This is a genomic window from Janthinobacterium darwini, from assembly GCF_051380905.1.
GTDB lineage: Bacteria > Pseudomonadota > Gammaproteobacteria > Burkholderiales > Burkholderiaceae_D > Janthinobacterium.
The window spans coordinates 57,672-173,014 of record NZ_JBNYXX010000003.1 but is presented as its reverse complement, the minus strand read 5'-3'; the positions used below and the strand labels follow the sequence as shown (position 1 = coordinate 173,014).

The 115,343-nt window shown below is 61.1% G+C and carries 88 protein-coding genes, 1 tRNA gene and 1 pseudogene (2 of these 90 cut by a window edge); 26 read left to right on the top strand and 64 right to left on the bottom strand.

Going from position 1 to position 115,343, the window contains the following annotated elements; genetic code table 11:
• The 9 genes from rimP to ACQ4WZ_RS19095 form a co-directional block, all read right to left on the bottom strand.
• Nucleotides 1-288, bottom strand: the 5' portion of a protein-coding gene (rimP, locus tag ACQ4WZ_RS19135) for a ribosome maturation factor RimP (protein WP_071325130.1). 201 nt of this gene lie to the left of the window's left edge; only the first 288 of its 489 coding nucleotides appear in the window; its start codon is at nt 286-288; its stop codon lies beyond the left edge, outside the window.
• A 345-nt stretch (nt 289-633) separates the two neighbouring features.
• Nucleotides 634-2,718: a 23S rRNA pseudouridine(2605) synthase RluB gene (rluB, locus tag ACQ4WZ_RS19130; protein ID WP_436574239.1), complete on the bottom strand. Its 2,085-nt coding sequence runs from the start codon at nt 2,716-2,718 to the stop codon at nt 634-636.
• Complete coding sequence (scpB, locus tag ACQ4WZ_RS19125) at nt 2,711-3,505, bottom strand: SMC-Scp complex subunit ScpB (protein WP_034782524.1); 795 nt, start codon at nt 3,503-3,505, stop codon at nt 2,711-2,713. The genes rluB and scpB overlap by 8 nt, the downstream gene beginning before the upstream one ends.
• Nucleotides 3,506-3,902: 397 nt before the next feature.
• Nucleotides 3,903-4,922, bottom strand: a complete 1,020-nt coding sequence (locus ACQ4WZ_RS19120) for a glucokinase (protein ID WP_133994014.1) — start codon at nt 4,920-4,922, stop codon at nt 3,903-3,905.
• Between the two features lie 390 nt (nt 4,923-5,312).
• Complete coding sequence (locus ACQ4WZ_RS19115; protein ID WP_436574238.1) at nt 5,313-6,275, bottom strand: VTT domain-containing protein; 963 nt, start codon at nt 6,273-6,275, stop codon at nt 5,313-5,315.
• Nucleotides 6,276-6,302: 27 nt separating this feature from the next.
• Nucleotides 6,303-7,994 carry an ABC transporter ATP-binding protein gene (locus ACQ4WZ_RS19110; RefSeq protein ID WP_133994018.1) on the bottom strand — a complete coding sequence of 564 codons (1,692 nt, stop codon included), beginning with the start codon at nt 7,992-7,994 and terminating at the stop codon, nt 6,303-6,305.
• A 9-nt stretch (nt 7,995-8,003) separates the two neighbouring features.
• The gene (locus ACQ4WZ_RS19105; protein ID WP_436574237.1) at nt 8,004-9,119 is read right to left on the bottom strand and encodes an ABC transporter permease; all 1,116 of its coding nucleotides are present in this window, start codon (nt 9,117-9,119) and stop codon (nt 8,004-8,006) included.
• Between the two features lie 9 nt (nt 9,120-9,128).
• Entirely contained in the window at nt 9,129-10,067 is a 939-nt protein-coding gene (locus ACQ4WZ_RS19100) for an ABC transporter permease (protein WP_034782513.1), read from the bottom strand.
• A gap of 40 nt (nt 10,068-10,107) precedes the next feature.
• Nucleotides 10,108-11,949, bottom strand: a complete 1,842-nt coding sequence (locus ACQ4WZ_RS19095; protein WP_166674922.1) for an ABC transporter substrate-binding protein — start codon at nt 11,947-11,949, stop codon at nt 10,108-10,110.
• Nucleotides 11,950-12,571: 622 nt separating this feature from the next.
• Between ACQ4WZ_RS19095 and ACQ4WZ_RS19090 the strand changes: the two genes are divergently transcribed.
• From ACQ4WZ_RS19090 to ACQ4WZ_RS19080, 3 genes are all read left to right on the top strand, one after another.
• Nucleotides 12,572-15,352, top strand: a complete 2,781-nt coding sequence (locus ACQ4WZ_RS19090) for a TonB-dependent receptor (RefSeq protein ID WP_101484072.1) — start codon at nt 12,572-12,574, stop codon at nt 15,350-15,352.
• Between the two features lie 369 nt (nt 15,353-15,721).
• Nucleotides 15,722-18,391 (top strand): TonB-dependent receptor, encoded by a 2,670-nt coding sequence (locus ACQ4WZ_RS19085; RefSeq protein WP_436574236.1) that lies wholly within the window; start codon nt 15,722-15,724, stop codon nt 18,389-18,391.
• 357 nt (nt 18,392-18,748) lie between these two features.
• Nucleotides 18,749-21,400 carry a TonB-dependent receptor gene (locus tag ACQ4WZ_RS19080; RefSeq protein ID WP_436574235.1) on the top strand — a complete coding sequence of 884 codons (2,652 nt, stop codon included), beginning with the start codon at nt 18,749-18,751 and terminating at the stop codon, nt 21,398-21,400.
• 191 nt (nt 21,401-21,591) lie between these two features.
• Here ACQ4WZ_RS19080 and aroG read toward each other — a convergent pair whose 3' ends face one another.
• The 4 genes from aroG to ACQ4WZ_RS19060 form a co-directional block, all read right to left on the bottom strand.
• Entirely contained in the window at nt 21,592-22,656 is a 1,065-nt protein-coding gene (aroG, locus tag ACQ4WZ_RS19075) for a 3-deoxy-7-phosphoheptulonate synthase AroG (protein WP_086146852.1), read from the bottom strand.
• A gap of 571 nt (nt 22,657-23,227) precedes the next feature.
• Nucleotides 23,228-24,688 carry a metalloprotease TldD gene (gene tldD, locus ACQ4WZ_RS19070; RefSeq protein WP_101484070.1) on the bottom strand — a complete coding sequence of 487 codons (1,461 nt, stop codon included), beginning with the start codon at nt 24,686-24,688 and terminating at the stop codon, nt 23,228-23,230.
• Between the two features lie 19 nt (nt 24,689-24,707).
• Nucleotides 24,708-25,508, bottom strand: a complete 801-nt coding sequence (locus tag ACQ4WZ_RS19065) for a carbon-nitrogen hydrolase family protein (RefSeq protein WP_133994026.1) — start codon at nt 25,506-25,508, stop codon at nt 24,708-24,710.
• Nucleotides 25,509-25,538: 30 nt separating this feature from the next.
• Entirely contained in the window at nt 25,539-29,702 is a 4,164-nt protein-coding gene (locus ACQ4WZ_RS19060; RefSeq protein WP_436574234.1) for a YhdP family protein, read from the bottom strand.
• Nucleotides 29,703-29,963: 261 nt separating this feature from the next.
• Here ACQ4WZ_RS19060 and glnE point away from each other — a divergent pair, with 261 nt between their 5' ends.
• From glnE to ACQ4WZ_RS19040, 4 genes are all read left to right on the top strand, one after another.
• Complete coding sequence (gene glnE / locus ACQ4WZ_RS19055) at nt 29,964-32,720, top strand: bifunctional [glutamate--ammonia ligase]-adenylyl-L-tyrosine phosphorylase/[glutamate--ammonia-ligase] adenylyltransferase (RefSeq protein WP_436574233.1); 2,757 nt, start codon at nt 29,964-29,966, stop codon at nt 32,718-32,720.
• Nucleotides 32,721-32,817: 97 nt separating this feature from the next.
• Entirely contained in the window at nt 32,818-33,294 is a 477-nt protein-coding gene (locus ACQ4WZ_RS19050; RefSeq protein ID WP_101484067.1) for a cache domain-containing protein, read from the top strand.
• Between the two features lie 27 nt (nt 33,295-33,321).
• The gene (locus ACQ4WZ_RS19045) at nt 33,322-34,098 is read left to right on the top strand and encodes a YoaK family protein (protein WP_436574232.1); all 777 of its coding nucleotides are present in this window, start codon (nt 33,322-33,324) and stop codon (nt 34,096-34,098) included.
• A 138-nt stretch (nt 34,099-34,236) separates the two neighbouring features.
• Nucleotides 34,237-34,425 (top strand): hypothetical protein, encoded by a 189-nt coding sequence (locus ACQ4WZ_RS19040; protein ID WP_133994032.1) that lies wholly within the window; start codon nt 34,237-34,239, stop codon nt 34,423-34,425.
• A gap of 60 nt (nt 34,426-34,485) precedes the next feature.
• On the opposite strand, the gene gap is transcribed toward ACQ4WZ_RS19040, so the two are convergent.
• Both gap and tkt read right to left on the bottom strand, forming a co-directional pair.
• A complete protein-coding gene (gap, locus tag ACQ4WZ_RS19035; protein WP_436574231.1) occupies nt 34,486-35,496 on the bottom strand; it encodes a type I glyceraldehyde-3-phosphate dehydrogenase in 1,011 nt (336 codons plus the stop codon).
• 76 nt (nt 35,497-35,572) lie between these two features.
• Nucleotides 35,573-37,570: a transketolase gene (gene tkt, locus ACQ4WZ_RS19030; protein ID WP_436574230.1), complete on the bottom strand. Its 1,998-nt coding sequence runs from the start codon at nt 37,568-37,570 to the stop codon at nt 35,573-35,575.
• Between the two features lie 187 nt (nt 37,571-37,757).
• On the opposite strand from tkt, the gene ACQ4WZ_RS19025 reads away from it, so the two are divergent.
• On the top strand, nt 37,758-38,495 hold the full coding sequence (locus ACQ4WZ_RS19025; RefSeq protein ID WP_436574229.1) for a 16S rRNA (uracil(1498)-N(3))-methyltransferase: 738 nt from the start codon (nt 37,758-37,760) through the stop codon (nt 38,493-38,495).
• A 119-nt stretch (nt 38,496-38,614) separates the two neighbouring features.
• Here ACQ4WZ_RS19025 and ACQ4WZ_RS19020 read toward each other — a convergent pair whose 3' ends face one another.
• Nucleotides 38,615-41,281, bottom strand: coding sequence for a TonB-dependent receptor domain-containing protein (locus tag ACQ4WZ_RS19020; RefSeq protein WP_180338579.1), 2,667 nt, complete (start codon nt 41,279-41,281; stop codon nt 38,615-38,617).
• Nucleotides 41,282-42,203: 922 nt separating this feature from the next.
• On the opposite strand from ACQ4WZ_RS19020, the pseudogene ACQ4WZ_RS19015 reads away from it, so the two are divergent.
• Nucleotides 42,204-42,455, top strand: a pseudogene (locus ACQ4WZ_RS19015) (RsmE family RNA methyltransferase); the annotation flags it as partial.
• Between the two features lie 86 nt (nt 42,456-42,541).
• Here ACQ4WZ_RS19015 and ACQ4WZ_RS19010 read toward each other — a convergent pair.
• On the bottom strand, nt 42,542-45,367 hold the full coding sequence (locus ACQ4WZ_RS19010) for a TonB-dependent receptor domain-containing protein (protein WP_243858435.1): 2,826 nt from the start codon (nt 45,365-45,367) through the stop codon (nt 42,542-42,544).
• Nucleotides 45,368-46,567: 1,200 nt separating this feature from the next.
• Between ACQ4WZ_RS19010 and ACQ4WZ_RS19005 the strand changes: the two genes are divergently transcribed.
• Complete coding sequence (locus tag ACQ4WZ_RS19005; protein WP_436574228.1) at nt 46,568-48,199, top strand: NAD(P)/FAD-dependent oxidoreductase; 1,632 nt, start codon at nt 46,568-46,570, stop codon at nt 48,197-48,199.
• 117 nt (nt 48,200-48,316) lie between these two features.
• On the opposite strand, the gene ACQ4WZ_RS19000 is transcribed toward ACQ4WZ_RS19005, so the two are convergent.
• From ACQ4WZ_RS19000 to glnA, 7 genes are all read right to left on the bottom strand, one after another.
• On the bottom strand, nt 48,317-51,244 hold the full coding sequence (locus ACQ4WZ_RS19000; protein WP_436574227.1) for a TonB-dependent receptor: 2,928 nt from the start codon (nt 51,242-51,244) through the stop codon (nt 48,317-48,319).
• Between the two features lie 306 nt (nt 51,245-51,550).
• Nucleotides 51,551-52,924, bottom strand: coding sequence for a GAF domain-containing sensor histidine kinase (locus ACQ4WZ_RS18995; RefSeq protein WP_133994044.1), 1,374 nt, complete (start codon nt 52,922-52,924; stop codon nt 51,551-51,553).
• Between the two features lie 134 nt (nt 52,925-53,058).
• A complete protein-coding gene (gene corA / locus ACQ4WZ_RS18990; RefSeq protein ID WP_101484056.1) occupies nt 53,059-54,024 on the bottom strand; it encodes a magnesium/cobalt transporter CorA in 966 nt (321 codons plus the stop codon).
• 145 nt (nt 54,025-54,169) lie between these two features.
• The gene (gene ntrC, locus ACQ4WZ_RS18985) at nt 54,170-55,660 is read right to left on the bottom strand and encodes a nitrogen regulation protein NR(I) (RefSeq protein ID WP_436574226.1); all 1,491 of its coding nucleotides are present in this window, start codon (nt 55,658-55,660) and stop codon (nt 54,170-54,172) included.
• 48 nt (nt 55,661-55,708) lie between these two features.
• Nucleotides 55,709-56,797, bottom strand: coding sequence for a nitrogen regulation protein NR(II) (gene glnL / locus ACQ4WZ_RS18980; protein ID WP_101484054.1), 1,089 nt, complete (start codon nt 56,795-56,797; stop codon nt 55,709-55,711).
• Between the two features lie 7 nt (nt 56,798-56,804).
• On the bottom strand, nt 56,805-57,314 hold the full coding sequence (locus ACQ4WZ_RS18975; RefSeq protein ID WP_306821375.1) for a DUF4124 domain-containing protein: 510 nt from the start codon (nt 57,312-57,314) through the stop codon (nt 56,805-56,807).
• A gap of 157 nt (nt 57,315-57,471) precedes the next feature.
• Nucleotides 57,472-58,887, bottom strand: coding sequence for a type I glutamate--ammonia ligase (glnA, locus tag ACQ4WZ_RS18970; RefSeq protein ID WP_070219258.1), 1,416 nt, complete (start codon nt 58,885-58,887; stop codon nt 57,472-57,474).
• 384 nt (nt 58,888-59,271) lie between these two features.
• Here glnA and ACQ4WZ_RS18965 point away from each other — a divergent pair, with 384 nt between their 5' ends.
• Nucleotides 59,272-59,733, top strand: coding sequence for a rhodanese-like domain-containing protein (locus tag ACQ4WZ_RS18965; RefSeq protein ID WP_436574225.1), 462 nt, complete (start codon nt 59,272-59,274; stop codon nt 59,731-59,733).
• 75 nt (nt 59,734-59,808) lie between these two features.
• On the opposite strand, the gene ACQ4WZ_RS18960 is transcribed toward ACQ4WZ_RS18965, so the two are convergent.
• Entirely contained in the window at nt 59,809-61,161 is a 1,353-nt protein-coding gene (locus ACQ4WZ_RS18960; protein ID WP_436574224.1) for a TAXI family TRAP transporter solute-binding subunit, read from the bottom strand.
• 129 nt (nt 61,162-61,290) lie between these two features.
• On the opposite strand from ACQ4WZ_RS18960, the gene ACQ4WZ_RS18955 reads away from it, so the two are divergent.
• Nucleotides 61,291-61,896, top strand: coding sequence for a glutathione S-transferase family protein (locus tag ACQ4WZ_RS18955; protein ID WP_101484052.1), 606 nt, complete (start codon nt 61,291-61,293; stop codon nt 61,894-61,896).
• On the opposite strand, the gene ACQ4WZ_RS18950 is transcribed toward ACQ4WZ_RS18955, so the two are convergent.
• From ACQ4WZ_RS18950 to ACQ4WZ_RS18920, 7 genes are all read right to left on the bottom strand, one after another.
• A complete protein-coding gene (locus ACQ4WZ_RS18950; protein WP_101484051.1) occupies nt 61,893-62,273 on the bottom strand; it encodes a hypothetical protein in 381 nt (126 codons plus the stop codon). The genes ACQ4WZ_RS18955 and ACQ4WZ_RS18950 overlap by 4 nt on opposite strands.
• 64 nt (nt 62,274-62,337) lie before the next feature.
• Nucleotides 62,338-65,454, bottom strand: a complete 3,117-nt coding sequence (locus ACQ4WZ_RS18945) for a transglycosylase domain-containing protein (RefSeq protein WP_436574223.1) — start codon at nt 65,452-65,454, stop codon at nt 62,338-62,340.
• 363 nt (nt 65,455-65,817) lie between these two features.
• Nucleotides 65,818-66,603 carry a competence/damage-inducible protein A gene (locus tag ACQ4WZ_RS18940; protein WP_101484049.1) on the bottom strand — a complete coding sequence of 262 codons (786 nt, stop codon included), beginning with the start codon at nt 66,601-66,603 and terminating at the stop codon, nt 65,818-65,820.
• A 45-nt stretch (nt 66,604-66,648) separates the two neighbouring features.
• Complete coding sequence (locus tag ACQ4WZ_RS18935) at nt 66,649-67,476, bottom strand: EI24 domain-containing protein (protein ID WP_133994052.1); 828 nt, start codon at nt 67,474-67,476, stop codon at nt 66,649-66,651.
• Nucleotides 67,476-68,516, bottom strand: a complete 1,041-nt coding sequence (locus tag ACQ4WZ_RS18930) for a sterol desaturase family protein (RefSeq protein WP_436574222.1) — start codon at nt 68,514-68,516, stop codon at nt 67,476-67,478. Before ACQ4WZ_RS18930 ends, ACQ4WZ_RS18935 begins: the two co-directional genes overlap by 1 nt.
• On the bottom strand, nt 68,513-69,337 hold the full coding sequence (locus tag ACQ4WZ_RS18925) for a polysaccharide deacetylase family protein (protein WP_436574461.1): 825 nt from the start codon (nt 69,335-69,337) through the stop codon (nt 68,513-68,515). Before ACQ4WZ_RS18925 ends, ACQ4WZ_RS18930 begins: the two co-directional genes overlap by 4 nt.
• A gap of 2 nt (nt 69,338-69,339) precedes the next feature.
• Nucleotides 69,340-70,311, bottom strand: a complete 972-nt coding sequence (locus tag ACQ4WZ_RS18920; RefSeq protein WP_133994054.1) for a YVTN family beta-propeller repeat protein — start codon at nt 70,309-70,311, stop codon at nt 69,340-69,342.
• 198 nt (nt 70,312-70,509) lie between these two features.
• On the opposite strand from ACQ4WZ_RS18920, the gene ACQ4WZ_RS18915 reads away from it, so the two are divergent.
• From ACQ4WZ_RS18915 to ACQ4WZ_RS18905, 3 genes are all read left to right on the top strand, one after another.
• Nucleotides 70,510-70,866 (top strand): FKBP-type peptidyl-prolyl cis-trans isomerase, encoded by a 357-nt coding sequence (locus tag ACQ4WZ_RS18915; RefSeq protein ID WP_101484045.1) that lies wholly within the window; start codon nt 70,510-70,512, stop codon nt 70,864-70,866.
• A gap of 210 nt (nt 70,867-71,076) precedes the next feature.
• Nucleotides 71,077-71,331 carry an acyl-CoA-binding protein gene (locus ACQ4WZ_RS18910; RefSeq protein WP_034782468.1) on the top strand — a complete coding sequence of 85 codons (255 nt, stop codon included), beginning with the start codon at nt 71,077-71,079 and terminating at the stop codon, nt 71,329-71,331.
• A gap of 47 nt (nt 71,332-71,378) precedes the next feature.
• The gene (locus ACQ4WZ_RS18905) at nt 71,379-71,849 is read left to right on the top strand and encodes a GNAT family N-acetyltransferase (protein WP_436574220.1); all 471 of its coding nucleotides are present in this window, start codon (nt 71,379-71,381) and stop codon (nt 71,847-71,849) included.
• Nucleotides 71,850-71,940: 91 nt separating this feature from the next.
• Here ACQ4WZ_RS18905 and proX read toward each other — a convergent pair whose 3' ends face one another.
• The 4 genes from proX to ACQ4WZ_RS18885 all read right to left on the bottom strand — a co-directional run bounded on the left by proX (nt 71,941) and on the right by ACQ4WZ_RS18885 (nt 76,226).
• A complete protein-coding gene (proX, locus tag ACQ4WZ_RS18900; RefSeq protein ID WP_133994058.1) occupies nt 71,941-72,999 on the bottom strand; it encodes a glycine betaine/L-proline ABC transporter substrate-binding protein ProX in 1,059 nt (352 codons plus the stop codon).
• An 18-nt stretch (nt 73,000-73,017) separates the two neighbouring features.
• On the bottom strand, nt 73,018-74,127 hold the full coding sequence (gene proW, locus ACQ4WZ_RS18895; RefSeq protein WP_436574219.1) for a glycine betaine/L-proline ABC transporter permease ProW: 1,110 nt from the start codon (nt 74,125-74,127) through the stop codon (nt 73,018-73,020).
• Nucleotides 74,124-75,359 (bottom strand): glycine betaine/L-proline ABC transporter ATP-binding protein ProV, encoded by a 1,236-nt coding sequence (gene proV / locus ACQ4WZ_RS18890; RefSeq protein ID WP_101484880.1) that lies wholly within the window; start codon nt 75,357-75,359, stop codon nt 74,124-74,126. Before proV ends, proW begins: the two co-directional genes overlap by 4 nt.
• A 582-nt stretch (nt 75,360-75,941) precedes the next feature.
• On the bottom strand, nt 75,942-76,226 hold the full coding sequence (locus ACQ4WZ_RS18885; protein WP_101484041.1) for a polyhydroxyalkanoic acid system family protein: 285 nt from the start codon (nt 76,224-76,226) through the stop codon (nt 75,942-75,944).
• Between the two features lie 198 nt (nt 76,227-76,424).
• Here ACQ4WZ_RS18885 and ACQ4WZ_RS18880 point away from each other — a divergent pair, with 198 nt between their 5' ends.
• The 4 genes from ACQ4WZ_RS18880 (at nt 76,425) to ACQ4WZ_RS18865 (ending at nt 80,356) form a co-directional block, all read left to right on the top strand.
• Nucleotides 76,425-77,822: a gluzincin family metallopeptidase gene (locus ACQ4WZ_RS18880; RefSeq protein WP_133994060.1), complete on the top strand. Its 1,398-nt coding sequence runs from the start codon at nt 76,425-76,427 to the stop codon at nt 77,820-77,822.
• A 94-nt stretch (nt 77,823-77,916) separates the two neighbouring features.
• Nucleotides 77,917-78,204: a protealysin inhibitor emfourin gene (locus ACQ4WZ_RS18875; RefSeq protein ID WP_133994062.1), complete on the top strand. Its 288-nt coding sequence runs from the start codon at nt 77,917-77,919 to the stop codon at nt 78,202-78,204.
• A 332-nt stretch (nt 78,205-78,536) separates the two neighbouring features.
• On the top strand, nt 78,537-78,860 hold the full coding sequence (gene fdxA / locus ACQ4WZ_RS18870) for a ferredoxin FdxA (protein WP_010395176.1): 324 nt from the start codon (nt 78,537-78,539) through the stop codon (nt 78,858-78,860).
• A 275-nt stretch (nt 78,861-79,135) separates the two neighbouring features.
• Nucleotides 79,136-80,356 carry a polyhydroxyalkanoate depolymerase gene (locus ACQ4WZ_RS18865; protein WP_436574218.1) on the top strand — a complete coding sequence of 407 codons (1,221 nt, stop codon included), beginning with the start codon at nt 79,136-79,138 and terminating at the stop codon, nt 80,354-80,356.
• A gap of 67 nt (nt 80,357-80,423) precedes the next feature.
• Here ACQ4WZ_RS18865 and ACQ4WZ_RS18860 read toward each other — a convergent pair whose 3' ends face one another.
• The 3 genes from ACQ4WZ_RS18860 to ACQ4WZ_RS18850 all read right to left on the bottom strand — a co-directional run bounded on the left by ACQ4WZ_RS18860 (nt 80,424) and on the right by ACQ4WZ_RS18850 (nt 84,589).
• Entirely contained in the window at nt 80,424-81,113 is a 690-nt protein-coding gene (locus ACQ4WZ_RS18860) for a DOPA 4,5-dioxygenase family protein (protein WP_436574217.1), read from the bottom strand.
• A gap of 44 nt (nt 81,114-81,157) precedes the next feature.
• Nucleotides 81,158-83,722, bottom strand: coding sequence for a TonB-dependent receptor plug domain-containing protein (locus ACQ4WZ_RS18855; protein ID WP_436574216.1), 2,565 nt, complete (start codon nt 83,720-83,722; stop codon nt 81,158-81,160).
• Nucleotides 83,723-83,848: 126 nt separating this feature from the next.
• Nucleotides 83,849-84,589 (bottom strand): substrate-binding periplasmic protein, encoded by a 741-nt coding sequence (locus ACQ4WZ_RS18850; protein ID WP_101484035.1) that lies wholly within the window; start codon nt 84,587-84,589, stop codon nt 83,849-83,851.
• 363 nt (nt 84,590-84,952) lie between these two features.
• Here ACQ4WZ_RS18850 and rsxB point away from each other — a divergent pair, with 363 nt between their 5' ends.
• Both rsxB and nth read left to right on the top strand, forming a co-directional pair.
• Complete coding sequence (gene rsxB, locus ACQ4WZ_RS18845) at nt 84,953-85,687, top strand: electron transport complex subunit RsxB (RefSeq protein ID WP_436574215.1); 735 nt, start codon at nt 84,953-84,955, stop codon at nt 85,685-85,687.
• Entirely contained in the window at nt 85,684-86,331 is a 648-nt protein-coding gene (gene nth / locus ACQ4WZ_RS18840) for an endonuclease III (protein WP_101484033.1), read from the top strand. The genes rsxB and nth overlap by 4 nt, the downstream gene beginning before the upstream one ends.
• 130 nt (nt 86,332-86,461) lie before the next feature.
• On the opposite strand, the gene proB is transcribed toward nth, so the two are convergent.
• From proB to rplU, 5 genes are all read right to left on the bottom strand, one after another.
• On the bottom strand, nt 86,462-87,580 hold the full coding sequence (proB, locus tag ACQ4WZ_RS18835) for a glutamate 5-kinase (RefSeq protein WP_436574214.1): 1,119 nt from the start codon (nt 87,578-87,580) through the stop codon (nt 86,462-86,464).
• A 27-nt stretch (nt 87,581-87,607) separates the two neighbouring features.
• Entirely contained in the window at nt 87,608-88,018 is a 411-nt protein-coding gene (locus tag ACQ4WZ_RS18830) for a hypothetical protein (protein ID WP_133994072.1), read from the bottom strand.
• A gap of 12 nt (nt 88,019-88,030) precedes the next feature.
• Nucleotides 88,031-89,140 (bottom strand): GTPase ObgE, encoded by a 1,110-nt coding sequence (obgE, locus tag ACQ4WZ_RS18825; protein ID WP_101484030.1) that lies wholly within the window; start codon nt 89,138-89,140, stop codon nt 88,031-88,033.
• Nucleotides 89,141-89,253: 113 nt separating this feature from the next.
• Nucleotides 89,254-89,526, bottom strand: a complete 273-nt coding sequence (gene rpmA, locus ACQ4WZ_RS18820) for a 50S ribosomal protein L27 (protein ID WP_010395157.1) — start codon at nt 89,524-89,526, stop codon at nt 89,254-89,256.
• Nucleotides 89,527-89,566: 40 nt separating this feature from the next.
• On the bottom strand, nt 89,567-89,878 hold the full coding sequence (gene rplU, locus ACQ4WZ_RS18815; protein WP_038500602.1) for a 50S ribosomal protein L21: 312 nt from the start codon (nt 89,876-89,878) through the stop codon (nt 89,567-89,569).
• Between the two features lie 304 nt (nt 89,879-90,182).
• Here rplU and ispB point away from each other — a divergent pair, with 304 nt between their 5' ends.
• Nucleotides 90,183-91,172: an octaprenyl diphosphate synthase gene (ispB, locus tag ACQ4WZ_RS18810; protein ID WP_101484029.1), complete on the top strand. Its 990-nt coding sequence runs from the start codon at nt 90,183-90,185 to the stop codon at nt 91,170-91,172.
• A gap of 60 nt (nt 91,173-91,232) precedes the next feature.
• Here the strand turns inward: ispB and arsH are convergent, their stop codons facing one another.
• Genes arsH through ACQ4WZ_RS18795 form a run of 3 tightly spaced genes read right to left on the bottom strand, consistent with a single transcriptional unit; the run spans nt 91,233 to nt 92,777 of the window.
• Nucleotides 91,233-91,961 carry an arsenical resistance protein ArsH gene (gene arsH / locus ACQ4WZ_RS18805; RefSeq protein WP_133994197.1) on the bottom strand — a complete coding sequence of 243 codons (729 nt, stop codon included), beginning with the start codon at nt 91,959-91,961 and terminating at the stop codon, nt 91,233-91,235.
• 22 nt (nt 91,962-91,983) lie between these two features.
• Nucleotides 91,984-92,406 (bottom strand): arsenate reductase (glutaredoxin), encoded by a 423-nt coding sequence (arsC, locus tag ACQ4WZ_RS18800; protein ID WP_436574213.1) that lies wholly within the window; start codon nt 92,404-92,406, stop codon nt 91,984-91,986.
• Nucleotides 92,403-92,777 carry an ArsR/SmtB family transcription factor gene (locus tag ACQ4WZ_RS18795; protein WP_243858437.1) on the bottom strand — a complete coding sequence of 125 codons (375 nt, stop codon included), beginning with the start codon at nt 92,775-92,777 and terminating at the stop codon, nt 92,403-92,405. The genes arsC and ACQ4WZ_RS18795 overlap by 4 nt, the downstream gene beginning before the upstream one ends.
• A 133-nt stretch (nt 92,778-92,910) precedes the next feature.
• On the opposite strand from ACQ4WZ_RS18795, the gene ACQ4WZ_RS18790 reads away from it, so the two are divergent.
• The 3 genes from ACQ4WZ_RS18790 (at nt 92,911) to ACQ4WZ_RS18780 (ending at nt 96,675) form a co-directional block, all read left to right on the top strand.
• Nucleotides 92,911-95,004 (top strand): AsmA family protein, encoded by a 2,094-nt coding sequence (locus ACQ4WZ_RS18790; RefSeq protein ID WP_436574212.1) that lies wholly within the window; start codon nt 92,911-92,913, stop codon nt 95,002-95,004.
• A 54-nt stretch (nt 95,005-95,058) separates the two neighbouring features.
• A tRNA-Pro gene (locus ACQ4WZ_RS18785) sits at nt 95,059-95,132 on the top strand.
• A 148-nt stretch (nt 95,133-95,280) separates the two neighbouring features.
• A complete protein-coding gene (locus ACQ4WZ_RS18780; RefSeq protein ID WP_436574211.1) occupies nt 95,281-96,675 on the top strand; it encodes a GntP family permease in 1,395 nt (464 codons plus the stop codon).
• 12 nt (nt 96,676-96,687) lie between these two features.
• On the opposite strand, the gene ACQ4WZ_RS18775 is transcribed toward ACQ4WZ_RS18780, so the two are convergent.
• From ACQ4WZ_RS18775 to ACQ4WZ_RS18755, 5 genes are all read right to left on the bottom strand, one after another.
• A complete protein-coding gene (locus ACQ4WZ_RS18775) occupies nt 96,688-98,091 on the bottom strand; it encodes a sodium:solute symporter family protein (RefSeq protein WP_436574210.1) in 1,404 nt (467 codons plus the stop codon).
• Nucleotides 98,092-98,202: 111 nt separating this feature from the next.
• Nucleotides 98,203-98,982, bottom strand: coding sequence for a 3-oxoadipate enol-lactonase (gene pcaD / locus ACQ4WZ_RS18770; RefSeq protein WP_436574209.1), 780 nt, complete (start codon nt 98,980-98,982; stop codon nt 98,203-98,205).
• 10 nt (nt 98,983-98,992) lie between these two features.
• Nucleotides 98,993-99,913, bottom strand: a complete 921-nt coding sequence (gene catA, locus ACQ4WZ_RS18765) for a catechol 1,2-dioxygenase (protein ID WP_101484023.1) — start codon at nt 99,911-99,913, stop codon at nt 98,993-98,995.
• 34 nt (nt 99,914-99,947) lie between these two features.
• On the bottom strand, nt 99,948-100,238 hold the full coding sequence (gene catC / locus ACQ4WZ_RS18760) for a muconolactone Delta-isomerase (protein WP_101484022.1): 291 nt from the start codon (nt 100,236-100,238) through the stop codon (nt 99,948-99,950).
• Nucleotides 100,239-100,248: 10 nt separating this feature from the next.
• On the bottom strand, nt 100,249-101,358 hold the full coding sequence (locus ACQ4WZ_RS18755; RefSeq protein WP_133994084.1) for a muconate/chloromuconate family cycloisomerase: 1,110 nt from the start codon (nt 101,356-101,358) through the stop codon (nt 100,249-100,251).
• A 102-nt stretch (nt 101,359-101,460) separates the two neighbouring features.
• On the opposite strand from ACQ4WZ_RS18755, the gene ACQ4WZ_RS18750 reads away from it, so the two are divergent.
• Entirely contained in the window at nt 101,461-102,375 is a 915-nt protein-coding gene (locus ACQ4WZ_RS18750) for a LysR family transcriptional regulator (protein WP_101484877.1), read from the top strand.
• Nucleotides 102,376-102,385: 10 nt separating this feature from the next.
• Here ACQ4WZ_RS18750 and ACQ4WZ_RS18745 read toward each other — a convergent pair whose 3' ends face one another.
• The 12 genes from ACQ4WZ_RS18745 to ACQ4WZ_RS18690 all read right to left on the bottom strand — a co-directional run.
• Nucleotides 102,386-102,772 carry a hypothetical protein gene (locus ACQ4WZ_RS18745; protein ID WP_101484020.1) on the bottom strand — a complete coding sequence of 129 codons (387 nt, stop codon included), beginning with the start codon at nt 102,770-102,772 and terminating at the stop codon, nt 102,386-102,388.
• A 57-nt stretch (nt 102,773-102,829) separates the two neighbouring features.
• Nucleotides 102,830-104,176 (bottom strand): PepSY-associated TM helix domain-containing protein, encoded by a 1,347-nt coding sequence (locus ACQ4WZ_RS18740; RefSeq protein WP_436574208.1) that lies wholly within the window; start codon nt 104,174-104,176, stop codon nt 102,830-102,832.
• A gap of 8 nt (nt 104,177-104,184) precedes the next feature.
• Nucleotides 104,185-106,296 (bottom strand): TonB-dependent receptor family protein, encoded by a 2,112-nt coding sequence (locus tag ACQ4WZ_RS18735; protein WP_436574207.1) that lies wholly within the window; start codon nt 106,294-106,296, stop codon nt 104,185-104,187.
• A gap of 77 nt (nt 106,297-106,373) precedes the next feature.
• Complete coding sequence (locus tag ACQ4WZ_RS18730; protein ID WP_436574206.1) at nt 106,374-106,772, bottom strand: DUF2946 domain-containing protein; 399 nt, start codon at nt 106,770-106,772, stop codon at nt 106,374-106,376.
• 47 nt (nt 106,773-106,819) lie between these two features.
• Complete coding sequence (locus ACQ4WZ_RS18725) at nt 106,820-107,425, bottom strand: PqiC family protein (RefSeq protein WP_243858444.1); 606 nt, start codon at nt 107,423-107,425, stop codon at nt 106,820-106,822.
• Nucleotides 107,422-109,050 (bottom strand): PqiB family protein, encoded by a 1,629-nt coding sequence (locus ACQ4WZ_RS18720; RefSeq protein ID WP_436574205.1) that lies wholly within the window; start codon nt 109,048-109,050, stop codon nt 107,422-107,424. Before ACQ4WZ_RS18720 ends, ACQ4WZ_RS18725 begins: the two co-directional genes overlap by 4 nt.
• Nucleotides 109,043-110,335 carry a paraquat-inducible protein A gene (locus ACQ4WZ_RS18715; RefSeq protein WP_436574204.1) on the bottom strand — a complete coding sequence of 431 codons (1,293 nt, stop codon included), beginning with the start codon at nt 110,333-110,335 and terminating at the stop codon, nt 109,043-109,045. The genes ACQ4WZ_RS18720 and ACQ4WZ_RS18715 overlap by 8 nt, the downstream gene beginning before the upstream one ends.
• Nucleotides 110,336-110,462: 127 nt before the next feature.
• Nucleotides 110,463-111,821: an amidase gene (locus ACQ4WZ_RS18710; protein WP_133994090.1), complete on the bottom strand. Its 1,359-nt coding sequence runs from the start codon at nt 111,819-111,821 to the stop codon at nt 110,463-110,465.
• Between the two features lie 4 nt (nt 111,822-111,825).
• Nucleotides 111,826-112,503, bottom strand: a complete 678-nt coding sequence (locus ACQ4WZ_RS18705; RefSeq protein ID WP_436574203.1) for a DUF2848 domain-containing protein — start codon at nt 112,501-112,503, stop codon at nt 111,826-111,828.
• Between the two features lie 4 nt (nt 112,504-112,507).
• Nucleotides 112,508-113,836: an MFS transporter gene (locus tag ACQ4WZ_RS18700; RefSeq protein ID WP_436574202.1), complete on the bottom strand. Its 1,329-nt coding sequence runs from the start codon at nt 113,834-113,836 to the stop codon at nt 112,508-112,510.
• A gap of 108 nt (nt 113,837-113,944) precedes the next feature.
• Nucleotides 113,945-114,619: a hypothetical protein gene (locus ACQ4WZ_RS18695; protein ID WP_436574201.1), complete on the bottom strand. Its 675-nt coding sequence runs from the start codon at nt 114,617-114,619 to the stop codon at nt 113,945-113,947.
• Nucleotides 114,620-114,753: 134 nt separating this feature from the next.
• On the bottom strand, nt 114,754-115,343 hold the 3' portion of the coding sequence (locus ACQ4WZ_RS18690) for a LysR family transcriptional regulator (RefSeq protein WP_133994096.1). Its footprint extends 337 nt past the window's final position; 590 of the gene's 927 nt are visible here — the last part of the coding sequence; its start codon lies beyond the right edge, outside the window — the gene reads right to left on this strand; the stop codon is at nt 114,754-114,756.

Below are 115,343 nucleotides of genomic sequence, written 5' to 3'. Positions count from 1 at the left end.
TTCCTGACCTGCGAAACGGACAAAGTCTTCCAGCTTGCGCACCGGACGATCCAGACCCGGGGAAGAAATCTCGAGACGCTCGTAAGGAACGTTCTCTACCGTCAACACATGCGATAACTGGTGACTCACCGTGGCACAGTCTTCGACCGTGATCGGACCTTTTTCAGCGGCATCGGCGGCGCTGAAATCAATAAAGACGCGCAGCAGTCCGCGCTCGGCACGTTCGACATCAACGAGCTCATAGCCCAGACCTGTAACTGTCTTTTCAATTAATCCCAACTGCTGCAAGAAATTCTCCAGAAATAAGGCCCGTTTTCGGCATGACAGCGCAGCATTGAGCGCCGACAACATGCAAAAACACGCATTCAAGTCATATATGGCCCCTTGCGGAGCCATTACAAACGGTTCAACAAAAAAAAAATGGGCATCTGCCCATCTTCTTGTATTTCCCCAACCAGATGAAAGCATCTCCCCACCAAACAACCCTGCGGAGAACTTTTATTAGGCTGCAGATTATAACCTCTTATTAACTTCGCCGCAATGCCGCACACAAGGAGCGGCCCGGCTTACAACAGTTACAAGAGCGTGCGCCCGCAGCAGATCAGCGGGCGCGCGAGAAGAAAGTCTCCCGGATTAACCTTTGCTGCGGCGGCGCGGCATGCCATCCATGCCGCCACGATCCATGCCGCCACGCGGCTGGCCACCGGAACGCGCCTGACCGCCGGCACCACCGCCGGCATTGCGGCGCGGACCCGTGTTGGCGAAGCCAAAGGTCGTTTGCAGCGGATCGGGCTGGCGCGGACCACGCTGCGGCGCGCGGCCTTCACCGCCGGCAGGACGCCCCTGACCCTGGCCTGCCGCACGCGGCGGACGCCCCTGGCCTTGCGGCGCACCTTCGAACGATGCCGACGAGCGCGGCTGGCCGCCCTGGAACGGACCTTGCGGCTGGCCACGGCCAGGACCACGCGCTTCGCCAGGACGGCCGGTGCCGCCTGGGCGAGCCTGGCCTTGCGGGCGGGCAAACTGGCCTTGTGGCTGGCCACGGCGCGGCGCGACCGGGAAAGGATCGGCGTTGCGGTTGCTCACATCGATGCGGTTGCCATTCGGCTCGTCATCGCGGCTGGCCTTGCGTGCCTCGCGGCCCTTGGCGGCGCCAACGGCACGGGGGTCGCCCGATGCCGGCATTTTCTTTTCGATGCCGTAGGCGGTCAGCAGATCGCGCACGGTGTTCTCATCCATTTCTTCCCAACGGCCGCGCTTCAGGCCGCTCGGCAGGGTCATGGCGCCGTAACGGGTCCGGATCAGGCGCGAGACGGTCAGGCCGATGGCTTCGAACATGCGGCGCACTTCGCGGTTACGGCCTTCGCCGATCACCACGCGGTACCACTTGTTGATGCCTTCGCCGCCGCCATCGGCGATCTTCGAGAACTGCGCCAGGCCGTCTTCCAGCTCGACGCCGGCCAGCAGCTTCTGGCGCATGCCCTCTTCCAGCTCGCCCAGGGTACGCACGGCGTACTCGCGGTCGATGCCGTAGCGCGGATGCATCAGGCGGTTGGCCAGGTCACCGGAAGTGGTGAACAGCAGCAAGCCTTCGGTGTTGAAGTCCAGGCGGCCAACGGCCAGCCACTTGCCGGCTTTCATGGTCGGCAGGCGGTCAAACACGGATGGACGGCCGTCCGGGTCATTATGGCTGACGATTTCGCCGGCCGGCTTGTGGTACACCAGCACGCGTGGCGGCTTCTTGCTGACGCGGCGCTGGATCAACTTGCCATTGATGCGCACGTGGTCGCTCGGCAGGATGCGCTGGCCAATGTGGGCTGGCTCGCCATTCACGGACACGCGGCCCGAAATGATCAGGTCTTCCATGTCGCGGCGCGAACCGAGACCGGCTTCGGCCAGCACCTTGTGCAGCTTCGGCGCATCGTCGTCGGACGTCAGGTCGCGGCGCACGGCCACTTTCTGCACGCGGCCCGTTCCGCCTTCTTCGCTGTCGAACGCGTCGGAGGTGACAAACGAGAACACGGCGTCAGCGTCGCTGAGCTTGCCGGGCGCAGCCTGGCGTCCCTTGCCCTTTTTGCGGCTCTTGCCGGCATTCTTGCCAGCACCCGGAACGTCGTTGCGCGGACCGCGCGGCAGGCGCGGGCCGGAAACGAGGTTGCCTTCGGCATCGAACACATCGGCGACAGGCGCAGCTGCTTGCTCTGCGGCAGGCGCTGCAGCAACTGCTTCGGCTGCCTGCGGCGCTTCGGCGCGCGGCGGCTGGCGCAGTGCGCGTTCCGCTTGCACGCCACGCATCTGGCGCGGACCACGGGTAGGGCGTGCTTCGGCCGGCTTGTCAGCCACGGCTTCCGGCGCCGTTTCAGCGACGGCGGCAGCGGCCTTGGCGGCAGCGCGGGCGCGCGGCGGACGCGGCGCCGGCGCGGCAACCGCCTCGGCAGCGGCTTCCGCGGCGTCGGCCACGGCCTTCAGGGCTGGCTTGGCGCGGGTTTTCTTGACGGCAGGTGCAGCCTCTACGGCGGCGTCAGCGACAGGCGCGTCGGCGGCCACGTCGGCTTTCGTACGGCGCTTCGGCTTGGCAGCGACGCTGTCGCCGGCTGCAGCAGTTGCAACGGCGGCAGCCGCATCAGCTTCGATCTGGGCCTTGGTGCGGCGCTTGGGCTTGACAACGATGGCTTCGTCGCTGGCGGTTACTGTCTCGGGTGTGTTCGGATTATTCATTCTTCGTTTCTTGGCTGTGCTGACCTGGCGCAGCGTCAACCGTTAGTTCTGGCGCAGGGTCGTGAGTGTAGGCTTCGTCCGTGGGCGAAGCATCGGGGCCGGCATCAAGGCTTGCTGTCACATCTACATCTGTCACAGCCGTATTGCTACCTGCACCAAGCTGGGGGACAAGCTCATTGCTTGCCTTGTCAAAATTTTCTTGCAGGGCCGCTTCCAGGGCTTCGAGCCCATTGCCCTGCATTTCACTGATTTGCTGCAAAGGCGGCAGCTGGGACAGCGAATGCAAACCCAGGTCATCCAAAAACTGCTTGGTGGTGGCCAGCAAGGCCGGCCGGCCCACCACGTCGCGGTAACCGATGGCATCGACCCAGCCACGGTCTTCCAGCATCTTGATCGTCTGCGAATTGACGGCAACACCGCGGATTTCCTCGATATCGCCGCGCGTCACCGGCTGGCGGTAGGCAATGATGGCCAGGGTTTCCAGGGTCGCCCGCGAATACTTAGGCGGCCGCTCGGGCGTCATGCGATCGAGATACATCTTCATTTCCGGGCGGCTTTGAAAGCGCCAGCCAGAAGCCAGACTGACGATCTCGATGCCGCGCCCTTCCCACTCCTGCCGCAACTCTTCCAGCAATTGCTTGATCGTGTCGGCACCAACGCCGACACCACGCACGCGACCATTCTCGTCCGCATCGACGAACAGCTTTTTCAGGCTGTGGATCGTCAGCGACTCACGAGCGCACAGCAACGCGGTTTCGAGGACTTTTTTAGCCTCAATTGTATTCATAGCAATTCTGTGCGGATGTGTGTTGCAATTCGTATGCAGAGAAAGAAATCAAAAACGTTCATTTCAACGTAACAGAGGGCAGACATCGATGATGACGCCGTGCTGGGTTACTAGTTGAGGCTGTTTTTCCGACGCCTTGGCCGATGCGCGCAAAGCGGGACTAAAGCGGATGCAGTGAAAGTCCTGCCATCCATGGTGCTGGCCTTAAATAACCAGCAATGAAACGAACTCCGGAGCAGCTGCTTTTCCGTGGCGAAGATTCAGCCATACAGGAGAGCGACAGTCGTCGTTTCATCCAACGATGCCAATTGTACCTGATAAAAAGCGGAAAAGCGCAAAACCGGGCAAAACACGCGTTTTACCCGGTCATGGCGCGACACATCGCCCGCTGCCCGCATCACAAGGAGGCGAGTTTCTCCGAGAGAATGGCCGATGCACCCAGGAAAGCTGGATACTGCGCGGTGATGACAAAGGTCGGCACTTGCGACACATAATTGGCGAAGCGGCCCTTGCGCTCGAAGCGGGCGCGGAAACCGGAGCGGTCGAAGCGCGGCCCCAGGCGTGGCACGATGCCGCCGCCGATATAAATACCGCCCAGCGCGCCCAGTGTGACGGCGACGTTGCCCGCCACCGTGCCAAGCATGCAGCAGAACGCTTCGATGACGTCGTCGCACAGCTGGGATTCACCGGCCAGCGCGCGGCGCGTGATTTCCGCCGCAGGCAAGTCTTCCGCCGGCACGCCTGCGCGGTCGGCCAGGGCGCGGTAGATCAGTTCCAGGCCATCACCTGAAATCAGACGTTCGGCCGAGACGTGCTCATATTCGCGCCAGGCAAATTGCAGAATGCTCACTTCCGTTTCATTCGACGGCGCAAAGCTGACGTGGCCGCCTTCGCTTTGCAGGGCGATCCAGCCGCCGTGCGACGGAATCAGGCCCGACACGCCCAGGCCCGTGCCGGCGCCGATCAGGCCGATGGCCGTGTTTGGACGGGCCGTGCCGGCGCCAATCTGATGCTTCTGTTCGCTGGACAGCTGCGGCAAGGCGCGCGCCAGGGCCGTGAAATCGTTGACCACGTCCAGGGTCGTGAAACCGCACTCCTCGCGCATGGCGCGGATCGAGAACGACCAGTGGTGGTTCGTCATGCTGAGGAAATCGCCGTCGACCGGGTTGGCGATGGCGATCATGGCATGGCGCACGGCTTGCCCGCCGGCAGCAGCGATGTGCGGCAGGGCCAGGTAGGCTTGCAGGGCGGCAGACAGACTCGGGTAATCGGCACAGGGCAGCACTTCCACCAGGGTGATGTGGCCTGCGGCCACTTCCAGGGCGAAACGGGCATTGGTGCCGCCCACGTCGGCCAGCAGGCGCGGTCCATCGGCAAAGGCGGAAGTCGGCAATACGGGTGAAGACGAAGCGCTCATGATTTTAAATGATGAAGTGGGACGCATGGGACGCCAAGCTTAAAGGATGAATGCGCCCGGAGGCAAGCAAAGTTTGTAGTTTAAGTACATCAAATTCAGCCTTTATTGGTAGTTCCACTCCAAATGCAACAGGCAGGGGAAAAATTACTCAAAAACAATGATTTATAGTAAGTACTTGCACTCGACAGGAATGCGAAAAGCATGCTGCACAGCAGCAGGAAACCCCTTGGAAGCAGAGTATGCCGGAGTTTGCGCAAAGCCACTTTGTACGGGGCGGCGCAGGTGTGGCGCTGCCATCCCGTCGGCACGGCGATGGTGTTTTCGTATTATTACTACCGGTTTTTTTCTGCCTATGTTTGCTGCCAAGCTGGCTTGCCAGGGGCAGCGGGATCAGGAAGGCAAGCCTTCGCCCAGCAGGCTGGCGGGCGCCGGCTGGTCCGAGCGGTAGGCGGCATTCCACGCATCGAGGCCGCCATGCAGGGGCTTGGCCCGGTGAAAGCCGTGCTGGTGCAACAGCTTGGCCACTTGCGCGGCCGTCACGTCGTTGGGACAGCTGCAATACACGATGATGTGGCGGTCCTTGTCCATGGCGATCATGGCGGGCACGGGTTCCTTGCCATTGAAGAACAAGGCGCCCGGCACGGCCGGCTCCAGAGCCTGCGCCGTGGCGCTGCGCGCGTCGACCATCAGCGGCTCCTCGCCCTGCTCTATGAGTTCGAGTAATTCATCGATGCCGATACGTTCGATCTGCAAGGCCTGGCGGAAACGCCGGCGCTCGAGGAATTTATACAGCAGGAACAAGCCCAGCAAGGTGGCCAGCATCAGCAAGGCCGTGCTGCCCATGGTGCTGAGCAAGTCGAGCACCTGCTGCACGCTGGAATGGAAAATCACGCCGACGACGATGCCCGTGCCGCTCCACAGCAAGGCGCCCAGGCCCGCGTACAGGAAGAACTGGCCCGGCGGCGTGCCCAGCGCGCCCGACATCGGTGCGGCCACAGTATTGAATCCCGGCACGAACTTGGAGACGATCAGGGCTTTCGGCCCCCAGCGCTTGAATTTGTCTTCCGTCTGGCTGACGCAGTAATCGGGCGACAGCGAGATGCGGCACAGCAGCCGCAGGATACGCTTGCCGAAATGGCGGCCCGCGCGGAACCACGTGAAGTCGCTGATCAGGCAAGCGCCCAGCGCGGCGGCCAGCACCAGTCCCCCATTCATGTCGCCATCGACGGCCAGCGCTCCCGCCACCACCAGGATGGGAAAGGCGGGAATCGGCAGACCGAGCTGCTCCACCAGCACGATGCCAAAGACAATCAGGACACCGTAATGTTCGAGCAGGTAAATGAGGTTGGGCATGGCAGCTATCTTACCGTAAAAAGCCCCTTACAACTGCACGCCCTTGGGTATGGCGCTGAGCAGGGTGCGCGTGTACGGATGCACGGGATTGCGGTACAGCTCATCCGAATCGGCCAGTTCCACCACTTGCCCCTTGTGCATCACCATCACCTGGTCGGCGATGTATTTGACCACAGACAAATCGTGCGAAATGAAGATGTACGACAAGCCAAATTCATCCTGCAAATCCTGCAACAGGTTGAGTACTTGCGCCTGCACCGACACGTCCAGCGCCGACACGGATTCGTCGCACACCAGAATTTCCGGCTGCATGGTGAGGCAGCGGGCAATGGCGATGCGCTGGCGTTGGCCGCCGGAAAACTCGTGCGGATAGCGGTGGAAAGCCTGTTCCGGTAATCCCACCTTCTCCAACAGCCAGTAAGCCTTGGCGATGCGTTCCTGGTCATTCGCGCCAATCTTGTGGATGCGCATCGGTTCGAGCAGGATCTGTCCCACCGTAAAACGGGGATTGAGCGAGGCATACGGATTCTGGAAGATGATCTGGATGCGGCGTTTATACGGTAAATATTCCTTGTTCGGCATGGCAATGAGATCCTTGCCATGGAACATGGCCGTGCCGCCCGTGGCCTGATGCAGGCGCAGCAGGGTCAGACCCACCGTCGTCTTGCCGGAACCGGATTCGCCCACCACGCCCAAGGTCTTCCCGCGTGGCAAGGTAAATGACACGTCCTTGACTGCCTGGAATTCGCGCTTGCCGAACAGGCCTGCACGCGTATAAAAACTCTTGCTCAGATTATTCACCACCAGCACGGGCTCGTCGCCCGGCGTATAGCCGCGCGTGCGCTGTTTCACTTCCACGCCGGGGCCCGCCTTGCCTTCCATGTAGTCGGCAATCACGGGCAAGCGCCACGGGCGCTCATCAAGCGAGGGGCGGCAATGCAGCAACGCTTTGGTGTAGCTGTCCTGCGGCGCCTCGAACACCTGGCGCACCTCGCCCGTCTCGCGCACTTCGCCGTGGCGCATGACGATGACCTGGTCGGCAATTTCTCCCACCAGGCCCAGATCGTGGGTAATGAAAAGCACGGACATTTGATGTTTCTTTTGCAGCGCCGCGATCAAGTCCATGATCTGCTTCTGGATCGTCACGTCCAGCGCCGTCGTCGGTTCGTCCGCGATCAGGAGTTTCGGTTCGCAGGCAATCGCCATGGCGATCATCACGCGCTGCTGCTGGCCGCCCGACATCTGGCTCGGGTAGGCGTCGATCTTGGTGGCGGGATCGGGTATGCCCACTTCGTCGAGCAACTCCAGAGTGCGCGCGCGCGCCTGCTTGCGGTTCATGCCCATGTGCTGGCGCAACACTTCAGCGATCTGGAACCCGACGGTAAACACGGGGTTCAGCGACGACATCGGCTCCTGGAAGATCATCGAAATATCCTTGCCGCACATGGTGCGGCGCTCGGCGATCGACAATTTGAGCAGGTCGCGTCCGCCGAAATGGATGCTGGACGCGGGATCGATGATGGTGTTATCTGGCGGCAACAAGCCCATCACGGCCAGCGAGCTGACGGACTTGCCGCTGCCCGATTCGCCCACCAGCGCGACGGTACTGTTGCGCGGCACGTTGAACGAGATGCCCTTGACGGCTTCAAACGTGGTTTTCTTGTCCAGGCGGAAGGTGACGCGCAGGTCGCGCACTTCCAACAGGTTATTCTGGTCCATGAGCAACTCCTATTTCACTTTGGGGTCGAGCGCATCGCGCAAGGCATCGGTAAACAGCGAGAACGCCGTCACCAGCACGGCCATCGCCGTGGCGGCGGCGGTCAGCTGCCACCATTTGCCCAGGATCAGTTCATTTTGTGCCTCGTTGAGCATGCTGCCCCACGACACGGTGCCCACCGGCACGCCAAAGCCGAGGAAGCTCAAAATCACTTCGGCCTTGATGAAGCCCACCACCAGAATTGACATTTGCACCAGCGCCACGTGGCTCACGTTGGGGAAGATGTGGGAAAACATCTTGCGCCAGTGCGAGGCGCCGATGGCGTCGGCCGCCATCACGTATTCGCGTGCCTTGTGCTTGATGTATTCGGCGCGGATCAAACGGTACGGCCCCGTCCAGCCCGTCAAGCCCAGGATCAGCACGATGGTCAGCACGCCCTTTTGCTGCAGCACGGCCGCCACGGTGAGTATCATCAGAATGGACGGAATCGACGTGAAAATACTGTAGAACCAGTTGAAGAAATCATCGACGATGCCGCCAAAGTAACCGGACACGGCGCCAAACAAGGTGCCCAGCACGACGGCCAGCAAGGCTGCCACCAGGCCCACCACGATCGACGTTTCGCCGCCCTTGATGGTTTTCTGGAGAATGTCGTGGCCCCACTTGTCGGCACCGAACGGCAAGGTTGCCGCCTTGTGCGCGATCAACTTCTTCGTCTTGCCCATGCCGGCGCGCAAGGCCGTCAAGTCGTCAGCCAACGGGTCGGTGACGCCGTACATTTCCACGCCAGCCGATGGATTGCTGCCCATCTGGGCGCGCAGTTCGGCGATATCGTCGGCCAGCGGGTCGAGCACATTGACTTGTGTCGGTGCGCTGCGCTCGTCCGACAGGGGAATGGCGCCATCACCGGACGCGGACGCGTCCTTGTCGGCACCGATGAAGGTGGGCGGCGCATAGCTGACGGCCACTTCATCTTCCCAGTTCGAGGCTACCAGGCCACTGGCGGACGCCAGCACCAGCAGGAAAAACGCGCCGACCACGGCCAGCGATACCATTGCAATCTTGTCGCCGCGCAAACGGCGCCACGCCAGGGCCCACAGGCCGGGCGATGTATGAGGTTTCGACATCGTCTCTTTCTACTTCAGTTGTACGCGAGGATCGACCGCCTGGTACAGCAGGTCGGTGAGCAGGTTGAAGAGCATGGTGGCGGCGGCAACATACACGGTGATCGCCTTGATCACCGGAAAGTCGCTGCGCTCGACCGCCAGAATCACTTCACGCCCGATGCCGGGAATGCCGAAGAAGCGTTCCAGCAGGAAAGCACCGATCAGCAGGGCCGGCAAGTTCGACATCACATAGGTAATGATGGGAATGCCGGCGTTGCGCAGCACGTGCACCCACATGATGCGGCCTTCCTTCAAGCCCTTGGCGCGCGCCGTGCGCACGTAATCCTGGTTGGCCTCGTCCAGCACGAAAGTGCGGAACAGGCGCAGGGTGGGCGCAATGGAGACGGCCAGGCCGATCAAAATGGGCAAGGTCGAATAGCGCAGCAGGTTTTCCCAGAAGCTGTCACCCCAGCCCTGCACGGGGAACAGGCCCAGCTTGTAGGCAAAGCCATACTGGAAGACGATGATGTAGACGAGGATGGAAATCGACATGCCCACCGTGCAGGCGATCATGACGGCGCGGTCCGTCAGCGAACCGCGCACGAAAGCGATGGCCAGCGCCAGCGCCACGCCAAAAAACGTTTCCAGCACGGTCAGCGGGATCAGCACCATCATCGACGGGCCCAGGCGCGAAGTGATGATATGCGATACGGATTCTCCCGTGGCCCAGCTCTGGCCGAAGTCAAACGTGACGATCTGCTTGATGAAGATCCACAGCTGCACGTAGTACGGCTGGTCGACACCGAGCTGGCGGCGGATGTTGGCAATGCTTTCCGCACTCGACATCTTGCCGGCCAAAATGTAGGCGGGGTCGCCGCCCACCCAGTTAAACAGGATGAAGACCAGCAGGACGACGCCCAGCATGGTGGGCAGCATCTGCCACAAGCGGCGCAGGATATAAGCAAACATAATGATTCCTTGTCGTATATGGTGTTATAAGCGGCCGCGCTTATTTTTTAGCCGAATCAGCAGCAGGCGCCACTGGCGCACTGCTGCTGTCGATATCCATGTACGCCCATTCCTGGAACAGGATCGGGTGCTTCTTGTAGCCGAGTACCGACTTTTGCGCCAGCATGTTGCGGTAACGCGCATAGCCGATCAGGGCGCCCGCGTTCACTTCCAGGCGGCGCGCCATCTTGTGGAACAGTTCATCGCGCTCGGGGCTGGCCGGCATGGCCTGGCTGGCTGCATACCATTTATCGTATTCCGGGTCCTGGTAGCAGCCGTTGTTGTTCTGGTGCGTATTCGGGCCATAGAACAGCTGCATGAAGTTGTCGCCGTCCGGATAATCGGCCAGCCACGGCGCCGTGCGCGTCTGCATCTTGCACTGCTTTTCCGTCTTTAGAATGTCGGAAAAGATCATGCGGTCGTTTTCCATGCGGATGCCCAGCGAGTTATACGTCTTGCGCCACATTTCCGCCTGCAGCACGCCATTGGCTTCGTTGCGCGAAGCGTAGCGGATCAGCAGCGGCTTGCCGTCCGGCAAGGTTCGCCAGCCATCTGCGCCCTTCTTGTAACCGAATTTGTCGAGCAATTTGTTCGCCAGCACGGGATCGTATTGCAGCAGGCTTTTGTAGTGGGGATCGTAGCCGACGACGCCGGGCGGTATCGGATAGTCGAGACGCTTGGCCTGGCCATTCCAGATGATGCGGATTTCTTCATCGATATTGTGCGCCATGGCAATCGCACGGCGCAGGGCGATCTTTTCCTTGCTGAAGCCGCCGAGGGTGGGGTCTTCCATGTTCCAGTAGTAATAACTGATTTCCGGGTCCAGCAGGCGCGACAGTTGTACGCCCTTCTCCGCCAGCTCTGGACGCAGCTTGCCGTTCAGCAGCGCTTTCGGCGCCAGCGGGCCATCGAGCCAGAACACGTCCGTGCCGCCGCTCTGGAAGGACAGCCAGCGCGACTGGTCTTCGATCATCACGGAAATTTCGATGCGGTCGATGGCGGGAATGCGCTTGCCCTGCATCTGGCGCACGATGCGCTGGTCGTCCGGGTCGTCGCCGGCCATGAAATTCCAGGTTTCCGGCAAATGCTGGGGGTTGCGATTGAGAACGATGCGGTTGCCGCGCGTCCATTCACCGAGCGTGTAATAGCCGGTGCCGACGGGATTCGATCCCACTTCGCCCTTCACGTCGCCGTACTTCTCCACCACTTCACGCGCCACGGCAGCCGTCGGCACGTAGGCAAGGATCATGGGGAAATTGAAATCGGTCTTGGCCAGCGTGATGCGCAAGGTATACGGGTCGAGGATTTCCAGGCCGGCTACCTTCTTGTTGAAGTCGAGCTTGTTCGACTTGGCCGCGTCCTTCGCCAAGTCATCGAGGCCGACCACCTTGCCTTCGAACAGCCAGGTGTGGGGCGAGGCCAGGCGCGGGTCGAACAGTCGCTTCCACGAATACACATAGTCGGCCATGGTCAGTTCGCGGCGCTTGCCGCCAAACGCGGCGTCGGGCGTAAACAGGATGCCTTTTTTCAGGCGGATGGTGTAGGTCTTGCCGTCGGCTGATACTTCCGGCATCGCAGCCGCCGCGCCGGGCACCACCTTCACGGGGCGCGCCAGGTAATCATAGGTGTACAGGGTGTCGAAGACAGCCTGCGTGATGTGGTTCGAATACAGGTCGCGCGCGGTAGCCGGATCAAAGCCCGTCTCGGCGGCCGGCAAGATATAGCGCAAGGTTTTGACCGGCGCGGCCGCAGGGGCGGCATCCGCAGCAACGGCAGTGGCCGCCAGCGGCAGGGTGGCCAGGCAGGCGAGCAGCGCCATGCGCCGCATCCATGGTGACTTCATGTAATACCCTTCATCTCGATTATCTGTCGCACCGTATTGGTGCGCTTGTACTGGCTTCCCCCTGGGATACAGGATTCCACCGCCAAAACCAGTCCATCTTTGCAAGATCTATGCCTTGTTAGCAGCCAGCAGCGCCGATGGTTTGACGCGCTGGAAAACGCGTAACGATAACGCATATTTTGCATGCCGGGCGAAAAGCCGCGGCACTTCTGGCGTACGCAGCAACAAGCACCCGCGCCAACGGGGAAATTTTCCGCAACGCAACATCACCTGAGCAATGCCGCACAAATGCCCATTGGTAGAAACCCTTACGTCCGTGAATGGGCGCACTTTTTATCGAGGGACGGAAAACGCATGGCGCGGCGCAACATAAAAATAATTATCAATAATGAAATACCTCAACATTATAAAAAACACTGTTGTTTCCATCCCGAAATGTCACATTTACACGTTGACAAGGTTTCTCGGCAAGTGGTCTTATCAATCACGGCAACGCACAGTATGCCGTTCGTCCCACAGCGATTGCCAACGCAGCAATCTTTTTTATCCTAGCGAGGTTGTGTCGCAAAACGGCCAGCCGAACTTACTTTCGGAGTTTTTGAGAATGATGATGGAAACAGTTATGTCCCGCTCCGTACGCCTGATTTTTTCGGGTAGCGTAGCAGCGGTTAGCCTAGGCATGATGGCTGCGCCGGCAATGGCGCAAGACGCCAATGTCCAACGTGTGGAAATTACAGGATCGAGCATCAAACGGGCGACGGCAGAGACCGCGTCACCGGTACAGGTCATTACCCGCGATGACTTGATGAAGTCGGGCAAGGCCACCGTGGCCGAATACCTGCAAACCCTGACCGCCGATGGCGCAGGCTCCCTGCCAACGGGATTCGGCAACGGTTTTGCCGCCGGTTCCACGGCCATCTCGCTGCGCGGCCTGGGCGCCACCTCGACCCTGGTGCTGCTCAATGGCCGCCGCATGGCCCCGTTTGCGCGTGCCGATGACGGCCAGAAGAGCTTCACCGACCTCTCCACCGTGCCGATGCAGATCGTCGAACGCATCGAAATCCTCAAGGACGGTGCTTCCTCCACCTACGGCGCGGACGCCATCGCCGGCGTGGTCAACATCATCCTGCGCAAAGACTTCGAAGGCCTGACCCTGAAAGGCGATACGGGCATCTCCGGCGACAGCGATGCCAAGCAACACCGCGCCTCGCTGACCTTCGGCAAGGGCAATCTGGACACGGATAAATTCAACGTCGTCGTCAATGCCGAATACACCAAATCGGACATGCTGATGAACAATGAGCGTGCCGGCCGCAAATGGATCGGCAAGGCCGACCTGCGTCCGTACGGCTATGCGATCAACACCCAGTTCGCCGGCGGCTACATCAACGGCAACAACGATGCGAATGCCTCGCCGACAGGCCTGATCCGCGATCCCGTCACCAACAACTATGTCTCCCTGCCCGGCTGCTCCACCTTGTCCGTATCTTCGCCGCAAGATCCGAAGGGCGGCTGCCTGTGGCATCACGACCAGTTCCGCTCCATGCAGCCGAAGATCGAATCGATCAACCTGTACACACGCGGTACCTGGCAAGTCAATGCCGATACCCAGGTGTACGCGGAAGCGGGCTACTCGAAGCGCGATACGGCATTTACCCTGATACCGCCATCGATCACGCCGACCATCGCCTTCCCGCCGAACGCCGGCAGCCCGACTGGCGTCATCAACTACGGTTCCGGCGCCGGCACCACCATTGTGCTGGCCGCTGGCCACCCGCAAAATCCGTATGGCGTGCCGGTGCGCGTGCGCTACCAGGCCTTCGACGTGGGCGCCAGCACACGCCAGGCCAACAATGAATTCAACCGCATCGTGCTCGGCGTCAAAGGCAACGCCATGGGCTGGGACTACGACGCCGGCTATACGCATTCGGAATCGAAGCTGCACCTCGACTACAGCAACATGCTCAACATGGCCGTCGTCAAGGATGCCCTGGGCAATCCGAACAGCAAGTATTTCCCATACTATATCGGCGCACAGGCAGGCAAGAATCCGGCCTCGCTGTACGCGGCCATGGTGACGAACGCCACCTCCGATTCGACCACCAAGCTCGACATCATCGACTTCAAGGCCTCGCGCGAGCTGATGCAGTTGCCGGGCGGTGCCCTGGGCCTGGCCGTGGGAGCGGAACACCGCCGCGACAAGCTCGACAATCCATCGCTGTCGGGCACGGAAAACGGTTCCATTAACTCCAGCTATGTGGCAGCCAAGGGCGACAGCAAAGTCTCGGCCGTCTTCCTCGAGGTGCTGGCGCCCGTCATCAAGACGGTGGAACTGTCGGGCGCCTTGCGTTACGACAAATACGACCGTTTCTCGTCGACCACGCCGAAACTGGGCGCCAAGTGGACGCCGCTGAAAACCTTTGCCGTACGCGGTACGTATTCGGAAGGCTTCCGCGCACCGGGACCTGCGGAAAGCAATGCCAATTCGCAATCAACGGGCACCTCGACGGTCAGCGATCCCGTGCGCTGCCCGGGCGGCACGCGTTTGCCGGGCGCCAATGCGAGCGACTGCGAACTGCAAGTGGCTGCCGTCAAGATTGGCGACCCTAACCTCAAGCCGGAAAAGTCCAAGGGCTACACCCTGGGCCTGGTGTGGGATCCGTTCAACGATACCAGCCTGTCGCTGGACGGCTGGAAGATCAAGCGTGAAAACGAGATCAACCCGCTGCCGTACAACGAAGCTGCCGCCCTGCCGACCGCGATCCGCGCCGACAACAACCTGACCATCAATGGCGTCGTCACGCCGAACACGGGCACTTTGCTGATCACCAAGGCACCGTACCGCAACTCCAGCTTTACGGAGATCAAGGGTATCGACCTGGACATCAAGCAGCGGGTGCGCCTGGGCGACTACGGCCGCGCCACGTTTGGCCTGACCTGGACCCACATCGCCTCGTGGGTGCGGGCCGAATCGTCCACCGTGAGCTACCAGTTCGCTGGCACGCATGGCAACTGCGATACCTCCAACTGCGCCGGCACGCCGAAGGACAAGATCAATCTCACCGGCTCGTGGGATCTGGGCAACTGGAATGTCAGCGGCGTGCTGAACTATCGTTCGGACATGAAGAATATCCTGTTTGAAGGCAAGCCTTGCGCCTCCAAGCTGGCCGATGGCACGTCCGCGCCGAACGGTTGCAAGATCGCCTCGTTCACCACGCTCGACCTGTCGAGCCGTTGGAACGTCAACAAACAGTTGCAATTGTTTGCCTCGATCAACAACGTGACCGACAAGATCGCGCCGCTCGACCCCCTGACCTACGGCGGCATGAGCTACAACCCGATGGATGCCAGCGGCGCCATCGGCCGCTACTTCAAACTGGGCGCCAGCTACAAGTTCTTCTAAGCCCCAGCACAGGCTGCCAAGTGCAGCCTGTGCATCCGGCAGGCGCCAGTCACTATCGCCATGCCAGCCACACCAACGCCCGTTGCTCCGCAGCGGGCGTTTTATTTTGCGCGCCCGACGCCAGCACTGGGCACGGCCGCTATCTTCATTAATGCCGCACAAAATGCGCCTACTTTGTTTTAAATCACTCCCGATGACGTACTGCGTTGTTTAAGCACACAAAGCTATTTGCCATGTTGACAAGGACTTTTGTGGATCATTACAGTTGGTCAGTTGAAAAGATATACATACTTTTCAATGTTCTCGGTGCGCCAACCGGCGCGGCCGTTCTTGCCCTTTTAGCCAACCGCTTTTTCAGGAGTCTTGAACATGATCAGAGAAACACGCTTGTCCCATTCCATCCGTTTGATCTGCGCCAGCGGCCTTGCCGCTGGCCTGCTCAGCCAGCAGGCGCTGGCGCAAGAAGTCAGCGATACGAGCACCATGCAGCGCGTTGAAGTCACCGGCTCTTCCATCAAGCGGCTGGTCTCGGAAACAGCCACCCCCCTCTCCATCTTCAAGGCCGAAGATTTTGCCAAGCAGGGCTTGACCACGGCACAGGAAGTGCTCAGCAAGATACCCTCGAATTCCTCCAGCATGGGCAGCGGCAACGCCGTCGGCGGCAACACCAGCGGCTTGCCCACGGGCGGCCAGGCCAGCGCCGACTTGCGCGGCCTGGGCGGCGACAAGACCCTGGTGCTGCTCAATGGCCGGCGCATCGCCAACCATCCGTATGACGGCGCCAGCGTCGACCTGAACATCATTCCCATCGCTGCCCTGGAGCGCGTCGAAGTGCTGCGCGACGGCGCCTCGGCCATCTACGGCACGGACGCCATCGGCGGCGTCATCAACTTCATCACCAAGCGCTCGATCAATGTCACCAACATTACCGCCGAGGCGGTCGCGCCCGAACACAAGGGCGGCGGCGAGCACCGCATCAATCTGTCGACGGGCTTCGGCAAGCTCGACACGGACGGCTACAATATTTTCGGCGTGGTCGATTACCACAAGCAAAATGTACTCACGTCGCAGGACCGCGATTTTTCCAAGACCGGCATCATTCCCGAGCGGGGCCTGTCCCTCACCAGCGGCACCACCTTCCCCGGCAACTACTTCGATGCCGCGGCCAACGGCGGCAAGGGTCTGGCCGGCAATCCGTACGCGGCCACGGGCTGCAACCAGCCCCTGTCGGTAGCGGCGGCCAACGGCACCTGCCGCCAGGACTACACGCGACAGATCGACGACCTGCCGGCGCAGGAACAGGTGGCTGTCTTCGGCAAGGGCGCCTTCAAGCTGGGCGGCGGCCACCTGGCCACCGTGGAATATCTGCACTCGGAAAACAAGGTAAAAGCACGCACGGCGCCGCCGCCGCAAACGGGCTTGATCTTGCCCAATACCAGCAAATACTATCCGGGCAATACGGGCGGCGTGCCGGCCCAGCCGGGCTTGTCGGGACAGCCCCTGAGCGTCAACTGGCGGCCCGTGGAAGCGGGCCAGCGGCAGATCGATTCGGACGGCAAGGCGGACCGCCTGGTGCTGGCCCTCGAAGGCGAGCTGGCCGGATGGGACTACAAGACAGGCCTGAGCCACGCCATCAGCAAGTCGTCCGAGAAATTTACGGGCGGCTATGTGCAGGATGCCTCGTTTGCGGCCGGTGTGCTCAATGGCATCCTGAATCCCTTCGGCATGCAGGACACGGCCGGCAAGGCTTACCTGGACAGCACCGCCCTGCGCGGCGAGGTACAGAATGCCAAGGTCACCACCACGGGCTTCGACATCAAGGGCAGCCGCGAACTGATGCAGCTGGCCGGCGGCCCGCTGGCGATCGCACTGGGCGGTGAACTGCGGCGTGAAAAAGCCGACTTCAATGTCAACCGCGATATCGCCAGCCAGGCCACCAGTTCCGGCCTGTCCGGTTCTCTGTCGAAGAGCGGTTCGCGCACGATCCAGGCCGTTTTCGGCGAAGTCAACTTGCCGCTGATCAAGGATCTGGAAGTACAGCTGGCGGCACGCTTCGACCATTACAGCGACGTGGGCAGCACCACCAACCCCAAGCTGGCCCTGCGCTACCAGGCCAGCAACGCGCTGGTGCTGCGCGGCTCGGCCAGCACGGGTTTCCGCGCTCCCACCCTGTTTGAAAAGAATGCGCCGCCGTCGAAGAACGATACCAACGATTCCTACGACGATCCCATCCTCTGCCCGGGCGGCGTGCCACAGCCGGGCGCCAATCCCCTGCGCGATTGCGACTTGCAGCAATTCAAGCTGCAAGGCGGGAATGAAAAGTTGAAACCGGAAAAATCCACCACCTTCGCCTTCGGCCTGGTGCTCGAACCGGTCAAGGAAGTCACCGTCGCCATCGATTACTGGAACATCCATCTGAAGGACAAGATTTCGTCCCTGCCTGAACAATCCATCTACGGTAACTACGAAAAATACAAGGCCTTGTTCCTGCGCAATCCCGACGGTTCGCCTTTCGCCATCCTGGACTTGAACGACAACCTCGGCGAAGTGAAAACCGACGGTATCGACGTCAGCCTGAATGCACGCCTGGGGCGCGGCACCTACGGCGATTTCAGCGTGTCGGTCGATGGCACCTGGACCCACAAGTATGACTACCAGAATGAGCGCGGTGGCGAATTCATTGCCAACGTGGGCCGCTATGCGGATAACAATCCTGTGTTCCGCTGGAAACACACGGCGGCCCTCAACTGGCGCTTGGGCAACTGGGGCGCCACCGTGTCGCAATCGTTCAAGTCCGGCTACACGGACCAGAACCAGGTCGATCCGCAGTACCGGCACGATGTGCCCTCCTACAGCCTGCTGAACGTGTCGGGGAGCTACGTATGGAAAGGCTTGCTGCTGACGGCCGGCGTGAAGAACCTGTTCGACAAGGAACCACCGTTCTCGAACCAGGGCACCCTGTTCCAGAAAGGCTATGACCCACGCTACACGGACCCGATCGGGCGCGCCTACTACCTGCGCGGCAGCTATACGTTCTAAGGGAGATGGGCTGAAACAGCGATAAACGGGGCAGCGCTGGCAAGCGTTTGCCTGCAGCACGAAGGACGGCGCCAGCAGGTATGCTGAGCGCCGTTTTATTTTACGCGCCTGACCGCGCCTGGCAAGGGTTGGCGATACTTTATTCCTGAAGTAATGCAAAAAAAATAGCAATATGTTGCATTTCGTCCAAAAAGTCTGCACGAAATTGACAATCTGAATGGTGAATGTTTTGATGAGGGCCCAGAAAATTTACAGAATTTTCATTGGTGGATTTTCAAAAAGGCAAATAAATTGTTGGCAAGCAACAAGTTATTTCAAAATAATTGCCGCCTTTATCACAATAACAAGGAATTTCAGATGATGATAGAAAATGTAATATCGCGGTCGCTGCGCCTGATGTTTGCAGGCGGCATGGCCCTGAGCATGCACGCCGCGTATGCGCAAGAAACAACGGATGGCGCCATGCAACGCGTGGAAGTCACAGGTTCGAGCATCAAGCGTCTGGCATCGGAGACAGCGCTGCCGATCACCTCGATCAAGGCCGATGATTTCGCCAAGCAAGGCTTGACGACGGCACAGGAAGTCCTGTCCACCATTTCCATGAATCAGAGTTCGCAAAGCAGCTCGCAATCCGTCGGTTCCGGTACGGGCGGCCAGTCCGTCGCCGACCTGCGCGGCATCGGCGGCGACAAGACCCTGGTCCTGCTGAACGGCCGCCGTATTGCCAGCCACCCATTCAACGGTTCGTCCGTCGACCTGAACATCATTCCGATCTCGGCCCTCGAACGCGTTGAAGTGCTGCGCGACGGCGCTTCCGCCATCTACGGTACCGACGCCATCGGCGGCGTGATCAACTTCATCACCAAGCGTTCCGTCAAGGGCGGCTCCGTCACTGTCGAGCATTACGAGCCACAAAAAGCGGGTGGCGGCGACGAGTCGCGCCTGAACTTGTCCGGCGGCTACGGCGATCTGAACAAAGATGGCTTCAACGTCTTCGGCGTGGTCGATGTACATCGCCAGGCGGCGCTGAGCACGGCCGACCGTTCCTTCTCGAAGAGCGGCTACATCCCGAGCAAGGGCGTGGATAACCTGAGCGGCACCACCTTCCCTGCCAACTTCTACGACACCGGCAATGGCCTGATTGGCAACCCGGCCTTCGCCGGCGGTTGCGTGGGCGAGAACCTGTACAAGAATACTTCGGGCAAGAGCACCTGCGCCATGGATGTCACACCATTCATCCAGGCCATCCCGAAAACCCAGCAGGAATCCTTCCTGGGCAAGGCCAGCTTCAAGCTGAACCAGGATCACCTGGCCACCATCGAATACCTGCACTCGCGCAGCACCAACGAGGCGCGCATTTCGCCGCCGCCGATGTCGAACATCGGCATCCTCATGTCGTCGAGCTCCCCTTACTATCCAGGCGGCAGCGGCGGTGTACCAGCCGTGGCGGGCCTGTCGGGCGAGCCGCTGGACATCAGCTGGCGTCCGGTGGCGTCAGGCCAGCGCAGCGGCTTCGACACCAGCACCTCGGACCGCCTGGTACTGGCTTCCGAAGGCGTCCTGGGTGCGTGGGACTACAACGTCGGCCTCAGCCACTCCGTCAGCAAGGCCACCAGCGCCTTCACGGGCGGCTACCTGAATGACCAGCGCATCATCGACGGCATCGGCAATGGCATCCTGAACCCGTTCGGCGAGCAGAGCGCCGCCGGCGCGGCATACCTGAAGGATTCCGTCCTGAAAGGCGAATACCTGAGCGCGAAGATGACCAGCACCGCGGTCGACGCCAAGGTCAGCCGCGAGCTGTTCGACCTGCCGGCTGGCGCCGTCGGCTTCGCCGTCGGTACGGAATTCCGCAACGACAAGGCCGAATACAACGTGAACCGGGATCTGGCCGGCCAGGCATCGAGCTCCGGCTACGCCGAAGCGCAGAACCAGTCGGGCAGCCGCAATATCAGCGCCATCTTCTCGGAACTGAGCATTCCTGTCGTGAAAGACCTGGAACTGTCGCTGGCAGCCCGCTATGACCACTATAACGACGTCGGCGGCAGCTTCAATCCGAAAGTCGGCGTGCGCTGGCAGCCAACGAGCCAGGTGCTGCTGCGCAGCTCCTACAACACTGGCTTCCGCGCGCCAACACTGTATGACCTGCATGGTCCGCAAACCAAGACCTTCACGGCCAACAAGTACGACGATCCACGCCTGTGCCCAGGCGGCGTACCGATTCCTGGCGCCAACAGCAATGTCGCCTGCGGCGCGCAGCAGTACATCCGCTCGGGTGGCAATCCGGACGTCGGCCCGGAAAAATCGAAAACCTTCAGCGCCGGTATCGTCATCGAGCCTACCAAGTCGCTGACCGTCTCGCTCGATTACTTCCAGATCAAGCTGCGCGACAAGATCGGCACCGTGGCCGAACAGACCCTGTTCGACAACTACGCCAAGTATCAGAGCAACTTCATCTATACCGCTGATGGCAAGCTCGATTATGTGCTGGCCACCCTGGGCAACCTGGGCGAAATGCACACCTCGGGCATCGACCTGGGCCTGAACTGGAAATTGCCACGTAGCCAGTATGGCAACTTCACGTTCGCCTTTGACGGCACCTGGGTACAGAAGTATGAGTACCAGAACGAACGCGGCGGCGAATTCGTGCAAAACGTGGGCGTGTATGGCGACAATGCACCGGTATTCCGCTGGAGACACAATGCCTCCCTGCAATGGAATATGGACAAGTGGAATGCCACGCTGTCCAACAAGTACATGAGCGGCTACCGCGACCAGAACTATGTCGATCCGCAATTCGAGCAAAGCGTCAAGGCTTACTCGGTATGGTCGCTGTCGGGCGCGTACTCCGGCTTCAAGAATACCGAAGTCACCGTGGGCGTAAAAAATCTGCTGAACGAAGATCCACCGTTCAGTAACCAGATCGGCACCTTCCAGTCCGGCTACGATCCGCGTTACACTGATCCGCTGGGCCGTACTTTCTACGTGCGCGCTACCTACAAGTTCTAAGTACACCTGACACAAGCTACTGCGCGTCGCGATTTGCAGCCTGCGATGCTCACTGTGCTCAAGCACAGTTCCGCGTCTCGGCCGCAACTCGTTGCCGCTCGCCACGCTTCTGTCAGGCGTCTTGAATGAAGTAAAAAAGCCCGGAAAGCTTAGCTTTCCGGGCTTTTTTTCATGCTGCGCGCCACGTCATTTCATTCCGCGTCGCCCTGCAGGCGGCGTTGCTTGACGGCCGCCGCCAGGTTTTCCAGCACGGCCACACTGGCGCTCCAGTCGATGCAGCCATCCGTGACGGACTGGCCATAGATCAATTCCTTGCCCGGGATCAAATCCTGGCGCCCCGCCACCAGGTGCGATTCCACCATGACGCCGACGATGCGGCCATCGCCACCTGCCACCTGGCTGGCGATGTCGGCACACACGGGGATCTGGTTTTCCGGTTTTTTCGAGCTGTTCGCATGCGAGGCGTCGATCATCAGACGCGCCGCCAGGCCCTGCGCGGCGATGGCCTTGCAGGCCTCGTCCACGCTGGCAGCATCATAGTTGGGCGTCTTGCCACCGCGCAAAATGATATGGCAATCCTCGTTGCCGTTGGTCGAGACGATGGCCGAGTGGCCGCCCTTCGTGACGGAAAGAAAATGGTGCGGCTGCGAGGCGGCCTTGATGGCTTCCACGGCGATTTTCACATTGCCGTCCGTGCCATTCTTGAAGCCGACGGGACACGACAGTCCCGAGGCCAGCTCGCGGTGCACCTGCGACTCCGTGGTGCGCGCGCCGATAGCGCCCCAGCTGATCAGGTCGGCAATGTATTGCGGGCTGATCACGTCGAGGAACTCGGTGCCGGCCGGCAAGCCCAGCTCATTGATATCGCGCAACAGTTCGCGCGCCATGCGCAAGCCATCGTTGATGCGGAAGCTGTTGTCCATGTACGGGTCGTTGATCAGGCCCTTCCAGCCCACCGTGGTGCGCGGTTTTTCGAAGTAGACGCGCATGACGATTTCCAGTTCGCCCGCGAAACGCGCGCGCTCCTTGACCAGCAGGCGCGCATATTCCATCGCCGCCTTGGTATCGTGGATGGAGCAAGGCCCGATCACCACCATCAGACGGTCATCCTGGCCATGCAAGATACGGTGCAGGGCGATACGGGCGCTGGCAGCAGTCTGTTCGGCTTGCTCCGAGCAGGCGAATTCGCGGATCAGGTGGGACGGCGGGGTCAATTCCTTCATTTCGCGAATTCGCAAATCATCGGTGCGGGGCATCATTTTCTCCAAAATTTAAGGAAGGGTAAAACATCTGGGTAAAAAAAAACCGCCATCAGTGGCGGTTTTTTAGAATTTGCTGGGATCTCGTTTTTTGCTGCTACGTGAACCGACCGCTACTCCACCGCCTTTGGGTTGGAATTGCTAAAGTAAAAATAAGCGGTAAAAAAGTGGCGAGCGAACATGCGAGTCATCCATAAGTGATGAACGACTATAAACCTAAATTGCAAGGGTTGGCAAGCATATTTGTCGGCAAAGCCGCATGCCGCCGCCGTTTTACACTGCAAAGTGCGTAAAAAAGTATAAAAAGTTGCGCGCTGTCGATACGCCTCGGCTGGCTGGCAACGCTGTGGCCGCCGTGGCGCACTCTCCACGCCAGCCCTTTTTTGACAGTGGCAAGCGACGCACTACTGATGCAGATCGAATGCCGCCCAGGCCACACGGCCAGGACTTCAGGGCGGCCCGCCCTTTCCGGCCTGACCTCCAGGAGCATCGCATGATTTACGCTACAACTGCCGCTCCATTTTCACCACCACTTTTAAGGCGCAGGTGTTTGGGGTTGGCCCCTGATTCAAGCCGTGCCGCCAACCGTGATGCCATCCAGGCGCAAGGTCGGCTGCCCTACGCCCACGGGCACGCTCTGCCCCTCCTTGCCGCACACGCCCACACCCGAGTCCAGGCGCATGTCGTTGCCGATCATAGAGACGCGGCTGAGTACGTCCGGACCATTGCCGATCAGGGTCGCCCCCTTGACCGGGTAGCTGAGCTTGCCGTTTTCGATCATGTACGCTTCGCTGGCCGAGAAGACGAACTTGCCGTTTGTAATATCGACCTGACCGCCGCCAAAGTTGACTGCATACAAGCCGTTCTTCACGGAAGCGAGGATTTCACCCGGGTCCCGGTCGCCGCCCAGCATATAAGTGTTCGTCATGCGCGGCATGGGCAGGTGGGCGAACGATTCGCGGCGCGCATTGCCCGTCACGGGCATCTTCATCAGGCGCGCATTCATGGTGTCCTGAATGTAGCCCTTCAGGATGCCATCCTCGATCAGGGTCGTGCACTGCGTCGGATTGCCCTCGTCGTCGATGTTCAGGGAGCCACGCCGGCCAGCCAGGGTGCCGTCATCGACCACGGTGACGCCCTTGGCGGCCACGCGTTCGCCGATGCGTCCGGAAAATGCGGACGAACCCTTGCGGTTAAAATCGCCTTCCAGGCCATGGCCGATGGCTTCATGCAACAGGATGCCGGGCCAGCCCGGTCCCAGCACGATGGTCATGGGACCGGCTGGCGCGGGGCGCGCTTCCAGGTTCACCAGTGCCGAATTGACAGCCTCGGCCGCGTATTGTTCCAACACGGCATCGCTGAAATAGTCATAGCTGAAACGCCCGCCGCCACCGGCCGAACCCGTTTCGCGGCGACCATTTTGTTCCGCGATGACGGTGAGCGAGACGCGCACCAGCGGGCGGATATCGGCCGCCAGCACGCCGTCGCTGCGCAGCACCAGCACCACGTCGTATTCGCCCGCCAGGCCCGCCATCACCTGCACCACGCGAGGATCTTTCGCCCGCGCCATCTTTTCCACGCGCTCGAGCAATTGCACCTTGGCCGTGGCGTCCAGCGAGGCGAGCGGATCGTTGGGCAGGTACAAGGAACGTCCGCCCTGCGCCAGCATCTGGCCCGCGATCTTGACTCTGCCGGCACCCGCGCGTGCGATGGTGCGCGTGGCCGCCGCCGCTTCCAGCAAGGCCCGCTCGGAAATGTCGTCGGAATACGCAAAGGCCGTCTTGTCGCCGGACACGGCGCGCACGCCCACGCCCTGGTCGATGGAAAAACTGCCCGTCTTGACGATGCCCTCTTCCAGACTCCAGCCTTCGCTCTTGGTCGACTGGAAATACAGGTCGGCATAGTCGACCTTGTGTGTAAACATCGTGCCCAGAGCCTTGAGCAGCTTGTCTTCGTCCAGGCCAAACGGCGTAAGCAGGAGTTCGCGCGCCACGGCCAGGCTGGACAGATTGGGTTCAAATGGGATCATGGCTATCTATTCTTTACATTTACATGGTGCGGTGGGCTAAAGCGGGCAAGGATTCGCGCACGCCGGCCAAAAACAGCAGGTCGATTTCACCGCTCACCACGCCCTCGCCTTCGGGCAACACGGCTTTCACTTCTCCCCACGGGTCGATCAGCATGCTGTGGCCCCAGGTACGCCGGCCGTTCGGGTGCAGGCCACCCTGCGCCGAAGCCAGCACATAGCACTGGTTTTCGATGGCGCGCGCACGCAGCAGCACTTCCCAATGGGCGCTGCCCGTCGTATGGGTAAACGCGGCCGGCACGACAATCAGCGCGCAATCGCCCATGGCGCGGTACAGCTCGGGAAAGCGCAGGTCATAGCAGATGGACAGGCCGACGCGGCCGAACGGCGTCTCGATAGCGCGCACTTGCGCCCCGGGCACGATGGTGCGCGATTCGTTGTAGGACTCGGTGCCGCGCGTAAAACCGAACAGGTGGATCTTGTCGTAGCGGCCGGCCGGCGCGCCTTGCGGGTCGTACACCAGCGTGGTATTCAAGACCTTGCCCTCCTCGCCGGAGATCAGTGGCAAGGTGCCGCCGATCAGCCAGATGCCATGCTGGCGCGCCATCTGCGCCATGCCATCCTGGATAGGGCCGCTGCCGGGCTGTTCCGCATGGGCCAGCTTGTCCGTTTCCTGCCTGCCCATGATGGCCCAGTATTCGGGCAGCACCACCAGCTGCGCGCCACCGGCGGCGGCCTGCGCCACCAGGCGCCGCGCCGTGGCCAGGTTGTCTTCCACGGACGGCGAGGAAATCATTTGTATTGCTGCGACTGTATGCATCATTGCCACCTCTTATCCATTCGAACGCCTCGCTTATTTCGCCACAGCCTCCGCCGCTGCAGCGGCAGGAACAGCGACAGGCTCCAATTTACCACCGTCGAGCTTGGTCACGACGGGCGACTTCCACGGGCCGGCGATCTGCATATGGTAAGTGAGCGCCTTCATCACGGGCGCGCGCAGGAACAATTGCGCCAGGAAGCTGCCCAGGCCGATGACGGGATTGACAGCCAGCGCATACACGAGCGGCCCCGTGCCCAGGTTAAATTCCGGGATCACCACCACGTGCAAATTCGTCGTTTCATTGGCGATGTCGGCCGTGCCATCCATCAGTACGGTGGCCGCCACGCCGTGCATCTTGAGGTTGTCGGTGGTCACCACGCCCCGTTTGATGCTGGCGTTGGCCGTGATGCCGTCGAAGGCCAGGCCTTCGGAAAACACGTCGTGAAAATCGAGTTTCAGCAAACGGGGCAAGGCTTGCAGGCTGAGCACGCCCAACAGCTTGGCCGCGCCCGGATCCTGCTTGAGGAACTGGCCCGACTCCACATTCATCTCGATCTGCCCCGACAGGGTAGGAATGTCCAGCGAATACGGCAAGCCGTTCCAGGCGATGTCGCCGCTCAGGCGCCCCTTGCCGCGACGCACCGTGTCGGCAAAGCCGAAGCGGTCGAGCAACTTGCCCGCATCGACGATATCGAGGCCAAAACGCAGGCTGGTCGTGCTTTGCCCATCCTTGATGACCCATTTGCCATTGCCGCTCAGCGCGCCATCGGGATTCGACAATTGCAGTTTGCCCACGCGCCACTCGCGCCCGCCCGCCGCCATGGTGTTATAGGCCTGCAACTCCAGCCGGCCGATCTTCTTGTTGAACAGTTCAAATTGCTCGGCGATGATATCGAGCGAAGGGATCGACTGGGCGCCGCTCTTGCCTTCCAGCAAATTTTTCACATCGTTGGCGGCCGATTCCGGAATAATCAGCGAGGACAGGCGCGCCGTCATCTTGCCCAGGCCGGACGGTGTTTCCAGCCACGTCACATAGCCCGACACTTGTTTCGCGTCAATATTGGCTTGCCACACATCCTTTTGATGCGTGGCGCCGACCACCACGTTTTCCAGCTTGCGCTCGCCCAGCATCAGTTCGCTGGCGCGCGCCGCCATCATGTCCGGCACCACGTATTGCGCGATATCGGGCGCGTCGTCGGCGCTACCGCCCGCCTCGGCTGGCGTCGTGGCGCTGCCGGCGATTTCGCTGCCGACGGCGATCCAGCTATCCACATCCAGCGTTTTCATATTCACGTTGAGCATCATGCCGCTGTCCGGTTCCGGCGCCGGTACGTTCACGCCGATGCCGCCGCGCATCAGGCGCCAGGCATCCTTGCCCTGCTTCTGGCGCTGGTAGCGGGCAGCGATGCCAGACCCCAGCGCGATGCGGATATCGTCCGTGCGCAGGCCGGCGCCGTTCGCCGCGTTGCCCGTCAGGGTAAATTTCACGGGCAGGCTATCGCCGGCGGGCTTTTTCAGGGGGGCGGGGAAATCCAGGCCCAGGCCCGTCAGCGGCGACTCGACATTGACCACCACCTGATGGTCGCGCGCCGTGATCAGGCCGCTGTAGCGCGCGCCGCCGTTCAAATGTTTCGCCAGGCGCTGCAGCACCGGTGCCGGATACGTCTTGCGCAAGCCATCGATGGTCATGTTGCCCGCGATTTTCACCTGGATGGAATTGTCCGCCTGCGTGCCACCCGAGATGGCCAGCGGCCCGCCCAGCAGGCTGCCATTCAAGCCATTCAGGTTGACGCCCTTTTCGTTGAACTCGATCTTGCCCTGCGTGCCCAGCACGGGCGGCATGTCATGGAACAGCACCACGTCATTGCCCGCCAGTTGCAAGCTGCCCTGCACGGTCGACTCCAGCATGCGCTCGATCGGCAAGTGCAATTTGAGGGCCAGCCTGGCGTTACCCGTCGCCGTCGTTTCATCCGTGAAATGTTCGATCCAGCCCAGCACGGGGCTGGCCGTCACATACTTGAGGAATTCCTGCATGGGACCGGCCGCGTTGCCGTCGATGTCGAGCAAGGTGTCGAATACGGTCAGGTCGGGAATCACGGCTTTGACATTCGTCAAGGCCACGCCGCCCGTCATGGCCGTATCGCCGCGAATTTCCATGCGCGCCCGCTCAAAAATAAAGCTGCCCTTGATTTTTTCCGCCTGCGGCCACAGGGGCGCCTTGCCCGCCAGCGGTCCGTTTTCCGCAAATTCCCCAGGCGCATAATTCAGGATGCCATTCTCGATCTTGCCGGCAACACGGAAGTCGCCACGGCTGCGCTGGGCAGGCGTATCAGCCTTGAAGGGGAAGTGCTCAAGTTCGCCACGCAGGCGCAGGCTGACATCGCGCGCCACGCCGCCTTCCAGCGCACCCGTCAGCCAGTGGCGCAGGTGCTCGGGCGTTTGCAGCGGCAGATAACGGCCAATGGTGTTGATCTGGAAATTGTCGATCGTCCCCGTCAAATCGACCTGGCCCAGGTTCTTGCCGTCGAGCGGCATGCGGTGCGTGCCTTGCAGGGCGACGCGCAAGCCTTGCTGATTGAAGTCGAGCTTGTCCAGCCCGACTTGCAGCATATTCTCCGCTTCAAAGGTCCAGCGCGCCTGCATGGCGAATTGTTCGAACGGCAAGGCCGGCTCGCTCAGGTAGGTGGGAAATTGCAGCACCAGGTCTTGCGCGTCGATGCTGATGCTGCCGCCCTTGTCATTGGCGTCAATGCTGCCGCTCAGGTGGTCGAAGCCTGGAATGGCTGGCGCGGCCGCCTGTGCAGGGCTGCTCGCCGTCTTCGCCACGGCCAAGCGCGCCGGCTGCGCATTCAAGCCCAGGTCGATGAGTTTGCCGCGCAGGCGGTAGCTGGCGGGCGTGGCCATGTCGCCTTCCCATTGCGCTGAAAAATCCTGCAAACGTCCGCGCGGCGCCAGAGCGTCGAGGCGCTGGCGCTGCTGCTCGCCCAGCGGCAGCTTGTCGGCCAGCGCGGCCAGGGTTTGCAAATCGAGGGACTTGGCCGTGATTTCCGTGCGCGCCGGCTTGCGTTTGGTGGCGGCAACAAAGCGTTCGGACAAGGTCGTGGGCGGCAAGCTGAGGCCATCGCGCGTTTCCACTGCGAAATTCGTCAACTCCACCTGGTGTCCATTCGCGCCAAAGGTTGGCTTGCCGTCCGGCACTTGCGCCGACAGCTCTTCCTTTGCCGAAATGCGCCCGCTGACGGACAGCAAATCGAGCGGGGCGATATGCTCGCCCAACTGCGCCTGCACATCCGTCAAGCCCACATCGGCCGTGAAGCCGGCCAGGCGCGCGTGATCCAGGCTCAGCCAGGCGCGCAGGGCGCCCTTGCCCTGGCTCAATTCAAACGGATAGTCGAGATAGCTGCGCCAGGCGGCCAAATCGGCGTTTTTCAGGTCGGCGTACAACTCGCCCTTCCACATCGACACATCCGAGATGCGCGTGCTGAAAGGGGGATGCGTGAAGTGAGCGCGCACATCGATAGGCGCGGCCAGGCTGGCAGGCGGCGTGGCCTGCAAGCCCAGCCGGTGGCTGCGCCAGCGGTTGCGCAGCAACAAGTTGACCTGGCTTAAAGCCAGCTCCGGCGTGCCGCGCGCTTCATCCGTCCAGCGCACCTTGCCGTCGTGAATGATGATCTCATGCTGGGACAGCAGCCAGTCGGCGCCCTTGCCATCGCTGCCCTGGGTGCTGTCGAGCAGCACGCCGGCCACATACAGTTTGCCATCCGTGCTGCGCCGCACATCGAGGTCGGGCCGCGTGATTTCCAGGGTCTCGAAACGCACGGAGCCGAGCACGCTCCACCACGACACGGTGGCCGAGACACTTGGCAGGCTCAGCGCCTGACGGCCTGCCTGGTCGCGCAAGCTCACGTCGCCCAGGAAAAGATTCGGCCGCACGCCATGCCACGAGGCATAAATACGCGCGATGCTGACAGGGTTGCCCAGCGCGCGGCTGGCCGCCCGCTCGATATCACCCTTGTAGTAATCGATATTCGGCAGGATGGCGTAGCGCAGGAATAAAAACAGCACGGCGAAGGCGAAATACGCGAGCAGCACCAGTTTGATGGTAAAACCCAACACATGGTGGGTGGCCAGGTTGGCCATGCGATAGGCGGCACGCAGCCGCTGCCAGCGCAGGGCCAATGGCACATGTTCTGTCACGCTTGCTTCTGGCGGTTTTTGCATCAATAAGCTAATAAACTGGCCCGGCGTCAAATAATGGCAAAAATCGTCTGCATTCGTGGTGCGCGCCTGCATCCTTGCGCTTGCTTCTGAGCAAAGCCTCCCTTACCATCGTCCGGAAGAGCACGCCCTGCCGGCGGCATTCGCGCCAGCGGCACAATTTTACCGCATCCCCCGCCGTTCGCAGCCAAGTTAAACAAGAACCATGCACGCAGCATTCACGAGACCCTTACCAACACCATGAGCACACAGCCTTTGATCTCCGCCTCCCGTTTCTACCAGCGCTGGCTGGGCGCCGCCCCCGAGCGCGCCGCGCAAGTAGCGCAACTGGTGCGCGCGCCGCTCGACGGGCTCGATTTTTCCGCCGCGCTGCTTGAGCAGGCGAACGCCGCCACGCCCCCGCTGCCGGCCGAGCGCGCCATGCGCCGCCTGCGCAACCTGCTCGTCTGCGGCCTGATCGAGCGCGATCTGGGCGGCCAGGCGGACTTGAACGAGGTCGTCACGGCCATGACGGGCTTTGCCGATTTCGCCATCCGCACGCATGTGGACGCCATCATGGCCGAGATGGTGGCCCTGCACGGCATGCCCGTCGGCGAGGAATCGGGCGAGGAACAGGCCTTGATGGTGCTGGCGATGGGCAAGCAGGGAGGCGGCGAGCTGAACGTCTCGTCGGACATCGACCTGATCTTTGTCTATCCGGAAGATGGCGATACGGTCGCCACTCAGCCGGGCCAGCGCAGCCTGTCCAATCATGAGTTTTTCATTCGCATGGGCAAGAAACTGATCGCCGCCCTGGCCGAGATCACGCAAGACGGCTTTACTTTCCGCGTGGACATGGCCTTGCGCCCGAACGGCAACTCGGGCCCGCTGGCCGCCAGCCTGGGCATGGTGGAGCAATACCTGATCGTGCAGGGCCGCGAATGGGAGCGCTATGCCTGGGTCAAGGCACGCGCCGTGACGGGCAAGCCGGAAGACATTGCCTCGCTCGACGCCATCGTGCGGCCCTTCGTCTTCCGCCGCTACCTCGATTTTGGCGTCATCGATGCCATCCGCACCATGCACGGCCAGATCCGCGCCGAGGTCAACCGCCAGGAGCGGCTGCACCCGGACCGCAGCAACAACGTCAAGCTGGGCCGCGGCGGCATCCGCGAAATCGAATTCCTCGCGCAAGTGTTTCAATTGATACGTGGCGGGCGCGATGCGGAGCTGCGCGAACGTTCCACGCGCGCTACCCTGCGCACGGTGGCGGACAAGGGCTTGCTGGAACCGGCCATCGTGGAACAGTTGCTGGGTTCCTACACTTTCCTGCGCAACCTCGAACACCGCTTGCAATACCTGGACGATGCGCAAACCCACACCCTGCCCGCCAACGAGGCCGACCGCCTCACCGTGGCGCAGATGATGGGCTTGCCCGATACGCCCACCCTACTGGCCCAGCTGGAAGCGCACCGCGTGTTTGTCGCAGGACAATTCGACGAGATGTTCAGCGACAAGAGCAGCGGCACGCCGCCGGCCGACACGGGCATCGACCCGCAAACGTCGAACGACTGCGCCGCCTCGGACCAGCAGGAAGCCATCGAGGCGCGCTTTGCCGCACTGGGCTTCCATGAGCCCGCCGCCTGCGCACGGCGTTTGCTGGCCACGTGGCAGGCGCCGCGTTTGCAATCGTTGCCCGAGGCGAGCCGCACGCGCCTCGTCGCCCTCGTCAATTCCGCCCTGCCCCTGATCACCGATTGCTCTGTTTCCAATGGTAACGCCAGCCAGCTGGCCACCCTGGGCCGGCTGCTCGACTTTTTGGAAGCCATCGCGCGCCGCTCTGCCTACCTGTCATTGTTAACCGAGTATCCACACACACTGGAACGCGTGGTGCGCATGGTGTGCGCCAGCGGCTGGGCCGCCACCTTCCTCACGCAGCACCCCATTCTGCTCGACGAATTATTGGATGAACGCATCCGCAACACGGTGCCCGACCCGGCCGCGCTGGCGCTGGACCTGCAGCGCCAGCTCGACGACGCGCCAGGCGACACGGAGCGGCAGATGGATATCCTGCGCGAAACCCACCACGCGCAGCTGTTCCAGTGCCTGGCGCAAGACCTGGCGGGCGACCTGAGCGTGGAAAAGCTGGCCGACTACCTGTCGCAGCTGGCCGACATCATCGTCGCCGCCACCGTGCAAGCCGTCTGGCAGACCTTGCCCACACGCCACCGCGAAGTGCCGAAGTTCGCCGTCATCGCATATGGCAAACTGGGCGGCAAGGAACTCGGTTATGTCTCCGACCTGGACGTCATCTTCCTGTTCGACGACGACGACCAGGAAGCGCCCGGCCTGTACGCCAAGCTGGCGCAGCGTTTCATTACCTGGATGACCTCGCACACCTCGGCCGGCATCCTGTTCGATATCGACATCGCCCTGCGCCCCGATGGCGCCTCGGGCATGCTCGTTTCCAGCGTGCAGGCGTTCGAGCGCTACCAGGGCAGCGCGGCCTGGGTGTGGGAACACCAGGCGCTCACGCGCGCGCGCTTTTGCGCTGGCGATGTCGCCATCGGCAAGCACTTCGAACGCATCCGCGACACGATCTTGCGCAAGGAACGCCCGGAAAATGGCCCGCTCAAGGCCGAAGTGGTGGCCATGCGCAAGAAAATGCTGGATGCCCACCCGTCCCGCCCCGGCAGCTTTGATCTGAAACAAGATTCGGGCGGCATGATCGACATCGAGTTCATGGTGCAATACCTGGTGCTGCAGCATGCGGCGCAGTATCCGCAGCTGACGGCCAACTCGGGCAATATCGCCCTGCTGCGCCTGTGCGGCGAACTGGGGTTGATCGACGCGCAGCTGGCCGCCCTGGTCGCCGACGCCTACCGCGCGCTGCGCAAGCTGCAGCACCAGTTGCGCCTGCAGGGACAAGACCTGGCCCGGGTGGAACCGGAAAGAGTCCGCGTGCATGCGGATAACGTGATGCGCCTGTGGCACACGATCTTTCCCGCAACGATTGCATAAGCCCGGCGGCGGCGTATGATACGTACAGGCAATTCCACTTCCGAGTAGTGCCGTACAACAGGCCACGCCGGGGTTGCTATCATCCAGGAGACAGCGTATGAAGACTAGTGTAAAAACGGGCATCCACGCCCTCGTTGCCAGTTTCATCATCTGCGCCATGCCGGCAGCGGCATGGGCTGCCCCCAAGGGCAGCGCGGACGAAGCCATCGCCATGACCAAGCGCGCCGTGGCCATGATCAAGGCCGATGGCAAGGAAAAGGCCTTTGCTGCCATTGCCGATCCCGCCAACACCAGCTTCCATGACCGCGACCTGTATATTTATGTGTACGACATGAATGGCGTCACCCTGGCGCACGGCAACAATCCCAAGATGGTCGGCAAAAACCTGATCGACCTGAAGGACAATGAAGGCAAGACCGTCATCAAGTCGCTGATCGCCACGGCCAGCACGCCGGCAGGACGCGGCTGGGTAGACTTCAAGTGGCCCAATCCGCTGACCAAGGTGGTCGAGCAGAAATCCGGCTACATCGAACGGGTCGACAATATGATCGTCGGTTCCGGCATCTATAAATAAGCCACGGCAAGAGGAAACCGCATCCGCATGCCGCTCCATTACCTGTCCCGCCTGAGCGGATCGGCGCGCGATACGCAAGCCAATCTGCAACTGGGCTGCGTGCTGGCGCTGGTGGCAGGCGCCGTGAATGCGGGCGGCTTTCTCGCCATCGGCGGCTACACCTCGCACATGACGGGCATCGTCTCGGGCATGGCCGATGACCTGGCCCTGGGCAATATCACGCTGGCCCTGGCCGCGCTGGGCGCGTGGCTGGCCTTTGTCAGCGGCGCGGCCGTGACGGCCATCATGGTGAACTGGGGCAAGCGGCGCCGGCTGCACAGCCAGTTTGCCGCCAGTCTGCTGCTGGAAGCGGCGTTATTACTGCTGTTCGGCCTGGCGGGTAACTACCTGGCGGCCATGCCCGACATACTGGGCCCCGTCACCATCTTGCTGCTGTGCTTTGTCATGGGTTTGCAGAACGCCATCATCACGAAGATTTCGGGCGCCGTCATCCGCACCACCCACGTGACGGGCCTGTCCACCGACATCGGCATCGAACTGGGCAAGATGGCGTATTACAACCGGCGCCACCTGCCGGACCGGATGGTCAAGGTCAACCGCGGCAAGCTGAGAACGCACAGCCTGCTGATCGCCTGCTTCTTCATCGGCGGCGTCAGCGGAGCCTTGGCCTTCAAGCACATCGGCTTTCCGGCCGCCACCATCCTGCTCGCCGGCGTACTGACCCTGCTGTCCGGCGTGCCCGTGCTGCGCGACTTGCGCCTGCTGTGGCGCTTCTACCGGCGCCGCCTGCATGCGCAACGTTGATAAAAATATTTTTCTTTAAGGCAATATCAATCTGACTTTAATGCTAATATTTTTCTGCGCCTGGCCGGTTCACCATGCCTGCCGTGGCGGCCTTTTGATTCGACACCCTACCGTTGTCCAATTGTGAAAGCGAGAAAAATGATTTCCATTAAAAAAGCCCTGTTTGTCTTTGCCATCGCCGTCGGCGCCGCAGCTTCGTTCTCCAGCACGGCCGCCGTGCGCGCGTGGATTCCGTCGGAAAACTGCGACTACATCCTCAACATGTGCTACCAGGGTGTCGAGGCGTCGTGCGAGCAGTGGCGCAACCAGTGCGAACCCAAGGAATAGGCTGGCAACAGACGAAAAAAAAACGCCCCGGAGGGCGTTTTTTCTTATGCTGTCAAAAAATTACTTGGCAGCCATCAGTGCAACGGTGGTGTCGAGCATGCGGTTCGAGAAACCCCACTCGTTGTCGTACCACGACGAGACTTTCACCAAACGGCCCGACACCTTGGTCAGGGTCGAATCGAAGTTCGACGAAGCCGGATTGTGGTTGAAGTCGATCGACACCAGCGGTTCGGTCTGGTACGTCAGGATGCCTTCCAGGGCGCCTTCCGACGCGGCTTTCATCAGCGCGTTGACTTCTTCCACGGTGGTGTCGCGCTTGGCGATGAAGGTCAGATCGACCAGCGACACGTTGATGGTCGGCACGCGGATGGCAAAGCCGTCCAGCTTGCCATTCAGCTCAGGCAGCACCAGGCCAACAGCGGCGGCAGCGCCCGTCTTGGTCGGGATCATGCTCATGGTGGCCGAACGGGCGCGACGCAGGTCTTCATGCATCACGTCGGACAGCACCTGGTCGTTGGTGTAGGCGTGCACGGTGGTCATCAGGCCCGTTTCGATGCCGATGGCGTCGTTGAGTGGCTTGACCAGCGGTGCCAGGCAGTTGGTGGTGCACGAAGCGTTCGAGATGACGGTGTCGGTCGATTTCAGCACTTGGTGGTTGACGCCGAAAACAACGGTAGCGTCCACGTCCTTGCCGCCTGGTGCGGAGATGATGACCTTTTTCGCGCCACCCTTCAGGTGAGCCGATGCTTTTTCTTTGGTGGTGAAGAAGCCCGTGCATTCCAGCACGACGTCCACACCCAGCTCGCCCCATGGGATTTCAGCCGGGTTGCGCTGTGCGAATACGCGGATCGGATCGCCATTGACGATCATGTTGTCGCCCTCGACGGTGACCGTGCCCGGGAACTTGCCGTGCGCGGTGTCGTAGCGGGTCAGGTGGGCGTTCGATTTGGCATCGCCCAGGTCGTTGATGGCAACGATCTGGATATCCTGTTTCTTGCCGCCTTCGTAGAAAGCGCGCAACACATTACGGCCGATGCGGCCGTAGCCATTGATTGCAACTTTGATCGTCATACTCTGCTCCTGATTAAAAAAGAAGGTACATGCACGGCCCCGGCGAGAACATCGCCAGGACCGTTAAAAATCAATATCAGCCAGCGATAATGGCTTTCACCTTGGCAACGACGTTCTCGACCGTGAAGCCGAAATGCTTGAACAGCACGCCGGCAGGCGCCGATTCGCCGAACGTGTCGATACCCACCACGGCGCCTTCCAGGCCCACGTATTTGTACCAGAAGCTGGTCACGCCAGCCTCGATGGCCACGCGCGGCACGCCCTTGGTCAGCACGCTGGCCTTGTAGGCGGCGTCCTGGCGGTCATACACGTCGGTCGACGGCATCGACACCACGCGCACATTGATGCCTTCCGAGGCCAGCGCGCTGGCGGCGGCCACAGCCAGTTCCACTTCGGAACCGGTGGCGATCAGGATCGCCTTGGCGTCCGCCACGTCGTTCAGCACATAGCCGCCGCGGTAGATGTTGTCGATCTGTTCGGCGCTACGCTCCTGGTATGGCAAGTTCTGGCGCGAGAAGATCAGGGTCGACGGGCCATCCTTGCGGCGCACGGCGGCGCCCCAGGCAGCAGCCGATTCGACGGTGTCGCATGGACGCCAGTTGTCCAGGTTCGGGATCAGACGCATCGACGAGACGTGCTCGACCGATTGGTGCGTCGGGCCGTCTTCGCCCAGGCCGATCGAATCGTGGGTGAACACGAAGATCGAACGCAGCTTCATCAGGGCAGCCATGCGCAGGGCATTGCGGCTGTAGTCGGAGAACGTCAGGAAGGTGGCGCCGAACGGGATGTAGCCGCCGTGCAGGGTGATACCGTTCATGATGGCGCTCATGCCGAATTCGCGCACGCCGTAGTTGATATGGTTGCCAGGCTGGCCCGAACGCACGGCCACGCATTCTTTCCAGTTGGTCAGGTTCGAACCGGTCAGGTCGGCGGAGCCGCCCAAAAATTCCGGCAAGGACGAGGCCAGTGCCTGGATGGCGTTCTGGCTGGCCTTGCGGGTGGCGATGTTTTCTTTCTTCTCGACGCAGGAAGCGATGGCGGCGCTCAGGGCCGCTTCGAATGCCTGCGGCAACTCGCCCTGCATGCGGCGGGTCAGTTCAGCGGCTTGCTGCGGGAATTCGCGGCTGTAGGCGCCAAAGCGCTCGTTCCAGTCCGCTTCCAGCAGGGCGCCTTGTTTCTTCGCATCCCAGGCGGCGTACACGTCGGCCGGCATCTCGAACGGTGCGGCATCCCAGCCGATGTATTCGCGCACGGCAGCAATTTCCTTGTCGCCCAGCGCGGCGCCGTGGACCTTGTCGCCACCTTGCAGGTTCGGCGAACCCTTGCCGATGATGGTCTTGCAGCAGATCAAGGTTGGCTTCGATGCGGTCTTGGCGGCGGCGATGGCGGCAGCCACGGCGGCAACGTCATGACCGTCGACAGCGCGGATGACGTTCCAGCCGTACGCTTCGAAGCGGGCCGGGGTGTCGTCCGTAAACCAGCCTTCGACTTTGCCGTCGATGGAAATGCCGTTGTCGTCGTACAGGGCGATCAGCTTGTTCAAGCCCAGGGTGCCGGCCAGCGCGCACACTTCGTGCGAAATACCTTCCATCAGGCAACCGTCGCCGACGAAGGCGTAGGTGTAGTGATTGACGATGTCGTGGCCAGGCTTGTTGAATTCAGCGGCCAGCAATTGTTCCGACAAGGCCATGCCGACGGCGTTGGCGATGCCCTGGCCCAGCGGGCCGGTGGTCGTTTCCACGCCGGGCGTGACATCGACTTCCGGATGGCCCGGGGTTTTCGAATGCATCTGGCGGAAGGCCTTGATGTCATCCATCGACAGCTCGTAGCCCGTCAGGTGCAGCAGCGCGTAGTGCAGCATCGAGCCGTGGCCATTCGACAGGAGGAAACGGTCGCGGTTCTGCCATTTTGGATTCGCTGGATTGTGGCGATAGTGACCACTCCACAGAGCAACTGCGATCTCGGCCATGCCCATTGGCATGCCTGGATGGCCGGAGTTGGCCTTTTGTACAGCGTCCATTGCCAGTGCGCGGATCGCATTGGCCATTTTGGTAGTCGGGAGCGTAGTTGTCATGATGGTGTGGGTCAGTCGCGAGTTTGGGATTCGTTTGCAACAGCGCGGGCAGGGAAGCCGGCTGCTTTCTGTAGTCAACTATTTTACCAGACTGGGGGGCTGCAAATTAGAATTGCGGCGTACTGGCCCGCCAAATGGCTATACTTTGACGTCTTTCCACCCCACTTACCCCCCGTTGAGGATTTGCATGCCGCGTTTTTTCTGCCCCCAGCCACTCGTCGCTGGCGCCACCGTTTCCCTGCCGGAGGCTGTCGCCCACCATATCCAGGTCGTGCGCCTGGTGCCGGGCGACCTCATCACCCTGTTCAATGGCGAAGGCGGCGAAGTGCAAGCCAGCCTGGTGGCGGTCGCCAAGCGCAGCGTGACGGCTGAAATACAGACGCATGTGGCGCGCGAAGCGGAGCTGCCGTATGCCGTGACCCTGGCGCAAGCGCTGCCGGAAGCATCCAAAATGGACTGGATCATCGAAAAAGCCATTGAACTGGGCGCAGCCGGCATCGTGCCGCTGTCGGCGCAGCGGTGCGTCGTGCGCCTGTCCGCCGAACGGGCCGAGAAAAAACTCGCGCATTGGCAAGGCATCATCGTCTCCGCCTCGGAACAATGCGGGCGCAACCGCCTGGCCCAGCTGGCGCCGCTGCAAGACTTCAACAGCTGGATTCGCCAGCAAGATTTACCGAATCATAACAATACGCGCATCATCTTGACGCCGCGCGCGGAGCAGTCGCTGGCCGACTGGGCCCGTCACCAGCCGCCGCAAGCGATCACGGTGATGGTGGGGCCGGAAGGCGGCTTTACCGAGGCGGAAGAAAAAGCCGCCATCGCGGCTGGCGCCATCGGCCTGGCTATGGGGCCGCGCATCCTGCGCACGGAAACGGCGGGATTGACGGCGCTGGCGACGCTGAGTGCACTGTGGGGCGGGATGTAAATGGCATAAGCGAAAAAAAGCGCAGCGCGGTTTCCCGCACTGCGCCAGAAGTGCCGCATACCATGTAAGCGGCACCAGGTCATCAGGCAGCCCGTTCTGGCGCTGCCCTTCTTTTCCTATTAGAACGTGTATTCGGCACCCAGTTTCAGGGTACGTGGACGCAGCGTGTAGCCGTCACGCACATTGATTGGACGCTGTTCATCGAAGACGTTGTTGATATTCGCCAGCAAACGCAGGTTTTTGAAGCCCGTGTATGCAAAGTTCAGATCGGTGCGCACATCACTACCCACGCGGCATGGCAAGTTATCGCCTTTCAATGCAGCGCGGCAACCGGCTTCATTCCAGGTATCCTGATCCGTCTCGTCGTTGTTCAATGCCGTTCCCGACGTGTAGTTGACGCGCACGCCAGCCGTGACCGGACCTTTGCGCCATGCCGTGCTGAATACCGACACGACACGCGGGGTGCCACGCAAGCCGACGGTGTTTGGACGGTATTGGTTGGCGTCGATGTCCCAGTAACGCAGCTTCAGGTTGACCGTGGTCGCCAGACCCATCGTAACGGTACCATACTCGCCAGCCGAAAAGCGGCCGTTCACATCGATGTCCACGCCCTGCGTCTCGGTCTTGCCGAAGTTTTCATAGCCCAGGAACAGCGATTGAATGGTACCAGTACCCCAGGCGAGGTTCGCGCCTGGCGACAGTTCGTTGGCACGTGCTGCCAGACGGCGATCGGTGTCGCTGATCGGATTGCGCGCCAGTTTTTCAGCATAGCCAGGCACATCTTCACGGGCCAGCACGTACGCTACGTCGCGCGTGGCGATCTCGTCCCGGCGTTCGATCTTGAAGTAATCGACAGCGACGCTGACGTTCTTGATCGGTTCTGCCACAAAGCCCAAGGTCAGACTGCGCGAGGTTTCCGGTTTCAAGGTCGAGCTCGACGAAATCATGACCGGAACCGAAGTCAGGCAACCCGAGTTATAGGCCGTAGACGAATCGGAAACGTCGCTGGCAGTGCCCTTTTTCAGGATATCGCGGATTGCGGTTGCGGTTGCGCAACGTTTTGGATCAAGCTGGCTGTTGTAGAAACCGGTCACGCCCACTTTACCCAGCGATTCCGGGATATTCGGAGCGCGGAATCCACCGGCTAACGTACCGCGCAACATCAGCTTCGGCGTTACCGTCCAGCGCGCAGCAAATTTAGGCGACACGTGGGCCGAAAAGCCTGGCGCCTTGTCCAGACGCAGCGCGCCGTTCAACTCCAGGCCTTTCAATACGGGCGCGTTCAGCTCCAGAAATGCGGCGCTCAGATTGCGCTGGCCATCGATCCACAGGGAACCTGTATTGATGATCTCGGCATTCATCACGGCATCGACCGACTTGATGTACATCTTTTCTTGACGCAACTCGGCGCCAAAAGCAAATGCCAATTGACCGCCAGGCAGGGGCATCAGGTCGCCAGACAGCTTGGCATCGATGAAGTTGGTCGACAGGTGGGAATCGGTACCTGCGACTGGGAACATGCGGTTCAACAACTCATCACTGTTGCCACCACCTAACTTGTACTCGCCGCTGACAATCGCGGCAGGCAGGCGGTCACGGTGGGCGCCACGGCTGCGCAGGGTACCCTCGCCGCCGGTACGCCCGATGGTGGCTTCCCAGTCATAGGCGCCGATCGTGCCTTCCAGGCCGGCCATGACACGGTACTGCGTCGCTTTTGCCGGCGAAGTCCAATCCATGTTGGAATCCATGAAGCGATAATCGAGGCCAACCGGGAAGTTATACGGATTGTAGGCGGAATTGGCCGGCAATTTAGGTTTCTGCACGGTTTGCGATTTCTTCACATTACCGTCGAACCAGGTCCATGGCGAACCGGCAGCCATGCCGAATGGCAGCGGCGAGTAATTGGTGCGGGTTTCCGAATACGACACTTCCGCGAAACCGCGCGTGGTGTCGCTGAGCTTGAAGTGCAAGGCGCTGTACAGATTGACGCGTTCGGCGCCATCCGACGACGGGTTAATGCCGTTCAAGTCGCTCACACACAGGCCGGCAGCATTGAAAGTGCTACAGCCTTTGACTGCTTGACGCACCTTGCGGCCGCTTTCGTTCAAGTTGCCCGGGAACGAAGTCAGGCTAGGATCGCCGAAGGCGGTGGAAACATATTTTTTGTGCCACTCAGGATACTCGCGCAGCACCTTGCTGAGCTTGTAGCCTTCACGCTTGTAACCTTCGACGTTGAAGAACACGTTGTAGCGGTCTTTTTCCAGATCGCCGTAACCAGCCAACAGGCCAACCGTCGTTTGCTTGCCGATGTTAGGGTCGATGCCCTGCTGATAGTTGGCGCTGGTGCTGACGCCCTGGAAGCTCTTGCGGGTGATGATGTTGATCACGCCAGCCAGGGCATCGGAACCGTAGATCGCGGAAGCGCCGTCCTTGAGCACCTCGACGCGGTCGATCACGTCGGCCGGAATGGAATCGAGGTTGACGAAGGTATCTTTGGCGCCATTGGCGAACGGATAATTGGAAACGCGGCGGCCATTGACCAGCACCAGGGTGGCGCCTGTGCCCAGGCCACGCATCGATGCGCCGGACGCACCGCGTGCAAAGCTGGTGGAGTTGCCGTCATCCTTGATCGCGCCCGTGTCGAACGAGGTCAGCGTATCGAGAATCTGGCGCACGGTATTGGCGCCAGTCGCCTTGATTTCATCACGGCGCATTACGGTCACCGGCGAGGCGGTTTCGCTATCCATGCGCTTGATGTTCGAACCAGTCACTTCAACACGTTGCATGACCGGCTCTGCGGTACCTGCTGTATTTTGTGCGTGGGCGGAGGCAGCAATGGCGCTCAAAGCAAAAAACACCGCCTTACTGATAGGGCTTAATTTTGGTTTACTCAGCATCATGTATTAGCAATCTCAACTTGTAATTTTTAATGAACACCAGGCAACTGGATCACAGTGGCTCATGTGGCACTTTTTATGTATCAAAATTTTTGACACAAGTAAGTATCTGTAACAGAAAAAATATTGTCAATTAACATTGTCGAATCCTAAAGGGATTGCAGAAAAAACTGTCAAATACTCTTTTTCTGTTGTTTTTTTACATTTAAATTGAGCAATGTTTTCATTTTACTCAACTATTTATCTTGCTCCGGGCGGCAAAACTGGCCTGCCGCGGCACCGCCATGCCGACCGTCTTCCAGCATGGCGGCCACGGCTATCTCTCGAATGAAAACGTCATGAAAACCGCTTGTCCTGGGTAGCGCCTTACACATCAAAATTTCCCAACCAAGCCTAACAAAATACAAATAAATTGATAAAGTCAATATTTTTGTTGGATAACACGGTAACTATCGAAATGGAATACTGTAGTCACCCGTTTCGCCGTCAAATATCAAGACGTCCAGAATGAATTGTTAAATCGGCTGCTGCTCAAACGCGGGCGACGCCAGATACAGGAGGCACGGCGCGGCCGCTTTGCGGCAATCCTGCCGAACTGAGGGCGGGAGACTACCCTGCATGCTGGTGAGATCGCCGATGGAGAAAAATTTGGGTAAAAAAGCGGCCTGACTTCTCAGTCATCCCGCCCTTTCGGCGAACGGAGCGGTATTGCCGCCGCCTGTTCGGCTCACCATATAGAGACCGTGCATGCCAGTGTCTGCTGAAGTAGCGGCCATCAGCGCCTGCGTCATACCGAGATGCCTTGTACGACTGGACGCGCCTGCATGATCTACACAGGCACGCCATCCTGACGCCGCGGGAGGAACAGTCGCTGGCCAACTGGGCCCGTTACCAGCCGCCGCAAGCGATCACGGTGATGGTGGGGCCGGAAGGCGGCTTTACCGAGACGGAAGAAAAAGCCGCCATCGCGGCTGGCGCCATCGGCCTGGCTATGGGGCCGCGCATCCTGCGCACGGAAACGGCGGGATTGACGGCCCTGGCGACGCTGAGCGCCTTGCGGGGTGGCGTGTCGAGACAAAAAAAACCCGCCAGGCGAACCTGGCGGGTTGTATTTAGACTATCAGCCAACGCGCCTTGCGGCGCGCCCGATTAGAAAGCCTGGTTGTAACGCACGTAGACGAAACGATCGATAGGCGCATTAGGATCAACCGAGCTGCCCGACGAATTGCCGCTGTAGGTGATGCGTGGAGCCTTGTCGAAAACATTGTTGGCGCCGACCAGGATCTGGCCTTTCCATGGCGTTTTGTAACCAACGCTCAAGTCGGTGTACGTAACCGAACCCATTTTGTTGTAACGGCCAAAGCTTGCATCGCCATCTGGATTGCTGCACTCTTCCGTAGGCGAGTAGCACTTGCCCTTCACACCGCTCGCATAACGCGAGGTAACCGCGGCGCTCCAGTTGCCCATGCTCCAGTCAACCGTCAAATTCGTCTTGAAGCGATTGTAGTTGTACTCACCGTTGTATTCTTGCCATTCAGATTCATCCGAGCTCTTGCTCTTGAACGACTTGACCCAGGTCGAGTCCGAACGAATGTTGAATTGGCCGTACGCGGTGCGTGGCAGACGGTAGCCGAGACCGATGTCGACGCCTTCAGTCGACAATTCGCCCAGGTTGGCATTTCCGCGAGCCAAGCTGATCACGTTACCAGCGAGATCGCGCTTGATGACCGCGCAATACGACGACACATTTTTCAGGTAGCACTGTTCCAGCACGAAATCGGCGTCAACTGCCGTGATACGGTTCTTGACGCTGACTTTGAACCAGTCCAGCGAAGCGTTCAGGCCAGGAATGAACGATGGGTTGTAGACGAAGCCCAAGGTCTTAGTCTTGGCGATTTCCGGTTTCAGCGCGGCGTTACCAGCACCTGCCTGGAATGCCACGTTCGACTGATTGCCACCTGCATCGACTGGGTTGCCCGACTGATCAACTTGACGGTAACCGGCTGGCGCACCACCTGCAAGGCAGTTCGCTGCCACGGTTGGATTGTTACGCTGGCCATTGACGCTGTCGCAGATGTCCATGTATTCATCGAACGACTGCGTGCCGCCACCAAACGTGTCGCCCAGCGATGGAGCGCGGAAGCCCTCGGCCCAGGTACCACGTGCCAGGAAGTCGTCCACCGGTTTCCACATGAAACTGACTTTGCTATTGGTGGTGCTGCCAAAGTTGCTGTAGTCGGAGTAGCGCGATGCCACGTTCAAGGACAGCAATTTTGCAAACGGCTTGTCTTTCAATACTGGAATGTTTGCTTCCAGATACGCTTCCTTGACCGAGTAGTTACCATAGGTAGCATTACCGGCCAGGTCGGACGAGTAACCCGATTGCTCAAACTGGCCAGGCTGGTCAAAGCCACGCACGGAACGGTGCTCCAGGCCACCTGCGATGCCGACTGCGCCAGCTGGCAGGGAGAACAATTCACCGGCCATGTCAGCGGTCGCGCTGTTGATCGTGCTGCCATAGGTCGATTGACCGGTGGCCATCACGTAGTCCAGCGCCTGCTTGTTCGAAGCGGACGGGCCGCCCAGGACATTGAACGGCACGCAGGCACCCAAGGCAATCGGGTTCTCTGCCGTACCGCACTGCACGACGCCGCTGGCATTCTTGAACGATGGGCCGAGGGCCTTTTTCAGGTTCAGCAAGTTGAGGTTGCCCGTGCCCTTGATGTTGCCCGCAACGGAGTTGTGGTTGTAACCTGCGCTCCAGTTCCACGGCAAACCGCGCAATGTGAAGTCGCCTTCCAGCACTGCATCAATATGCAGGGTCTGGCTACGGTTTTCTGTTATGCGTGGACGCTCTACAGTACGGCGGTTGAAGTACAGATCCTGGCCATTGCCCGCGCCAGCGACGGAACTGCCGTACGGGTTGAAATAGCTGTCTTTGTCGATGTACACAGGGAACGCTTCTTGCGTAGCCGACTGCAGCGGGTAGCCGCCATTTTGCGTGCTCGAAGTACGCTCGGAATACATTGCCGTCGTCTTCAGGCGCAGGTCCTTCGGCAAGGCGATTTCACCTTTGGTGATGATGGTCGTCAGGGCCGTCGGCGCCTGGAACATCATGTCATTGGTGGTGCTGTATTTGTCGTCGTTGATGCTGGCGCTGGCAGGGTGGTAGTTGGCCGGATTACGCGAATCGGCACCCACGCCGTCACCATACTTGCCGCCAGTGTGATTGAGGACCATTTGATCGCCCCAGTCGCCATCTGCATTCTTCAAACGGATCGCGCCCCACGGGCCGCCACCCAAACCGGCATCTGGATGGCCAGGACCACGGCTGTATTTGGTGATTTCACGATCACGGGCCCAGACGGCACGCTGTTCGCTGTGGCTGATGCCGAAAATCATGGATGCTTTTTCATCGCCAGCGCCGTACGTCAGCGAGTAGTCCTCGGATTTGCCGTCGCCGCCTTCGTTGATACCCTTGTAGAGGCTGACAGCGCCACCGGTCATGCGGGTTTTCAGGATGATGTTGATCACGCCTGCGATAGCATCTGAGCCGTAGATCGCCGACGCGCCATCTTTCAGAATTTCGATGCGCTCGATCATCGCCGTAGGCACGGTCGACAGATCGGTATAACCATTGACGGACTGCGTCCAACGCTTGCCGTCGACCAGGACCAGCAGGCGCTCAGGGCCGAGGTTGCGCAAGTCGATGTATTGACCGCCCATTTCCAGGTTCGACGTCAGGGTCGAGCCCTTGCTGAAACCGGTAGGAGGAGCCGACGACGTCATTTGATTCAAGACGTCGCCAACCGTGACCAGGCCAGTAGCCTGAATCTGCTGTGCGGAAATCTTCGAGACCGGTTGTGCCGTTTCCAGGTCGACCTGGCGAATACGTGAGCCGGTAATTTCGACGCGCTGAGGAGCTTCGGCTTCAGCTTGCGCTTGGGCAAATGCGGTAAGTGCGTTCAATGCCATCGCTACTGCTACTGCAATCTTGGTGCGTTGATGCATAAGTTCTCCGATTTTAATAATACCTACTGATCTAGTCAGGCTCTGGTAAACATAAAATTATGTTTAATGTCTTTCCTCCGTGCCGTCGGCAGTGTCTCCAACCGTTTATCGCTTTATGAGCGAACCAGCAACGTTACTATGACAGTCCGCCATGAAAACACTTCAATAGCTGCACTGTCAATAATAGCAAAAAATACATTCAACAAAGAAACAACACTTTTTTTTGCGCTTCTGCCTGAATTCCCAGCCAAAACAATCGCAGCAATACCGATTAAAAATCGCAATTGCACCAATACAGTGCAGTAGCTACACAACCGTGTTCGATGCGCCACTTTTTGGTGCATCCAGACCAAAAAATAAAATGGACGGGATTGCCTGGCGCCGTAAGAAACAACAGCCAACGCAGGCAAAAATCCTCGCTTTCCCTATCACAGGGCCCTGCATGATGCACCAATGTGTTACAGCATGCAGAGGCAGTCCCGCAGCCATCCTGCCTGGCATGCGGCTGCCAAAAACCCGGTCTGTTGGCGCCAGGAAAAAAACGGTACGTTGGAAAAATACAACAAAATAAACTAAAGCTATCAAAACTCCATTTTTTGTACTACATTACTAATCGGTTTGAAACAAAATAACGTGTATCCAGCATAGGAACGTTAATATATCGACTGCGTTTATTTCATGCATATTGAATTAATTATTCAATACAATAGTTTGCGTCTTTTATTATGCGCAAATATATATTGGCTCACCGAAACAAATTAAATCGCATTCGATTCAATATCCCCCCGCCGCCCCCCTCATTTCTGGCTTGCTTCCAATATTCAGCAGGCGCATTTCAGCAGGCGCATTTCCATTCCAATTAGCGCGGCTAGCAATAATATTCTCCTGCCTTGATTGTTATTCGCCTCGATAAATTGTTTCCTGTTGCGCCACATTTAGCGTCGTGTCACAAAGCGCTGGAACGGGTATCCTATTTTTCGAGCAGCGCCAGCGATACGGGATCATTCGCAACGGTCCGCGCCTTGCCATCGCAGCACAGGACGGCCGGCCCCGCCGCATCAACGGTTGCGCAGCAGGTAAAATAGCGTCCTGATGGCAACGCACGCGCCGTCTCACAGACTCTCCGCTAGATACGGAGCCCAGCAATTTTTAAGACTACACATCATGTTGCGACTCAACGAAGTAAAACTCCCCCTCGAACACGACGAAGCAGCCCTGCCTGCCGCCATCCTGGCGCGTCTGGGCATCGCCGCCGCCGATTTGCTCGGCTTTACCGTCTTCAAGCGCAGCTACGACGCGCGCAAGCGCAGCGCCGTGGTGTTGATTTACTCGCTGCATGTTGACGTCAAGAATGAAGCGGCCGTGCTGGCGCGCCTTCAGCACGATGTGCACCTGATGCCAGCACCCGACACCGACTACAAATTCGTCGCCGGCGGCGAACAGCTGGCCGGCCACACCAATGAACCGCGTCCCATCGTCATCGGCACGGGCCCTTGCGGCCTGTTCGTGGCGCTGATCCTGGCACAGATGGGTTTGCGCCCCCTCATCCTGGAACGGGGCAAGCAAGTGCGCGAACGCACGGTCGACACCTTCGGCTTCTGGCGCAAGCGCGAACTGAACCCGGAATCGAATGTGCAGTTCGGCGAAGGCGGCGCCGGCACCTTTTCGGACGGCAAGCTGTACAGCCAGATCAAGGACCCCAAGCACTACGGCCGCAAGGTATTGACGGAATTCGTCAAGGCCGGTGCGCCCGAGGAAATCATGTACGTGAGCAAGCCGCACATCGGCACTTTCCGCCTGGTCAAGATGGTGGAAGAAATGCGCGCCAATATCGAGCAGCTGGGAGGCGAATACCGTTTCAGCAGCAAAGTGGTCGATCTCGACATCGTGCCAGGTGCCGACGGCGGCCAGGTGCGCGGCGTGGTGCTGGACAATGGCGAGACCATCGCCAGCAACCACGTCGTGCTGGCCATCGGCCACAGCGCGCGCGACACTTTCGAAATGCTGCACCGCCGCGGCGTGTACATCGAAGCGAAACCGTTTTCGATCGGTTTCCGCGTGGAACACCCGCAATCATTGATCGACAACTGCCGCTTCGGCCCCAGCGCCGGCCACCCTATCCTGGGTGCGGCTGACTACAAGCTGGTGCACCACGCCAGCAATGGCCGCTCCGTCTACAGCTTCTGCATGTGCCCGGGCGGCACGGTGGTGGCCGCCGCCTCCGAACCGGGCCGCCTGGTGACGAACGGCATGAGCCAGTACTCGCGCAACGAGCGCAACGCCAACAGCGCCATCGTCGTCGGCATCACGCCAGCTGACTATCCGGGCGACCCGCTGGCCGGCATCGCCCTGCAGCGCGACCTGGAAGAGCGCGCGTTTGCCCTGGGCGGCAGCAACTACGATGCCCCTGGCCAGCTGGTGGGCGACTTCGTGGCCGGTCGCGCCTCGACGGAATTTGGCAGTGTGGTGCCCTCGTACAAGCCGGCCGTGCACCTGACGGACCTGGCGCCGTCGCTGCCCGAATACGCCATCACGGCCCTGCGTGAAGCGTTTCCTGCATTCAACAAGCAGATCAAGGGCTATTACAAGGCCGACGCCGTGCTGACGGGCGTGGAAACGCGCACCTCTTCACCGATCCGCATCAAGCGCCGCGACGACAACCTGCAAAGCCTGAACACACGGGGCCTGTTCCCCGCCGGCGAAGGCGCCGGCTATGCGGGCGGCATCCTGTCGGCGGCCGTTGACGGCATCAAGGTGGCCGAAGCGGTGGCGCTGTCGATGGCAGCGCGCGACTAGACAGGCGCGTACTCGCCGCCCACGTGGCGGCCAGCCATAAAAAAAGCCGGGCCCCGTGACGGGCCCGGCCGGTTATCCAGCGTAGTCGATGGCGCCCCAAGGGGCGCCATCATGCGCTTAGAAGGTGTACTTCAAGCCTCCCGAGAAGTAGCGGCCTACGGCGCCAGCAAAATCCAGCGGATTGTAGGAAACCGCACCATAGGTCAGCGGATCGAGCGGAGCACGTTTGTCGAACAAGTTCTGCACCGTACCGAACAACTCCATCTTCTCGTTGATCTTGTAGCGGGCATTCAGGTCAATGCTGGTGAACGAAGCGAGCTCGCAACCTGCCGGCGCATCGTCGCCGTTGGCGTAGTGGAAGGCGCAACCATCCGGATCGTTCTTGAAGTTGGTGTTTTTCAAAGCACCGCGGTAGTTGGCCGCAGCCGAGACACGCAACTTGTTGAGCTCCCAGGTCAGACCCAGGTTGACACGGTTATCCGGCGTTCCCATGCAGTTACTCACGTCGCAATTGCCGTGTGTACCAGCAAAGTCACGCGAGGAGCCGTCCTTTTCCGTGCGGGTGAACGTGAAGAGGTGCGTCCACTTCGCATCGAAAGTCAGCTTGCCATAACCTGCACCCAGGTCGAAGCCTTGACGGAAGTCCAGGTCGACGCCGCGTACCTTGGTCTGGGCCGAGTTCACATAGTTCGCCAGCACTGCCGTGATGGCACCCGGGTCGCCAGCAATACCGGCCTGCGCGGTCGAAGGATCGCGCGCCACATGGCCGGCGGCAATCGCCGCGTCCGTCTGCTCCTGGTTGATCTCGTTGGTACGCTTGATCTGCCAGAAGTCCACCGTCAGATTTGTCTTAGGCAATGGATCCCACACGAAACCGATATTCGAGCTCTTCGATTTTTCCGGCGACAAAGCAGGGTTCGGCGAGGTAATGATGGCAATAGAAGCGGCCGAGCAGGCGCTGGTCACACCCAAGGCGCAGCGCAGCGGATCGCTGGCCGACGAGAAGGCAGCCAGGCCACCCTTGCCGTTTTCCGCCGCGCTAGGTGCACGGAAGCCCTTGGCGAACGAACCGCGTACGGCAAATTCCTTGACCGGATTCCATTTCAAGCCGACCTTCGGCGTGTAAGCATTGCCGACATCGGAAAAATGGTCGGCGCGGATGGCGCCCGACAGCTCGACGCCTTTCCATACCGGCGCCACCAGCTCCGTATAAGCGGCCGTAACACTGCGGCTGCCTTCGTATGCCGAATACCCCAGGCCGACAATATTGCCCTTGTCCGTGCCCGCCGTTGGCGCCAGTTCGGTCGATTCGTGACGATATTCCGCACCGACGGCGATACCGAGAGCGCCGCCTGGCAAGGCCATCAGCTCGCGCGACGCCTTGAAGTCGATCTGCGCCATTTTGGTCGTCGCATCGTTGGAGATCTTCGGTGCCAGCGCAGCGTACAAGGCAGCCGAATTCAAGCCTGCATTTTCGCCGATGCGCCAGTAGCTGCCTGCTGGCAATGCTGCATATGCCGGATTGCTCCTCGCGGCGGCCACATTCGCCGCTGTCGGGTTAAGCAGTGCAAACATCACGTCGCGCTGCAGATAGCCGGAGCGGTCGTTGGACACCTTGTTCTGCGAATACAGCAAGGCCGTATCGAAATCCCATCCTGCGGCGCTGCCTTTCAGGCCAGTGACGAAGCGGGTGAACGTCGAATCGATATTGCTGACGCGAGGACCGAGATCGGCCGCCAGGTAGCGGAAGCGCGCGGCTGTCCCAAAATACGGATTGTCAGGATGATTGGCGCCCAAGGCCACGGCCGCATTGCTGACCGGACCGCCCGGGTAGCCAACGCTGCCGCTGATACCGGTCGGCGTCGTTGACGAAGAGGATTGACTGGTGAAATAGTTCGCTTCGGCATAAGCCTGGACGTCCTGACTGAGCTGGAAAGTGCCGCGCAGGAAGACATTGCCCGTTTCCTGGCTAGGCTGCATCTGGCTGTACAGTTGCGGAGCGTCAATCAGGCAACCACCGCCTGGGTCGCCTTGCGGATGGTTGGTGAAGTTGGAGCAGGCCGCGCCTGGAAAGGTCCGCGTGAAACCGACGCCGTTCGGGTTGCCGCGGTTGTAGTAATCAAGCGTCGTCGGATTACGCACGTTGCCGTTGATCGCACTGCCTGCAGCGTTGTTGCCCGTAATGGCACCCGTACCGCCGAGCGCCTGTTGTGCATCAAAACCGTAATTGCGTAAGTCCGAAGCGCCAATATAGCCACGGTCGGAGCGGTCACGGTTCCAGACGGCATTTTTCTTGCCATATTCGGCACTCATGACCACGTTGTATTTGTCAGCGACGATATCGCCAAAGCCATGCGTCACGGCGAGGCGCACATCGCCGCCATCGCTGTAACCCGTCTGTCCATAGCTGACCTTCAGGGTGGTTCCCTGAAAATCACTGCGCAGAATGATATTCACCACGCCAGCGATGGCGTCGGAACCGTAAATTGCCGAAGCCCCATCCTTCAGAATCTCGACGCGCTCTACCGCATCGGCGGGAATGATATTCAGGTCAGAAAAAACCTTTTGGCCGTCGTCCGCCAGGCCGTAAGGCGCGATGCGGCGGCCATTGAGCAGAACCAGCGTGGAAGCGGTGCCCAGGCCGCGCAGGGAAATACCCGATGCGCCGGCGGCAAAGCCATTGCCGAAGCTGGTAGGAACCGACCCTTGGTTGTCGACCGCCAGCGTCTGAAGCAATTCCGCCACCGTCGATTTACCCGATTTTTCGATATCTGCCCGGCTCAGGGTTTGAACTGGAGAAACACCTTCAGCTTGCGCGCGACGAATATTCGAACCGGTGATCTCCACCCGTTGTACAGTAGGAGAGGCAGGTGCGGTCTCTTGTGCGAGTACTGGCTGAGCCAGCACGCCAATGGCAATCCCTGAAAACATCAGGCGCACAGAGCGAGATAATACGGTTTCTTTAAGCATTGTTATATCCTTGAATAAGGCAAATTTTAGAAAACCGTCATCGTGTAGATGAGGGTTAATACATTGCGAATCCAACTATCAGTCTTCGTGTAGCTCAGCCTTCAAAACCACACCCCCACCGAGATGCGCCGAACCAGCTGGGGAGTGTCTTGCGGCACCTTGCCAACTCTGCTACAAATCTACTAATACTTTGTTACAGGCTGATACATTTCATCAAAACATGACGTAAATTCAGTGTCAATAATTGAATTCCCAGTTCATGCATAGAAACAACACTCGCGCCCGTTTTCACAAATATGCCTGCGCATATTTGACGAACAATGCAATTTTGATAAATAGTTTAAGAGGGAAACAATTGTGGCCTGACGAAGCACGCCTGGGTCAGCTGGCCAGCGGTAGCCTGATCTGTATGTGGCAGCCGGGCGTGCGATCGACGGCGCTGACCTGGCCGCCCAGTTGCTGTACGATGGTGTAGACGATGTGCATGCCCAGGCCGGAGCCGCCCTGGCCCCGCTTGGTGGTGAAAAACGGTTCAAACATATGTTCGCGCACGGCGGGCGCCAGGCCCACGCCATCGTCGGAAAACTCCAGCAGCAGCCATCGCGCGGCCGCGTCATCCGCGTCCGCCTCGATGCGCGCGCGTATCGTGATGCGTCCTGGCCCGCCCTGCGGATAGCCGTGACGGGCGCTGTTCATCAGCAGGTTAGAGAGGATTTGCGACAGTTTTCCAGCCGCCAGGCGCACCTGGCAATCGGGCGCGATATCGAGTTCCACGCCCAGCGCCGCCTTGCGCAGTTCCGGGCTGTGCGCCGACACCAGGCCATGCACATAGTCGTGCAGCGCCAGGTCGGCCACGTACTCACTGACCTGGTCCACGGCCAGCTGCTTGAAATTGCCGATCAGGTCGGCGGCGCGCGCCAGGTTGCGCTCGATCAAGGCGGCTGCGCCTTTCAAGGCTTCGGCAATGTCGATCAATTCGGCCCGGCTGACCTTGGCACCGCCCAGCAGCTGCACCAGCTGGTCGGCATAACTGCCCATGCTCGACGCCGCCGTCAGCGCCACGCCGATGGGCGTGTTGACTTCATGCGACACGCCGGCCACCAGCGAGCCGAGGGCCGCCATCTGTTCTTGCTCGATCAGGTTGGCCTGCGCCGCCAGCAACGATTCGGTGCGCACGCGCACGATTTCTTCCAGCTGCTGGGTGCGCTCCTGGTGCTGCAGCTCGGCCGCGCTGCGGGCCGAGAAGATCGACAGCAGCAGCAAGGCCAGCAAGCGCTTGTTTTCATCGATGGGACGCGTGTCGATGGCCGACAGGATGCCCAGGGTCTTGCCTTCGGTATCGATCAGCGGCATGCCGACATAGCTTTCCGCATGCATGTCGACCAGGAGACTATCGTATGGAAAGCGACGCTGGATATCGCTGCCATGAAAACACATGCTCTGACAAGTCACGTCCTGGCAAGGCGTGTGCTGCAGGCTGTATTCGATGTTCGGCTGGTAGCCGTCGCCGCCCCACAGGGCCAGGGTGCGGATGCCTTCGCTGCCATCGTCCATGCGCACCAGACGCCCGGCGACCACATAGTGCACGTCGAGCGCTTCGGCCAGGTCCTTGACGAGGATGCGCAGGAAGTCGTCGCCACGGGCGTGCGCCGTCGATGCTGTGATCGAGCGCAGGGCCGCTTCCGCCAAGGTGCGCCGCTGCTCGGGATCGAACAGGGGTTCTTGCGAATTCACATCAAACAAGGGAATACTCATGTATGCTCCTGCGCAACACTGGAAGCACCAGCAAACCTGCCGGCGTGGCAACCCTCAGCCATGGCCCGCCCGAGCGGACCTGCCGCGATTGTACCCCTGACTATTGTTTAATAATACAGATACACAGGAATTTTTTATAGCCAGCCGGAACGCTTGAACAAGTAATACATATAACCGCAGACACAGCTCATCAGGCCCACGGCCACGGGATAGCCGTATTGCCAATCCAGCTCGGGCATGAACTTGAAGTTCATGCCCCACACGCCGGCGAACGCCGTGAACACGGCGAAGATAGCCGCCCAGGCCGCCAACTGTTTGTTCACTTCGCTTTCATCGATGGCCACCATCGACAAATTCACCTGGATCGCCGTGCTGATGGTGTCGCGGATGGTATCGAGCGTGCCATTGATGCGCGCCAGGTGGTCGTGCACGTCGCGGAAATACTCCTGGGTATCGTGGCACAGCGGCGGCACGCGCCCGCCGTGCAGCTTGCCCACCGCCTCCATCAGGGGCGCCACCACGTGGCGCAAAACCATGACCTTGCGTTTCAACTGGTACAGCCGTTCGATATTGTCGCGCTCGGTGCCGCGGTCGAAGATGCGGTCCTCGATCAGCTCCAGCTCCGATTCGAGCGCATCGAGCACGGGAAAGTAGCGGTCGACGACGGCGTCCATCAGCGCGTACAGCACGAAGGCCGAGCCCTGGCGCAACAGGTGCGGTTCGCGCTCGGCACGCGCACGCACGCCGAGGAAACCTTGCGAGCTGTTGCTGCGCGACGAGAGCACATAATTGGCGCCAACGAAAATGTCGACTTCGCCCATGACCAGTTCGTTCTCGACCATTTCCACGGTTTTCACCACGGCAAACAGGGAATCGCCATATTCCTCGATCTTCGGACGCTGATGGCCCCGCTGCGCATCCTCGACGGCCAGTTCATGCAGGCAAAACTCGTGCTGCATCTGTTTCAGCTCGGCCGGCGTGGCATCGAGCAAGGCCACCCAGACGAAACAGTCGGGGCGCTCGACGTAATCGCTGATATCGTCAATCGGCAAGTCGGCCAGTTTTTTGCCATCCTGGTAGGCCACGCAGTTAATCAGCATACAGTTCCACAATGAAAGTTAAGACCAGACGAAACAGTCCGGCAGGCGCCAGCTTACCTTATCGCCCGCCTTTGTTGTGGGTGTTGTGGCGTGCAAGGGACGCCGAGGGGAAAAGCGGACGGGGGAGTCCCCGTCCGGCCATGCATCAATCGTCCTTGGCGCCGTCTATGCCCAGTTCCGAGATCTTGCGGGTGATGGTGTTGCGGCCTATGCCCAGGCGTACGGCGGCGTCGTTCTTGCGCCCGTGGGTATGCTTGAGCGCCGTCTTGATCAGGGCCGACTCGAATTGCCGCCCCAGCACAGCCATGACTTCCTGCTGCCCCGCGCCCAGCATGCCGGCCGCCTGCAGTTCCAGCAAGCCGATCCAGCCCGGCGGCGCGCCGTTGGCGGGCGCGGGCGCTTCGAAGACTTGGCCGCCATGCGCATGAGCAGCATTCGCTGGCGCCACGTCAGCGGACGCCAGCGGCGCGGCGCCATCGCCCTGCCCTTGCGTCAGTTCCAACGGCAAGTCCTTGATTTCCACCGTCTGCCCCGGTGCCATCACTGTGATCCAGTTGCACAGGTTTTCCAGCTGGCGCACATTGCCGGGCAAATCGAGGCTGCTGAGAAACTGCATCGTCGGTTCGCTCATGCGCTTGGCTTCCACGCCCAGCTGGCGCGCGCTTTGCACCAGGAAGTGGCGCACCAGGATGGGGATATCCTCGCGCCGCTCCCTCAAACTGGGCAAGCGCAGCCGGATCACATTCAGGCGGTGATACAGGTCTTCACGGAACAGGCCGTCGCGCACGCGCTGCTCAAGGTTCTGGTGCGTGGCTGTAATGACGCGCACGTTCGCCTTCATGGGCTGGTGGCCGCCTACGCGATAGAAATGCCCGTCGGACAGCACGCGCAGCAAGCGCGTCTGCAGGTCGAACGGCATGTCGCCGATTTCATCGAGGAACAGGGTGCCGTTCTCGGCCTGCTCGAAGCGGCCCCGGCGCGTCGTCTGGGCGCCCGTAAACGCCCCGCGCTCATGACCGAACAATTCGGATTCCAGCAAATCCTTGGGGATCGCCGCCGTGTTCAGGGCGATGAAGGGCTGCGCCGCACGCGGACTGTGCTTGTGCAGCGCGCGCGCCACGAGTTCCTTGCCGGAACCGGATTCACCCGTGATGAGCACCGTCACATTCGATTGCGACAGGCGGCCGATGGCGCGGAAGACTTCCTGCATGGCTGGTGCCTGGCCGAGGATTTCCGGCGTTTCCGAGGGGCCCGATTCGACGCTGGTCTCGCGCAGGCTTTCTTCCAGCGCGCGGCGAATCAGCTCGACAGCCTTGTCGATGTCAAACGGCTTGGCCAGATATTCGAAGGCGCCGCCCTGGAAGGACGCGACGGCCGAATCAAGGTCGGAAAAGGCGGTAATAATGATCACCGGCAAGCCAGGAAAGCGCGACTTGACCGTCTGCAACAATTCCAGGCCGGACGCGCCCGGCATGCGAATATCGGACACGAGCACTTGCGGCGTGTCAAATTCCAGTGCCGCGATGGCGTCGCGCGCATTGGCAAAACTCTTGGTGGCGAGATTTTCCCGCGCCAGGGCTTTTTCCAGCACCCAGCGGATTGATTCGTCGTCGTCAACTATCCAGATTGGCTTCATTAGTGTGTGCGTCCCGCAATGGATTTCATGGGTGGGATACCCCCTCGCTTATGGCAAGGGTAGAACGATCCTGAAATCGGTGTATCCAGGCCGGCTTTCGCACTCGATCACGCCCAGGTGCTGTTGCACGAAGGTTTGCGCCAAGGTCAGTCCCAGCCCACTGCCGCCTTCCCTGCCCGACACCAGCGGGTAGAAAATCCGGTCGCGGATCTGGGGTGCGATGCCCGGTCCATTGTCAATGATATGCAAGTCTAATGCCAGGTTGTAGCGGACCTTGGCCAGGGTCACCTGGCGCGCCACGCGCGTCTTGAAAATCAGCTCCGCATCACCCGCCTCGATGCGCTCGGCCAGGGCTTGCGCCGCGTTGTGCGCGATGTTGAGCACGGTTTGTATCAATTGCTCCTTGTCGCCGCGAAACTCGGGGATCGAGGCGTCGTAATCGCGCGAAATGGTGAGACCACTGGGAAATTCGGCCAGGATCAGGCTACGCACGCGCTCGCACACTTCGTGGATATTCACGTCGCCCACAATGTGCGGGCGGCGGTGCGGCGCCAGCAAGCGGTCGACCAGGGTTTGCAGGCGGTCCGCTTCCTTGATGATGACTTGCGTGTATTCGCGCAACTCGCTCAGGTGCAGGGCCGGCAATTCCAGCTCCAGCAGCTGGGCCGCGCCGCGGATGCCGCCCAGCGGGTTCTTGATTTCATGCGCCAGGTTGCGGATCAGCTCCTTGTTGACCTGGCTCTGGTCGAGGATGCGCTCTTCGCGGTCGAGTTTTAACTGCTGCACGTTTTCGCGCAGCTCGATCAGCACGCCGTCGCGCGACGCGTCGAGGGCGCTGACGATGCTGTGCACGCGCAGCGGCTCGCGCCCCAGGCGCTCCAGGCTCAGGTCCTGGCGCAAGTCGGAAAACTGATGTTCGAGCGCCTGCGCACAGATGCCGGCCAGTTCGTCGGGATTCAAGAACAGCGCCGTGAGCTTTTGCCGCGACAGGGCTTTCAACGAGCTTTCCAGCAGGTTTTCCGCCGCCGCGTTGGCATAGCTGATGCGCCCGTCGCCATCGAGCAGGATCACTGCCGAGGCCAGCAAATCAAGGCCGGCCAGGTGGGCGGGACGACTGGAATGGTTGTCTATTGTCATGGTCTCATCATCGGATATTGGCGATCTCGCGTTTCAGGGCCTCGACGTTTTGCTGTGTCCGGCTAATGTTGTCCTTCAACTGCGCCACCCGTTCCTGGTATTTTGCATAGTTACGCTCATTGCCCTGGCGCTCAGCTTGTCCTGCGTTCAATTCCAGGCGCTGGGCCACCAGTTTCTGCTCTTCGCTGCGTAATTCGTCCTGCAGGATCTGGCGCCGGTCCAGGTCGCGCGCGCGCTGCTCGGCGCCATCGACCTTGGGAAACGCGCCGGCGGCAGGCGCCGCCGTGGCCAGCGCCTGCGTGGCGGGCCGGGCAGGCGCACCGGCCAGCGGCGCCGTCTTGCGTGGCGGCTCCGTCATGGCGCCGGGCAAATCGAGCAACTGGCAATGCGCGCCGGCACGCTTGTCCGTGTACGTCTTGTGTCCTTGTGCATCGGCGCACACATACAACTGCCCGTGCGCCTGTGCCGCCGCGCCCAGCAATCCTGCCATCAGCGCCATTCTGTAATGCTTGGTCAATCTTCACTCCTGTCGGCACATGCCGCATCGTTCCTGGGCCGACTATACAACACTGCACTGGCGCCGCCTTGGCGCGCCGCATAAAAAAACGCGGGCAAGACCGATCGCCTCACCCGCGTTTCTTATTCACTACCGGCAAGTTGCCGGCATGGCGCCATTACAGCGAGTAGTACATGTCGAACTCGGCAGGATGCGTGGTCATGCGCATGCGCTGTACGTCCTGCATTTTCAGTTCCAGGTAGGCATCGATCATGGAATCGCTGAACACGCCGCCACGGGTCAGGAACTCGCGGTCCTTGTCCAGGGCTTCCAGTGCTTCTTCCAGCGAAGCGCACACGGTAGGGATCAGTGCGTCTTCTTCTGGCGGCAGATGGTACAGATCTTTCGAGGCGGCTTCGCCCGGATGGATCTTGTTGGCAACGCCGTCCAGGCCAGCCATCAGCAGTGCGGCAAAGCACAGGTACGGGTTCGCCAGTGGATCCGGGAAACGCGCTTCGACGCGGCGGCCTTTTGGATTGGCTACGTGCGGGATACGGATCGAGGCGGAACGGTTTTTCGCCGAGTACGCCAGTTTCACCGGAGCTTCGTAGCCAGGTACCAGACGCTTGTACGAGTTGGTGCCCGGGTTGGTGATTGCGTTCAATGCCTTGGCGTGCTTGATGATGCCGCCGATGTAGTACAGGGCGAAATCGGACAGGCCGGCATAGCCGTCGCCAGCGAACAGGTTTTTACCATCTTTCCATACGGATTGATGCACGTGCATGCCCGAACCGTTGTCGCCAACGATAGGTTTCGGCATGAAGGTGGCGGTCTTGCCATAGCTGTGCGCCACGTTCCACACCACGTATTTCAGGTTTTGCGTCCAGTCGGCGCGCTCGACCAGGGTCGAGAACTTGGTGCCGATTTCATTCTGACCGGCGCCGGCGACTTCGTGATGATGTACCTCGACCGGGATGCCCAGCGATTCCAGAATCAGGCACATTTCCGAACGCATGTCCTGGAAGCTGTCCACTGGTGGCACCGGGAAGTAGCCGCCCTTGACGGTAGGACGGTGGCCGCTGTTGCCGCCTTCGATGTCCTTGCCAGTCGACCACGAACCTTCGTCCGAACCGATCTTGACGAAGCAGCCCGACATATCGATCTTCCAGCGCACGCTGTCGAAGATGAAGAATTCTGGCTCAGGGCCGAAGTAGGCGGTGTCGCCCATGCCCGACGATTTCAGGTAGGCTTCGGCGCGTTTCGCGATCGAGCGCGGGTCGCGGTCATAGCCCTTGCCGTCCGACGGTTCGATCACGTCGCACTGCATGAACAGCGTGGTTTCTTCCATGAACGGGTCGATATTGGCCGTGTTTGGATCCGGCAGCAGGATCATGTCGGACGCTTCAATGCCTTTCCAGCCAGCGATCGAAGAACCGTCAAAGGCGTGGCCCGACTCGAATTTGTCCATGTCGAAGTGCGACACGGGAACCGTCACGTGCTGCTCTTTACCACGGGTATCAGCAAAGCGGAAATCAACGAATTTGACTTCGTTTTCTTCTACCATCTTCAAGACTTCTGCGGCTGTCATTGCCATGCGTATCTCCTAAATGAATGTGGGGTGAGCCGACCTTAATGCGTCTGGGCTGATGAAGCGAAGCAAACATTGCGTGCCACCAAAACTCATAAGGATCATAGCAGATTCCATGCCAGCTTCTGGACGGATGTGGCCACGTGGGTCAAAACCCGGTCATCCCAGTGTAAGTTTTCATGCCTGCGATTTTCACGCGCGTTTGCGTCAAATCAAGAATGCACTATGCAAGTGCAAAAAACGAATAACGCACCATTATCGTGCATTTTTTGGCGATTCCTGAAAAATGCCTTCTTGTGGTGCATGCGCCGTATACCGTGACTTCCCGTTTGCGGGGCGCGGACGGCGCACTATAATCGTTCACACCTTTCCACTTTCATCGAGGACGCCATGACTACCGCCGCCGACATCCTGACCACCGCCCGCAGCCGGGCCAATGAAGGTACGCCATATGCCGGCGCCGTCACGCCGCAGGAAGCGTACGACTTGCTGCAACTCGATGCAGCCGCCAAGCTCATCGATGTGCGCACGAATGCCGAGCGCGACTGGGTCGGCCGGATCGACCTCGCCGATACCCAGCATGGTGCGGTGCAGTGGGCCACCTACCCGGGCGGCGTGCCGAATCCCGACTTCCTCGCGCAACTGGCAGCCCAGGCTGGCAAGGACGAGGTGCTGCTGTTCCTGTGCCGCTCCGGCGTGCGTTCGCGCCATGCGGCCAAGCTGGCCACCGAACACGGCTATATGAATTGCTTCGACATCCTCGAAGGCTTCGAGGGCGACAAGGATGCGGACGGCCACCGCAAGCAGATCGGTGGCTGGTGCAAGGCGGGACTGCCGTGGCTGGGCGCCTGACACCAGGAACAACTGAACAGCTGTCAATGACGACTACGCGGCGGCCGGATGCAGAGCCAACCGTGGCTCGACGCTTCAGGCCGGCTCGCCCACCTCGGGCGCCGGATGCTCACCCATCAGGGTCAGGATGCGCTTGCGCACGAAGTTGATGTGGCTGCGCAAGCCATACAGGCCGTCGGCAAACGACAGGGGAATCGAGATCTGATTGACCATTTCCTCGATCTGGTCCAGCCGCTTCAATTGCGCCGCATACACTTGCGCGCGCTGCTCTTGCGGCACATCTTCCAGCGCCTGCTCCACCGTGCGCAGCTGGCCGTACCAGCGGTACACGCGCGAGCGAATGCGCCACACGTACAGCGGCGGCACCACGCGCGACAGGGGCAGGATCAAGGCACCGAACGCCACCACCAGCACCCACATGCGGTCAAAGAAATTGGCCAGCCAGAAACTCATGTAGCGCTGCAACACAGGCGCGCCATCCTTGTAGAATTTCAGCGCCTCGGGCGCCACGGGAATTTCCGTATAGCGCGCGGACGGGAACTGCCCCTGCTGCTGGAACCAGCCCGTGCCCCCATGAATGCGGGCCGCCGCCTGTACGAACAGGTCGACCAGGGCAGGATGCAAGTCTTCGCGTGCGACTAAAGTGGCGGTCGGCGCGATCAGGTGGTAATCCTGTGCGGGGATGTTTTTACCCAGGTCGACGATACCGCGCGGCAAGACGACATGCGTGAGGAAAGGCAGGCGCCGCGTGTACGCTTCCGCTTGCGAAAAATCAAACAGCTTGATACCCGGCGTTTGCAGCAGCATCTGGATCAGCGGCGCTTCCGGCGCCGAGCTGAACACGAGACCATCGACGCGCCCTTCCAGCAGCTCCACCGTGGCGGGCGTGTTCTGCAAGTCGCTCACCGTCAACTCGCTGGCTTCCACACCATTGACGGACAGCAACTGCCGGAACAGACTGGGCACGCCCGTGCCTTCCGGCCCCAGGTTGATCTTCATGCCCTTCAATTGCGTCAGTTCCGTCACCGCCTTGTCTTCGCGCAGGAACAGCCAGACGGGCTCCGTAAACAAGCTGCCCAAGGATATGAGGCCATGGCGCTCGGCATCGGCGTGTTCCGTCGAGCCGCTTTGCACGAAGGCAATATCGGTCTTGCCGCTATTGAGGCGCTGCAGGTTATCCTGCGAGCCCAGCGATGGCTGCAAGGTCACCTTGATGCCGTGCTTGGCCAGGGTGGCCGTATATTTCTTGCCGAATTCTTCATACGCGCTATTGTCTTGCCCCGTCGACAAGCTCACCTGGCGCGGCGGCGCCGGGTCGACCAGCCAGTAAGCGAGCGCGCAAAACGCGCCCACCAGCAGCAGGGTGGGACCGGCGGTGGCGAGGAAATCGCGCACGGAGAAGCGGCTGAACGCGAGGATTTTGGACATGTGGTGGCGCATAGGTTTCATGGGTGGCTACGATGCCAAGAAAATCTCAACTATGCAAGGCATCTTACATGCGCGGCATAGTCATTTCGGCTACAGTGGCAGATCGATCACCTGCCCCCGGAGCCCCGCATGCTGAAAATTCTTGGAAAAGCCGCCTCGATCAACGTCCGCAAAGTCCTGTGGACCTGCGAGGAACTCGACCTGCCGTACGAACGCGAAGACTGGGGCAGCGGCTTTCGCGCGACGGACGAGCCGGCCTTCCTGGCCTTGAATCCGAACGCCATGGTGCCCGTGCTGCTCGACGGCGACCTGGTGCTGTGGGAATCGAACACCATATGCCGCTACCTGTGTGCGCAAGCGGGCCGCGAGGACTTGTTGCCCAGTAATCCCCGCGCCCGCGCGGAAGTGGAAAAATGGATGGATTGGCAAATGGGTGACCTCAACAACAGCTGGCGCTACGCCTTCATGTCGCTGGTGCGCCACAGCCCCGCGCACCAGGATGCGGCGCAGCTGGCGGTGGGTATTGCCGGATGGAACAAGATGATGGCCATCCTTGAGCAGCAGCTGCAGCGCACGGGCGCCTTCGTCTGCGGCGAACAATTCACGCTGGCCGATATCGTGCTGGGCCTGTCCGTCAAGCGCTGGCTGATGGCGCCGATGCAGCGCCCCGACACCCCCGCCATCGCCGCGTATCACGCACGCCTGGCAGATAAAACCGCCGTATTTGCCGGCTAATCGAGTTCCATAGCTTCGACCGTGCCGCCGATGACATAGCAATCGCCATCGCGGCGCACTTCGTCCAGTGTAGCGGGATCATCGTGCGTGTAGGTGCCGTCGACATCGACGCACCAGACATCGCCGAAACGCAGCAACTTCACGCCGCAGCAGATGCGGTTGATGAAGTTGCCTGGCGTCCTGAGCAGCACTTCCCGCACCTCGCCCACCGTGATGGCGACCTGGCGCCAGACATTGCCTTCCAATCCATGATTTCGTGCGTACAACACGATGCGCACGGCTTGCACGCCTTGCGGTCCGTACATTGGCTCGAATGATACGAGTGCGCCATCGTCAAAGCGGTGATATTGCGCAAAGATTTGCTGCGTTCTTTCCATAGCTACTTTCTTCTCAGCAAAAAAAACCGGCCCGCGAGGGCCGGCTCTCAGCTGCAAGCACGCCTTAATTCGTACATTGCTTGGCCACGCCTTCCGCAGGCGCGGGCGGCTCGATCAGCGGCATCAGGCTCGGTGCCAGGGACACCAGCAATTGCACCGGCAAGGCGCTGGTGAAATCGTAGTTCTTCGATTCTGGCCCCCGCACATACGCCGTCATGCTGCCATAGAAGCGCTCGCCGATATTGAAGACGAACGTGGCCGAACGGTTCACATAGCGCGACTCAATCAGGCGGCCACCGGCGCCATACACGTCGAAGCGCTGGTCGCCCGTACCCGTCTTGCCGCCCATCGGGATGGGCACGCCGTCGGCGCCGACAAACGCCGTCTTCGCCCGCTTCGCAGTACCGTCCGACACCACTTCGCGGATGGCCTTGGCGACGGCCTTGGCCACGTCCGGCGACAGCACTTGTTCCGCCTCTACCTTGGTGCCCCGCTTGACCATGGTGTCATACGGCGTGTTGGCGGCGAAATGCATGGAATCGATGCGCACGCTCGGTTTGCGCACGCCATCGTTGATGATGATGCCCATCAACTCGGCCAGCGCGGCGGGACGGTCGGCGGACGCGCCCAGGGTGGTCGCGTAGGACGGCACCAGCGAATCAAACGGATAGCCCATCTTCTTCCACTGGCGGTGGATTTCCAGGAAACCTTCCACTTCCAGCAAGTTGGCGATGCGGCGGTCCTGCGCATGCTTGCGGTGCGTATTGAACAGCCATTTATAGACTTCCTGGCGTTCCTTTTCGCTGGCCGCCACCATCTGCGACAGGGTGGAACCTTCGTGCTGGCGCAGATACGCCACCATCCACAATTCCAGCGGATGCACATTGGCCAGATAACCGCGGTCAGCCAGCGACCAGTTTTCCATCGCGTACTGCTGGTACATCTTGGCCACGCGCTCGGGCGGCACTTCGTTTTGCGACGGCAAGTTGGCGTTGAGGAAATCGCCAAATTCCGCCACCGTGCCCTTCGGATTGACGGTGCGGAAGATATTCGCCAGGCGCACGGGGGTCGGGCGTATGCTGGCCAGCAAAATCTTTTCCTGCTCGTCGACGCTCTTGCCGCGGTACTTCTGATAGAAGCGGTGCAGGAACTCGCGCCCTTCCTTGTCGGCAAAACGGCTCAGGTACTGTGCCCGGCGCGGATCGTCCGCGTCCGCCAGCAGCGAGGCCGAGGAATCGGGCCGCGAGAACATGTAGTAGCGGGCCACATCGCGCATCAGGCGCACGAACACCAGGTTGGTCGACTGGCGCAGCGCCTGCTGCACCGTCATGATGCGGCTGTCGTCGAGCTTGGAGAAGTTGCCGAAATGATGCAAGCCACCGCCCGTGAAGAAACCTTCGCCAGGATTGCCCGAATATTTGCGTTCCATCGCGGCCGCCAGCATGGCGGGCAAGTTGCGCGCCTCGCCGAGCGGCAATGGTTTCAAGTAGACAATGCCCCACTGCGACAGCATGTCCTTCGGATCGACGGCGATCTTGCCCAGCTCGGCGGCGCCCATCCCGCTGTAGCGCTGGTGCAACTGATCGATGATGTCCAGATACGTGACCAGGGTGCGCAGCTTGGCCGTAGAGCCCAGGTCCAGCTTGGCGCCTTCGTTGATGTCGAGCGGCTGGTCAAAATTGTCAGTTTGCACGCGCAGCAAGTTCGCTTGCTCGCCTTTTTGCAGCAGGGTAAAACTGTAGACGACGTTGGCAGGGTCGCCATTGCCCAGCATGCCCTTGCCCGTCAGGCCGGCCGCTTTCGCCACTTCCGGGTCGCGCAGCTCGCGCAAGACCTTGGTCACGGCGTTTTGCGCCTGCGCATCGAGCGTGCTGACCACTTTCAGGTCGAGGCGGTCGAGGTTGTACAAGCGCGGATCACCGAGCATGCTGGCCAGGTGGTTGCGCACGGCATTCGAGGCCTTGCGCGTAACGAACGAGGTCGATGCTTCCGATTGCACGCCCGATGCCGTCGACGGGCGCAGCTTTTCGGCGATGGCCGCATTGCGCAGCTGCGGCGAAATCACGCCCGCTTGCGCCAGCAGGCGCAGATGGCTGTTGGTCAACTCTTCCAGGTCGGCACCACCGGCCACCAGATAATGCGATGGACGGCGCTGCGCGATCAGCAGGCTCAGCGCCTGCTTGTAGGCCAGCGCACTATCTGGCTGCTCCATATTACCCTTGAGCAAGGCTTTCACTTCGGCAAACGGGCGGCCATACCAGACCCACATGCCATCGCCGATGCCGTTGACCTCGCCAAAACCGCTTTTTGCCGACAGCGGCACGGTATTCAGGTAATTGAGGACGATCTTGCGCCGCGCTTCCATGGTGTTTTCACCATTCTGGTAGGAGCGCAAGCTGGCCGACAGCATCTGCAGCAGCTTGTCCTGCATGGAACTGGTGCGCCCATCTTCCGAATGCCGGTATTTTTCGATCTGCGTGGCCAGGGTGCTGCCGCCACCGCCGCGATGGCCGCCGAACAGGTTCAGCGCCTTGTCCAGAATCGCCTTGCTCAGGCGATCCCATTCCACGGCGGGATTGCGCATGGGCGTGCCCGGGTCGAGCAATTCGCGATTTTCAATGAACAGCAGGCTTTGCACCAGCGCGGGTGGCGCTTCGGCAAAGCTGTCGAACATGCGCTCGGGATAGCTGGCCGCGAACAATGGCGCGGCGCGGCAATCGAGGATGCTCAGTCCGGCGCGGTTTTTCTCGTGATAGGTAGCAAAGATGCCCCTGTCGACCAGCTGCACCATTTTCGGCGACATGCGCGCCTGCGCCGTGACGGCATAGTCGCGCGCATTGAGCTTGCTAATAAAATCCGGCAAGCTGGCATAGCCGAGCCGCTCGTCATACGGACCATGTTGCGGATAGCGGATGGCGCCCGCCGGTGCAGGGCCAGGCTCGACCTTGAACGTCAGCTGGCGATCCAGGCGCGTGAAAAACTCCGCCTGCAGGGCCGACGTACGCACTTCGCGCATGACGAACCACGCCACGCCGGCGATCAGCGCCAGCAAAATGATGGCAAAGATGGGCCAGATGCGCGTACGGCGCTTCTTCGGCGGGATCGCCGGCGGCGGCGTCTCGGCGGCTGGATCAGAGGGGGGCCGCTCTTGCGCGGCCAGGTTGACGCCTGTGTCTTTCATGGGATGCTGGGGTAAGGTTGGGTTTGGACGGCGTGGAAAATGCAGTAGCGATACCGCTCCGCGCAGGATAAGACGAGGGCCAGCCAGGGCCGGTCACAACAAAGCTTGCTTAACATGATGTCCATACCAGTGAATCAAAAAACATGTTGCTGCACAGGCAGGCAACCCCGCGTTTGACACGCAAGGTCCCTGTTCACCATTCCACCACATCGGCATGAAAACGACTGACGAGCGCACACAAAAATCTTGCTTCATTGAAGATTTTCGCAAAAAAACAACGTCTTGGAACGGTCGCCTGCGTACTAAGATGCAAGGCGGCCCGGACACAAGCGAAAAAGCCGCCGGCGCCGGGCGGGCAACATCTCAGATGGTGTGGTATTCCGCCTGCAAGGTATCGAGTGCGGCGCACATGTCCGCAAAGGCAGCCGCCGCCTGCGTGGGTTCGCCCTTGACGCCCAGTTCGATATGCCGGCGCGTCTGTGCATCGCCCACGCTGGGCAGGCTGAACACCTTGATTAGCGGAAACTCCGCTTCCAGGCGCACCATCAGCGGTGTCAGCAGGGATTCGGCCGTTTCATACACGAGCAAGGCATGTTCCGCATGCGGCACCTGATTGAACAGATGCGCATAATGCGTGTCGAGTACCCATTCGATCATGGGCCAGGACATGACGGGAAAGCCCGGCACGAAATAATGTTCGCGCACGGCAAAGCCGGCAATCTTGTTGTACGGATTCGGAATCAGCTCGGCGCCTTCGACAAATTCCGCCATTTTCAAGCGGTGCAGGTTTTCCGGCGAATTCAAATCGGCCGGCACACCCGCCTCTACGCCCATTTCCGTGATGCGCTGCTCGATATTGAGCTTGCCTTGCGGGTGCAGTACCAGCGGCAAGCCCAATGCATCGGCCGCCGCCTGGCGCGTATGGTCGTCCGGCGTGGCGCCGATGCCGCCAAAGCTGAAGACGATGTCGCCGCTGGCAAAACTGCGCTTGAGCAAGGCGACCAGGCGGGCCGGTTCATCGCCCACGTATTCCGCCCAGCTCAGCTGCAAGCCGCGCTGCTTGAGCATGCTCACTACTTTCGGGAAATGCTGGTCAGTACGCTTGCCCGACAGGATTTCGTCGCCGATGATGATCAATCCGATAGCCATGGAACTTCCTCGTTCGATTCGATTAAAGGTCAGGATTCACTCAGGTCAGGCGTCCGCTGGCGCCACGTCGGTCATGCCGCGTACGCCCCGCAAACGCGACAGTGCTTCCAGGCAGTAATACTGGAACCACAGACCCGTAAAGATAAAGATCAATACATACAGCCAGATGGCGAACGCCGCCAGGAAGGGGAAGAACACCACTGACATCACGCCGCCCATCCACAGCATGCCCGGCACGGCGCCGGCCGCGCCAGACACCATGCCGATGGCCAGCAGGGGCCAGCGCTGCGTGCGCATGATGGCGTGGCGCTCTTCCACGCTGGCGTAGTCGGCCATGGCGTCATACGCCATCACGCGGTAGGTCAGCCAACCCCACAGCACGGCCTGCCCCACCAGCGCGGCAGGCGGAAACGCATACAGGGGCAGCATGAGCAGCCAGACGACGATGAACAACAGAAAGGTGGCCAGCGAGGTGCCGACGCTGCCAAGCAGGCTGCCGCCATGTTTCTTTTCCAGCTGCGGAAAATGCCGCCCGCCAATATGGCGGCCGATGGCCGGCATGGCGAACAGTCCCATGAAAATAAGCGCCGTCAATATCATCAGCGGCAGCAACATGAACATGGCGATCAGGGGCACGATCACGGCTTTCAACATGCCCAGGCCGAAAGTGGACAGCACCTGGCCACTGGTGCGGAAGAAATCGTACTGCGTGAACAGCGCGTGCAGGCTGTCGATCAGCGGTTGCAGGCCCACATACAGCAGTGCACCCCACAGTATCAGCGACAGGATGAACGGCGCGACGCTCAGCAGCAGTATCTTGCCGTGCAATTGCGACAGCAAGGCGCGGCCATACGAATTCAACACATTACGCATCAACGGCGTCCTTTTCGTTTAATTCTTGCAAATTCCACCATACGGCGCAGGCCCAGCCATTGCTGCTGCCAGAAACCTCGGCCATAGTTGCGTCCAGGCCGGCCCACGCCATGGCTGTCGATGCGGGCCAGCTGGTCGCGCACGCCTGTGCGCGCGTAGCCCGCCGAGAAATTCGCGGTGCCCAGCAGCATATCCCAAATCGGCAAGACCACGCCGAAGTTGCAACCACCCATGCTGCCCTTGCCTTTCGACTCGTGCCCCACGCCGATCGCGTGATGCGTGCGGTGGAAACGGGGCGAGATCAGCAGCCGCTCGCCGATGCGGCCGAAGTGTATCCTCACATTCGCGTGCTGCAAGCTTTGCAGAATGCGCGAAATAGAGACCAGCAGCACGTACTGGCCCGGCGGCACGCCGATACCGAGCGCCACCAGGGCCATCACCACGTCGCGCAAGAAGTCATCGAGCAAGTGATTGCGGTCGTCGCTCCACAAGTTCATGTTTTGCTGGCTGTGATGCAAACTGTGCAAGCCCCACCACCAGCCGACATGGTGCGAGGCACGATGGTAGCAATAGTCGACGAAGTCCAGTATGACAAAATAAATGATAAAACTGAGGAAGGGACTGATGCCGGGCAACAGCGATTCCAGGTTCAGGGGATGGATATTATCGAAACGCAAAGCGCCCGCCAAGGCATCCATCAGCGGATCGAGCGTGAAGAAGACCAGCACGGAAAACAGGCCGATGCGGTGCAGCACGGTATAGATGAAATCGTTCCGGCGGGCGCGCGGGTCGGTGATCTTTTGCGCGGGAATCAGGGCTTCGAGCGGGCGCAGCACGAGAAACAGCAGCACCAGTTCGCACAGGCCGATCAGCAGCCACTCCGTGCCCTCGAAAGCCTCTTCCGTGAATTCGCCAAAGCCCAGGTGATACACGAGGGGATTCACCACAGTCTGGAACAGCCAGCCTTGCGCCATGCCAAAGGCATCGACCACGGCGTCGATAGCCGGTTGCACGATGGCGCTGATGTCGGCGGCAATCATGGCTGGCCCTTCTTTTGCGCGTAGGCAGGATGCTCGCGCAGCGTGGCAAAACAGAAACCCTTGTCTTGCAAGCCGGATATCAAAGCATCCAGGTTGGCGGGCGCCCAAGGGTCTTTGCGTGACCAGATGCCCATGTGCGAAATGAAAATGTCGCCGCTGCGCAAGTTTGCCAGCGCTTTTTTCAGCAGCATGGCATTCGGATACTTGTCGCTGGGCAGCTCGTCGCCCGAGTAGCCCGCCGGCGCCCAGCCTGCATGCTGGTAGCCGCAGGCGCTGCCGGCCGCCAGGGTGCGCGGCGAGGTGTAGCCGCCCGGCGCGCGCCAGAACGGATCAAGCTTGTGCCCGGTCAACTCCTGGAAGCGCGTATCGACCCGGCGTAATTCCTCGCAGAACTGCTTGTCGGTGAAGGACGCGAGCTTGCCGCCATCCTTGCCAAACTGGGGCTTGACCTGGATCAAGCCATGGTCCAGATCGTTCTTCCAGTACACGTGGTCAAACGTATGCGTGCCGAATGCATGGCCTTCGGCGACCCTGTCTTTCCAGTACGGCGCCCACGAGGCATCGAGCGAATAGTCGCCGCGGGTGGTCTTTTCATTGGCCAGGAAGAAGGTTGCCTTCACATGGCGTTTATTCAGCACGTCGGCGATCAGTTGCGCTTGCGACTGGCTGCCCGTGTCGAAGGTCATGTAGATGGTGCCCTTGCAGGCGGCCGGCGTGGCCGTAGGGGTAGCAAATGCGGCGGCGGCATGCGCGGTCGACAGCATGGCGCTGGCGCACAGCAGCACGGCGGGCAAGCCGCCAGTCAGAATAAGACGCTTCATCATCACATGCGCGGCGAATGGGTGGCGAAATACACGCCATGGGGCGAGCGGCCCACCGGTATCATCTTGATCACCTTGCGCGTGGTCAAATCGATCACGGCCACTTTCTTGATCCAGCGCAAGGTCACCCACATGGTCTTGCCATCAGGCGTGATTTCCATGCAGTCCGGGCCGCCTGGCACATTGATGGTGCCCACGTTTTCCAGGGTTTGCTGGTCGATGATGTTGATGGTGTTCGAGACGCGGTTCGAGACAAACGTCATGCGGTTGTCACCGAGCGCGCGGAAATTATGCGTACCGGCGCCCGCCTTGATGCGCTTGACGGTCTTTTGCGTGCGCCAGTCGATTACTTCCACGTAGTCGCTGCCCATGATGCCCACCAGCAAATGTTTGCCATCGGGCGTCATGGTGATGCCGGCCGGCGCGGGACCCACGGGCATGGTCCATTTGACGGTTTGCGTGGCCAGATCGATGGCGCTGACCTGGTTGCTGCCCTGCTGGGTAATAAAGGCCATGGTGCTGTCGGCCGTGAACGCCATATGACTGGGCAGCTTCGGCAGCGCGATGCGCTTGGCCAGGGTCAGGTTCTTGCCGTCGTAGCGGTACAGGTCGATGCGGTCCAGGCGCAGCGAGTTCGAGATGAACCATTTCTGGTCCGGCGAAAAGCCGATCTGGTAGGGGTCGAGGATATTGCTGATGCGGCGCTGGATCTGGCCCGAGACGGGGTCGAGGAAAATCAGCTCGTTGCCGACGGAACTGGCGACGATCAGCGACTTGCCGTCCGGCGTTTCCATCAGATGATGCGGTTCCTTGCCGACGGCAAAGGTGGACAGGGGAGCATAGGTTTTCTGGTCCAGCAGTTGCACCGTAGCATCACGGGAATTGAGCACCACCACCACTTCGGCTTGCGCCGTAGACATTGCGGAAACCAGGCACAGCGAGGAAAAAACAAGGCGGCGTAGACTGCGGAACATGGAAGAAATCACTGTTAAATACAAAACAGGCATTTTACGTGGAACACTGTATTTTTTGTATGAAATCCCCCCTTAAATGCGACCGGCAACCACACTTCGCCGTATTTCCCCCCATTTTCCCTGCGCCGCGCCTGGAATGGCGCTTTGCAACTCATTGCTCTACAATCTGAAGCTTTCATCGCCTACACAAGGATTATCATGACCACCATCACTACCGCTTCCGGCCTGCAATACATCGATACCGTCGTCGGCGAAGGCGCTGAAGCGCAAGCCGGCAACAATGTTGTCGTACATTACACGGGCTGGCTGCAAAACGACGACGGCAGCGCCGGTTCGAAATTTGACTCGAGCAAGGACCGCAACGACCCATTCGAATTCCCGCTGGGCGCAGGCCGCGTCATTCAAGGCTGGGACGAAGGCGTGCAAGGCATGAAAGTGGGCGGCAAGCGCCAACTGATCATCCCGGCAGCACTGGGCTACGGCGCACGCGGCGCCGGCGGCGCGATTCCACCGAACGCCACCCTGATTTTCGACGTTGAACTGCTGGGCGTATAAGCTGGCTCCATAAGAAGAAGCACCGCGCTCGCAAGACCGCGCCAGGCGCCGCCCCTCTACATCGAGCGGCGGCGCTTTTGTTTTGAGTATCCCCTCTAATGCACGGCGCCCTTTTTTCACTATGATGTCAGGCACTGCAGCACGCACGGTGGCCACTCCGCCGGGCCTGCCGCACTTTTCCAGCGATTCCATCAGCACACAGGAGCCATCATGAGTTTACAAGAGCAATTCGAACAAGCGCAGCTCGATTCCAAGACCCTGTCCGAGCGTCCGGACAATATGACCTTGTTGAAAATCTACGCCTTGTTCAAGCAAGCCTCAAGCGGCGACGCCACGGGCGAGCGTCCTGGCATGACCGACTTCGTCAACCGCGCCAAGTTCGACGCATGGGCGGCTCTGGCCGGCACCTCGAAAGAAGAGGCGCAACAGCAATACATCGACTTGATCGAAGACTTGAAGGACTGATCTTCCCTCCCCTGCCCCGGCACCTGCCGGGGCAGTATAATTTCTGCATGACACCATCACCAATTTCCAGGGTTTCCCTGGCACATGCCGCCGACCTGTCCCGATTGTTCGACGTCTGGCACCTGTCCGTACGCGCCACCCACGATTTCCTCGACGACAGCGATATCGCCTTCCTGATGCCCTTCGTGCGCGACGAGCTGGCCAGAGTGACAGCCGAACGCCTGCTGCACGTGCTGCGCGCCGATGACGGCGTCGCCTATGCCTTCCTGTGCGTCGAACACGCCAAGATCGAGATGCTGTTCGTGCATCCCGACCAGCGCGGCAGCGGCGCCGGCCGCGCACTGCTCCAGTACGCGATCGCCAGCCGGGGAGCCACGGCCGTCGATGTCAACGAGCACAACACGCAAGGCCATGGCTTTTATCGCCATCTGGGCTTTATCGAGGATAGCCGTTCCGAACTCGACCCGTTCGGCAAGCCTTTCCCCATTTTGCACCTGAAACTGGCCGAAAACGGCTGAAAACTCACCAAAAACCACAAAAACAGGCCGTTAACGTCAAAGTGGCTACCAAATCGGTAGCCACTTTTTTACGCCTGTCTCGGCTGCAAACTTACTTTTTTGCCGCCGCTAAGGCTTGCGCAATCCAGCCGTCAAACGTCTGCTGGTGGTACTTGATCCAGCCAGCCGTATGGCGCGCGATATCGGCCTGCGTGTTTTCGCCGCGGCGCATGCGCTCGTTCTGCGCATTGATATCGGCCACCGGCAGTTGCATCACCTCGAACAGCTTGGCTGCGGCCGGATTTTTCTCCGCCCAGGCCTTGTTGGACACGATGCGCGCCGTGTTGACGGCAAAACCGTAATCGCTGCCATCGTCGAGGCGGGTATTCACCTTGTCCGGATTGGCCGAGAATGGCACTTTCAGCCAGACCACGTCCTTGCCCGGCACCAGAACGCCACTGACCCAGTACGGCGTCCACGTGTAGTAGAGGATCGGCTCGCCACGCTTGTAGCGGCCCAGGGTATCGGCGATCAGGGCCGCATAGCTGCCCTGCACGTGCGTCACCGTCTTGCGCAATTTGTACGCATCCATGTGGTTCTCGATCAGCGCTTCGCAACCCCAGCCGGGATTGCAGCCCGTCAAGTCGGCCTTGCCGTCGCCATCATGGTCGAACAGCTTGGCCAGGGTGGGATCGCGCAACTGGTCGATATTCGTGATGTTGTACTTTTCCGCAGTCGCCTTATCGATCAGATAACCTTGCGCGGCCGGACCGGCATACTGGCCCGTGCGCAACAGCTTGGCGTCGCCGCCCGCATTGTTATAAAAATCCTTGTGCATGGGGTCCCAGTGCACGGCCATGAAGGTGGCGTCGCCATTGGCGATGGCGATATGCGCGGTCGGGTACTCCACTTCCTTGATCGGCTGCACTTCATAGCCCAGCTTTTCCAGGGCTTTGTCGACCAGCATGGTCTGGAAGGTTTCTTCCGCGATCGAGCTTTGCAGCGGCTGCACCTTGACACCCTTGCCGGGCAGCGCATCGGCGGCCACGGCCGGCGTCTGCGCCATGGCCAGGCTGGTGGTCAGGGCCAGAGCGGCGATCGCCAGGGCGGAAAACAACTGGAACTTGCGTTGCGATTTTTGCGTCACTTTAAAATTGTCAATTTGATGCATGTGTATCCTTTCTCTTTCTTATTGTGCGTTGGCAAGCGTGGCTTGCTGTGCGGCATTCGCTTCAGCCTTGGCAGCGTTGCCGCGCACCAGGCGCAGCACGAAACCGGCAGGCCCCGTCTGATACCAGTGGCGCACGCCACGGCGCGGCTGGCCCATCGCTTGCGTCAAACGGTCCAGGGTGATGGCCAGCAGCACGATGCCCAGACCACCCACGGTTGCCAGACCCATGTCCAGGCGCCCAATACCGCGCAGTACCATCTGACCCAGACCACCGACGGCGATCATCGAGGCGATCACGACCATCGACAGCGACAGCATCAGCGACTGATTGATACCGGCCATGATGGACGGCATGGCCAGCGGAAACTGCACGCGGGTCAGCAACTGCCACGGCGAGGCGCCATACGCGCGGGCCGCTTCGATCAGGTCAGGACGCACCTGGCGGATACCCAGGTTGGTCAGGCGCACCAGCGGCGGCAAGGCAAAGATGATCGTCACGATCACGCCTGGCGCATTGCCGATACCAAACAGCATCACCACCGGCACCAGATAAACAAAGGCGGGCGTCGTCTGCATGGCGTCGAGCAGGGGGCGCAGGATATTCTGCGCGCGGTCGCTGCTGGCGAGGAAAATGCCCAACGGCAAACCGATGGCCAGACAGAACGCCAACGACGTCAATACCAGCGACAGGGTCGTCATGGCTTCCGGCCAGATGCCCAGCATCGACACCACCAGCAGCGCCAGCACGGTGCCGACGGCCAGGGTGCGGCTGGTAAATTGCCATGCCAGCAAACCGATGATGGCGATCACCGTCAGCGACGGAGCGGCCAGCAGCACGCCTTCCACGCCGGACAACACGCTGTCGATCGGCGCACGCACGGCCTGGAAAAAGGGGCGGAAATGCGCCACGACCCAGCCCAGGCCCTGGTTGATCCAGCTTTCCAGCGGCAGCGAGCCGTCGAAAATCTGCGTCAGGTGAAAGCCGCTCGCCTGTTCCGGCTGCACGGCAGGCGCGGCGGCATCGAGCCACGCGGTGCTGGCGTCGGTGGGCGGCGTCAGCGCCCAGGGATTGATGTGGGCGGCCTGTTCAACAACAGGTTCTACTGTGGAAACGGTGCTTGGGTTCATGCTTGTCCTTTCTGTTGTTGTGGCTCGGCAATGGCTGGCGTATCGCGGTCGAGGAACTTCAGCAGAGTTGTCTTGCTGATGGCGCCGCGGAAGCTGCCGTCATTGGCCACCACAGGGACGGCGTAAGGCAGTTGCGCCACCTGGCCAAAGAGGCCGGCGACTGGCTCATCTGCATTGATGGTCTGCACGTCGGGCAGATAGGCATGCGCCAGACCCAGCGGGCCGACATGGCCGTCGAGCGCACTGCGCAAGGAATCGGCCGAAACGACGCCGAGGAACTTGCGCTGCGGATTGACGACATACGCAAAGGCGCGATCCTGCTCTTCCAGCATCGACAGCGCGGCGCGCGAGCCGCGGCTCGGCGACTCCGACACCACGATCTGGCTCTTGCGGGCGATATCGCTGGCCTTGAAGACGGCCGCCGCATCGACGCCGCGCACGAAGTTGCGCACATAATCGTTGGCCGGTTTGCGCAGGATTTCTTCCGGCGTGCCCACTTGCACCACGTGACCGTCCTTCATGATGGCAACGCGGTCGCCGATGCGCATGGCTTCGTCGAGGTCATGCGAAATGAAGACGATGGTGCGGCGCTTGATTTGCTGCAAACGCAGCAGTTCCGATTGCATTTCCGTACGAATTATCGGATCAAGGGCGGAAAACGCTTCATCCATCAGCAAAATCGATGGATCGCAGGCCAGCGCACGGGCCAGGCCCACGCGCTGCTGCATGCCGCCCGACAATTCGTCAGGATAGCTGGCGCCGTAGCCGTCCAGGCCCACCTGCTCCAGCGCTTGCTGGGCCAGCGCATGGCGCTCGGCCTTGGGCATGCCGGCCAGTTCCATGCCGAAGGCAGTGTTGTCTAGCACGGTAATTTGCGGCAGCAGCGCGAACGACTGGAACACCATGCTGATGTCCTTGCGGCGCAGGGCGCGCAACTGGGCGTCCGGCAAGGTATTGATGTCGTTGCCGTCGATCAAAATGCGGCCGGCGGTCGGCTCGATCAGGCGATTCAGCATGCGCACCAGGGTCGACTTGCCCGAACCGGACAGGCCCATGATGACGAAGATCTCGCCCGCTTCTATGGTAAAGGTGGCGTCGAAAACGCCGATGGTGCAGTCGGTCTTGGCCAGAATATCCTGCTTGCTGGCGCCCTGACGGACGAGTTCAAGTGCTTCTTCTGGCTTGTCGCCGAACACTTTGAACACATGGTCGATAATGATTTGTTTTGCCACGATGTGGTTCTCCCTCGATTTGACGAATGGAATGAAACCCAGCAAGCTGCTAGCTTGCGGCGGGAATCAGCAAACCCTGTTGCGTCGGCTACGCCACGGCGCAAAAGCGCACGGGAGCGACAGTAAACAGGGGGTGACACGCGTGTGACCAGCGGATGGCCAAAGCCGATGCCGGGGTGCCGTGTGCGTGCTAAAAGAGGCTGTGGTTCAGGACTTTTAACAACGCTAGCGCCATGCAAATACATGGCACCAAATGTATTTGACCGAAAAAAAATCGACCAAGCTACTTTTAACTGGATGCGGGTGTAAAACCCGAAGAATTATTCACCACTCAGCGAGCGGAGAGTACTGCGAAGCAGAAGGTGAAACGCGGTGTAGCTGTTGTAAATATGACTCAAGTATAACGCAAAAAAGCACTAAAGTCCAATAGCTTTCCAAATAGAAATGTGATAGCAATGTTCGCTAACGTACAGTCAGACGTAAAAAAGGCGAAAAGAGACGTGGTTTCATCGTCTTTTCGCCCATCACTGCGAGACGCTCCCTAGCACCAAATTTGGCGCCAGACAAGCGGGTGAAACGCCATCAAACTGACTCGGTAAACACCTTGCGCATCTTCTCGGCAATCTTGCCTTCGATGGTGGAAGCAAAGGCGCTGAGCATGAAGCCCAGCTTGATTTGCAGTTGCGCCTGCTCTTTTTCCAGGGTCAGCGAGCCATCGACGCCGCTGCGCTCGAAGCGCAGCACATCGCCATCCCAGGCACACACCAGGTCATATTCCTGGGCCAGCTTGTCGGCCACTTGCTGTGCCGCTTCGCGCGCCTTTGCTGCTGTCAGCTTATGTTGCTGAACTATATTTATATCCGCCATCAAACGATCCTTTTATTATAAAAACGGGCAATACGGCCAGCATCATACCAGCCGCCATACGGCGGGCATGGCGGCAGCTGGCGCCGGGCGGCTAAAAAAGCCCGTCCTTCCCACGCATCGTTTGCGCGGGATCAAACCGGACGCGCCGAAGCGGGACGACTATTCCAGTTCGAGTTGCGCGTGTCTTGGAGAGCTACCATGGACCAGAAAGTCATCGTGCCGGCCGACGTCGCACTGAACAAATGCGTGTCCTTGCCCGTCGGCTATGTCCCTACCCCCTCGGCGCCGTACCGCCAGCACCGCAAGAATGCGCAACTGACCCTGCAGCCAGGCCCGCCCCGCCTGAGCGAGGCAACGGCCCGCAACCTGACCGCCGTGCCCGTCGGTTCGCGCGTGCTGATCTGGAAGCAAGACCCGTCCGTCAGCGACCTGGGCACGCGCAAGTCCTTCCTGCCCGGGCTGATCCTGCAAGGCCCGCGCGACGCGCGCATCACGTTTGGCGAACCGGGCATAGCGCAGGTCAGCCCGAATGCCTTTGGCGACTTCATTGTCTCGCCCAACACCGACCAGTTCGATGCCGTACATACCTTTGCCATCGTGCGCATGACGCTCACCATGTACCAGCGCGCGCTGGCCCGCAACGACACGGCGCCGCCGCTGCCCTGGCAATGGAATAGCGCCAGCAACACGGCGCCCCTGCGCGTATTTCCGCACGGTTTACCCAATGTCATGAATGCGTATTACAGCCGCAGCGACAAGGCCCTCAAGTTCGGCGACTTCATCCCCAGCGGCGCCACCGAGCGCGTCTACACCTGCCGCTCGCTCGACATCGTCTCGCATGAAACGGGGCACGCCGTACTCGATGGCCTCAAGCCCAATTGGCTCCTCAGCAACAATCCACCGCAAACGGGCGGCTTGCACGAATCGTTCGGCGACCTGACGGCCATCTTCCTGGCCCTGTCGCAGCTGGACCAGGTTGAAGCCGTGATCGCGCAAACCAAGTCCGATCTGCACGACAAGACATTTCTCGCCGACCTGGCGGAGCAGTTCGGCCTGGCCCTGGGCCGGCCGAACGGCTTGCGCAATGCCGACAATGACATCAAATTGTCGGAAGCAGGCACGGAAGTGCACGCCATCTCGCAAGTGTTTACGGGCGCCATCTACGACATCCTGGCCGACATCTTTGCCCACGAACGCCAGCCCCAGCTGGAAGACGATGCGGCCGTGCTGCACCGCTGCGGCGACTACCTGCGCAGCCTGGTCCTGCGCGCCCTGGTGGCGTCGCCCGAGCAGGCCGCCACGTTTGCCGACGTGGCTGGCCACATGCTGACAATCGCCGGGGCCGACGGCAATGGCGCCTACCTCGATTTCATCCGCAACAGCTTTACCGTGCGCGAAGTGTTCAAGGCCTATGCCATGACAGAAGATGGCCAGACGAGCTTTGCCCCCGATATCGTCGACGAAGTGGGCGCCGTGCAAGACAGGCGCGCCTGCTGCGGTACCATGAACCATGCGCAATACTGCGAGTCGGATCAATTGCTCGAAGCGGAGCGCGACGCGCTGGCCGCCTGGTGCCGCAGTTACGGCCCCCGATAGACAGCCCGGCAGCGCACCAGCACGCCCGCTTCAGGCCTGCCGGACTAGCGGCGGGCCATAGCGCGTCCTACCACCATCGATAGCAAGGAGCACCATGAAAATTTCAGCCCGCAGCAGCGGCGGCTTTGCCGGCCTGAGTGAACAGTATGACATCGATACGCAAGCCCATCCGGCTGGCCCCGGGCTGGAAGCGGCACTGGCCAGCAGCGGCTTTTTCACGCACCCGCAGGGCACGGACGAACAGCTGGGCGCCGATATCCCCCATTGGCAGATCACCGTCGAGGCGCCTACCGCGCGCCGCACCATCACGTTTGCCGAGGATGGCAGCGCTGAAAACGCACGTTGGCAACAGTTGCTGACGAAAATACGTGCCGGCGCCTGATTTTTCTGGCATGTATTTTGTGTCGGTTTTGATTTGAGCAAAACAAAAACACCACACGGCAAGACAGCACGCCGCACGCCCTGCACCCTGCCGTATCGGGCGACTGTCGCTTTCTTGCCGCGTTCTTCATGGCAACGTCCCGGATAGTCGCTGAAATGCGCTCTCTGCGCGGCAACGGCAACGCGTAAAAATGAATTTGCTTATATGTATTGTATATAAGCGGGATTTGTGAGAAATAGCGAATTGCCTTAAAATACAATGCTTTGCTTTAGTATGCGCCGCCGAAGTTCCTGCAGGCGCTACAGCACCTCCCCCAAATTGATAGGACTGTTATGACCCACGTTGTCACCGAATCCTGCATCGCCTGTCGCTACACCGACTGCGTCGATGTCTGCCCGGTAGATTGTTTCCGGGAAGGCCCGAACTTCCTGGCAATCGATCCGGACGAATGTATTGACTGCGCCGTCTGCGTGGCAGAGTGCCCGGTGAACGCGATTTTCGCGGAAGAAGACGTGCCGGGCGACCAGCAAGCCTTCATCAAGATCAACGTCGATCTGGCCCGCAACTGGCCTTCGATCACCAAGACGAAGGCTGCCTTGCCGGAAGCCGAGCAATACAAGGACGTCAAGGACAAGCTCGACATGCTGGTGCGCTAAGCACACGGCAGTTGCGGCGGTCGTTCCGGCGGGGATCGCCCTCCCCGCAGGGGCTTAGCGGCAAATAAATGTACAAGAAGCAGCGGAAACGCTGCTTTTTTTGCTTTTAAAACATCGTTGCAGGTCTATCCACGCAAGTGTGGCGTGCTGTCACATCATTGCGCAAACTGTGATCCTATGCGTGGTAAAGCACATTTTGTCCTCAACAAATATCGTAGAATTGGATTATGATATTTGAGCCGATATTGGCGCTTGGAATTAAACAAGGACTCTATATGCTTTACCAACTGCACGAACTGCAACGCTCTTTCCTCACTCCGGTGATGCAATGGGCAGACATGTCCTCCAAGTTATTTACCAACCCGGTTTCCCCACTGGCCCACACTCCGTTTTCGCAACGCATCGCAGCCGGCTACGAGCTGATGTACCGCCTTGGCAAAGACTACGAAAAACCGCAATTCGACATCAAATCCGTGCTCGTCAAGGGTGAGAGCGTCGACATCAGCGAACACGTTGTCGTCACAAAACCGTTTTGCCGCCTGATACACTTCAAAAAAGAAGCCACTGGCTTGCAACAGCCTAAAGTTTTGCTGGTTGCCCCCCTGTCCGGTCACCACTCGACCCTGCTGCGCGATACCGTGCGTGGCTTGCTGGCCGAGCACGATGTCTACGTCACCGACTGGACGGACGCGCGCATGGTACCGCTGACGGAGGGCCCGTTCCACTTGGACGACTACATTTATTATGTGCAAGAGTTCATCCGTCTGCTGGCGCCGGACCTGCATGTGATTTCCGTCTGTCAACCGACCGTGCCTGTGCTGGCTGCCATCTCGCTGATGGCGACGGCCAAAGATCCGCACGTGCCGAAAACCATGACCATGATGGGCGGCCCCATCGATCCGCGCCGCTCGCCTACGCAGGTAAACAACCTGGCGACGGAAAAGAAATTCTCGTGGTTTGAAAACACCGTGATCTACGCGGTGCCGCCGAACTATCCCGGCTTTGGCCGCAAGGTGTATCCAGGCTTCCTGCAGCATGCCGGTTTCATCGCCATGAACCCGGGCCGCCATGCACAAAGCCACCGCGAGTTCTACATGCACCTGGTGACGGGCGACGACGAGCCGGCGGAAGGCCACCGCCAGTTCTACAACGAGTACAACGCCGTGCTGGACATGCCGGCCGAGTACTACCTGGAAACTATTAAAACGGTTTTCCAGGAATTCAGCCTTCCGATGGGCACGTGGAAAGTGGGCGGCCAGCTGGTGCGTCCGCAAGACATCACGAATGTGGCGCTGTTCACCGTGGAAGGCGAACTGGACGATATTTCCGGCGCCGGCCAGACGCAGGCGGCGCATGACTTGTGTTCCGGCATCCCTGCGGAGATGCAGCAAGACTTCGTGGCGCCGAAATGCGGCCACTACGGCATCTTCTCGGGCCGCCGCTGGCGCGAGATCATTTGCCCGAAAATCGGCGAATTCATCCAGAAACACGGCTGATAGGCTTTGTTTCAGGCAAAACGGCACGCCAGGCTACCCTGGCGTGCCGTTTTCTTTTATGCCCAGCTCATGCGCGCTCGATTTTCACTGTCGGGCGCGTATTGACGAAGATTTGCTCGACTCTCGGCTCACCCGGCCCCGGCTTCTTCATCGCATAGCCATTCACGGGCTGCGAACGGTTCACCCACAGCGCGTAATACAAATGGTCGGCGCGCGGATCTTCCGTATTCGGGTGGATCAATATCGTCAGGCCCAGGCTGTTCAACTGCAGCCACGGCACAATCACGGGCAATAGATCGTTGGTGAAGCCAAAGTAAAACGACGGCGTCACGTGTGGGCCGCGTGGCTCCAGGTTCCAGTCGCCCAATTCGATCTGGAAGCGCTCGGCCGCCCACTTGCGTATCAGCGCCGCCTTCTGATAGCTGTCTTCATCAAAATAGATATGCGCGTGATAACTCTCGATATCCGTATAGGCGCGCGGTGTCGACGGCAAGGTTTCCTCGCCGGGACGCACGCTGGCGGGACGCGGCGTGGGTGCCGTATCCGTATGCTCGCCCCACTGACTCTTGCCGGGCGCCGCTGGTTTAACGTCTTTTACGCGTTTGACTGCGCCATCCTGCGCCAGTGCCGAACCAGCCAGTCCCGAAGCGGCCAGCGCCGCCACCAGGCCACCGCCGCGCAAGACCGTGCGGCGTTGCGGCGAGAGGAGATTGGCCCATTCCAGATCAATGGCCGCGTGTTGATTATTGTCAGACATAGAAGATTTCCTGTTCTTGATGGTAGGTAGGGGGATGTGGAAAATCAGAAAGCCACGCTGGCGCGGGCGTAGTAATACGCACCGAGAACGCCCAATGGTCCCGAGTTGTCGTATGCGCCCGTGTACTGCGCCAGATTCGACGCGCTGCGCGCTTCGCGCGGTACCTGGCTGGGCCTCTGGTCGAAGACATTGTTGGCGCCCACCGTCACGTTGATACGCTTGCTGATGTCGTAGCCGACGCTGACATCCGTCACGAAGGCAGCCTTCAGCTGATAATCACCGCCCGTGATGGCGTTCAGGCGCTTGAGCTTGCCGTAGCGCGTCTCGCGCACGTTTAGGGCCCAGCCCGCCTTTTCATACGCCACGGTGAGAATTTCCTTGTCGCGCGGTGCCCGGTACAGCAAGTCGTACTCGGCCGATTTGCTCAGGGTGCCGATGTTCGGCAAGCCTTGCAGTACGGCGGGAAGGTCGGCCTTGCCCACCAGGCTCGTGTGGTTGATATTTGCGGCCGCCGTCCAGCGCAGCTTGCCATCGGCCAAGCGCAAGACATCTTCCGCCGTGAAATCGATGCCGCGCGTGCGCGTGTCGCCCACATTGGCAAAATAATGCGCCACCAGGCCATTGCCCACCGTCAAGCCTGCCGAGCGCAGCAGGTTTTCAATAACACTCGCTTGCGCCGCCGTCAGCGGGCGGCCACTGCCGTCAAGCGCCACGCCCGAGCTGCGGTCGATGCCGATGTTCGACGACACGCCCAGGCGGTCGCTGACCTTGATTTGATACGCATCAACGGCAAAGCGCAGGGTGGGCGTAGGATTGAAAGTCAGGCCAGCCGACAGATTCGTCGATTTTTCCGGTTTCAACGGCTGCGCGCCCAGGGCCCGCGCGGCGGCAGAACTCGGCTGCGCCAGGGTGTACGGCACGCCCGCATGGTCGGACGTATTCGAATACGATTGCGTCACCAGGCTGGGCGCGTGGAAACCGTTGCTGACGGTGCCGCGCACGGCGACAGCGGGCGTGACGTCATAACGGGCGGACAAGCGGCCCGTGGTCTTGCTGCCGAAATCCGAATACTTTTCGACACGCAGGGCCGTGTCGAGCAGCAATTGCGGCGTCAGCTTGGTCCCCAGTCCGATATACGCCGCATAGCTGTGCCGCGCCGTGTCGGACGCATCGACAGGCAGGTAGCCGGCCAGCGCCGACGAGCCGCTGCCCTGCCAGGAAGCGGGCTCGCCCGGGCTGCGTTGCTGCGTTTCATGCGAATACTCGAGGCCGATGCTGAGGTCCGCCGGCTCGCTCAGCCCCAGCGGCACGGGACGGCGCACGTCGGCGTTGGTGGTCGAGCGGCTGTAGCGCTGATTGCCGATGGTGAAGTCAGTCTTGCCACCCGGATAAGTCAGCGAATAATTGGCCGAGTGCTCCACGCCCACATCGATATCGTCGCGGCCGTAGGTGCTGCTGACATCCCAGCTCCAGCCCGCCGTTTCGCCCTTGATACCGCCCGTCAGCGCAACATCGTTTTCGCTCGTCGTTTCATAGGGTGTGAATCCGTCGGGATACACGGACAGCAAGCCCTTGTTGTTATTGAAAATGGTATTGGGCAGGCGGAAATTCTGTGCCGAACGGGCATTACGGTGGGCATACGTGCCGAAGCCGTACAGTTGCACCTCGCTCGACACGTCATAGCCGAGGTTGGCGCTGAGCGACGCAGTCGAGGTCTGCGGCACGCCCGTATTGCGCCACGGATTGCTGTTGCGCTTCGCTTCAGCCGGGTTCGGCGAGGCGCCGGCCGGCAAGCTGTTGTTCGGTCCCAATTTCACCAGCTGGCCATCGCTGTTGCGCACGGCCGGATACGACAGATAAGTGGGATTCAGTCCGAAATTGCGCACAGCGATGCCCTGGCGCTGGACTTCGGCACCGAAGTGGGCAAAGCCATGCTCGCCCAGGCGCGTGCCGCCATCGATGCGCACGGACCCGTTCGTGCCATCGCCATCGTCGGTGGAACCGAGCTGCGCGCTGAAGCTGCCCTTGTCATCGGATTTCAGGATGATGTTGATGACGCCGGCAATCGCGTCGGAACCGTAGATGGCCGAGGCGCCGTCCCGCAGGATTTCCACGCGGGCAATGGCACTCGTGGGTATCAAGGCCAGGTCGGTGGCGACGGAACCGGGAAAGCCATCCTCATTGACGATGGCCGTCGTATGGCGGCGCTTGCCATTGACCAACACCAGCGTATGCGATGGGTCGAGGTTGCGCAGCTGGCCGGCGCGCACGATGCTGCCCAGGTCGGGCTGCACGCGGGCCGGCAAGTTAAACGACGGCAAGGCCGTGTCCAGCGCGTCGAGCAGATTCAATTTTCCCGTCGCCAGCAACTGCTGCGCGCTGATCACGTCGATGGGCGCGGCGCTGTTGGCCACGGTGCGCCCCGTGCCACGCGCGCCCGTGACGATGACGGCGTCGAGCGGGGCGCCAGCCAGCGCGCCAGCGTCGTCCGGCACCGCCTGCGCATAGCTTGCGCCGGGCGCTGCCAGCGCCAGAACGGCCACCGAGACGGCGTGCGCCAGTTGCCGCAGGCGTGGTGCGGGGTCTTGCTTGGCTATCAGTTCCAACATACGAAAACATCCTTTCAAAGTCGTCAACACTGTGGCTGCAGACTAAAGGATGGATAAACAAACAAGAACGAATGGTTTCGTATTTAGATATTTCGTTTTGGCAACTAACAACAGCGGCGCGCCGTGTCAGGGCGTCGCTGGGGCGCTCGCCAGGCTCTGGTCGAGCCGCTTCCAGTAATCGCGTTCCAGCCGGGCCGTATCGATATCGCGCGCCGCCTCGTTGAAGCGTTTTTGCTGTGCACCACCTTCCTCATCGCGCTTGAAGCACACATGCACGGGGCGCTCCTTGAACACGGTATCGATGATGGCGATACGCTCGCGCTCGGCCTTGCTGAAGTTGCGTCCCATCAGCAAATGCTGCAGGACGTGGCGCTCGATGACGATCACGCGGTAACGCTTGATGAACAGTTTCTTCAGATTCGTGGCGTCGTTCAAACCCTCTTCCGTCTTCAGCTCGCCGCGCGCCACCATGCCATCGAACTGCTCGCCATTCGAATAACCGGCCACGGTGCCGATGCGCAGCTTGCCCAGCTCGGCCAGGGTAGCACCCGGCGCGCCATCCTCCTTCAGATAGGCCAGCACGCCCTGCGTGTTACCAACAGGAACAGAAAAGTGACAGAGTTTTTCCCGTTCGGGCGTGCGCCAGACGGCCAGGAAACCGGCGTATCGGGGACTGGCAAGGCCAAACTGCATGGCGCGCTTCCAGGGAAAATATTCATATCTGACCGTATAGCCAAGCCGCTCAAAGACGGCGCTGACCATGGCGCCCGACATGCCATCGGCTGGCAGGCCATGGGAAATGAAGGGCGGCCAGTCTTCCGCCGCGAAGCGAACGATGCGCGAGCTGGCAGCGCCAGGCGCCGCCATGGGGGAGCTAGCCTGCCCGTGCGCAACGGCAAGCGTAGAGTGCATGAACAAACAGAAGGGCAAACCAACTGTCCGGAGGAAACGCATGTTTTGCTCCTATGGCCTGGTGCGCCTCACAGTGTAGGGGGCGGCAACAGGTCTGGCGGTCGGCTTTTTTTATCATTGCCTTGATAAAAATCATGCTCCCATAAAAAAAAGAAATTGCAAAGTTGTTTATTTGCACTTTGACATTCCCAAGGGAAATAAAATACGATTGCGGCGCGCCTGCAACAGCCAGCCGGGGCGCACTATCCCCTTACACGACACAGGTTTTTACTTATATGCGGCCCAGATGGCCGATAATGACGTTTTACCGTATTGAAGATGACCGTGCCGCATCCCGCCTCTCCCTCACTTGCCGACCAGATCGAAGATTTGCTGCCGCAAACGCAATGCACCAAATGCGGCTACAACGGCTGCCGCCCGTATGCGGAAGCGATTGCCGCCGGCAACGCCGACATCAACCAGTGCCCACCGGGCGGCGTACAAGGCATCGTACGCCTGGCCGGCTTGTTGGACAAAAAAGTCATTCCGCTCAATCCCGTCAATGGCCTCGAACGCCCGCGATCTGTCGCTTACATCGATGAATCGCTGTGTATCGGCTGTACCCTGTGCATCCAGGCCTGTCCCGTGGACGCCATCGTCGGCGCCGCCAAGCAGATGCATACGGTCGTCACGGACCTGTGCACGGGCTGCGACCTGTGCGTGGCACCCTGCCCCGTCGACTGCATCGTGATGTATCCCGTCAGCGGCGACGCCACAGGCTGGGATGCCTGGAGCCAGATGGACGCCGACGACGCCCGCGCGCGCCACGATTTCCGCGCGCAGCGGCTGCGCCGCGAAGCCGAGGCCAACGACGCGCGCCTGGCCGCCAAGGCCGTCGCCAAGATGCAGGAAGTGACGCAGGAATTGCCCGTCACGCCCGATGAAGTAGCGGAAAAAGAGCGCAAGCGCGCCATCATCGCCGCCGCCATGGAGCGCGCGCGCGCCAAGGCCGCCGCCAGCGCCGCTGCCCAGACCGAACCGCCCGCCTCCAACACGCCGAAAAAAGACGCATGAACGCCGCCAAACGCCTGGAAATCTTTACGCGCTTCCGCGCTGCCAATCCTTCGCCGAAAACGGAACTCGAATACACAACGCCGTTCGAGCTGCTGATCGCCGTGCTGCTGTCGGCGCAGGCGACGGACGTGTCCGTCAACAAGGCAACACGCTTGCTGTATCCGGTAGCCAATACGCCAGCCAGGATACTGGCGCTGGGCGTCGACGAACTGGCCAGCTATATCCGCACCATCGGCCTGTTCCGCACCAAGGCCAAGAACGTCATCGCCACCTGCCAGATCTTGCTCGATCAGCACGGCGGCGAAGTGCCGCGCGACCGTGCCTCGCTGGAAGCCTTGCCCGGCGTGGGCCGCAAGACGGCGAATGTGGTCATGAACACGGCATTTGGCGAACCAACCATGGCGGTCGACACGCATATCTTCCGCGTCTCGAACCGCACCGGCATCGCACCAGGCAAGAACGTCGATATCGTCGAGCAAAAACTGCTGAAATTCATACCCAAGGAATTCCTGCACGACGCCCACCACTGGCTCATCCTGCACGGCCGCTACACGTGCACGGCGCGCAAACCGCAATGCTGGAACTGCATGATTGCAGACCTGTGCGATTACAAGAGCAAGTCACCGATGCCTGCCGTGGTGTAGGTAAAAAAAACGGCCCGAGTGTGGGCCGATGTCGTTGCTGCGTGGGTCGGGTTAGCCCGCAGGGCGTAACCCGACACATTGTTGCTGCCTGGGGTGTTGTCGGATTACGGCCCTTCGGGCCTAATCCGACCTACAGCAAGACCATATTGTCACGATGAATCAGCTCATGGCCTTCCATATAGCCGAGTATGGACTCGATCTCGGTGGAGGGCTTGCGCATGATGCGGCGCGCTTCGCCGCTCGTGTAGTTGGACAGGCCGCGCGCCACGGGCACGCCGGCTGCATCGACGCAGGTGATCACGGCGCCGCGGCCGAATTCGCCGTTCACGCCCGTCACGCCGATCGGCAGCAGGGACTTGCCTTCCTGGCGCAGCTTTTGCACGGCGCCCGCGTCCAGCACGACGGCACCGGCCGTATGCAGATGGTCGGCCATCCACTGCTTACGCGCTGTCAATTGCCCCGTTTGTGCCAGCAACTCCGTACCGATCGCTTCGCCATGGGCTAGACGGCTGAGTACGTCGCTATCGCGGCCCCAGGCGATGATGGTATGGGCCCCCGACTTGGCGGCGCGCTTGGCAGCGAGGATTTTCGTCAGCATGCCGCCACGACCCAGGCTGCTGCCGGCGCCGCCAGCCATCGCTTCCAGAGCCGGATCGCCGGCGATGCCCTGCGTGATCAGGTAAGCGTTCGGGTCCTTGCGCGGGTCAGCCGAAAACAGACCGTGCTGGTCCGTCAGGATGACCAGGGCATCGGCCTCGATCAGGTTGGCCACCAGGGCGCCCAAGGTATCGTTGTCGCCGAACTTGATTTCATCGGTGACGACAGTGTCGTTTTCATTGATGATCGGCACCACGCCCAGGCGCAGCAGGGTCGTCAGGGTGGAGCGGGCGTTCAGATAGCGCTCGCGGTCGGCCAGGTCGGCGTGGGTCAGCAGCACCTGCGCCGTGCCGAGGCTGTGGGCGCGGAAGCTGCTCTCATAGATTTGCGCCAGGCCCATCTGGCCGACGGCGGCGCACGCCTGCAATTCGTGGATATCGGTGGGGCGCTGCTCGAAACCGAGGCGCAACATGCCTTCGGCGATGGCGCCGGAGCTGACCAGCACGACTTCCTTGCCCATCGCGCGCAAGCCGGAAATCTGCGCAGCCCAGCGGGCAATGGCAGCATGATCGAGTCCGCGGCCATCGTTGGTGACCAGCGAAGAGCCGACTTTGATGATAATGCGGGTAGCTTTTTGAATCACGGAATCCATGGGGCGGCGCTCTTCACTTAATAGACGTCAGCGCGCAGGACGCAGCCACAGCAAGGCCAACCCCGCCAGCAGCTCGATTGCGCACATGAACAACACAAAACCCTGGGGCAAGCCGAAGCTGATGGCCGCGTACAAACGGCCGGCGGGCTGCGCCAGGACCAACATTGCAGTGATATCGCCGAGGATGGGCGGTTCGCCCTGCCGTGCTGCGAACAGCGCCAGGAGCGCGGTAGCGCCCCAGACACCGACATGGGAGGCGTAGAACTGGCTGTAGCCATTGACGCCATTGAGGAAGATGCCCATGCCGGCCGCCATTTCATCGGCGAACAGCAGGCAGGCGACCGCGCTCAGCCCGTAAGCATACGCGATCAGATGCAATACACGGCGCTGCCACGCTTGCTTGCGCGAGGACGCGACAGCGACCGCCTGTACTGACATCCGGATACAGCCTTAGTCGATGATCTTGAAACGCGGATCATCCGGGTCGATCGACGAGATACCGCGTGCTTCTTCGGTCATCTGCGTTTCTTCGGCACGGCTTTCGCTGTGTTTCTTCGCTTCCAGATGTTGATAAATCGCATTCACCAGTTCGGGGCAACCCTGATGGTTCAGCGCGGAAATCTCGAAGACGGGACCTTTCCAGGCGAAACGCTTGAGGAAGTCCTTCACCAGCTTCTTGCGGTCTTCTTCCGGCACCATGTCGAGCTTGTTCAACACCAGCCAGCGCGGCTTGTCGACCAGCGACTCGTCGTATTTCTTCAGTTCCTTGACCAGCGCCTTGGCTTCCTTGACAGGATCGACGTTGGTTTCAAACGGCGCCAGGTCGACGATGTGCAACAGCAGACCCGTGCGCTGCAAGTGACGCAGGAATTGATGGCCCAGGCCCGCGCCTTCGGAAGCGCCTTCGATCAAGCCGGGAATGTCGGCGATCACAAAGCTCTTCTCGTGCGACACGCGCACCACACCCAAGTTCGGGTGCAGGGTGGTAAATGGGTAATCGGCAATTTTCGGGCGCGCGTTAGAGACGGCCGAAATAAACGTCGACTTGCCGGCGTTCGGCATGCCCAGCAGGCCCACATCGGCCAGTACTTTCAGTTCCAGGCGCAGTTCGCGGCGTTCGCCTTCCTTGCCCTCGCCTTTTTGGCGTGGCGCGCGGTTGGTCGAGGACTTGAAGTGGATATTACCCCAGCCGCCTTCGCCGCCCTTGGCCAGCATTTCGATCTGGCCGTGTTCGGTCAAATCGGCCAGAATTTCGCCGCTCGCGTTGTCGATGATCAAGGTGCCCACAGGCATGCGCAGGTGGATGTCATCCGCGCCCTTGCCATAGCAATCTGCGCCACGGCCAGGCTCGCCATTGCGAGCCTTGTGCATTTTGGAGAAGCGGAAATCGACGAGCGTGTTGATATTGCGGTCGGCGACTGCCCAAATGGTGCCGCCCTTGCCGCCATCGCCGCCATCGGGACCGCCGAAAGGCCTGAATTTTTCACGGCAGAAAGAGGCGCAGCCGTTGCCGCCATCGCCCGCGATGACTTCGATTTTTGCTTCGTCGATAAACTTCATAATTTTGCCGCCATAAAACTAAAAAGGCTCTACCTTGGGCAGAGCCTTTCGATTGAAGGCTTGCGCCTTACATCATGCGATCACAGCGGAGCGAACTGGCGCTCCGCGATGAATTACGCTGGTACTGCTGCGTTAGGTACAACGGTCACGAATTGCTTCGAGCCAGCACCTTTGACAACGAACTTCACTTTGCCCGCGATCAACGCGAACAAGGTGTGGTCTTTGCCCATGCCTACGCCTTCGCCAGCGCGCACTGGCGTGCCGCGTTGACGAATGATGATGCCGCCAGCATTGATAGCTTGGCCGCCGTAGACTTTAACGCCCAGACGTTTTGATTCTGAATCACGGCCGTTTCGCGTTGTGCCGCCGCCTTTTTTATGTGCCATTTAAGACTCCTTGATAGCTGATTAATTCAAACAGCGGCGATTAGCCGTTGATCGAAACGATTTGGATTTCGGTAAAATTCTGGCGATGGCCTTGATGCTTTTGGTAATGCTTACGACGACGCATCTTGAAAATTTTGACCTTATCATGGCGACCATGCGCCACAACCGTAACCAGTACCGTTGCACCTTCGACCAATGGCGCACCAAATTTAATGGTGTCGCCCGCGCCTACTGCGAGAACTTGATCGATGGTGATTTCGGAACCAATGTCTGCCGGTATCTGTTCTACTTTAAGTTTTTCGCCAGCGACAACTTTGTATTGTTTGCCACCGGTTTTTATGACCGCGTACATGATTTGAAACCTCATCAAATGTTGAAAGAATTTGTCCCACTGCCATGAAAAGCAAGCCATGCACAACAGGGGGAACCAGCGATTATACACGGACTGAGAAATTGCGTCAAAAACTATTCACAAAGACCGATGATCGTGGTATGTCGACAACCTGACCACCATGTCAGGCTTGCGCCAGGCGGACGGAAAAGCGTGCGCCAGTGCCAACAAGGTCAAACAATTGCTCCACAGTCATAGGCAAACATCACGCGCGCGCAAGCCATGTCGTATAATCGCCGCACCCACAATCTAATGCAGGTTCGCCTTGTCTGACGCTAACAAACACGTTAACCAAAACACCATCGTGCAAACGATTGCCGCCGATATGGACGCAGTCAATACGGTGATCCGCCAAAAACTGCACTCCGATGTGATTCTGATCAACCAGATCGCTGAATACATCATCAGTGCAGGTGGCAAACGCATCCGTCCCGTGCTGATTTTGCTGGTGGCCAATGCCCACGCCTATCGCGGCACTGCGCACCATGAACTGGCGGCGGTGGTTGAATTCATCCATACCGCCACCCTGCTGCACGACGACGTCGTCGATGAATCGTCGATGCGCCGCGGACGCCAGACGGCCAACGCCCTGTTCGGCAATGCCGCCTCGGTGCTGGTGGGCGACTTCCTGCACTCGCGCTCGTTCCAGCTGATGGTGTCGCTGAATAATATGCGCGTCATGCAAATCCTCTCCGACGCCACCAACGTGATCGCGGAAGGCGAAGTGCTGCAGTTGCTGAACATGCACGACCCGGACGTGACGCAAGAGAGCTACCTGAATGTCATCCGCTCGAAGACAGCCAAGCTGTTCGAAGCGTCGGCGCAACTGGGCGCCCTGATCGCCGGCGCCAGCGAAGACGATATCGAAGCGGCTGCAGAATACGGCCGCTCGCTGGGCACGGCTTTCCAGTTGATCGACGACGTACTCGACTATGCAGGCGACGCCGCCGAAATCGGCAAGAACGTGGGCGACGACTTGCGCGAAGGCAAACCGACCATGCCGCTGATCTGGCTGATGGAAAACGGTACGCCAGAGCAACGCGAACTGGTGCGCAGCTGCATCGAACAGGGTGACGAACAGCATTTCGACGCCATCCTGGCCGCCATCACCAGCAGCGGCGCCCTCGACTACACGCGCCAGCAGGCGGAAATCGCCGGCCAGCGCGCCGCCAATGCCATCGCCGGCTGGCCGGACAGCGCCTACAAGCAATCCATGCTGCAACTGTGTTCGTTTGCCGTGGACCGCAATCACTGATCGCGTTTTACGACGTGCAATACAAAACGGCGCCACTGGCGCCGTTTTTTTATGGCGTCCCTACTTGCGCTCATGCTCCATGGCCGCGCCCGCCAATTCCTGCACGATGGCCGGCTCCGCTTCCAGCCGTTCGCTGTAGCGGCTGCCCAGATAATCGCGGCGGTCGCGCACCAGCAAGGTAAATTTATAGAGCTCCTCCATCACGTCGACCAGGCGCTCGTAATACGGCGACGGCTTCATGCGGCCGTCATCGTCGAATTCCTGATACGCCTTGGCGACCGAAGACTGGTTCGGGATAGTCACCATGCGCATCCAGCGTCCCAGCACGCGCAAGCCGTTGACGGCATTGAACGATTGCGAACCACCCGACACTTGCATCACGGCCAGGGTACGGCCCTGTGTAGGGCGCACACTGCCCGTTTCCAGCGGCAACCAGTCAATTTGCGATTTGAACACGCCAGTGACGGCGCCATGGCGTTCGGGGCTGCACCACACTTGCCCTTCCGACCATAGCGACAGCGCGCGCAATTCCTGCACCTTCGGGTGCTCGGGCGACACGCTATCGACCATGGGCAAGCCGTGCGGGTCGAACACGCGCGTCTCGGCCCCGAAGTGGCGCAGGATGCGCTCCGCTTCCAGGGTCAGCAGCTTGCTGTACGAGCGCTCGCGCAAGGAACCGTACAGCAGCAAAATGCGCGGCGCATGCGTGGAAACGTTGAGAGGCGCCAATTTGTCCAGGCTGGGCAGATCCAGGTGCGCGGCGCTGATGTTGGGCAAATCATTGGCCAGCTCATTGGGCAAATCGTCCATCTCAGGCCACCGGCTTGCCGTCGGCGCCCACCACGGCCTGGCCATCTTCCTTGGCAAAGGCGCCTTGCTGCGGCAACGGCAGGATGTCCAGCACTTTTTCCGATGGCCGGCACAGACGCACGCCCAGTTCCGTGACGACGATGGGACGGTTGATCAAAATAGGGTGGGCTTGCATGGCGTCCAGCAGGGCCGCATCGCTCAGCTCCGGATTGTCCAGGCCCAGCTCGTCGTACCGGGCGCCCTTGTCGCGCATCACCGCGCGCACGGACAGACCCGCACGCTTGATCAGGTCAACCAGCTCCTCGCGCGATGGAGGGTTCTTGACGTAATCGATGATGACGGGTTCGACGCCCGTGTTGCGGATCAGGGCCAGGGTGTTGCGCGAGGTGCCGCAAGCCGTATTGTGATAGATCGTGATGGTCATGGTGTGCTTTCGTTGGGTACATTGCCGCTGTCCGGCAGGCAGCAAGGGCTGCCGGCACAGCAGTTCTCGGTCAAGAAGGCCAGCAAGCCGTTCATGCCCGCATAGTTGGCGGCGTAGATGATGGAGCGGCCCGCCTTGCTCGCCGTCACCAGATCGGCGTGCGCCAATTCCTTCAAGTGAAACGACAGTGACGATGGCGCGATGGCCAGCGCTTCGGCGATTTTTGTGGCAGCCATGCCTTCCGGCCCCGTCTGTACCAGCAGGCGGAACACGGCCAGCCGCGATTCCTGCGCCAGCGCCGCCAGGGCCACGATGGCGGAAGCACTCGTCAGCGGTATCGGCCGGTCAGCTATTGTCTTTTCATTTTCCATAATTCAATAATACTCGAATTATGGAATCATTTCAAGCGACATGCCTTACCTATGTACCTTACGTAACCCAGCGCACCGACCGTGATGGCCTATCGGTCTACCTTGATGAAAAAATCATTGCGATTGGCTCACCATGACACGCTCAACCCCGCTCAAAATCCTAGGCTGGAGCCTGGCCGCCCTGCTGGCCCTCATCGCCATCGTCGTCATCTTCGTGCTGACTTTCGACTGGAATCGCGCCCGCCCCTATATCAACCAGAAGGTGTCGGAAAGCACGGGCCGCGAATTCGTCATCGGCGGCGATCTGCAGGTGCAATGGCGGCAGGGCCTGAAGACGGAGCCGGGCTGGCGCCGCTATGTGCCCCGCCCTGTCATCAGCGCGCAGGACGTGCGCATGAGCAACCCGGATTGGGCCACGGCCGGCCCGCAACTGGCCAGCGCGAAACGCATCGACGTGAGCATTCATCCGCTGGCCCTGTTGCAGCACAAGGTGGTGCTGACGAACCTGGCGCTCGACGCGCCAAACATTGCCCTGCAACGGCGCGCCGATGGCAGCAATAGCTGGACCTTGAAGGATAACGGCCCATCGCCATGGGAGGTGGAAATCCAGCGCATGGCCTTTGGCGACGGCGTCATCCGTTACCTGGACGATGGCATCGCCCTTGACGTGCGCGCCAAGGTCAGCTCGACGGCGCCCGATGCCACGCCGGGTGACGCGCCAGGCAGCGCGCCCGTGGAAAAATACGGCATCGCCTTCACCTTGGGCGGCAGCTACCGCAAGGCGCCAGTGACGGGCGGCGGGAAGGCGGGCGCCGTGCTGTCCCTGACCGACAACAATACGGTCTATCCCGTGCAGGCGCACGCCGTGCTGGGCAAGAACAAGGCCAGCATCGATGGCAGCCTGACGGACCCGCGCTCGCTGTCCGGCATCGATTTGCAGCTGAGCCTGGCCGGCGCCAGCATGGCCGACCTGTATCCGCTGACGGGCGTGCTGCTGCCGGAAACGCCGGACTATGCCACCAAGGGCCGATTGCTGGGCAAGAAGGACGGCGCCACCTGGAACTGGACATATCAGAACTTCAAGGGCAAGGTGGGCCAGAGCGACCTGGCGGGCACCCTGCAGTATTTGCCGCGCCAGCCCCGCCCCTTGCTGCGCGGCGAAGTGATGTCGCAGCAGTTGCGCCTGGAAGACCTGGGTCCCACCATCGGCGCCGACAGCAATGCGCAGAAACAGGCGCGCGGCAAGGCACCCGTGCAACCGGACAATAAAGCCTTGCCCGTGGAGCAGTTCAACACGGCCAAATGGAATGCGCTCGACGCCGACGTAAAATTTACCGGCAAGAAACTGGTGCGTACGCATGACATTCCATTCAACGACGTCGTCGCCAATATCCACATGAAAGACAAGGTGCTGAGTTTGACGCCGCTCAATTTCGGCATGGCCGGTGGCGACATCACCTCGAATATCACCCTCGACGGCCGTCAAAAGACCATCGCCGCGCAAGCCAAGGTGACGGCGCGCCACCTCAAAATTCGCGAACTGTTTCCGAAGCTGCAATCAATGCAAGCGAGTTTCGGCGAAGTGTATGGCGACGCGGCCCTCACGGGCCACGGCAATTCCGTCTCGGCCATGCTGGCCAGCGCGAATGGGGAACTGGCAGCCACCGTCAGCGAAGGCTCCGTCAGCCAATTCATGCTGGAACTGGCTGGCCTGAACCTGGCCAATGCCGTCTTCGTGAAAATCTTCGGCGACAAGCAGGTGCACCTGAACTGCCTGGCCAGCGATTTCGCCGTCACGAATGGCCAGGCCGATGTGCGACGCTTCGTGCTGGATACGGACACGGCCGTGGTGAATGTCACGGGCAACGTCAACCTGGCCCACGAAACCCTGGACCTCGACGTGCGCCCGCGCACCAAGGGCGCCCGCATCATCACCCTGCGCACGCCGCTGTACGCGAAAGGCACGTTCAAGAACCCGGACGTAGGCCCGCAAAAAGGCCCGCTCGCCCTGAAGGCCGGCGCCGCCGTGGCCCTGGCCACCATCGTCACCCCGCTGGCCGCCCTGCTGCCGTTGGTCAACGTCGACAAAGCCCCCGACACGGACTGCGCCGCCGTCATGGCGCAAGCCAACGCCACGCGGAAAAACCCCACTTCGCCGGCGACAAATGCACCGGCAAAAAAAGTCAGCGAAGCGGACATCAGAAAAGCCCAGCAGGAAAAGAAATAGGCCTTGATGCAGTCGCTTGAAACCCGCCCCGACATCTGCTGTAATAAAGAAAAGCGGGGTGTGGCTCAGCCTGGTAGAGCGCTGCGTTCGGGACGCAGAGGCCGGAGGTTCGAATCCTCTCACCCCGACTAGCCTGCCCCCACATTCCTTGCCTATGCCTGCACACCTGCCTACAACGCGCAATCCTTGACCCACGCGTTGGCGTGTTGCCGAGAAGTATGATATTAATTGAATAATTGATTAATTAAACACTTCCATCGTGCAAGGGCCTGACCGATGTCTTTCCTGATAGTTCTGGCCGCACTGGCCTTCCTCATGCTGGCAGCCTACCGCGGCTACAGCGTGATCCTGTTTGCACCTGTCGCAGCACTGGGTGCCGTGCTGCTCACCGATCCGTCTGCCGTACCGGCCGTCTTCAGCGGTATCTTCATGGAAAAGATGGTGGGCTTCATCAAGCTGTATTTCCCCGTCTTTCTGCTGGGCGCCGTGTTTGGCAAGCTGATTGAACTGTCAGGTTTTTCCCAGTCGATCGTCGTGGCCGCCATTCGCTATATCGGCAGTTCCCGCGCGAATGCCGTCATCGTTGCCGTGTGCGCTGCGCTGACTTATGGCGGCGTATCGCTGTTCGTGGTGGTGTTTGCCGTCTATCCGTTCGCGGCCGAACTGTACCGCCAGAGCAATATCCCCAAGCGGCTGATGCCGGGTGCCATCGCCCTGGGCGCGTTTTCCTTCACCATGGACACTTTACCTGGCACGCCGCAAATCCAGAACATCATCCCCACCACCTTCTTCAACACGACAGGCTGGGCCGCGCCGTGGCTGGGCACGATAGGTTCCGTGCTGACGGTGATGATGGGTCTGGCCTTCCTGGAGTGGCGCCGCCGTTCCGTCATGGCGACGGGCGAAGGCTACGGCGCCGAGGCTGAACAGGCCAAGACCGGCGGTGGCGACCTGCCCCATCCGCTCCTGTCGGTGGCGCCGCTGCTGCTCGTCGGCGTGGCCAATTACGCGCTGACCCGGCTGATCCCGCACTGGTATGGCGCCAGTTACGTCCTCACCGCCGACGCCCTGCCAGGCTTGCACGCGCCCGTGTCGACGTCGATAGCCTCCGTCACCGGCATCTGGGCCGTGGAAGGTGCCTTATTGCTGGGCATCTTGCTCGTGTGCGTGACGGCCTTCGGGCGCATCCGCGCCGCCTTTGCAGAAGGCACCAAGGCGGCCGTGGGCGGCGCGCTGCTCGCCGCCATGAATACGGCGTCCGAGTATGGCTTTGGCGGCGTCATCGCGGCACTGCCCGGTTTTCTTGCCGTCAGCAACACCTTGCGCAGCGTGCCCGATCCCCTCGTCAACGCGGCCGTTTCCGTGACGACGCTGGCCGGCATTACCGGTTCGGCCTCGGGCGGCATGAGCATCGCGCTGGCCGCCATGTCGGACAGTTTTATCCAGGCCGCGCAGCAGGCGCACATTCCGCTCGAAGTCATGCACCGCGTGGTAGCGATGGCCAGCGGCGGCATGGATACCTTGCCGCACAATGGCGCCGTGATCACCCTGCTGGCCGTCACGGGCCTCACGCACCGCCAGTCCTACCGCGACATTTTCGGCATCACCGTCATCAAGACGGTGGCCGTATTCCTCGTCATTGCCATCTATTACATGACGGGGCTGGTCTGAGGGTTGGGCAAGCTACAGCCGCGGCGACGATGCCGGCTTCGCCAAAGTTTGCGCCGGCTTGAACAAATGGCTGATGCCCATGGTCAGCAGCGGGCCAGCCAGCGCCAGGTAGGAACTATCCACGCCATACGGATTGCCCGCGAGGAACCAGCCTATGGTGGCGATCACCGAGACGATCACGCCAACGAAGGCGCCGCGCGGCGTGCCGAATTTAGGCGCATAGAAGGCCATCAGCACCAGCACGGCCAGGGTGGCGCGCAGGGCCTTGCCCAGGAAGGCGATCATCAGCAGTTTTTCCGCATACAGCGCCAGCACCAGCGGCAGCAAGCCGGCCACGATGATGGCAATGCGCAGGAACATCAGCGATTTCGCGTCGTTCTTGGCCTTGTTGTACCAGGGATCATAAAAATCCTTCATGGCCAGGGTGGCAGATGCCAGGGTGGTGGCGGAAATACCGCCGAACAGGGCGCCGGCCAGGCCCACGATCATGATGCTGGCGGAAAACGCCGGCATGTGGGCAATCAATGTCGGGAAGGCGTCGATCGACTTCATGCCCGGATACAGCACGGCGCTGCACATGCCGATCAGGGCCGCCATCAGGCCAAACGGTATCATCAGCGAGGACACGTAATAGCAGGCGCGCTTGGCCACGGCCGGGTTGTCCGTGCTGACCAGGGCCTGGATCACGTACTGCGTGGCGAAGATGGAGCCGATGCCGCCTATCATCCAGGCGATGATCTGGCCCCAGCCGATCTCGACCCAGTTGAACATCTTGGCCGGCAGTTGCGCCTGCAACGCGCCGATGCCGCCGCTCGCTTCCAGCGCATACGCCAGCGCCAGGATCACGCCCAGGTATTTGACGATGGAGTGGGCGAAATTGGTGTACACCACCGAGCGCATGCCGCCCAGGCTGACATAGATCACGGTGATGGCGCCCACCAGCAATATGGCGACCGTTTTATTGATATGCAGCACGGCCGCCAGCACGGCGCCGCCGCTCGCATACAGGGCGACGGCAACGATACCCAGCGCGACGATGGTGAGTATCGATGCGGCATAGCGCACGGGTTCGCCATACGTTTGCGCCAGGATGCCGGAAATCGTCGACTGCCCGCTTTCCTTGTATTTTTTCACCAGCACGATGGCCAGCAGCAAGAAGCCCAGCGACAGCGCCACCAGGTTCCAGGCGGCGGAAATGCCCAGCTCATAGCCTTTTTGCGCCGTGCCGATGCTGACGGAACTGCCGATGAATTCGGACAGCAGCAGCGCGCCGATCAGGTAGGCGGGATAGTTGCGCCCGCCCGCCGTCATGCCCTCTGCGCTGTTGGCGTGCTTGCGCACGCTGTAGGTAATGTACGACATGAGGGCGAAATAGCCCACCGTGACCGCCGCGATGATGATTAATCTGTTTTCCATTCGTCTACTCCAAGTCTGCTTTTTTCTTATTATTTTTCAAAAAAGCTCCCCCTGCCGCATGCCGGACCAGCCGGTGGCGGTGCTCAGGGGCAAAGCGAAATTCTGGCCTGCCTACGGCACTAAAAAGCCGCGCAGCTGCGCCGTGAAAGCCTGCGCCGCCTCGACACTCGAGATATGCGACGCGGGCACGCTCGCCAGGCGGCTGCCTGCCACCTGCTGCTGCAGCCAGCGCGCATCGTCCAGCGTCGTCACGGGATCGTGCTCGCCGGCGATCACCAGGGTCGGCACCGTGATCGTGCCAACGGAGGCGCGCAAGTCGGCTTGCGCCAGCGCCTCGCAGCAGGCCGCATAGCCGCCTGCATCCTGGCCGCGCAAAGTGGCGATCATGCGCGCCACCGTGTCCGGCTCGCGCTGGAGAAACTGCGGCGTGAACCAGCGTGCGGGGGCGCCATCGGCTACCGCAGCCATGCCATCGCGCCGGACTTGCTCCGCGCGCGCTAGCCAGGCGTCAGCAGAACCGATGCGCGCCGCCGTATTCGCCAGCACGAGTTGCGTCAGGCGCTGCGGCTCGTGGATGCCCAGCCACTGCCCCGTCAAGCCGCCCATGGAAATGCCGCAGAAGGCCGCACGGGCGATATCGAGGTGCTCGAGCAGCGCCACCACGTCCAGCCCCAGCCGGTCGATGCCGAACGGCGCGGCGCCGGTGGACTGGCCATGGCAGCGCGTGTCATAGCGCACGACAAAGAAGTCGCCAGCCAGCGCGGTCACCTGCGCCTGCCACATGGACAGGTCCGTGCCGAGGGAGTTCGACAGGATCAGGCAGGGCCGGGCGCGGTCGCCATCGGTGCGGTAATGCAGGACGCTACCGTCGGATGTAAAAAACTCGGACATGGCGTCTCCCTCAGGCCGCGGCACGTGGCCGTTCAACCTCGGCCGATGGCAGCGCCGCACTGTCTCGGCTCAGGTGGAAATCAAAATCGATCGAGGAAAATGGCTGCTCCAGCTGCAGGGCCGCCAGTTGCGCCGGGTCCTCGATGCGCGTGATGGGTGGCACCAGGCCTGCACGCGTGGCAAAGGCGAAGTCGTCCCACAGGTAATGGTCGCCATCGATATTGATTTGCGTCGTCAGCTTGCGGTGGCCCGCCGCACTGATGAAGAAATGGATGTGCGCAGGACGCTGGCCGTGCCGGCCCAGCAGATCGAGCAGCTGCTGCGTGGTGCCCTCGGGCGGGCAACCGTAACCGACCGGCAGAATGCTGCGGAACTGGTAGCGCCCATCCTGGTCCGCGAGGATGCTGCGGCGCAGGTTGAACGGCGATTGCGTGTGATCGAAGAAGGAGTAATTGCCCAGCAAGTTAGCATGCCAGACCTCGACCAGTGCGCCGGGAGCGGGCTTGCCGTCGGCGTCAAACACGGTGCCCTGCATGAAGAGCACTTCGGCGTGCGCGCTCTCGCTGCCATCGTCCAGCCGGGCAAAGCCCGTGCTGCGCGGCGCCCCGGCCACGTACAGCGGCCCTTCGATGGTGCGTGGCGTGGCGCCGGCCAGGCCTGCTTTCGCTTCGGCTTCGTCGGCCCGCAGGTCGAGGAAGTGTTCGAGGCCCAAGCCAGCAGCCAGCAGGCCCAGTTCACTCGACGCGCCGGCGGCCGACAGATAGGACACGCCGCTCCATACTTCGCTGGGCGTCAGGTCCAGGTCATCGATGGCCTTGCACAAGTCGCCCAGAAGGCGCAGCACCACTTGCTGCACGCGCGGGTTGGCCGGCCGGTCGGCCGCTTCCACGATCCACTTCTTGACGAGGGTATCAATGTCGGAATGTTGCATGAGATGTCTCCTTGATGAAGGTACTGCGTACGGTTCAGGAATCGTCGTCGCGGACCGACGAGGGATGGCGGCACAGCGGCATCACGTCAATCTGCATGTAGGGGAACAGGGGGAGCGAGGTCAGTAAATGATGCAGCTCGTCCACGCTGTCGACGTCAAAGACGCTGACGTTGGCGTACTGCCCGGCGATGCGCCACAAGTGGCGCCATTTGCCCTCCTGCTGCAGGCGCTGCGCCAATTCCTTTTCCGTCTGCTTTAGCTGCGCCGCCTGCTCGGCCGGCATCGTCAACGGCAGGTTCACGTTCATGCGTACATGGAATAACATGCTTTCTCCTCTATTGGCGCTGCAAGGCATGCAGCTTGTCCATATCGATCTCGACGCCCAGGCCCGGGCCAGTCGGCACTTGCAGCATGAAGTCGCGGTACACGAGCGGTTCGCGCAAGACTTCCTGCGTCAGCAGCAGGGGCCCGAACAGTTCCGTGCCCCAGGCCAGTTCGGCGAACGTGGAGCAGACGTGGGCCGTGGCGGCCGTGCCGATGCCGCCTTCGAGCATGGTGCCGCCATACAGGCCGACACCAGCCAGGCGCGCCACGGTGGCCACTTCCAGCGCGGGCAGCAAGCCGCCCGACTGGGTGATTTTCACCGCATACACGTCGGCCGCATCGGCCTGGGCCAGCGCCAGCGCGTCGGCGGGACCATGCAAGGCTTCGTCCGCCATGATGGCCACGTCGAAGCGCTGCGTCAGGCGCGCCAGCGCGGCGCGGTTGCCCGCTTTGACGGGCTGCTCGATCAGGTCAATGCCGCCCGCTTCCAGCGCGGCGATGCCGCGCACGGCGTCCGTCTCGCTCCAGGCCTGATTGACATCGACGCGCACGCTGGCACGTTCGCCCAGCGCACGCTTGATCTCCAGTACGTGGGCCACGTCATCCATCACGTCGCGCAGGCCAATCTTCAGCTTGAAGATGCGGTGGCGGCGCAAGTCCAGCATTTTTTCCGCTTCGGCGATATCGCGCACGGTATCGCCGCTGGCCAGCACCCAGGCCACGGGCAGCGCATCGCGCACCCGGCCGCCCAGCAATTCCGACATCGGCACACCCAGGCGGCGCGCCTGTGCGTCCAGCAGCGCCGTCTCGATCGCGCACTTGGCGAAACGGTTGCCCTGGATGACCTTGCGCACCTTGGCCATGGCCTTGGCGACTTCGCTCGCTTCCATGCCGACCAGCAGGGGCGCAATATAGGTATCGATATTCGTCTTGATGCTTTCCGGGCTTTCGCCGCCATAGCTCAAGCCGCCGATGGTAGTCGCTTCGCCCCAGCCGGTGATGCCGTCGGCGCAGCGCAGCCGCACCAGCACCAAGGTCTGGGTGTTCATGATGGCGACGGACATCCGGTGCGGACGAATGGTTGGCACATCGACCAGGTAGGTCTCGATATTTTGAATCATATTTATTCCGTATAATTCTGTGGAGTGGTGACACGATATGCCCCGAATGTCCCCACGTCCAACACCGAGTTGGTATCAAACCTATACCTGAAAGGTATGAAGATGGAATTACGGCACTTGCGCTACTTCGTGGCGGTGGCAGAGGAAAGGAACTTCACGCGGGCCGCCGCGCGCCTGCATATCGCGCAGCCGCCGCTCAGCCGGCAGATGCAGCAACTGGAAGAAACCCTGGGCGTGGAGCTGATCGAAAAAGGCTCGCGGCCCTTGCGGCTGACGGAAGCGGGCGAGTTTTTCCTCGCCCATGCGCGCCCGCTGCTCGACCAGGTGCGCGACCTGAAGGCGATGACGCAGCGCGTGGGCAAGCTGGAACGCACCCTGTCGATCGGTTTTGTTGCCTCGACCCTGTATGGGGAATTGCCCGATATCGTGCACCGCTATTGCGAGCGCCATCCAGAAGTGGACGTGACCCTGCACGAAATGACCACGGTGGAGCAGCTCAAGGCACTGAAGGAAGGCCGCATCGACGTAGGTTTCGGACGATTGAAAAGCGAGGACCCCAGCATCCGCCGCATCCTGCTGCGCGAAGAGCGGCTGGTGGTGGCCCTGCCGCCCGGGCACCGGCTGGCCCAGGGAGAAGGCGGATTGCGCCTGACTGACCTGGTCCATGAAACCCTGCTCGTGTATCCGAAAGCGCCCCGCCCCAGCTTTGCCGACCAGGTGCTGACCATGTTCAGTGTGGGCAATGTCACGCCCGGCCCCGTCACGGAAGTGCGCGAACTGCAGATTTCCATGGGATTGGTGGCAGCCGGCCAGGGCATTTCCATCGTGCCGGAAAGCGTGCAGGCCATGCATCACAGGAACGTGGTGTACCGCAAGCTGGAAGACAAGCATGCGTTCTCGCCCATCCTGTTCAGCATGCGGCATATGGACCGCTCGCCGGAACTGGAAAACATCCTCGCCGCCGTGTATTCCATCTACGATGAACACGGCATCGCGCACGTCAAGGAAAGCCTGTAGCCCTCACCGCTTATAGCGGCACGTCGGCCAGCAATTCCGGGCGCAGCGCGCGGATGCGCAGCTCCGTAAAATAGCCGCCCGCCTCGTTGTAGCGCAGGTAGTGGCGGCCGCAATTCAGGCAGCGGGCCACCTGGCTCAGGTTCGCGGGATAGTAGCGCGGCGCGATGGGCGCGTCGACGCTATCGTAGCGCGTGCCATCGGGATGGTATTCAGCGAAGGTGGGTTCCTCGTACGGGTCTTCGCGCAGGGTGCCGACCTCCTCGAAACGGTCGAGCTCCAGCGAGGTGGGAAGGCGCTGCCAGGCGTCCAGCGGCACCGTGCAGCAGCTGCATTTTTGAGTGACACCTGCCGAAGCGGCGGCCAGTGCGGACAAGGCGGGAAAGTCGATGAATAACATGCGTCAACCAGTACAAGGGGGCGGCCCTTGGCAACGAGCCTGGCCGCGCCCCTTATTCTAGCGCAATCGCATCCTGCCGATACGCGCACCGCATTTTGCCAGGAGCAGTTCCAGCAGCATCAGCATGCACGCGGAAATGAGCAGCAATGGCATCAGCGCACACATGGCGGCCGCCGCCAGCCAGGCCAGCGCGGAGGGCGAGGTCCAGGCGCCCGGCAGCAGCTTCGGCAAGCCCAGCGAGCCTGGCAGGCGACGCTTGAAGAACATCACCCAGCCCGATACCAGCGAGAACAGCACGCTGGCGCCAAACAGGAGCAACAGCGCCTGGTTCCACCAGCCGAATTCACCCCGGTGAAACGGGATGCCGATGGCGGTGGCCTTGCCGAACGCCGTCTGCGCATCCCAGCCTGCGTAATACAGCGGCTTGCCGCTATAGGCATCGAATTGCAGGTCGAAGCGCAAGGTGGGCTGGCTACGGTCGGCCATGGTGGCGCGCCACACATCGTCCTGGCTGGCCGGTGCCGTCAGCTGCACGGCAATGGCGGGCGCATGGCTGCGCGCCACTTGCCAGGCGCCCTGCCAGTCGAGCGGACCACCGGCCGCATCTTCGCTTGAATGAAGACCGCGCGGCACGGGCGGCGGCGCCTGGCCGCTGATGTCGCGCAGCACGCGGATGCGCCCGCCCGCCTGCTGGCTCCATGTCAGCCCGGTCGTCAGGATGACGACGCTGACGATGCCCAGCGCCACGCCGAGAAAAGCATGCCACTGGCGCCAGCCATTGCGGCCCCGCGCGCCCCGCTTGGGCAAGCCCGATTGCGCGCCGCTTGGCCACCACAGCACCACACCCGTCACCAGCATCACCATCAGCCAGCTGGCCGCCAGCTCGATCATCCAGCGCCAGCCATCGTTTTGCAGCAGGCGAGAATGCAGTTTCTTGGCCCAGTTGCCGAAGCGTTCACTGCTGGCCAGGCTGCCCAGCACGCGCGCATCATACGGATTCACATATACGACGATGGCTTGCGCGGGCAGGCCGAACTTCGGCTTGACCGGCGCGGCATGGCCGCCATGGCCCGCATGTTCATCCTGCGCGCCACCGGGCGGCGCAAACGCCACCTGCACCGCGTCGTCCTGTTGAAAAGGGGGCACCACGTGCTGCACTGTCCAGCCACGCGGCGCCGCCTTTTCCGCTGCCGCCACGGCGGCGTCCAGCGGCAGCATGGACGCTTGCGGCGCCACATGGTCAAGTTGCTGGTATAGCCTTGCCTCGATCTGCGGCGTGAACACATACAGGATGCCCGTCAGGGTGGCCAGCAGCGCAAACGGCGAGGCGATCAGCGCAGCCCAGAAGTGGATGCGCCAGTACAGGCTTTTACGCCGAGCGATAAGAAATTTTGCGTCGTCCATGGCCATCCTCACAGTGCATTGAAGGTATAGCCCAGGCCCAGCATCACGCTGCGCGGCGCACCGGGCGTGTACTGGTTCTGCGTATTGGCCACGTAACTGCCCGTGCCCGCATAACTGCTGCTGGCCGAATCGGCATAGCGTTTATCGGCCAGGTTGCGTACCTGCGCCCACGCTTCCAGCCCGCGCGCAAGCTGGTAGCTGGCACGAAGGTTCAGCAGCGCGTGGCCCTTGTACTCCACCGTGTTGGCATTGTTCATCCAGTAGCGGCCCTGGTGCACGGCTTCGAGCGCCACCCTGGCTCCGGCCACGGGCTTGTAGCCGATCTCGAACGAGGTGATGTCGCGCGGCGCCTGCGGCATGGTCCGCCCGCTGTAATCGAGGCTGGCGGATACCTGGTAGCGCAGGTAGCGGTGGCGCGAAATGGCCGTGGCGAAGCGCACGTCGAAGGGACCGCTGTCGTAGTTCAGGCCCAGCTCCAGGCCTTCGCTGCGCGTACGGCCCGCATTGCGGTTTTCGCTATTGCCCGGCGAGAGTGTATAGCTGACGATGGTGTCGCGCCCGTCGAGCCGGTACAGCGCCGTGTCGAGTTTCAAGCGGCCCTGCAGGAAGGCCCAGCGCAAGCCCAGTTCATAGTTGTTGTAGACCGACGGCTGCAGGTCGGCGATGCCCGTCTTGCCATACAGCTGACTGACCTCGGGCGGGGTAAAGCCCTGGCTGACGTTCGCATACGCGCTGCCCGCCTGGCCGATGGCGTAGGTAGCGCCCAGCTTCGGGCTGAGGTGCGAAAAGCTGCGCGACTCGTCGGGCGCGCCGTAATTGACGCTGCCGCCCGGCGCCAGCTTGTTGTGGTAATCGTAGCGGATGGCATCCGAGCGTCCACCCAGCACCACGCGCGTGCCCGCCAGCGGAGAAAACTCCCACTGCGCGAAGAGGGCCGTGTTCAGGATGTCCGTCTGATAGTCGCGCACGCCCTGCGGATTGCTGGCATTGGCCAGCGTATAGCGCAGATAGCGGCCCGTGGCGGTATCGCGCACGATGGACAGATTGTCGCTGACAAATGGATTATCGCTCTTGTCCACGTATACGCCGGCGACCAGGCGCGAACGCAGCCACGTGAATTCCTGCTGATGTTTCAAGTCCAGCCCCAGCGAATCGACATGGTTGTTGTTGATGACACCCTTGCACAGCATGCCCGCGCAACTGCCTATGGAATACGCGGGAATCTGCCCATGGTCATTCTTGCGCGTAAACACGGTGACGGTGCTCGTGCCATGGGCCGTCGTCTCGCCCTCCCACGCCAGATTCATGCGCGTGGTCTTGTCCTTGCGGTAAGTGAAAGTGTTCAGGCTCTTGCCCGGGGCATTGCGGTAGTCGTCTTCAAACAGGCTGCCCGTCATGGCCGCATCAAGGTCGGTGTGGACGATGGTGGCGCGCAGCTGCGAGGTGGGGCTGAGCGCATAGTCGGCGCGCAGCGAAAACGAATCCTTGTCGCCATAGCTGTACTCTTGCCAGTTGTCGCGCGAACGGCGCGAACTGTAATGGGAAAAGCGCAGTCCCAGCGGACCCCAGGTATCGCTGGCGGAGGTGTCGTAGCGGGTGTAGCCGCCCACATTGTCGCGCCGCACGCTCACCTTGGCCGTCGGCGTGGCGCTGGCGCCAGCCGTCAGGAAATTGATGGCGCCGCCGACGGCATTGCTGCCATACAGCGAAGAGGCGGCCCCCTTCACCACTTCCACGCCGCTGGCCCCCGCCATGTTCATCTCGTTGAGCGAGTTGTGATTGAAGACGCCCAACGGGCGGATGGGAATGCCGTCTTCCAGGTACTGGTAGACGGCATTCGTGCCTATGGGCTGGCGGATGCTCATGCTGTGCTGCTCGTTGCCCAGGTCATTCCAGTACACGCCGGCGATGCGGTTGAGGATATCGCCCATGGTCTTGGGCTTGTCGCGTTCCAGGACAGCGGCGTTGACGACGCCGATGGCCTGCGGCGTCTCGGACAGCCACGATTGCGCGCGTGAGCCGGAAACGACGACGGTGTCGATGGCGTGATCGGATTGCGCCTGCGCGCAGGGGTAGGCCAAGGTGATGGCCATGGCCAGCACCAATAATTTCTTGTTCATGTGATTCTCGTTTAAGTGTGCGGATGCTGCCCGTCGCACTGGAAGGCGCGCAGGGCAAGCACTAAAAATGCAAAGACTTAAATGAGGGCGGGCGGCGCGCGCGATTGCGCGGTACACCAGATGAACAGCGGGGACGGCGACTGGTAGTACAGGGCCGGAAAAATGGCCGTGCCGCTGGCGACGGGCAGCGGCAGCACGGGACTGGGCGGCAAGCCCACGGAACCCGCATGCGTGGAACAAAAGGCGCAATGCTCCATCTGCATGACCTTGCCGCCGGACTTGCCATCGGCGGCGCCATCATCGTCGACCTGGACGAAACGGATGCCGGCAACTGAGCAGATTTCCGCCCAGCCGGAGCCGGATTCCTGCTTGGCGTTGGCGACAGCCTGGGAAATCGATGGCGCGAGCGCCGCCAGCAGGATCGCAAAGCAGGCGATCCAGGCGGCAAAGCGGCGCGTGAACAAGGTCATTCCCATGGCCGTATTTTAGCAGCGGCCGCCGGGACTGGGTAGCGGAAAGCGGCTCACGCGGCCGGGCAGGCAGCGTTGCCGTTGTCAAAAGCACGCACCACGCCCGCCGCATCCGTGGCGATGCGGCCGACTGCACGGCGGTGACCCAGCACCAGTTCATCGTAGCCTTCACCCACCTTTTCATTGGCGACCGTGCGGCAAGTGACCACCTTGTTGCTGGCCAGCTGGCGCACGCTCCACACGGCATCGATCAGCGCATACCGACCCATCACGGACTCAAAGCGCTGCACATTGGTGCTGATGCGATACACGGGCAGGTTGTCGGGATGCGGCGTGCGGAACACATCAATGGCGCCCAGGTCGCTGGTCACGGCCGTCGACAGGGCTTGGCCGATCTCCCCGGCCAGCGGTCCCGCCCAGCGCTGCTGCTCCAGCAATTCGATGCGCCCCGATGGCGCCGTCACGACGAACTGATTGCGGCTCACCTGTTGCGGCACGCTGACGGCCAGCACCTCGACATAGTATTTGACGGGTTTGGCCGGCAGCGCGTCGACGCCGCCGCCGAGCGTATAGAAATGCTCGGACTGGGGCGTGGAGCAGGCACCCAGCAGGACGGTCGCCAGCAGCGCGGCGAAGCTTACAAGGACAGGCTTCATCATTTTTCATCTCCTTTTTTACCGCGGATCAGCGACTCTGGATGCCGTTCCAGGTAATCCGACAGGGCATTGAGCGATTGCAGGGTTTGCGTTAGCTGCTGCAAGGCCTGGCGCACGTCAGACTGCAGCGGCGAATCCTTTTGCAGCACCTGTTCGGCCGTGCCGAAGGTTTGTTTCGCCGCCGTCAGGGTATCGCGCATTTCCGGCACCACCTGGTCATCGAGCTGCTTGAACAGGGTATTGGCCTGCTTGATGGTGGCGTTCAAATTGTTGCCGATCTCCGCGTACGGCACCTGATCGAGCTTGCGGGCGATGCTGGCGATCTGCGTCTGCAGCTCATCCAGGGTATTGGGCACGGTGGGCACTTCCAGCGGATACCTGTTCAAGTCCAGCGCCACCTTCGGCGCTTTCGGGAAGAAGTCCAGCGCGATGTACAGCTGGCTGGTGAGCAGGTTGCCCGTGCGCAGCTGGGCGCGCAAGCCGCGGCTGACCATACGTTCGAGCACCTGGTGGCCGGCCGAGCCTTCCGCATCGTCGACGGCCGCCTTGAAGCGCATGCCCAGGCGCGCCGGATACAGATTGACGGTGACGGGCATGCGGAAGTTCTTCTTCACGGGATCGAACTCGATGCCGACCGAGCGCACTTCACCCAGCACGATGCCGCGGAAGTCCACCGTGGCGCCAGGCTGCAAGCCGCGCAGGGACTGGTCGAAATAGAATACGGTGGTAATGGCTTCACCATCGGGCTCGCGCATGGCGCTGGCCTCGTCGGCTGCCAGACGGTAGTTGGTACCGGCCGGCGCCGGTTCTTGGGGCCTGCGGCCATTTTCCGCCTCGAAGGCGATGCCGCCCACCAGCATGGCGGCCAAGGACTGCGTATTCAATTTGAAACCGTTGGAATCGAGGCGCACGTCGACGCCGCTGGCATGCCACCAGCGCGCATTCTTGCCGACGAATTGGTCGTACGGCGCATTCACGAAGACCGACATGGTGATGCCGTTGCCATCCTTGTCCAGAGCGAAGCTGACCACCTTGCCCACGCGCAGGCGGTGGAAGAACAGGGGCGAACCGACATCGACGGAGCCGAGGCTGTCCGCATGCAGGGTGTACAGCTTGCCCTTCTGGTCACCTGCGACGGCGGGAGGGCTCTCCATGCCGACGAAGTTCTCCTTCTTCTGCTCCGACTTGCCCGTGTCGACGCCGATGTAGGCGCCCGACAGCAAGGTGCCCAGCCCTGTCACGCCGCTGGCGCCGATCTGCGGGCGTACCACCCAGAAGCGCGAATCGTCTGTAGCAAAGCGGCGTGCTTCCTTGCTCATGTCGATCGTCACCAGCACCTTGCTCAAGTCGTCGCCCAGGGTAATGGCGCGCACCTGGCCGATATCGACATCCTTGTACTTGACCTTGGTCTTGCCTGGCTCCAGTCCTTCTGCACTCTTGAAGCTGACTGTCACCGTGGGTCCCTGGTCGAGGATGGACTTGGCTGCCAGGCCGGCGCCGATCAGCGCGGCCAGCAGCGGAATGAGCCATACCAGCGACGGCAGCCAGCGGCTGCCCTGTTCCACATCGGGTTCAGGCAATGGACGGCCACCCGTTTCGGCAAGGTCGCCTGCTTCTTTGTCAGACATGCTGTTCTCCAATCACTGTATTGTTTCCGGTATTTGCCACCACCACGGGTTCTTCCTCGCCATGCACCTGCCCGTCGACGGGGTCCCAGATCAGGCGCGGGTCGAACTGCATCGCCGCCAGCATGGTCAGCACCACCACGGCGCCAAAGGCCAGCGCGCCGGGTCCGGCAGTGATCACGGCCAGCGACTTGAAGCGCACCAGCGCCACCGTCAGGGTGACGACAAAAATATCTAGCATGGACCAGCGGCCGATGAATTCGACCATGCGATACAAGATAGTGCGCTGGCGTGGCCGCCAGCGCGAGCGCCGCTGCGCGGTGAAGGCCAGCAGCGCCAGCACGCCCAGCTTGAGCATGGGCACGACCACGCTGGCGATGAAAATGATGATGGCCAGGCCTTTCGAACCGCTGGTCCAGAACAGCACCACGCCGCTCATGATGGTGTCGTTTTGTGCGCCAAACAGGGAATACGTCACCATCACGGGCAGCAGGTTGGCGGGAATGTAGAGGATCATGGCGGCGATCAGCAGGGCCCAGGTGCGGTTGATGCTATCCGGTTTGCGCACATGCAGGGCAGTGCCGCAACGCACGCACGCCAGATGCCTGCCCTTGCCCAGCGGTGGCGCCACCAGGCCACAGGCATGGCAGGGCAGCACCTTCGCGCCCGGCGCGAAAGCCTTGTAGCGGATGCCGGGCAGCGCTTGCCGCGTCAGATCGTCGCCCAGGTTCCACAGGGCCTTGGGGTCAAATGAGACGACGATGGCCAGCAGCAGGGTCAGCGCGCCAAACGCGAATAGCCCCGGTTGCGGCAGCACGGTGGCAAGGCTGGTCATCTTGACGACGGTGATCAGGATGCCGATCATCAGCACCTCCGTCATGCCCCATTCGCGCGCCGTCTGCACGGCGCGCAGCACGCGGTTAAAGCCCGGCACTTTGACGCCGCCACGCAGGCCCAGCGCCACATACAGCAGGGAGCCCAGTTCGATGGCAGGGAAGAGGATGGTAAACAGGAAGACCATCGTTGCCACCACCTGCATCTGCTCGGACCACAGCACGCGGATGGAGCCGAGCAAGGTGGCGCTGGAGGTCAGGCCATTGACGTCGAGTTCGACGATGGGGAAAAACTGCGCGATCAGGAAGACCAGGGCGGCGCCCAGGGTCAGGGCCACCACCTTGGTCAATTCGGCCGATGCGCCCCGCGCGTGGGCGCCCCGGTATAGCACCGAGCGGCAACGGATGCAGCGCGCCTTCTCGCGTGGACGCAGCGGACGTTTGCGGTACAGCACACCGCAGTCATGACAGCTAATCAGGTCGTATCGGTGCACAGTGTGAAGTTTGCCGGCGCGCAAGCGCGACTATCTCATGATAATGCCAGCAATCATGACAGAATTGGCATTTTCCTGCACTGCAGCACTATTCTTTTCCCCTCCCCTGCAGCAGCGTCTCGACGGCGCGACCGATTTTCAGCACCTTGTCATCGGCGCCCGCCAGGGCACAAATGCCCAGGCCCACAGGCAGTTCGCCGTCCGCATGGCAAGGCAGGGACAAGGCGCAGCCGTCGAGGAAGTTGATCACGCTGGCATTGCGCAGCACCAGGCCATTCGTGGCGAAGAAGGTGGCATCGTCCGCGTCCAGCGGCTCGACCTGCGGAGCCACGATGGCCACGCTGGGCATCAGCCAGGCATCGTATGGCGCCAGGCGCCGCTCTGCAACGGAGATCAGGCGCGCGCGCGCATCGAGCAAATCGATGTAGTCAGACGCGCCCTGCTGCTGGCCGCGGCGGATGCGCGCCGCCACGCGCTGGTCGTACTGCGCGCCCTTCTCTTCAAGCAACACCCTGTGCCAGTGCCACGCTTCGGCCGCCACCAGGCCACCGCCGCCATTGATCGTCGGAAGCTCCAGCAATTCCGGGAAATCGAACTGTTCCACCTGCGCTCCGGCCGCGCGCAACTTCTCCAGCGCGCGCTCAAAAGCCTGCCGCACCTGCGGCTCGACATTCGCGCCTACGTAATCAGTCGTAAAACCGAAGCGCAAGCCTTTCAGGGCTGGCGCGCCATCGGAGATATTTTGGCCGGATAAGGCCGCATACAGGATGGCGCAGCAATCGACACTGTGGGCGATGGGGCCGGCCGAATCGAGGGAGCGCGACAGCGGTACCGTGCCAGCCAGCGATACGGAAGCCGCCGTCGGCTTGAAACCGGTCAGGCCGCAAAAAGCGGACGGGATGCGGATCGAGCCGCCCGTATCCGTGCCCAGCGCGCCGGCCGCCATCGCCAAGGCCACCGTCACGGCGCCGCCCGAGGTGGAGCCGCCCGCCACGCGTGCGCGGTCATGCGGGTTGCGCGGCGTGCCGTAATGGGGATTCAAGCCCAGGCCGGAAAACGCGAATTCACTCATGTTGGTGCGGCCCAGCAGGATGGCGCCAGCCGCGCGCAGGCGTGCCACGGCGCCCGCATCCGCATCGGCGGGCGGCGCATCGGCCAGCGCCAGCGAGGCGGCGCTGCTGACTTGCCCCTTGACGTCGAACAGGTCCTTGATCGAGATGGGCACGCCGGCCAGGGGCGAGGCAACGATACCGGCCGCGCGCGCCGCATCGCTGGCGCGCGCCTCGGCCAGCGCCTGTTCGCCATCGAGGCTGACATAGGCATGGCCGCCCTGGGCCTGGTGCGCCTCGGCGCGCGCCAGCATGCGCTGCGTCAGTTCCACGCTGGTGATGCGGCCGGCGGCCAAGTCGGCCGCCAGTTCGCGGATGGTCTTGCTCAGCTTGCTCATTGTCTTATCCTTCCACGGGCAGGGTTTGCACGGCATAGCGGTGCTGCAGGCGGCGCTGCAAGGCTGGATCATACAGCTCCAGCGCGAACGCGTCGCCATGGCCCATCTCGCCGATGATCGGCTGCGTGCCGCAGAACATGGCACTGCCCACGGGCAGGGTCGTTTGCCCCGTGTAGCGCAAGATCAGGTCTTCCGGCGACAGCATGCGCGTCACGGGGCCGTCCTGGTACAGGGCCGGTACGCCTGCGCGCTCGCGCCAGGAACGCATCTGCAACTGGTCCCAGTGGCCGGCCACGTCGGCATAACGCCACAGGGTATCGCCCACGGGCTTGCCGCACATCTGCTTCGACACCGTCACGCCATAGCTTTCCACTTTGCGGTCCGTATGGTCGGAGCCGATCCCTACCAGCAGGCCGTATTGCGTGGAAAACAGCACGAATTCGGCCTCGCCGGACGAGTCCAGGCCCGGCACTTCGATGGCGGAATCGTTCGACAGCAGCGCCGCCGCCACGCGGTAAAACGTCGGCACGCTTTTCGGGCGTGCCACGCCGATGACTTCCAGTTCGGCGATATGGTGCTCGACCATCGCCATGTCGCGGCCCGTCCAGCCGGCGATGATGAGTTGATCGATGTCGAAGGTAACGGGGCCGTGGCCTGCCAGTTGAAAACTCAATGTCGTCATGATGTTATTCCTCAAGGGGGCCGCGGCCCGTTTCGCGCGCCGCAAAGACTGCCGCGCCGGTGATCAGGAGCGCCACCGCCACATACAGCGAGACGGCCATGGTGCTGTTATAAGAGCGGTATAGGCTGGCGATAACGAGAGGCGCGAAACCGCCGCCTATGACGCCGGCCAGGGTATAGGCCAGCGAGGAACCCGCATAGCGCACCTTGGTAGGGAATTGCTCGATGACAAAGGCCGCCTGCGGGCCGTACATGATGGCGTGAATGATCAGGCCCACGACGACAGCTGTGACGATGGCGGCAGGGCTGGCAGTATCCAGCAGGGCGAAGAAGGCAAACGCCCACACCAGCCCCAGGATGGCGCCCAGCGCATACACGGGGCGGCGGCCAATCTTGTCCGACAGGGCGCCAAACAGCGGCACCGACAGCGCATTACAGGCAGTGCCGATCATGATGACGCTCAAAGCCAGGGTCGAAGACAGGTGCAGCACGGTGGTCACATACGTCAGAGTAAACACCACCACCAGCGCATACAGCACGTCAGAGCCGATACGCACGCCGCCGGCGATCAGCAGACGGCGCCAGTAGATGCGCAGCACGTCGCCGATCGGCGCTTCGGCCTTGGCGTCCTGCTGGTCGAGTTCCTTGAACAGCGGAGTTTCCTCGATGCCGCTGCGTATCCACATGCCAAAGGCCACCAGCAGCAGGCTGGCGATGAACGGCATGCGCCAGCCCCAGTCCATGAACGCTTCATGCGGCAGCAGATAGGTAATCAGGCCGATGCAGCCGGTCGCCAGCAAGGTGCCGAACGATGGCCCCACCTGCGTCCACGACGCGTTGCGGCCCCGCTTGTCCGGCGCACCGTGTTCGACGGAGATCAGTACGGCACCCGCCCATTCGCCACCGAGCGCGATGCCCTGAACGAAGCGCAGCGCCACCAGCAGGACCGGACTCCAGATGCCGGCCGTCGCATACGTGGGCAAGAGGCCCATCAGGCCCGTCGTCACGCCCATCAGCATCAGGGTCACCACCAGCACCCAGCGACGTCCAAGCTTGTCGCCCAGGTGGCCAAAGATCACGCCACCGATGGGACGCGAGATATAGCCAACCGCATACGTGGAAAAGGCCAGGATGGTACCTGTCAGCGGATCGAATGAAGGGAAGAACAGATGGTTGAAGATCAGCGCGGCCATGGTGTTGTAGACGGTGAAGTCATACCATTCCAGGGTCGTGCCGACCATGCTGGCCGTGGCCAGGCGGCCCGTCTTGGGTTTTTCGCCCGGTACCGCAGTGCTGGCGTGCGCATGGGTCTGCGCCGTGGTGTGTGTCGTCATAGCCTACCTCTCTCGTCAGTTTTATTGCAGGCCCGGTGCAGGATGCTTTGCCCTGCGCCGTGGCCCGTGTCTCGTGTTATCAGTGCCGGCAAGATGCGCGCTTGCGCGTCAGGCGGCGTGCAAATCGGCCTCGCGCAACTGCCAGGACAGCTGCAGGATGGCCGCATCTTCCCCGTCGAGGCCCAGCGCCGCACTGGCTGCATTGGCCGCCGCCATGGCGGCGCTTTCGGAAGATGCATCGATCAGCAAGATCGGATCGAGCACGCGGCCTTCCTTCCGTTCCGCTGGCAGGGGACCGGACAGATCGACGTCGGGCGTCAGCAAGCGGGTGGCAATGACGCCATCGATCTGCAGCAATGTCGCGCCCAGCGCCGCCATGCCCGCCACGGCTTGCGCGTCCTGGCCGATGGCTGGCGCCCCCAGGCGCAGCACGGCCAGCCAGGCGCCCGTGCCCATGCCCGTTTCCGCCTCGATGGCGCAGACGCGGCGCATCGGATCCACCATGCGCTGCAGATTCGCCACCGACCATGGGGTCTGCTGGCCAAAGGCCTTGAAGTAGTCGGCTGTCTGGAAAGCGGCTAGCGACACAGTGCGGTACAGGCCCAGGTATTTGCGGGGCCCGCGCACACTCTGGTAGCGCGTGCCGCTGACGAAGCCGGGAATGCGCACGCGCTCTTCCACGTGCTCGCGGTCGTACCAGCGGTTGAAATCGAGTTCGTGTTCCGGGTCTGCGCTGGTCCAGACGAACAGGATGCCTGGCAAGGTGGTGGTGGACGTCGTCATGATGGTTCCGTTCTGCGTTGTAAGAGGAGTGCCAACCCAGAATAGGTGGCGCGCCATCACTTGGCAAACGGGTTATTCTGAACGCGACTGATAAGTTTTTCTTGTGGGTCGCGGTGATAACGGCAACTTAATTGTCACGCCCGCGTCCCGGCGCCATACTCCTCGCCCAGCGCCAGGGTGAACCTGGCCGCCTCCTCGCACGCCAGCATGGCCACCAGCTGGATCGCCTCCGTGGTGATGTCTTCGCTGTAGCTGATGACAATGCGCTGCGGCGCCAGGCTGCTCACGCAGGGAATCAGGGCGATGTTGCCCTGCTCAATTTCCTCGCGCAGGGGCGCCAGGGGCAGCACGGCGATACCGAAACCGGCCTTTACCAGGCGCACGATGGCGGAAATCGAGCTGACACAATGCACCCGCCCCAGCTGCACGCCCTCGTCCTGGCACAGCGCCTTCAATGCGGAATGCGGCTGCGAGCCACGGTTCATAGTGATGATGGGGTGCTGCGCCAGTTGCGCCACCGTGAACGGCGCACCCGTATCGGGCCAATCGGCTGCCCTGCCAGCCCAGCCCATGGCGATGGCGCCGCTACCCGTGCTGCGGATATGGTCGCCCGTCAGCATGTCCGTCTGCAGCGCGATATCGAGCTCGCCCTGCTGCAGCTGTTCGTGCAGGCGGCGCGTCGATTCGGAGGTCAATTGAATCTCGATGCCGGGATAGCGTTCCT

Bases quoted from the DNA above. Each gene is read 5' to 3' on its own strand.
- ACQ4WZ_RS18740 (WP_436574208.1), bottom strand. From the start codon at position 104,176: ATGGACGACGCAAAATTTCTTATCGCTCGGCGTAAAAGCCTGTACTGG.
- ACQ4WZ_RS18730 (WP_436574206.1), bottom strand. From the start codon at position 106,772: ATGGGAATGACCTTGTTCACGCGCCGCTTTGCCGCCTGGATCGCCTGC.
- ACQ4WZ_RS18935 (WP_133994052.1), bottom strand. From the start codon at position 67,476: ATGCGTAATGTGTTGAATTCGTATGGCCGCGCCTTGCTGTCGCAATTG.
- ACQ4WZ_RS18950 (WP_101484051.1), bottom strand. From the start codon at position 62,273: ATGGAAAGAACGCAGCAAATCTTTGCGCAATATCACCGCTTTGACGAT.
- ACQ4WZ_RS19090 (WP_101484072.1), top strand. From the start codon at position 12,572: ATGTCCCGCTCCGTACGCCTGATTTTTTCGGGTAGCGTAGCAGCGGTT.
- proW (WP_436574219.1), bottom strand. From the start codon at position 74,127: ATGAACCCAAGCACCGTTTCCACAGTAGAACCTGTTGTTGAACAGGCC.
- ACQ4WZ_RS19020 (WP_180338579.1), bottom strand. From the start codon at position 41,281: ATGCAACGTGTTGAAGTGACTGGTTCGAACATCAAGCGCATGGATAGC.
- ACQ4WZ_RS18930 (WP_436574222.1), bottom strand. From the start codon at position 68,516: ATGATTGCCGCCGACATCAGCGCCATCGTGCAACCGGCTATCGACGCC.
- ACQ4WZ_RS19115 (WP_436574238.1), bottom strand. From the start codon at position 6,275: ATGCCCAACCTCATTTACCTGCTCGAACATTACGGTGTCCTGATTGTC.
- ACQ4WZ_RS18775 (WP_436574210.1), bottom strand. From the start codon at position 98,091: ATGGAAAACAGATTAATCATCATCGCGGCGGTCACGGTGGGCTATTTC.
- glnA (WP_070219258.1), bottom strand. From the start codon at position 58,887: ATGGCAATGACAGCCGCAGAAGTCTTGAAGATGGTAGAAGAAAACGAA.
- ACQ4WZ_RS18885 (WP_101484041.1), bottom strand. From the start codon at position 76,226: ATGGCGGATATAAATATAGTTCAGCAACATAAGCTGACAGCAGCAAAG.
- ACQ4WZ_RS19100 (WP_034782513.1), bottom strand. From the start codon at position 10,067: ATGTTTGCTTATATCCTGCGCCGCTTGTGGCAGATGCTGCCCACCATG.
- gap (WP_436574231.1), bottom strand. From the start codon at position 35,496: ATGACGATCAAAGTTGCAATCAATGGCTACGGCCGCATCGGCCGTAAT.
- ACQ4WZ_RS18880 (WP_133994060.1), top strand. From the start codon at position 76,425: ATGGACCAGAAAGTCATCGTGCCGGCCGACGTCGCACTGAACAAATGC.
- ACQ4WZ_RS18710 (WP_133994090.1), bottom strand. From the start codon at position 111,821: ATGAGCAAGCTGAGCAAGACCATCCGCGAACTGGCGGCCGACTTGGCC.
- ACQ4WZ_RS19085 (WP_436574236.1), top strand. From the start codon at position 15,722: ATGATCAGAGAAACACGCTTGTCCCATTCCATCCGTTTGATCTGCGCC.
- nth (WP_101484033.1), top strand. From the start codon at position 85,684: ATGAACGCCGCCAAACGCCTGGAAATCTTTACGCGCTTCCGCGCTGCC.
- rpmA (WP_010395157.1), bottom strand. From the start codon at position 89,526: ATGGCACATAAAAAAGGCGGCGGCACAACGCGAAACGGCCGTGATTCA.
- ACQ4WZ_RS18920 (WP_133994054.1), bottom strand. From the start codon at position 70,311: ATGTTCCGCAGTCTACGCCGCCTTGTTTTTTCCTCGCTGTGCCTGGTT.
- rsxB (WP_436574215.1), top strand. From the start codon at position 84,953: ATGACCGTGCCGCATCCCGCCTCTCCCTCACTTGCCGACCAGATCGAA.
- ACQ4WZ_RS19120 (WP_133994014.1), bottom strand. From the start codon at position 4,922: ATGAGCGCTTCGTCTTCACCCGTATTGCCGACTTCCGCCTTTGCCGAT.
- ACQ4WZ_RS18705 (WP_436574203.1), bottom strand. From the start codon at position 112,503: ATGACGACATTGAGTTTTCAACTGGCAGGCCACGGCCCCGTTACCTTC.
- ACQ4WZ_RS18755 (WP_133994084.1), bottom strand. From the start codon at position 101,358: ATGATTCAAAATATCGAGACCTACCTGGTCGATGTGCCAACCATTCGT.
- ACQ4WZ_RS19025 (WP_436574229.1), top strand. From the start codon at position 37,758: ATGCCGCGTTTTTTCTGCCCCCAGCCACTCGTCGCTGGCGCCACCGTT.
- scpB (WP_034782524.1), bottom strand. From the start codon at position 3,505: ATGAATACAATTGAGGCTAAAAAAGTCCTCGAAACCGCGTTGCTGTGC.
- ACQ4WZ_RS18795 (WP_243858437.1), bottom strand. From the start codon at position 92,777: ATGGAAAATGAAAAGACAATAGCTGACCGGCCGATACCGCTGACGAGT.
- ACQ4WZ_RS18865 (WP_436574218.1), top strand. From the start codon at position 79,136: ATGCTTTACCAACTGCACGAACTGCAACGCTCTTTCCTCACTCCGGTG.
- rplU (WP_038500602.1), bottom strand. From the start codon at position 89,878: ATGTACGCGGTCATAAAAACCGGTGGCAAACAATACAAAGTTGTCGCT.
- ACQ4WZ_RS18910 (WP_034782468.1), top strand. From the start codon at position 71,077: ATGAGTTTACAAGAGCAATTCGAACAAGCGCAGCTCGATTCCAAGACC.
- ACQ4WZ_RS19050 (WP_101484067.1), top strand. From the start codon at position 32,818: ATGAAGACTAGTGTAAAAACGGGCATCCACGCCCTCGTTGCCAGTTTC.
- ACQ4WZ_RS19080 (WP_436574235.1), top strand. From the start codon at position 18,749: ATGATGATAGAAAATGTAATATCGCGGTCGCTGCGCCTGATGTTTGCA.
- ACQ4WZ_RS18720 (WP_436574205.1), bottom strand. From the start codon at position 109,050: ATGTCTGACAAAGAAGCAGGCGACCTTGCCGAAACGGGTGGCCGTCCA.
- ACQ4WZ_RS18860 (WP_436574217.1), bottom strand. From the start codon at position 81,113: ATGTCTGACAATAATCAACACGCGGCCATTGATCTGGAATGGGCCAAT.
- ACQ4WZ_RS18945 (WP_436574223.1), bottom strand. From the start codon at position 65,454: ATGAAAGACACAGGCGTCAACCTGGCCGCGCAAGAGCGGCCCCCCTCT.
- ACQ4WZ_RS19005 (WP_436574228.1), top strand. From the start codon at position 46,568: ATGTTGCGACTCAACGAAGTAAAACTCCCCCTCGAACACGACGAAGCA.
- catA (WP_101484023.1), bottom strand. From the start codon at position 99,913: ATGCAACATTCCGACATTGATACCCTCGTCAAGAAGTGGATCGTGGAA.
- ACQ4WZ_RS19095 (WP_166674922.1), bottom strand. From the start codon at position 11,949: ATGAAGTCACCATGGATGCGGCGCATGGCGCTGCTCGCCTGCCTGGCC.
- ACQ4WZ_RS18995 (WP_133994044.1), bottom strand. From the start codon at position 52,924: ATGAGTATTCCCTTGTTTGATGTGAATTCGCAAGAACCCCTGTTCGAT.
- ACQ4WZ_RS18925 (WP_436574461.1), bottom strand. From the start codon at position 69,337: ATGAAGCGTCTTATTCTGACTGGCGGCTTGCCCGCCGTGCTGCTGTGC.
- ACQ4WZ_RS18915 (WP_101484045.1), top strand. From the start codon at position 70,510: ATGACCACCATCACTACCGCTTCCGGCCTGCAATACATCGATACCGTC.
- rluB (WP_436574239.1), bottom strand. From the start codon at position 2,718: ATGAATAATCCGAACACACCCGAGACAGTAACCGCCAGCGACGAAGCC.
- ACQ4WZ_RS18960 (WP_436574224.1), bottom strand. From the start codon at position 61,161: ATGTCCAAAATCCTCGCGTTCAGCCGCTTCTCCGTGCGCGATTTCCTC.
- ACQ4WZ_RS19065 (WP_133994026.1), bottom strand. From the start codon at position 25,508: ATGATGCATACAGTCGCAGCAATACAAATGATTTCCTCGCCGTCCGTG.
- glnE (WP_436574233.1), top strand. From the start codon at position 29,964: ATGAGCACACAGCCTTTGATCTCCGCCTCCCGTTTCTACCAGCGCTGG.
- arsC (WP_436574213.1), bottom strand. From the start codon at position 92,406: ATGACCATCACGATCTATCACAATACGGCTTGCGGCACCTCGCGCAAC.
- ACQ4WZ_RS18905 (WP_436574220.1), top strand. From the start codon at position 71,379: ATGACACCATCACCAATTTCCAGGGTTTCCCTGGCACATGCCGCCGAC.
- ACQ4WZ_RS19040 (WP_133994032.1), top strand. From the start codon at position 34,237: ATGATTTCCATTAAAAAAGCCCTGTTTGTCTTTGCCATCGCCGTCGGC.
- ACQ4WZ_RS18735 (WP_436574207.1), bottom strand. From the start codon at position 106,296: ATGAACAAGAAATTATTGGTGCTGGCCATGGCCATCACCTTGGCCTAC.
- ACQ4WZ_RS18940 (WP_101484049.1), bottom strand. From the start codon at position 66,603: ATGGCTATCGGATTGATCATCATCGGCGACGAAATCCTGTCGGGCAAG.
- ACQ4WZ_RS18855 (WP_436574216.1), bottom strand. From the start codon at position 83,722: ATGTTGGAACTGATAGCCAAGCAAGACCCCGCACCACGCCTGCGGCAA.
- ACQ4WZ_RS18700 (WP_436574202.1), bottom strand. From the start codon at position 113,836: ATGACGACACACACCACGGCGCAGACCCATGCGCACGCCAGCACTGCG.
- proB (WP_436574214.1), bottom strand. From the start codon at position 87,580: ATGGATTCCGTGATTCAAAAAGCTACCCGCATTATCATCAAAGTCGGC.
- ACQ4WZ_RS18850 (WP_101484035.1), bottom strand. From the start codon at position 84,589: ATGGCGGCGCCTGGCGCTGCCAGCTCGCGCATCGTTCGCTTCGCGGCG.
- aroG (WP_086146852.1), bottom strand. From the start codon at position 22,656: ATGCCCCGCACCGATGATTTGCGAATTCGCGAAATGAAGGAATTGACC.
- ACQ4WZ_RS19110 (WP_133994018.1), bottom strand. From the start codon at position 7,994: ATGGACCAGAATAACCTGTTGGAAGTGCGCGACCTGCGCGTCACCTTC.
- ntrC (WP_436574226.1), bottom strand. From the start codon at position 55,660: ATGAAGCCAATCTGGATAGTTGACGACGACGAATCAATCCGCTGGGTG.
- tldD (WP_101484070.1), bottom strand. From the start codon at position 24,688: ATGATCCCATTTGAACCCAATCTGTCCAGCCTGGCCGTGGCGCGCGAA.
- glnL (WP_101484054.1), bottom strand. From the start codon at position 56,797: ATGACAATAGACAACCATTCCAGTCGTCCCGCCCACCTGGCCGGCCTT.
- pcaD (WP_436574209.1), bottom strand. From the start codon at position 98,982: ATGTCCGAGTTTTTTACATCCGACGGTAGCGTCCTGCATTACCGCACC.
- catC (WP_101484022.1), bottom strand. From the start codon at position 100,238: ATGTTATTCCATGTACGCATGAACGTGAACCTGCCGTTGACGATGCCG.
- obgE (WP_101484030.1), bottom strand. From the start codon at position 89,140: ATGAAGTTTATCGACGAAGCAAAAATCGAAGTCATCGCGGGCGATGGC.
- ACQ4WZ_RS18955 (WP_101484052.1), top strand. From the start codon at position 61,291: ATGCTGAAAATTCTTGGAAAAGCCGCCTCGATCAACGTCCGCAAAGTC.
- ACQ4WZ_RS18750 (WP_101484877.1), top strand. From the start codon at position 101,461: ATGGAATTACGGCACTTGCGCTACTTCGTGGCGGTGGCAGAGGAAAGG.
- ACQ4WZ_RS18965 (WP_436574225.1), top strand. From the start codon at position 59,272: ATGACTACCGCCGCCGACATCCTGACCACCGCCCGCAGCCGGGCCAAT.
- ACQ4WZ_RS18830 (WP_133994072.1), bottom strand. From the start codon at position 88,018: ATGTCAGTACAGGCGGTCGCTGTCGCGTCCTCGCGCAAGCAAGCGTGG.
- ACQ4WZ_RS18875 (WP_133994062.1), top strand. From the start codon at position 77,917: ATGAAAATTTCAGCCCGCAGCAGCGGCGGCTTTGCCGGCCTGAGTGAA.
- proX (WP_133994058.1), bottom strand. From the start codon at position 72,999: ATGCATCAAATTGACAATTTTAAAGTGACGCAAAAATCGCAACGCAAG.
- ACQ4WZ_RS18790 (WP_436574212.1), top strand. From the start codon at position 92,911: ATGACACGCTCAACCCCGCTCAAAATCCTAGGCTGGAGCCTGGCCGCC.
- ACQ4WZ_RS19045 (WP_436574232.1), top strand. From the start codon at position 33,322: ATGCCGCTCCATTACCTGTCCCGCCTGAGCGGATCGGCGCGCGATACG.
- ACQ4WZ_RS18745 (WP_101484020.1), bottom strand. From the start codon at position 102,772: ATGTTATTCATCGACTTTCCCGCCTTGTCCGCACTGGCCGCCGCTTCG.
- corA (WP_101484056.1), bottom strand. From the start codon at position 54,024: ATGCTGATTAACTGCGTGGCCTACCAGGATGGCAAAAAACTGGCCGAC.
- ACQ4WZ_RS19105 (WP_436574237.1), bottom strand. From the start codon at position 9,119: ATGTCGAAACCTCATACATCGCCCGGCCTGTGGGCCCTGGCGTGGCGC.
- ACQ4WZ_RS18695 (WP_436574201.1), bottom strand. From the start codon at position 114,619: ATGACGACGTCCACCACCACCTTGCCAGGCATCCTGTTCGTCTGGACC.
- tkt (WP_436574230.1), bottom strand. From the start codon at position 37,570: ATGACAACTACGCTCCCGACTACCAAAATGGCCAATGCGATCCGCGCA.
- fdxA (WP_010395176.1), top strand. From the start codon at position 78,537: ATGACCCACGTTGTCACCGAATCCTGCATCGCCTGTCGCTACACCGAC.
- ACQ4WZ_RS18780 (WP_436574211.1), top strand. From the start codon at position 95,281: ATGTCTTTCCTGATAGTTCTGGCCGCACTGGCCTTCCTCATGCTGGCA.
- ACQ4WZ_RS18725 (WP_243858444.1), bottom strand. From the start codon at position 107,425: ATGATGAAGCCTGTCCTTGTAAGCTTCGCCGCGCTGCTGGCGACCGTC.
- ACQ4WZ_RS19010 (WP_243858435.1), bottom strand. From the start codon at position 45,367: ATGGCATTGAACGCACTTACCGCATTTGCCCAAGCGCAAGCTGAAGCC.